The sequence below is a fragment of the Bradyrhizobium arachidis genome, assembly GCF_024758505.1.
Lineage (GTDB): Bacteria > Pseudomonadota > Alphaproteobacteria > Rhizobiales > Xanthobacteraceae > Bradyrhizobium > Bradyrhizobium manausense_C.
Window position 1 is genome coordinate 2800398 of the sequence record NZ_CP077970.1, and the last position, 115343, is coordinate 2915740.

The following is a 115343-nucleotide window of genomic DNA, read 5'->3' on the forward strand; positions in this document are numbered from 1 at the left end:
TGGAGGAACTTGACGGCGCCTCATCGCACAAGGACCCGGCGCTTCCCTCGATCGAATCGGCGTTGTCGAAAGCTGGCGTCGAATTCCTGTTTCCTGAGGTGGGCAAACCCGGCGTACGTCCACGCTAAATTGGCGGATCGCTTCGACTATCTGAGCAAAGTTGGCTCGAATATTTTGCCACTGAAGTGCAATCCGTCAAATCTTGCGCCCAACTATCGCACTTGGGAGCCTTTCGTTACGGAATGGCAGGAGCGCTCCGCGGCAACGACCAATTTTGCCTAACAGAAGGTTAGTCGCGCGGCATTATTGTTCTGCACGTCGGGTCCAATCACTGCGTGCGGGTACTATGAAGGACATCATTCGATACCTGGGAATCGACACACGCGCTCAGATCCTTGCCGAGCGGTTGTCGCGGTTGCTCGAAGAGCGAAGCGCCGAAATCATCGGAGCGTTCTACCGGAACACCCGGCAGCCGGCGTGTTGTTGGACGACAAAGTCATCAAGACAATCCTGCTCAAGTCATCGTGGCTGGTCAACTAAGGAGCCCACCCGCGAGCTCCAATGAATTTTACAACCAACGAACTATTTGAAAGGTCGCATCATGATTTCTTCGTCAACGGCATGCCCCGACAACACGGAGCAGAACCGCCAAGCCAGGATGCAATTCATGGGCATCACCCCGCGAACCGGCGAGCTGTTGCGTGAATTCTGGACCATCGCCGAGCCAACAGTGCCAAAGATTCTGGACGGCTTCTACCGGCACGTCACGAGCGAACCTAAGCTTGCCAGCATGATCGGCAAAGACATTCCCAGGCTGAAAACGGCTCAGGGCACTCACTGGGCGCGGTTGTTCAACGGGCGGTTCGATGACGAATACCTGCACGGAGTGCGCGCCATCGGCCTGGTTCACAACAAGATCGGCTTGGAGCCGCGCTGGTACATCGGGGGATATAATTTTGTCCTGAACCAGCTCGTCTCGCTCGCGGTCCGGCGATATCGCTGGCGACCGGCCCACCTCTCAGAACTACTAACTGCGGTGAATTGCGCCGTGATGCTTGACATGGAGATCGCCATTTCCGTCTACCAGGAGGCAATGCTGGCCGAGCGGGAAGAGCGTCAGGCGAGGGTTCATGCCGCCATCCATGACTTCGACAGTCGGATGAAGGCCGTGTTGGACACCGTCGGTGGATCGGCCACTAACCTCCAAAGTGCCGCCAATACCTTGGCCGCCAGCGCTTCGCAATCGACCGAGCAGTCAACGGCCGTGGCCGCGGCATCAGAGGAGGCTTCCACGAATGTGCAGGCAGTAGCTGCGTCGACGGAGCAGCTGACCTCGTCGATTAGGGAGATCGGCCGGCAGGTTTCCGAATCGACTCGAATTGCACGGACCGCGGCTGACCAGGCCGCCCGATCCGGCGAAACCGTCCAGGGACTTGCTAAGGCGGCTCAACGCATCGGAGACGTGGTGGATTTGATCAGTACCATAGCGGGGCAGACCAACCTACTTGCCCTCAATGCGACGATTGAAGCAGCGCGCGCCGGCGAGGCGGGCCGCGGCTTTGCCGTGGTCGCCTCCGAGGTGAAGGCACTAGCGGAACAGACCGCCAAAGCAACAGGAGAAATTGGCGAGCAGATTCTTTCGATCCAGGGTGCAACGAAGGAATCGGTCGGCGCTATCCAGGAGATCGGCGGCACGATCGGATCCGTCAACGAGATTGCCACCGCCATAGCCGCGGCGGTGGAAGAGCAGGGAATGGCCACGGCCGAGATCGCCCGCAACGTCCAGCAAGCGGCACGCGGTACTCATGAAGTATCCAGCAACATTGCCGGGGTGAGCCAAGTGGCTGCTGAAACGCGGCAGACGGCCGGCGCGCTGCTGAGCGCATCCGAGCAGCTTTCCAGCCAGGCTGCATCTCTTCGCCAGGAAGTGGAGACGTTCTTTGTCGAAATCAGAGCTGCCTGAGAATCCTAGTCGGACGTCGACGAAAACATCTACAATCACGGTCAATCCAGTGAGCGATGTCGTGACCGCGAATGAGTGAGGGACAGCGTGTTCTCAAACGGTAGCGAGCAAAGGCGCACACCTGATCCGTTAAAAGACGCGATCGATGTCGAGCGAAAGTGCGAGGTTGACTGGAAACGACTGCTCCACACGGCCATTGAAAGCAGCACGCATGGCTTGTGCGTCTTTGACAGTCACGAACGATTGGTGATCGGTAACGAGCAGCATCGCGCAATGTATGCGCTAACACATGCCCAAAGCACGCCGGGTCTATCGGTGGACAGCATCCTGGAGAGCCGTTGTGCGCACGTGGCGATGGCCAGCACAGGAGCGCGGCCTGCCGACTACCTCGCTGCAATAAAGCGAAGAGAAGCGTTCCGGGCTATCTGGGAACTGGAGAATGGCTCCTTTGTCGAGCTCGATATGCACCCGATGCCCGACGGAGGCTTTGTCGAGAGACATCGTGATATCACCGAGCTTCGGCTCGCAGAAATTAGGGCTCAAGCTGCAACGCAGGAGCTGATCGAGAAGCAATATGCGCTCGACCAGGCGGTGATCGTCGCTATCACCGACGTCCGCGGTACGATAACCTACGCCAACGACAGGTTTTGCGAGATCAGCGGTTATTCTCGTGAGGAGCTACTCGGAAACAACCATCGCATCCTGAAGTCCGGGGTTCATTCACGGGAGGTCTTTCGGCAGATGTACCGCTGCCTTACCTTAGGCGAGGTGTGGCGCGGTGAGCTCTGCAACAAGGCGAAGAGCGGCGAGCTCTATTGGGTCGACACGGTCATCACGCCGCAGCTCGGTCCGGAAGGAAAACCCGTAGCCTATATGGCTATTCGGATCGATATTACAGCTCGGAAGAAGGCCGAAGCGCAAGTCTACCACGCGGCTCGGCACGATGCGTTGACCGGTCTTCCGAACCGGGCCGCCCTGCTGGATGGCCTATCGGAGCGGCTCGAGAAAGCCCCGGCGCAACAGCAAAATCTGATCGTCTACTTGCTGGATCTTGACGGGTTCAAATGCGTGAACGACACACTTGGACATGCTGCGGGGGACGCCTTGCTCAAGCAGCTGAGTAGACGTCTCAAGTCGACCATCGCAGATGGTGATCTGATCGCCCGGCTTGGAGGGGATGAGTTCGCGATCGTGCAGGTCAGCTCTCACGACGAGCGCGAACAGGCCATAAGGCTGTCTGTCGCTCTGCTCGAAATCGTGGCGAGACCGTTCTCGGTCGAAGCGCAGGACGTCTCGGTAGGAGTGAGCATAGGGATAGCGTTTGCTCCAATAGATGGCCTCACCGCTTCCGAGTTGCTTTATCGAGCGGATCTCGCCTTGTACCGCGTCAAATCCGAAGGACGGAACGGGTTTCAGTTCTTCGAGGACGAGATGCACAAGCGGGCGCAATCTCGGAATCAGCTCGTTAATGAGCTGCGTTCCTCCCTGGCTCGTGGCCAGTTCGAACTGCACTACCAGCCAATCTTTGAGGCAAGAACTTTGCGGCCGCGCGGCGCGGAGGCGCTCGTGCGGTGGCGCCATCCCTCCCAAGGCTTGCTCTATCCGGATCGTTTCATCGGAATCGCTGAGGAAGCGGGGCTGATGGAGTCGCTGGGGCAATGGGTCATACAAAAGGCATGCGCAGATGCCGTGTCCTGGCCTGAAGAGATCAAGGTCGCCGTCAATCTGTCGCCGGCGCAGTTTCGGGGTGCGACACTCTTCGATGTCATACTTTGCGTGTTGGTCGAGACGGGTCTTTCGCCGCATCGACTTGAACTGGAAGTGACGGAATCGATGCTGCTGCAGGACAGGGAAGAAAATCTTCTCCTGTTTCGACAGCTCAAGAATATCGGCGTCTCCATTGCGCTCGATGATTTCGGCATTGGGTATGCCTCGCTCGGTTCGGTTGTCTCATTCCCTTTTAGTAAGGTGAAGATAGACCGATCGTTCACGCGAGATCTGTTGCAGAAGCCGGCGAGCAAGGCGGTCGTCGCGTCCATCATGACGCTGGCCCGTGGACTTGATGTGCAGGTCACGGCGGAAGGCGTCGAAGCGAGCGAGCAGTTGGAGTACTTGCGCGATCAGGGAGTCGATCTGATTCAGGGCTACTTGCTCGGCAAGCCCGTCCCATGCAGCGAGTTGAACCTCGCCAGCGCGCCGCATTCCGGATTACGGGAAGTCACATGCATCTGAGTCAAACGAGTAGTCAGGCGCAAGGCCTGACGAACGTGAATGCTGCTCTCTCTCTGCCGCTCGAGCTGGAGGACGCCATCGCGAGCAGCGACGTTCGTCGTCGGGCGACCATGCTAAGGCGGATGGCCGATCTTTTTGTTGGATCGGGAGATTTAACCCCGCAACAGACGTCTTTATTTGACGAAGTCATGAGCCGGCTGCTCGGGGAGGTCGAATCGTCCGCCCGGGTGCAGCTTTCCGAATATCTGGCCGAATGCCCGCGCGAAGCTCGCAAGACGATCAGAAGCCTGGCCCTGGACGACGTCATCGAAGTAGCCCGACCGATATTGACGGGTTCAGAACAGCTGGAACAGCGGACCTTGGAGGAGGCGGCGGCAACGAAGAGTCAGGCGCATCTGTTGGCGATCTCAGGTCGGAAGACGATACCCGAACCGGTGACCGAGATTTTGATAGACCGTGGGGACCGGGATGTCGTGCTCTGTGTCGCGGCGAATCCCGGGGCTCGCTTTTCGGCATTCGGATTTGCCTCCCTCGTGCTGCGTTCCTCCGGGGACGAAGAACTGGCCGTGGCGGTCTGGATCAGAAGTGACGTTCCTCGGCGACAACTATTGAAGCTCTTCTCCGATGCCTCTTTGATTGTGAAGGACAGGCTCTGCAAGGAGGATCCGACGAAAGGGAAGGGGATCGAAAAGGCGATCGCTCAGGCGCTGGACCGACTTCAGGCCCGAACACGGCAACTCTCCCCTGAATTTGTGTCAGGCTCGGCGCGCGTGAGCTTACTCGAAGAGGCAGGCAGGCTGGACGAAGACGCTTTGTACGAGTTTGCGAGCTCGAAGCAGTTTTCTGAAACGGTGCTCGCTCTGGCTTCGATGTGCGATGTTCCGGCAGGCGTTGTCGAAAGAGCCTTGGTCGACGACCGATCGGAACAGATACTCGTCCTGGCGAAGGCTTCGGGATTGAATTGGGATACTACAAAGGCGCTTTTGGTCCTTAAGAGCTCTCCTCGTGAAACAAGAGACGACCTGGAGAGACTGTTCGAAACATTTTTGCGGCTCAAACCCCAAACCGCGCGCAAGGCCGTTCGATTCTACAGACTTCGCGAGCGTGCCCTTGCTCAAAATTGAGGGTGCTCAGCGAGCGCGACAACGTGAGCATTCGCCGAAGCGGCCTCCAGGAGCGGGGAACGTGGCAGTTAAGTATGGAGCTTGGAGCATACAACATGGGCACTCTTCACCTCTTACCTGCAACTCGCAAGGACAGACCCACTCTGCGTCTCCAGGATCCATGCCAAATCACGCCAGATCTTACTGACCAATTTGTATCCTTGCAGACCGCAGTGGAGGTGCAGCTTCCGTTGGCTGTTGGCAGATTTGAGAAGGCGGTCGCGGATGTTGACGCGATCGGTCATCAACTGCCGTCAGGGGAATTCAAGGATCGCTTCGACGAGGAGCGAGGCGTTCTCGCCGCACAGCTAAATCAGATCAGACAACTGAAGAGCGATCTCCAGGGCATCTGGACTTCCATGTGTCGAACCCTGAATGATTGCGACGTAAAATAGATGACAGTCTGCAGCGATCCCGAAACAGTTCAGCAATCCTGGGAGCATAGGCGGGCTAGAGATCGGGCTGGAGATCAAGTCGACTATGAGATCGCGCGTCAGCTCAACGGACCCTTGATTGCGCTGCTGCTTTACATGAACGAAATCAAACGACACAGCCGACAAATGTCTCCGGTTGTGGGGGATCCGGCTTATCTTCAACAGGTCGTTGAAAACGCTCTTCACCAGACCGAGCGGATCTGGGCGATAGTCAAGCAGGCCGCCACACGCGGTGCATCGGCCCCAGAGATCGGGCCGGAGGACGATGGGGCTGGCGCCGACAAGGAGGGAGATCGCGGGGCAGACATCATGGCCCCTTCAGGCTCTAGCCAGATGTTTCTGACGAAGCGTGAACGCGAGGTTCTGAGCCTCGTCAGCAACGGCTACTCCAACAAGCAAGGTGCCCGACAGCTGAGTATCAGTCCAAGAACGTTCGAAAGTCATCGCGCCGGACTCATCCGAAAGCTCGGCGCGCGAAACACGGCAGATCTCGTCCGACTGGCGCTCTTGCATCACGCCGTCTAGGGCGGGCAGATCGAATGTTAGCCGGTCGCCACCAACGCGTCCTGGTTTGCAACTAACAATCACGAACTCCGGACCTTATCGTTGCGTCAGCGTGTCCAATTGGCTGGGACCAACAGCGTCTGGCGAACGTGGGCTTAATCATTTCCAGCACCAGCTTGTGAATGCGCTCGCTTGACAGGATCGTTAATAAACTATACCGTATAGTTTGTTAATGAGCAGCTCGCTACGACCGAGCTCCGGACAGTGGCGATAGACTAGGAGCAGACAACGATGCCCAATACTTGCGACTACTGCCTTTCTGAACATCAACCAATTCCTATGGAGAGAACATCATGAAAAACCGACTGATTGCGAATGTCATTGGGTGTGCCTGCCTTACCCTGGCGACGGCTGCCGAAGCCCGAACGTCTTACGACGGTCCCTGGAATCTTGTCTTCGTTACGCAACGCGGAAGCTGCGATCCGACCTACAATTTCTCAGTGAGCATCAACGACGGCGTTGTGACGCACCCCAATCTGGTGAAGTTCAGCGGGCATGTCGGAAGATCGGGCGCGGTTCGAGCGTCGGTGACGGTCCACGACAAATACGCGTCGGGTTCGGGAAGGTTGACGCGAGACACCGGCCACGGGACATGGAGTGGCCACGCAGGAGGTGCGCGTTGCTCGGGATATTGGACTGCGCAACGAAACCAGTAGAACACAATCAACATTGTCATTCTTTGCAGTACGCTCGCGGTGATGGGCGTGACCGGGCTGACCAGACCTCGGTTGTCGAAAGAGTGTCCCGACGCATCTGTAGAATGATCCAGTGATTACCGTCGTTCTGGTCGGCGCTGACTGGAGCCGTTGTTGTAACGCCCCTTGTGCTGATCCTTGCAGCGGATAGCCCTCCACCGTGGCTGGGGTGACGGTCAAAGTCGTTGACCTGTTTGTCGCGGTGGAGGAGGCTCGGTGGTCGTTTCGGCGCCCATCCGCCGTACGTGTGTCTTCGCTCTGGACGTTCTGGTCAATTTGACTTAATGAGCAGTTGAACCTCGTCGCAAGGGCATGGCCAACATCGATCCGATCCGTCGCGCGGAAATCGGCCGCGAGAAGCGGGCGAGGACCCGTGCTCAACTCCTGGCCGCCGCAAATGCTCTGTTCGCGCGACAGGCGGTTGAGTCGGTCACGGTCGACGACGTGGTGCGGGAAGCCGGGGTCGCTAAGGGGACGTTCTACGTTCACTTCAAGGATCTGCCTGACCTGACGGCTGCCGTAGCTGACGAACTGGTTAAGGAGATCGACGATCTGCTGCAACCGATCCGGCTCACCATCGATGATCCGGCGCTCCGCATTGCCTACGGCTGTAGTTGCTTCCTCGATCGGGCGCTCGCCGATCCTGGTTGGGCGGGCGTGGCGGCGCGGATGGCTGCAGCTGCTACGAGTGTCGGCACGGTCGCGCGTCGGCGTCTGCTCGAAGACATCAAGCGGAACACGAAGAGCCTGCGCCAGGGCGGCGCCGTAAGCGCCGAACTCGCTCTGGAGGTCGTGGTCGGCATCATGCTGCAAATGTTCGCCGCCATTGCCGAGGGGCGCTTGTCGTCGCGCCATCGCGAGGGCGCGATCGCAGCGATTCTCCGGGCGATCGGTCTCGACGCGCGCCAGGTAAAATCCGTGCTGGCGCGCCTGCCGGTGCAAACGGACGCCGCGCGAACCGGCTTGCCAGGGAAGGCCGCGACGGCGCGGCGGCGTACCATCGGTGGCGCCGTCTAGACTTGGATCCCTCGTGCGACGCTCATGAGCCGACGATCTCGGTCGCATGTTCGCCGAGATCGACGGCGCCGTCGCGGCTGCGGATCCGTGCTGTGATCCGATCGCCCGGCTTGAGATACTGTGGCCGACGCGCCTGTCCGTTGAGGAACAGCTTCCACAGCACGCGCTCCGGTAGCACCTGGAGCAGCCGGCGCACTGGCGGCGGCGGCACCCGTAACGCGCAGCCGTTCGGCGTGCCAGTCAAGAGCACGTCGCCGGGAACAATGTTCGCGAAAGTCGACAGCTCTGAGATCGTCTCGGCGGGCTTGAACACCAGGTTGGCGGTGGTGTCGCGCTGCCGGGGCGTACCGTTGACATCAAGCTCGAGCGCGAGGTTGTCAATACGGGGAAACTCGTCGCGTTCCAGCACCGTGAGCCACGGGCCGATCGGGCAGAAGCCGCGGTAACTCTTGCCCTTGAAGAACTGGGTTTGCGGCAGCTGCACGTCGCGCGCGCTGAGATCGTTGGCGATGGTGATTGCGAAGACGTAGTCGGGCAGCGTCTCGCGCGTTACCGTGACTGCGGACGAGATCGGCCGGCGGAATACCAGCGCGAGCTCGATCTCGTAGTCCAGCAATTTCACATGTGCGGGACGTGTCACCCTCTCGCCGCTCGAGCAGATTGAGGCGTCGGCTTTGGTGAAGAACATGTTGAACAGCTTGGCGTCGGGATCCATTCCGGATTCGACCATGTGCTGGCGGTAGTTGGCGCCCTGGCAATACAGCCGGCACGGCGTCGTTATCGGTGCCAGGATCTTCACCGAAGCGATGGCGATGCGCGCGCCGCGGCTGCAGGCCGCACGCCAATCGGCCTCGCCCTGTTCGATCAGCGCTGCCGTGGTCGGATAGTCGTCCGATAGAGGAGCGATCTCCGCCCCAGTCATCACGCCCCAACGTGGGCCGTTACCTGCTTCGAAACGTACCAGATTGATCGCCACTCGTTCCTCCATTGCCCTTGTGTTGCCCGATCCCGGATCGCGATTTTGCTGTCCCAACAGCTGCTTGGCGCGCATTCCGGACCTTGCCAAAATCTCGGATTGACGATTTAGTCGTTTTGACTATCATGTTCAAAAATATTTGTCGACCCCGGTCGACGGTCAGGCGGGGAAGTCTCATGGGTGTGGAAAGCATCGCGGCACGAGCGCCGTTTCGTGAAGTTGAGGTTGTCGTTGTCGGCGCCGGCCCGGTTGGGCTGATGGTGGCGAACTTGCTCGGCATCGCCGGGGTGCAGGTCGCGGTGCTGGACGCCAATGAGGGGCTGCTCGGTCTGCCGCGGGCCATCGCCTACGATGCGGAAACGCTCCGCCTCTTCTCACAGATTGGGCTACTCAACGACATCACGCCCGGACTCATCCGGAACCCTCGTGTCCGCCACCTCGATGCGCGCGGCCGCGTGCTGATGCAGGCGGACCCTCCGGCTTACGGGCCGTACGGCCACTCCTCGCTGGGCACCTTCTACCAACCGGAATTTGAGCGAGTTCTGCTCAGGGGGTTGGCGCGCTTCGACAACGTCACGGTGCTGTTTGGGCACACCGCCACCAATCTGGTGCAGAGCCAGGACGAAGCCGTGCTGTCGATAGCAACTCGCCAGGGCGCGAGCACGTTGCGGGCGAAATTCGTCGTTGGGTGTGACGGCGGCACGAGTCGGGTCCGCGATTTGCTCGGCGTCAAGCTCATCGGCTCGACCTATTCCCAGCGCTGGTTGGTGGTTGATGCCATTGTCAAGGGCCACACGGTCAATCAGATCAGCTTCTACTGCGACCCGAGCCGTCCACGCGTGGAACTGCCGGCGATAGGCGATCGCGTGCGCTGGGAATTCATGCAGCTTCCGGGCGAGACCGAGGAGCAGTTGAAGAACGACGGGCGGGTCATGGCGTTGATCGCCGACAACACGCGCTATCGCGAGGTCCGGATCGAACGCAAGGCGGTGTACACTTTCCACGCTCGAGTCGCCGATCGCTGGCGCAACAAGCGCGGATTTCTCGCCGGCGACGCGGCGCACCTGATGCCGCCATTCGCCGGCCAAGGCATGAACGGCGGCATGAAGGACGCCGTCAATCTCGCTTGGAAGTTGGCGTCCGTGCTCAAGGGGCTCGCTGCGGAGACGATCCTCGATAGCTACGAGCTCGAACGCGCGCCGGTAGTACGCAAGATGGTCGAGGTGTCGCGCCGGCTCGGCTCGGTGATCATGCCAACCAGCCGAAGCACTGCCGCGCTGCGCGATGCAGTCTTCGTCTGCCTGAACATGTCGCGTGCCTTCCGCAACTTCATCGGCCGCGGCGGCGTGGTGCCTCCGCCGGCGGTCGGCCGCAGTGCGTTGACCGGGGCAGGGGGCGATGCCCTGGTCGGCCAGATGCTGCCACAGCCCGGCGTCAAAACGCCGGACGGCTCTTTCCCCCTCGACACGTTTCAGGCGTGCCATCAGTGGCTGGTGCTCGGCATCGGTGTCGATCCGGCGACGATGCTCTCCGCGCGCGACCTCGGCATCCTCGATGCGCTCGATGTCAGCTTTGTTTGCGTCAACGGCCGCAGCGAGAGACCGCGGACGCTCGAACTGCGGTGTGACGACCCCACTTTCGATGCCTGGGTGAAGCGCCACGCTGTGCACGCGGTGCTCGTACGCCCCGACCGTTTCATCGCCGATCGGCTCGATCCGAATGGACGCGATCTGCCGGTTCTCACCCCGTTCGCGCGGGCGCGCGGCATCACCGCGCCGCCGATCGCGGCCTGAGTTCGAGGAGGCCTACATGTCCACCAACCCGTTGCTCAAGAATGGTCCCGGCAGCATCGAACTGCCGCGCAGCGCCTCGCCCGTCGTGAAGGCGAACCAGCTTCTGTACGCGCACTTCGAGCGCCCCGATCTCGAAAAAGCGGAGCGCTACCTCATCGACTTCGGTCTCGAAGTTGCCGCGCGGACCGAGAGTGAACTGTTCATGCGTGGAACCGGGTCGGCGCCCTATATCTACCGTGCCACTCGGGGGCGCAACGCCCGCTTCCTCGGGATCGGGCTCTCGGTCCCGAAGGCCGAGGATCTCGAGACGCTGGCCGGGAAGCTCGGCAGCCGTGTCGAGGGCGCCGACGGGCCGGGAGGCGGCTCGGTCGTGCATCTGCGGGATCCGGAAGGCGTCGCGGTGCACGTTCATCACGGCTTCATCCCGAGCGAACCGTTGCCGGTCCGCCCGCAGATCCTGCACAACGCGCCCAGCCAGACTGTGCGCGTCAACGACACCCAGCGGCCGAAGCTCGAACCGCCACAGGTCACCAAGCTCGGCCATCTCGTGCTGGAGACGCCCGATTTCAATCGCAGTGTCCGCTGGTATATGGACGCGTTCGGCTTCATCCCGTCGGACGTGATGTGCCTTGCCGACGGCACGCCAGTGGGCTCGTTCACCCGCCTCGATCGCGGCAATGAGCCGAGCGATCACCACACGATCTTCGTTGCCATGGGGATGGAATCGAACGTCGACCATGTGGCGTTCGAGGTCGTGGATCTCGACGCCGTGGAGATGGGGCAGCAAGTGCTGATGGCCAAGCGCTATCGTCATGCTTGGGGCGTCGGTCGCCATCTGCTCGGTAGCCAGATCTTCGACTATTGGCGGGACCCCTGGGGCCAGAAGCACGAGCACTACGCCGACGGCGATCTGTTCGACGCGGCACAGCCGGCAGGCTATCACCTGATGGACCGAGGCGGCCTCTATCAGTGGGGGCCGGACCTGCCCGACGACTTCATCGACACCCGCATGACACCGGGACGGCTTTGGCGGGTGCTGAAGCTCGCGATCAAGGACAAGGCGCGGGTGAAGCTGCTGGTGGCGCTCAAGAACAGCATGACGAACCCGGGCCGCCATTGGCAGCGCTGAGTGCCAGCTTGCCCTTCCGCAATTTCATCACGACTACACGCGAAAGGCATCCCATGGCGGTGCGAGATCTCAGCGATATTCAGAGGATCGAGGCGGAGCCTCTTGCCTCGCGAGGCTTGCCGCGGACGACCTATGAGGTGTTCGCGGCGAGCGCGAAACGCTGGCCCGATCGGAAGGCGCTGTCGTTCTTCCTGACCGCTGACACCTATCAGCGCGCTTCGACATGGACCTATGCGGAGCTCCTGGCGGAGATCACCCGCGCCGCGAACGCGCTTCACGACTTCGGCGTCAGCGCAGATCATCCGGTCGCTTATGTGCTGCCGAACCTTCCCGAAACCCACTTCACGATCTGGGGCGGGGAGGCGGCCGGGGTGGTGCTCGCGGTCAATCCGCTGCTCGAGCCTGATCTGATCGTCGAGATCCTTCGCGCGGCCAAAGTGCGGGTACTGGTAACGCTCGCGCCGTTTCCGGGCGCCGAGCTATGGAGCAAGCTTGCGCCGCACCTTTCGTCGCTCTCCGAGCTACGTGTGGTCGCGTTGGTCGACGCCATGACTTATCTTGGGGGCGCCGGGGGGACGGCGGTCGAGGTCGCAGCGGCGAGCGTGCCTGACGCCAAATTCGAAATCGTAGATTTCCGCGCGGCGATGCAGGGCCAGCCCGCCGATCACCTGGTCGCGCCGCGGACGATCACGGAACATTCCGTCTCGTCCTACTTCTGCACCGGTGGCACGACAGGCGCGCCGAAGATCGCGGTGCGCACACACGGCAACGAGATCTTCGATGCCTGGGCCGCGGCGCAAGTGTTCGGAGAGCGCGAGGAGCCGCGGACCTATTTATGCGGCCTGCCGCTGTTTCACGTCAACGCGCAGCTCGCCACCGGCCTATTGCCGTGGATGCACGGCCACCACGTACTGCTCGCGACTCCGGAAGGCTACCGCGGCAAGAACCTGATCGCGCGCTTCTGGGAGATAGCGGCGCACTATCACATTGCAACATTCTCCGGTGTGCCGACGATCTATGCCGCCTTGCTCGAGGCGCCGATCGGGGACAACGACATCTCCAGCCTCGAATACGCGATCTGCGGCGCGGCGCCGATGCCGGCCAGGCTGATCGAGGCGTTCGAAGCCGAGACGGGCCTCAAGATCGTCGAGGGTTATGGGCTGACCGAGGGCACTTGCGTCTCCTCTCTCAATCCGCCGGAGGGCAAACGCCACGCCGGGTCGATCGGCTTGCGCCTGCCACACCAGCAGATGCGTGTTGTCATCCTCAATGATGCCGGGCGCTTCCTGAGAATGGCTGATGTCGACGAGGTCGGAACGATCGCCATTGCCGGGCCCAACGTGTTCGCGGGTTATCTCGATCCGCGACACAGCAAGGATCTTTGGATCGACATCGAGGGATCACGTTGGCTCAACACCGGCGATCTCGGGCGACAGGATGGCCTGGGCTATTTCTGGCTGGCCGGCCGGCGCAAGGAGCTGATCATCAGGGGCGGGCACAACATCGATCCGAAGCTGATCGAAGATGCCCTCCACAAGCATCCTGCCGTGGCCATGGCGGCAGCGGTTGGCAGCCCCGATGTCTACGCTGGCGAGGTCCCGGTCGCCTATGTCCAGCCGAAGCCCGGTATTGCCGTTAGCGATCACGAACTGATGAACTTCGCTGAGACCCATATTCCCGAGCGGGCAGCAATCCCCAAACATGTGAGGATCATGCCGTCGCTGCCGCTGACGGGGATCGGCAAGATCTTCAAGCCGGCCCTGCAGCAACGCGAGATCGAGGGGGTGGTGCGGGCCCAGGCAGCAAACGCGGGCGCGATCGTCGACGAGCTTTGGTTCGAACGAGATCCTCGCTTCGGACAGGTCGTTCGAGTTCGTGCCAGCGCGGGTGCAGCGCCCCTGCGGGCGGCGCTGGAGCGTTATGCGTTCAGATCCGATGTGCTGGATTGAGCGCGTGGTCCGAAATTATCGCGAACTGATCGGACGGTTGTGGCATCCAGGAACTTGGAGACGAGCGGCAAGATGGTAACGAATACGATAGGTAGCTCCCTGATGTGTGTCGGGCCGGGTGGTGGCTTCGAGGTCCGACAGCTTCCCCGGCGAAAGCCGGCGACCGGCGAGATCGAGGTCGCCGTCGCGGCGGCGTCGGTCAATCCCATCGATGTGCGGCGCGCGAAAGGATATGGCCGGCGGCTGTTGTCACTCATGGGAGCCGGCAGGTTTCCGATGGTGCTCGGTAATGATGTCGCAGGCACCGTGACCGCCGTCGGCAACAATGCCGGGGCGTTCAAGGTTGGTGATCGCGTCTATGGCGTGAAGCCGCCATCGGTCGAGGGGACCCATGCCAGCCACGTGCTGGTCAAGGCTGGGCATGTGCTGCCCGCGCCCGCGGGGCGGGATCTTCAGGCTCTCGCGGCTGTCCCCTACAGTTTCGTGACGATGTGGCTTGCGGTGCGCGGTTCGGGGTTGACACGGCAGAATGCCGGTGGAAAGCGCGTGCTCGTCCACGGCGCGGCTGGTGGCCTCGGGATACTCGCGCTGCAGATGCTGTCCAGATGGGGCGCGCAACCGACGGCGATCGCGCGTCCGCCGGATTTCGCGGCCTGCCGGCAGGCGGGGGCGGCTGAAGTGCTCGACGGCAGCATCAAGCCATTCGCGTCGCTGTCGCGGGCGTTCGATGCGACGCTCAATTTCGCTGCCTGGGAGGACGATCTTGCATTGCTCGGTTGCCTTCGCCGCGACGCGCTCGGCCATGCCACCACGGTGCACCCGTTGCTCGCGAATTTCGACGAACTCGGCTGGCTGCGTGGCGCCCTGAAGACGTTCTCCGACAAGCGGCGTCACCGGGCGGCCTTGCCGGAGGGTACGCAAAACTACGCCTGGACCGTCTTTCGGCCCGACGCCTCCGCGCTGCAGGAGTTGCGCCAGTCGGTCGAGCAGCAATGTGATGGTCTTACCATTGGCCTGCGAACGCCGCTGGCCGGTGCGGCCCAGGCCTTTGATCATGTCAGGAACCGGCAGCGCGGGCGTGCGCTGATCCTGCCCGAGTAACGTGTTAGCAGAATCGAGTGGGCGGATTGGCAAGCGCGTGTCGGCTATGGCTTTTCCACCTACTTTCCGGTCACGGGCCTTGCGATCTCAAACTGGGGTCGGGATAGAAACTAGCTCGTGAATGTTTTTTACCGAACCGGCTTGCCACTTTCCGCCGTTGCTGATTCAAAGCTCTACGTTGTTCGCCAATCGTTATAGGGCCAGCTTCATGCGCGGTAGCACCGTCAACCATATCGACGAAGTCCGAAAGTCAATGTTCTCGCGCGCGCCCGACAGGCCCGATGCACGCATCATCATGCGCCGCGCGGACGCTGTCGAAGTGCGAAGGGCGAAGCAACGTTTGCGTACGGCAGCTTGGCGAAAAAGCAACGATGAGAACGGGCGTCCGACTGCTGAGCAGATCGGCAAGGCTCTACTTGTGTCTATTTGCATGAGCCCCGATTTCAAGAAGTTGATGCAGGAGGAGCTTTCGTTGATTCGGGTCGCCCTCAACAGTCTTGTTGACAGGGGTTTCAGGTCGAAGGAGATCGAGGACGTCATGCGGCGCATTCGTGCTAGGCATGTTGATCGCGATATGGATGAGATCCTCAGTGATCGAAGGCCTTGACCTTTTTCGATCGCTCGAAGCCCGTGACGAGGCGATGGTGTCAATCAGCGCTTTGTGCAAATCGAGAAAAGACCCGAGCCTGCCGCGAACGGCAGAAGCAGTGATTTCTCGCTCTCAATCGAAACCGGCGAGTGGCGGCAAACCCCGAGCTCTGCGATTCAGGTCTGCACTGGCTTCGTAGCGGCAGCGGCTTCCCAGCCCGGCTCGACCGGAACCATGTACCAGGTGGTCAGGACGACCTTTGAAAACAGCCAACGACCATTCTCTCTGACATATTCATCGTCAAAGCGCCCGCCGACCATGATGCTCTTGCCGTTAAGGACAGGCCGCCCGTCAAGATGGCTATAGCCTCTGCCGCGGTCGCCGTCGATTTCGACGACATGCGCGTGGATGAACTGGCGCGCCCACTTGATCGGAAAATTGATGAAGAAGGATCGTATCGCCTCTCGGCCGGTGACGGATGGTCGGCCGGCATAGGAAACGGTAGCATTTTCGGAGAAAAGATCTGCCAGTTCAGCTACCCGGTCTTGGTTGACGTATTCGTGATAGGTGCAGCGGAGCGTGCGGATCGCCTCGCGATCGTCATGTTCGGCAAGCCGAATCTCCAAGGCCTGAATCCTTGCTCGCAAGTCCGCATCCGTGTCTGGATTGCTCATGGTCCATCCGTTGTCGTAATGATGTTGTCTGGCTCGTGGTGCCGGTGATCGCCGATGATATCGCGGAGCCGCTCCTCGACACGGAGCCGTACCGCCGGATGCGGAAGGATGTAGAAATCGTCGTCGCAAATGGCTTGCATTGTTATCCTGGCAACGTCTGCGGCGCTGACAGCGGAGGCCTGCATCCCTGCTCTGACGCGCCGATCGAACGGCGCACTGTTTGGGTTTGCTGAGGCCAGATGCGCGGGCCGATGCCTGTCAGAGTCGGCGATGGCCGTCTTGACTAGGGATGGGCACAAGACGTTGACCTTCAGCTTCGAACCGGCATTCTCGAGGTCCTTCAAGAGGACCTCGGATAAAGCGACGACCGCGTGCTTGCTTGCGCAATACACTCCCGACCCCGCTACAGCGGTCAACCCCGCGCCCGAGGACGTATTGACGATGTGCCCGTCCTGACCCGCCGCCATCATCCGCGGTAGGAAGCTTTGAATACCATAGGCAACTCCCAGCAGATTGACGCCAAGCACCCATTTCCAGTCTTCGGGAGTTGCGGACCAGACCGGGCCCAACGCTGCGACGCCTGCATTGTTGAAGAGCAGGTGAACGTTTCCGAACTCTCCAAATGCGAAGTTGGCGAGATCCTGAACGGCTTCGACGCTCGAGACGTCACACTGCCTCGTGCGCACGGCAACGTTGCTTGGAATCAGGTCTTGCGTGGCCGAAAGCCCGTCGACATCGACGTCGGCGAGAATCAGTTTCATTCCGCGTTCGGCACAGGCGACCGCCAATTCGCGGCCAATGCCGCTCCCGGCGCCCGTGACGACGGCGATCCTTTCCTCGAACTGCTTCATGCCGCAGTGATCCCGCCGTCCACGGTGAAGACCGATCCGGTGATGTAACTTGCGGCCGGGGATGCCAGCAGCAGGCTAACGCCGGCAATCTCGCGCGGCATCGCAATCCGCTTCATGGGAACCATGGCTTCGAGAGGTTTTGTTGCCGTCTCGTCCAGCAGCCGGCCGCCGCCGAGTGCCGTCCGGAAGAAGCCGGGGGCGATCGCGTTGACCTGAATGTCGAACGGAGCCAGCTCGAGAGCCGCCTGCCTGACGAGATTCACGACCGCCGCTTTCGAAGCCGCATAGGAATACCCCGTGGCCCAAGCTCCGCGCAGTCCCCCCACGGACGCGGTGACCACGATCCGGCCCCGGCGCTGCGCCTTCATGTGCCGGGCCGCAGCCTGCATCGTCGTGAATACGCCGGTCTGGTTGGTGGCGAGAACCTCGTTCCATGCGGCAAGATCGATGTTTTCGATGTGGCCCTTTGGCGAGACAATTCCCGGCCCTGCGCTGATTCCGGCATTGGCGAACACGACGTCGAGCTTGCCTTTGCGCGCGACGACGTCGTCTATGAGCCGGCGGATGGCTTCTGGATCGGCAACATCGACCGCTGCGATCTCTGTCCGGGGAAGGACCTCCTCGCCAACCCGCTTCAACTCCTTCTCGTTCCGGTCCACCAGCACGACGTCGGCACCGTTGGCTGCCATCGTCTCGGCAATGGCCAGACCGAGTCCGCTGGCGGCGCCGGTCACGATGGTGACCAGGCCTTTAACGGCGAAAAGGTGCTCGGCAGTCAGTGACATGGAGTTCGTCCTTCGTATGCGGATTTCAGATGCGTCATCTCGATTGTCCCGGACAGAGTTTTGCCATCCAGTACCTGCAACTCGTCGCGCCGTTCAGTTTGGCGGCGCGACTTGTCGCTTCCTGAACTCGTCATCGGCGAGCTCCTTCTTCGACAGCTTGCCGACGGGGGTCTTGGGCAACATCTCGCGAACTTCAAGCTCGGAGATCATCTCGTGCTTGCCGAGGAGAGGTTTGAGAAAAGCCTTCATCTCGTCGAGAGAGATGGGCGATGCGTCCGGCTTCAGTGCGACGAAGGCCTTGGGCGACTGGCCTCGGTACGGGTCGGGTATCCCGATCACCCAGACTTCCTTGATCGCCGGATGCTGGTAGATCGCTTCCTCGATGTTGCGCGGATAGACATTGTAGCCGCCGCACAGAAGCATGTCCTTCAACCGGTCCACGATGAAGACGTAACCGTCCTCATCCATGTAGGCGATGTCCCCGGTGCGAAAGAAGCCGTCCTTCGTGTATGCCTCGGCCGTTGCCGTCTCGCTCTTCCAATAGCCCAGCATGACGTTCGGGCCGGAGATGCAGAGTTCACCGCGTGAGCCGAGTGGGACGGTCGTGTCCGGCGCGTCCGGATCGATGATTCTCAGTTCAATTCCAGGAAGCGGAATTCCGCAAGATCCTGGCTTCGGGACACGGCCGACGGGATTGAACGTGCCGGCCGGGGACGTTTCCGTCATGCCCCAGCCTTCCGAAAGCAGGCAGCCATATCGCTCGCGAAAGGCGGTGATCAATTCGACCGGAAGGGGGGCGCCGCCGGAAGCGCAATATTTGATCGAACCGAGATCGGGGGCCGGTGCACCTGCCTGCGTGAGCATCGCCTGAAACATCGTAGGTACGCCCATGAAGATCGTTACCCGTTTGGCAGCGATCTCCTTGAGCACCGGTTCGAGATCGAACCGCAGGTGGAGAATGAGTTCGCAACCAATGCTGAGACAGAACAGCATATTCCCGGTCAGCGCATAGATGTGGAATAGCGGAAGCACGATGAGGGTTCGCTCGTGCCCCTCAGTGAACAGCCGAGCGGCCCCTTGGGTCGGCATCAGATATTGCTGACAGGCGACCGTCAGGTTTGCATGCGTCAGCATCGCTCCTTTCGGGAGTCCGGTCGTGCCCCCCGTATACTGAAGAACGGCAATCGACTTGGTTGGATCGCCAATCTCGTGGTGAGCGTGCTTCCCGTCGTTTGCGATCAATGTCGCGAACGAAATGTGACGATCGTCTTCCTTAAACGGCACGACTTGCTTCGCCTGCTTCATATCGGCCCGCACCAGGGCTGGAGCCCGCGACATTTCAGCGAGCGAGCCAATAACCAGAGCCTTCAGCCGGGTGCGATGAAGGAGGCGTTCCATTTGCGGATAGAGCGATCGGAGATCGAGCGTGATGATGAAATCCGTCTCGCTATCCTCGACCTTGTGTGCAACCACTTGCTCGGCGTCGAGCGGGGAATAATTGACGACGATAGCCCCAACCTTGAGAACGGCAAAAAAGGCGATCACCATGTGCGGCGTGTTCGGCAGATAGAGGCCGACGTGCATCCCGGGACGAACGCCGATGTGCTCGAGTCCCGTGGCGGCGCGTGCTACCAGGTCTCCCAGTTCGCGATAGGTGAGTTGGCGGTCCATGAAGCTGATCGCCGGCCGATCGGGCCATCTTGCAACGGCCTCATCGAGGATGTGCTGGACCGGGGTCGCTGCAATCGACGCATCCCAACGAATTCCATCCGGATAAGATTTTATCCAGGGATAGTCTGGCATGCCCCGGCTCCTCCTGTCACTTGGTGGCATGTGCACCCGGTTTGACACGGGCGCTCCACTCTCTGGGCCATGTCAAACGCAGTTCATGAACGACTTTGTCGCAATCGCGACAATCAGCCGACAAAATTCCCGTAAGCGTCCCCCGCAAGGTGAGCGGCCGGCTGCAACAGATCGGTCGCCGAACGGGGAAGCGGGGCGCCTATCATGTCAACCGAGACAACGAATGTTCTGGTCGCGGCTCCAGGTGGCGAGCGAGACGGGATCGTAAGGCTATTTTCCAAGATCGGCTGGCGGCTACTGCCGTTCCTGATGCTGTGCTACGTCGTCGCCTTCCTGGACCGCATCAATATCGGCTTCGCGCAGCTCCAGATGAAGCAAACGCTGCCGTTCAGTGACGCTACCTATGGCCTCGGCGCCGGCATCTTCTTCGTCGGCTACATGATTTTCGAGGTCCCCAGCAATCTCCTGCTGGAGCGGATCGGCGTCCGCAAAACGATGCTGCGGATCATGTTTGCCTGGGGCATCGTGGCCGCGGCGATGGCGTTCGTCCAGACGCCCCTTCAATTCTACGTCGCGCGATTCCTGCTCGGCATCTTCGAGGCTGGATTCCTCCCCGGCGTCATTCTCTACCTGACGTATTGGTATCCCTCTGCGAAGCGGGGCCAGGTGATGGCAACGTTCATGTCCGCGACGGCGATTGCGCCGCTTCTGGCCGGCCCCCTCTGCGGAGCGACGTTAAAGTATCTCGACGGCTTCGAAGGGCTCCATGGTTGGCAATGGCTGTTCATTTCGCAGGGAGTGCCCGCATCCCTTCTGGGCATCGCCGCCTATTTCTACCTCCACGATAGACCTGAGGATGCGTTCTGGCTGACGGCGGAAGAGAAGTCCGCGCTGCGGATTCAACACGAGCAGGATCATCCAGACGTCGAGACCTCCTCGCATGGCGGATTCTGGCAGATGGCGAGGGATCCCAAGATCTATGGTTTGATCCTGGTCGACATTTTTCTGCTTGGCGCAACCTACACGATGGTGTTCTCGATTCCGTCGATGATCAAGAGCTGGGGCATATCGGATCTGTTTCATGTTGGGTTGCTGTCGACCTTGCCTCACCTCGCCGGCGTGATCGGCACGGTCCTGATCGGTCGGCATTCCGACCGGCATCGCGAACGACGGTGGCACTATGCGTCATGCGTTGCGGTGGCCGCCCTCGGGCTGCTGTTCATGCTCCTTGCGCAAGGCAACATCGTGTTTGCCGTGCTCGGCCTTACCATCGCCGGTGTCGGATTCGTCTCCGCCGCTCCGCTGTTCGTCACGACCTGTACCGAGTATCTGTCGAAGGCGAGCATTGCCGGCGGCGTCGCGTTTATCGCAGGTCTGGCTAATCTTGGACCGGTGGCGGCCCCACCGGTCACCGGCTTCATCACCGCGAGCACCGGCAGTCCGGTCTACAGCATGGTTCTGGTCATGATCCTTTACCTGCTGTCAGGCGCTACTTTGCTTCTCACCCTGCGCAGCGCTTCGCCACGCGGCCGGTGAATGGGTCCACGGCAGGACGGCCGGACAAGGAAAGGGCAACTTGATGATCATCGTCGTTGGATCCGTGGACGGGCGAAACGAAAGCTTCGATCGCCTCGTGAAGATCAGTCTTGAGCACGTGCACCGGTCTCGCGGGGAGGACGGCTGTATTGAGCACGTCGTACAGATCGATTGCGAAGATCCCCTCCGGTTGCGGTTTTTCGAGCGTTGGCGCGACGCGGCTGCTCTCAAGACGCATTTTGCACGATCCGAGTCCCGGGCGTTTGCGCAAGAAGTCGCCAAGCTGTGCACGAAGCCGCCGGTCATGGAAATCTATGAAGCCGAGGCAAAATCGTTCTAGAGCGTTTTCCAGCGAAGTGGAAATTGGTTCGCCACGAGAAAACGCGTCAGAGAGAGAACCTAGAGCTTGTTCCGATTCCACCGGAGCGGAAAGGGACCTAGGGGGTGTCGGTTTGCCCATCGCGTCCTTGAAGTGGATAGCTGAGACGGAAGGGGCCTGTTCTATCGAACGGCTTGAATTCTCCCTCTCGAAGCGCAAGCCGGTCCGCAATCGCCCACAGCACGGAGGGGTTGACCCCCAGGCCGATATGGCTGCCCAGCAGGATTTCGATGTTCTCCGATTGATGATTGGGTATCAGCGCGGAGCTTTTCCAGTTCACGATCCCATCGCTCTTGCTGTAGATCGCGGTCGTCGGAACGGGGAGATCGCCGGCAAGGGCCTCCAGATCGGACGGGGTGGCCGTTGCGGCTGACTCGCCCGCGACCTGCTTGTAGATCTCGCTCAGATTGGTCGAGCCGCCCCTTGCCCTCGCAAACGGACTGCCCAGCGTGATGACGCAGCGCACATCGTCGGGGTTTGCCAGCGCCGCGAGGCGTGCGTAGACGCCGCCAAGGCTCCATCCGATGACGCTTACTTTGCGATTGGTTGCTCGCCTGATCTCGGCGATCTGGAGTTGCACGGCCGAGACCATTTTCCCGACGCCACCCGTGTTGCGTCCGAGCCTCCAGGGATGCACATTGTAGCCCAGCGTCGCGAGGTAACGGCGAAGGGGCAGGGTCGAGAGGTCACCGGCCAGGAAACCAGGTATGACAAGCACCGGGTGGCCGTCGCCGCGCGGTGCTTGGAGCAACGCTGGCATCGTCATGAGCGTGGCCGTGAGTTCGGCGACCGCTCGGACCTCGGAGACAAGGAGGAAGAGTGGCGGCCTGCTGCCGCTAACTCCGCGGTCGGGATTGGTCGCACCGGTCGTCATGCCGTCTCCCTGACGCCAACACAGGCAGGCGCGCGGCCCGAGACGGGCGGCCCGTGAGCCACAGCGCCGGTATCGTCATGAGGTGTCTGCCGTCCGATCGTCTTTCGCTAGAGTGACATCTCGATCACGAATGTCGCGAAAGCGACAATTGCTTCTCTCTTTTTGCTCATGGGCTACGAATGAACAAGGCGGACCTGAAGGCTGTGCTGCGGAAGAACAAATGGTTCGCCGGCCTTCCGCCGTCTCTGGCCGACAGCATTCTGCACCTCGGCCGCGTTCGAACCGTCGAGGGTTCCCTGATCTATTCGGCAACGGATTGCCGGGACGGACTACTTGCTCTCGTGTCAGGACAGGTGCGTTTGACCAGCTTTTCCCGATCCGGAAATCCCTCCTTTCTTCTGATCACATCGCCTGGTTCTTGGATCGGCGTGACGTCTGCCCTTGACGGGCGTCCCTATGGCTACGACGCGTTCGCCATAGGCAAGACGGTTCTCTTCCACTTGAGCCAGGAGCGTTTTGAGGCGCTCGTCGGCGAGAGTAACGATAACTATTCGGCCTTCGTGCGTATGGTCTGCGATCACCTGCGCGTTTCGATTCAAAACCTGATCATTGTTCGCAATCGCCGCCCGCTTTGCCGGCTCGCGCAGGAGTTGTCGAGACTTGCCGAGCGCCACGGCCGCCAAACCAAGAAGGGATTGGTCATCGATCTGCGCTTGTCCCAGGAGGATCTGGCCGTGATGATCGGCGTCGGCCGCCAAACGATCAACCGCCTGCTCAAGAGTCTCGAGCAGGATGGAATTGCGACGGCAAAGTACACGTCTATAACAATTCACAAACTGGAGACTATTGAGCGTCTCAGCTTGAATGAGGCGGTAGACGGTTAAGCACGGATCAACCTTCAAAGGACAATGCGCTTCCCGGCGTTGAGCCCCGGTGCGCCCACCACCGCGAAAGCGTTGTTCTTCAATAGCTTCCGGAAATGTGGCCGAGTCCCAAACGGCTCTCGTGCGACTACGACGGCAATCCGCGTGGCCTTCGTTTCTTTGGCTGACCGGACCGATGTAGACCCCGCACTTCCTGCTGTTGAAAAAGCTCCCCGCAGACGTCACGCAACCATTGGCTTGCCCGGTCGTGATGGAAGCGGGCATGCCAATATTGCTTCACGGTAAAACCGGCGATTGGCAGGGGGCAATTGAGCACACGCAGTCCGTAATAATGAGCCAGCGTTTCGCCGATGTGCCTTGGAAGAGTGGCGATCAGGTCAGTCGTCCCGACGATTGCGGGTAATCCCAAAAAGCCCGGTAGCTCAAGTGCGATGTCAAGCACCATCCGCTGCTCCTGGAGCGCGTCCGCGAGCAATTGATGTCCGGTACCGGAGCGAATGAGGACGTGCGCCTCCCGCCTGAAATCCTTTGCGTTGATGCGGTCGCGGATCCGGGCATGGTTTGCGTTCGCCAGGCAGACCCAATCCTGCGGAAACAGCGCCTGCTGGAAGTGTCCCGCGTCGAGATCGGAGATGTAGCCGAGCGCCAGATCGGCCTCGCCAGACTGCAGCATTCGCGGAGTATCGCCGCCGATCTGTGCCGCCTGAATGCGGATGCCCGGAGCAACACGACGAACGTGGGCGAGGATGGCCGGTAGGAGCGTGATGTGGCTCGCGTCCGTCATGCAAATAGTGAAGCGGCGCTTGGCAGTCGCCGGATCAAACTCGGAGCGAAGCTCCGCCAGACGACGCAGCATCTCCAACGCTTGTCTGGCCGCGCCGATGAGAGCCTCGGCGCGCGGCGTCGGCAGCATTCCCTGTGCTGAGCGGATGAAGAGTGGATCGTCCAGTTCCTTTCGCAGGCGTGCCAGCCAGATCGAAATGGTCGGCTGACTCTGGCCGAGCTTCTCGGCCGCCTTGGTGACGCTGCCCGTGGTGAACAATGCGTCGAAGAGCCTGAGCAGGCGCGGCTCCAGCAGTTTCGTCTCGGTGTGGTCTTGGGCGTTCATTGCAAATCACAATAACGGCTATAAGGTTCATAGCATATCGTAATGTCGAGCAGCCTGCTACCACGCGACCAACGCCGGGAAAGGCGCTGGGAGAAGCGTTCGGATGAGGATCTGCTTTATCGGAGCGGGGGCCTTAGGCTCGACCATCGGCGGCACGCTGGCGCGCGGGGGAGCCCAGGTCTGGCTGATTGATCCGTTCCAGGCCCATGTTGACGCAATCAACGCCGCCGGGCTTCGCATGCTCGAAGGTAGCGCCGAAACTGTCGTGAAGGTCACCGCCTGCACGTCCGCGGCCCAAGTCGGCGTCGAGGCTGACCTCGTCATCGTCCTCGTCAAATCCTACCACACGCGTGAGGCCATCCGGGCGGCAGCGCCGATCATCGGATCGCATACGGTCGTGATGTCGCTTCAAAATGGTCTTGGCCATGAGGACATCCTGTCGGAGGAAGTTGGTCGTGACCGCGTCATGGCGGGCAAGACCTACGTCGGCGGCGTGCTTCTTGGCCCCGGTCATGTTCGCTCCGGGGTCGTCGGCAAGGAAACCATCATCGGCGAGCTCGATGGACGCTTAACGGAACGCGCCCAGCGCATCTCCGAGACTTTCAACCGCGCCGGGATCCTCACGCTGCTCAGCGACAACATCCTAGGTACGATGTGGGACAAGCTCTTTATCAACGTTGCCGGTGGCGGCGTTACCGCCATTACCGGCCTGACTTATGGTGGCCTCTATTCGCTCCCCATCCTGGAGGAGTGCGCGCTGGCCGCGATTTCAGAGGGCATCGCCGTCGCGAGAGCTGCCGGCGTGAAGATCTCGATTGCCGATCCGCGCCGTGCATGGACGATGGCGTCCGCTGGACTCCCTCCCGAATTCAAGACGTCGATGTTGCAGAGCTTGCAGTCCGGCAGCCTGACAGAGGTCGATTACATCCACGGCTCCGTCGTGCGTTGGGGCGCCAAGCTCAGCGTGCCGACCCCCGTCAACTCGACCCTCGTCGCGCTGGTCAAAGGGCTCGAATACGCCCGCAGCGACTATCCGGGAAAGGCCTGAGGCGATGTCGTTGCCCCGCGCCTATGTCGAACACGTCGCGATCCGTGTGCCGGACGTTGATCGTCACGTCGACTTCTTTCGTGAGGTGCTCGGTCTTGCCATTCGCGACGAGCAACCTGCCGATGGCCCGCGGCCGCGCCAGGTGTGGGTGCTCGGAAGCGTGCAACTCATCGAGGACCCGAACTTCGTCGGACCGGAGGGGCGTCTCGCCCATCTCGGCATCATGGTCGACGATTACGAAGGCGTGCTCGCCCGAGCCGCCGCCTGGGGCGCCAAGGCGCTGCCTGCGGGGCCGAACTGGCTCGAGCTGCCGGGCGGGCTGAACGTCGAAATCTTGCAAGCGAGCGCAGGCGCCGTGGAAGCGGCGCTGGCGATCAATCCACGGGCCTAAGGACGACGCGACATGATCGACGAGCGCTACTGGGACGATGCCAAGGTCGGTGACGAATGCGTCACCCCCGCAGTGACGGTCACCGAAGCGATGGTGAATGCCTATGCCGAACTGACGGGTGATTTTACGCCGGTCCACGTCGACGAGGAATACGCCAGGACCACTCCCTTCGGCACGCGTGTCGCGCACGGGTTGTTTGGTCTGTCGTTGGCCGACGGCTTGAAGACCCGTGCCGACTACCGCTTCCTTCCGGGAATGTCGCTGGGCTGGACCTGGGATTTCAAGTTGCCGATCAAGCTCGGCGACACCGTGCATGTGAAGTTTCGTGTCGGCTCGATGCGCTCCACGAAACGGGAAGGGTGGGGCATCGTGGTGCTGCCCTCGGAGCTGATCAATCAACGCGGTGAAGTGGTGCAGCTCGGTGAGCACCGGCTGATGATTCCAATGCGCCCAAAGAGCAGTGCCGCAGGAGAGCACGCATGACCGCGCAGGATCTGCCGCTCAACGGCGTTCGCGTCATCGACTACAGCCATTTCCTGGCAGGCCCGTTCATGGGCCGCTGCCTCGCGGCGATGGGCGCGGACGTCATCAAGGTGGAGCGTCCGAAGCAAGGCGATGCGGGCCGCGCCCACGGCTATTTCAAGGACGGCCAATCCGGCTATTTCCTGCAGCAGAACATGGGCAAGCTGGGCCTGTGCATCGATCTGCGCGACGAACGTGGTCTCGACATGATGATGAAGCTGGTCGACACGGCCGATGTCTTCATCGAGAACTATCGCCCCGGCGCACTCGAGCGACTCGGGCTCGGTTACAAGGCGCTGTCGGCGCGCAATCCCAAACTGATCTACTGTTCGGTCTCTGCCTATGGCCACACCGGTCCCTATGCTGACCGTCCGGGTTTTGGCCTGATCGCAGAGGCGATGTCGGGCGCCTTGGCACAGTTGGGCACTCCCGGCGAAGCGCCGCCGCTGCTGCGCATGCCACTGGCCGACATGTATACCGGCATTCATGGCGTTGCGGCCATCAATGCGGCTCTCGTTGGCCGCGGATCGTCCGGGCGCGGTCAGCACATCGATCTGGCGCTGTACGACTGCATGGTCTCGATGCACGACTATGCGGTTCAGCGTTACTTCCTCTCCGGCGGTGCCGACCTGCCGAAGCAGACCGGCAGCGGACAGCCGGACTCGACCGTTTACGGGGTTTTTCCAGCCAAGGACGGCAATCTTGTCATCGCTGCGCAAGTCGATGATGCGTGGCGGCGATTGGCGACGCTGATTGGGGGAAGCAGCTTGTCATCCGACGAACGCTTCACCACGCCTGCGGCGCGGAACGCCCATTATGCCGAAGCCATGGAGATCGTGCGCAACTGGACGCTGTCGCAGCCGTCCCGGAATGCTTGTCTTGCCGCGCTCGATGAAGCAGGTGTGCCGTCCGCTCCCGTGCAAACCATCGAAGAGGTCGTGAAGGATCCGCAGATCCATGCGCGCGGCATGCTGGTCGAGCAGGAGCATCCTGTGCTCGGCAAAGTGACGTTGCCGAACCTGCCTTTCCGCTTCTCCAACTGCGACACCACGGTGCGTACTCCGGCGCCACTGCTCGGCCAGGACAATCGCCGCATTGCAGAGTCGCTGGGACTGTCTGCTGAGGCCGTCGATGCGATGGTGCGAGACGGCGTGCTGTACAACGAAGCCGCAGTGCAGGAGTAAGCCATGAGCGATCGTTATGCGGTGATTGGCAATCCGATCGGCTTCAGCAAATCACCGCTCATCCATGGCACTTTCGCCAAGATGACGGGACAGGACCTTGTCTATGAGGCGATCGAGGGACCACTCCATGGTTTCAACGAACGGGTTGATCAATTCCGGACAGAGGGCGCCAAGGGGCTGAACATCACCGCCCCGTTCAAGCTCGATGCCTTCGCCTACGCAAACGAGCTTTCCGAGAGCGCCGACCGGGCAGGCGCCGCTAACTGCCTGAAGTTCGACGGCGATCGGATCATTGCCGAGAATTTCGACGGGATTGGCCTCGTGCGTGACATCACTGTTAATCTCGGCGTGAAAATGGCGGGCCGGCGCGTTCTGATGCTCGGGGCTGGCGGGGCTGCACGTGGCGCGCTGCTGCCGTTCCTGCGCCAGGAGCCTTCCGAGCTGGTTCTCGTCAATCGAACGCTGTCGAAGGCGGTCGCATTGGCGGAAGAGTTTGCCGGCTGCGGCCCCCTGATCGTCAGCGGCTACGCCGAGCTGGCCGATCTTGCCGAAGGCTATGACGTCGTCGTCAACGCGACGTCGGCCAGCCTGCGCGGTGAGAGGCCGCCGCTTCCGGGCAATGTCTTCCGTGGTGCGGAGCTGGCGTACGAACTCGCCTACGGCAAAGGGCTGACCCCCTTTCTGCGAGCGGCCCGCGCCGAAGGCGCGGCCAAGCTTGCCGATGGCGTCGGCATGCTGGTCGAGCAGGCGGCCGAAGCTTTTGCCTGGTGGCGCGGTGTTCGACCGAGCACGGCTCAGGTCATCGCCGAGCTGACCGTCCCCTTGAGCTGACGGGCGATGCCGAACATGCATCCGAAGTCCAGCTTTCTCGTCGGCCTGATCGGCAACGGCATCGCTGCGTCGCGCACGCCGCCCATGCACGAAGCAGCCGCTGACGCCGCCGGCATCCGCTATCTCTACAAGAAGATCGATCTGACGGAGCTGAAGCTCGGTGTGGAGGCGTTGCCGGAATTGCTGACGGCAGCAAGGCGGATGGGCTTCGATGGGTTGAACGTGACCCATCCCTGCAAGCAGGCGATCCTGCCCCTCTTGGACAAGCTTTCGCCTGACGCGGAGGCGCTTGGCGCCGTGAACACCGTGGTCATCAGGGACGGTCGAATGACCGGCCACAACACCGATTGGTTCGGCTTCGCCGAGAACTTTCGCCGCAACATGCAAGGTGCCCCGCTCGGTCGCGTCGTCCAATTCGGGGCGGGCGGCGCAGGTGCGGCGGTCGCTTTCGCACTCATGAAGCTCGGCGTGCAGGACTTGACGATTATTGACGTCGATGTGGCCAAGGCACAGAGCGTGGTCGATAGTTTGTCGCCTCGGTTCGCAGAGACACGTGTGAAGGTCGGCCAGGACGCGGCCGCGGCCGTGGCTACCGCCCAGGGAATCGTAAACGCGACACCGATCGGCATGGACAGATATCCAGGCACGCCGCTGCCGACAGCCTTGCTGCGTCCCGATCTGTGGGTCGCCGAGATCGTCTACTTCCCGCTCGAAACCGCGCTGCTGCGCGCGGCACGTGCCCTCGGCTGCCGCACCGTCGATGGCGGCGGCATGGCGATCTTCCAGGGCACCGAAGCGTTCCGCCTGTTCACGGGCATCTCACCTGATCCGGACGTCTTCTTCGCCACTTTTGCATCCCTGGGAGGGTGACGTCAGGCCGATGGGCGAGCGGCACGTACAACGCCCGAGAGGAAACACAAGATGGGCTACACGCTCGATTTCTCGGTGGTTTGGCATGCGATGCCCGCGCTGCTGTGGGGGTGCGTGGGTACGCTGGGCCTGGCGCTTGCCGGTATGACGTTCGCGATGGTGATCGGTGTCGCCGGCGTCGCGGCACGCGATTCGAAGGCGGCCTGGTTACGTGCTCTCGTGATCGGCTTCGTCGAGATCGTGCGCAATACGCCTTTCCTGGTGCAGATCTTCTTTCTGTTCTTCGCCCTTCCGCTCATCGGCTTGAAGCTCAATCCGACAGCCACCGCCATCATCGCGCTCGGCGTCAATGGCGGTGCCTACGCCATCGAGATCATCCGCGGCGGGGTGCAGTCCATTCACAAGGGGCAGGTAGAGGCCGGCTACGCGCTCGGCCTGCACAAGGGGCAGGTGTTCCGGTTCATCGTGCTCAAGCCCGCGCTGCGCGCGATCTACCCCTCGCTCACGGGCCAGTTCATTATGCTGACGCTGACCTCGTCGATCTGCTCGGCGGTATCGGCTTACGAATTGACGTCGGTCGCGCAGCGCATCGAAAGCGACACGTTTCGCAGCTTCGAGGTCTATTTCTCCGTCACCTTCCTCTATCTCGCGATCTCCTGGCTGCTGATGCTGGGCTTCGCGGTCATCTCTCATCGCTTCTTCTCATATCCGACACGCTGAGGAGGGCGATCATGACACCGCATTTTGGTCTTCCCGAGTTTGGCTTCCTGTTGCGGGGGCTGCAATGGACGGTGCTGCTGACGCTGGTCGCGTTTGTAGGCGGCTGCACGGCGGGTCTGGCCGTCGCATTGCTGCGCACCTGCGGCCACAAGGGCGTGGAATGGATCACCCGCATCTACATCGGGATATTCCAGGGCACGCCGCTGCTGCTGCAGCTTTTCGTCGTGTATTACGGATTGGCCCTGACCGGGCTGAAGCTCGACGCCTTCGTCGCAGTGGCGATCGGTTTCACCGTGAATGCCTCCGCCTTCCTTGGTGAGATCTGGCGCGGCTCCATCCAGGCCGTGCCGCGCGGGCAGACCGAGGCGGCGATGGCGCTTGGACTGCACTATTCGTCCCGCATGCGCGACATCGTGCTGCCGCAGGCGATCCGCATCTCGCTGCCCGCGACCATTGGCTATCTCGTGCAGCTCATCAAGGGCACTTCGCTCGCCGCCATCGTCGGCTTCATCGAACTCGCCCGCGCCGGTCAAATCGTATCGAACCAGACCTTCCAGCCGTTGCTCGTCTTCGGCGTGGTCGGCGCGATGTATTTCATCCTCTGCTGGCCACTGTCGTGGTGGGGCAGCCGGATGGAGGCCAGGCTCGCCCTGGCCAGTCAAAGGTAGGAACGGCGCACCTACTCAATCACAAACAGCCATCACCAGGAGGAGATACTCATGTTGTTTTCACCCAACCGTCGCCAGCTCAAGGTCGCACTGCTGGCATTGGCGGCCATCGCCATCGCAGGCAAATCGCAGGCCGGCACTCTGGAAGACGTGAAGAAGAAGGGCGTCGTCGTCATCGGCATTCAGGGCGACAATCCTCCCTGGGGCTATCTCGATAGCTCGGGAAAGCAGGATGGCATCGACGCCGACATGGGCCGCGCCTTCGCTGAATATCTCGGCGTGAAAGCCGAGTTCGTTCCGCTGGCGGTGGCCAATCGTATTCCAGCGCTGACCACAGGCCGCGTCGACATTCTGTTCGCAACCATGGCCATGCTGCCCGAGCGCGCCAAGGCGGTGCAGTATTCCAAGCCGTATGTTGCCAATGAGATCACGCTTGTCGCCGCCCAGGCGACGCCGATCAACAGCAATGCCGATATGGGCAAATTCGTCATCGGCGTTCCGCGGTCTTCCACGCAGGATACCCAGGTCACCAACAACGCCCCGTCCGGGACCGAGATCCGCAGATTCGACGATGACGCCGCCACCATCCAGGCGCTGCTCTCTGGCCAAGTCCAGGCAGTCGGTGCGAACCTGTTTTATCCGCAGCGCCTCAACGCTGCAAAGCCGGAACTCGGGTTCGAGCCCAAGCTTCACTTCACCGCCCTTTACAACGGCGCTTGCACACGACTGGGCGAGAAGGAGTGGAATGAGACGGCCAACAAGTTCATCGACGAGATCAAGTCGAACGGCAAGTTGGTCGCTTTCTACGCCAAATGGATGAAGGTCCCGGTCCCGGTCTTCCCCGCCTCGATCCCCGGCGTTCCCTTCACCGTTCAATAGCCATTGCGAGCGGCCGACGCGCCATCCGCGTTGGCCGCCGTCCGATATTGGAGCCGAATCCATGCAGGACAATATCCTGATCGAAATGAAGGGCGTGCAGAAGTGGTACGGCGGGTACCAAGCCCTCCGTGACGTCAATCTCACTGTGCGCAAGGGTGAGAAGATCGTGCTCTGCGGCCCGTCCGGCTCAGGCAAGTCGACACTGATCCGCTGTATCAACCGCCTCGAGCCGATCCAGCAGGGCAGTATCGTAGTGAACGGCCACCGGCTGGACGACAGCATCAAGGCTATCGATGTCGTACGTCAGGACGTCGGCATGGTCTTTCAGAGCTTCAATCTCTTTCCGCATATGACGGTCTTACAGAACTGCATGCTCGCGCCCATTCGCGCGCGCCGCATCAGCAAGACCGACGCGGAAGCGACCGCGCGAAAATACCTCGAGCGCGTGCGCATCGGTGACCAGGCCGAGAAGTATCCGGCTCAGCTTTCGGGCGGCCAGCAACAGCGCGTCGCGATCGCGCGCGCGCTCTGCATGCAGCCCAAGGTGATGCTGTTTGACGAACCGACCTCGGCTCTCGACCCCGAGATGGTCAAGGAGGTGCTCGATACGATGATCGGCCTCGCCAACGACGGCATGACCATGATTTGCGTCACCCATGAGATGGGCTTTGCACGCCAGGTTGCCGATCGCGTCATCTTCATGGCCGAAGGCCAGATCATCGAAGAGGGCGCGCCCGACGCTTTCTTTCGCAATCCACAGCACGCCCGCACCAAGCAGTTCCTTGGCGAGATCCTTGCCCATCACTGAAGGGAGTTCTTTCGTGAATCGTATTGTCTACGTCCTCAACGGCCCAAATCTCAATTTGCTCGGCAAGCGCCAGCCCCACATCTACGGTTTCGAGACGCTTGCAGATGTGGAGCGGGACTGTCGAGCGCTAGGCAAGGAGCTTGGCCTGGAGATTCGCTTCCACCAATCCAACAGAGAATACGAACTGATCGACTGGATCCACGAGGCACGTGAGATGGCTGCCGGTATCGTGATGAATCCCGCCGCTTTCACCCATACGTCGGTCGCCATCCTGGATGCCTTGAATACGTTCGAGGGGACGGTGATCGAGGTGCACATTTCCAACGTGCACAAGCGCGAGGAATTCCGCCACCACTCGTTTGTCTCCAAACGGGCTGATGGGGTCATCGCAGGTTTTGGCACTCAGGGTTATCTGCTCGGCTTGCGTCGCGTGGCAAAGCTTCTTGACGAGAAAGAGACATAGCGCCGCATTTCTTTGCCGGATGATGCTCGGCCGCAGGTCGCTATCGCGGGCAGGGGCAGCTCTCGTCACATGGATCGGACCTTCAGCTCAATGCGTGGCCGGCCAGTCCGTACATCCACGGCTCGTTTTCCTTTCGGTTCAGGAATCGCCGTCCCTTGGACATCGTCGTGACTGTGTCGTTCATCCCGAGGCGGCTCTGTTGAAGAAAATCCGCAAACAGACCGGTCTGCTCCCGCGTATCAACGCGGGCGAACTTTCCGGCGAGAGTCTTGAGATGCACGGCCGTAAGATGGATCGCGTCACAATCATTGCTGGCGACGATGGGGCCGATCACATGACCGCGTCCGAATTCGCGCTTCATGGAGTAACCAACGGTCTGCCCGCCGCGGCGCAGGACGTAGATTGACGCACCTTCAGAAAGCAATGTGAGCAGCTTCTGCCGGTTAGCACCGAACGCGCGTTCATCCAGTGCCGCGATCTCTCCAATGTTCGCAGTGGACAGCGAGCTCAATTCACCGGCCAGAGCCGGCACCGGCGAAGGTGGTGAGACGACCTCTCCTTGCCACAGATAAACGGTGGCTTCCTTCGTGAACCCCAGCGACAGATACAGATGATAGGCGGCATGAGTTGAGTTGAGGGTCAAATTCCGATCGCCACAGCGCTCGAAAACCTGGTCCATTAGCCAGCGGCCAGTACCTTGTGCCTGGGTTCGGGGCGATGTGATCACCAGGCCAATCGTCGCGAATTCGTGGCCATAAGGGAACCACATCGCGCTGCCGAAGACGCGCCCTATGCCATCCACGGCAACGATGCCGTGGCCGGCGCGGCGCAAGAAATCCCAATCTTTGGGGCGATGCGGCCAGCCGACCCCGGTCGAGAGTGCGTGGAGAAGCGTCACATCAACGTCGTTGATGTCTTTCGCTGCCAGTTCAAAGGACTTCACGCGTACCGTTCGTCCCATCTCGACTCGTCCGTTCCTTCGCGGGATGCCAATCGCTCGTACATCGCGCCTTTTCTCTTCCGCCACAACAGGGTAGCGGGCGTATTTCGCCGCACTATCGCACGGAAAGCCAGCAGGTTTCCCCTGTTTGGGCTTTCTTTTCGAAATCTTCGGCCTGTATTGCAACGTAATTCGGCAGGGAAAGCTCCGGCTTGCAGCTACCCTGTCGATGTTCGGTAAATTGCGCTGGCAGGCGGGGCAAGAAGGTCTTGCGAGGCTAGTCGCTTTTCCTGGCGTCGTCGACACGCCAAGCTAGGCAGAGGCGTGCAGAAATGGCGTTTTTGTTCAATTCCGATGCTGCGAGGGCGGCAGTCTTCCGCCAGGTCTTTGCGCGCGAGCTCCCCGATCTGGAATTCCATCATTGCAGCGAGAGTTTTGACCCGGAAAAGATACGGTACCTGCTCACCTGGAACGCGCCCGACGATCTCTCGGGTTTTTGCAATCTGGAGGTGCTCTTTTCCATCGGGGCTGGGGTCGACCAGTTCAAGCCGGAGACCATACCCGACCACGTGAAGCTCATGCGCATGGTTGAGGATGGCATCGTGCGCATGATGCAGGAATACGTCGTCCTCGGGGTGCTGACGCTGCATCGTGAGATGCTGGCCTATCGGGAGCAGCAGAGAAAGGGCGTTTGGCAAGCGCTGGCAACGTTCCAGGCGCCTGATCGGCGTGTTGGTTTCCTCGGCCTTGGCATGCTGGCGCAAGCCGCGCTCGACCGCTTGAAACCGTTTCGATTTCCTCTTGCCGCGTGGAGCCGAAGCAAGAAGGTGATCGATGGTGTCACCTGCTTCCATGGCGCAGATCAGCTTGGCAGTTTCCTGCAAGGAACGGATGTCCTCGTCTGTCTTCTTCCACTGACGGAGCAAACAAGCGGCATCCTGAACGCGAAGCTTTTCTCACTTTTGCCAGCGGGAGCGAGGCTGCTGCATGTCGGCCGCGGCCCGCAGCTTGACCAGAATGCACTCATCGAGGCGCTGGACGGCGGACACCTGGCAGCGGCCATGCTTGACGTCACCGATCCCGAGCCGCTGCCGGAAAGCCATCCACTCTGGTCCCATCGGAAGGTGATCATCACGCCGCATATCGCGTCCGTGACGCAACCGCATACGGCAGCACAATCGGTCATAGAGAACATCCGGCGCCACCGCGCTGGACGAAATCCGATCGGCCTCGTCGATCGAACACTCGGCTACTAACAGGAAAAAAGCCATGTCACTTCTGGTCACCATCGACACCAATCCGGACTTCGCGCCGAAGAACGCCTTGCCTGCTTCGGAACGGCTTATTTCTGGCAATCCATCGTTCAAGACCTGGGCCCAGGACGCCTCGAAGGGCGAGAAGGTGCTGACCGGCGTCTGGGAAGCGACACCGGGCGAGACTCATTCCATCAAGGGCACCACCTTCGAGTTCTGCCACATTCTCTCGGGCCTCATCGAAATCGAGGAAAAGGGGGGTGAGATCAGGAGGTACCGCGCCGGCGACAGCTTTGTCATGAAACCCGGCTTCGTCGGGATCTGGCGCACGATCGAGACCGTGCGAAAGATCTACGTCTGCCATTATGACTGAGACGATGCAGAGGGCCGCACCATCAAGCGGCCCTCAGAACATTCGACCTTTCTGGCCGCCCCCGACCAGATTCAACGCGGCCAGACACTTCATTCTCGATGAAAAATGCGGCGTGCGGTCCTGTACTGCTCGCATGAGACGGCTTCGTCTCGCCACTCGCAGCCAGTGATGGCGGGGTCGGGCCCGAAGGCAAGGAGGGAGCCCATGATTGCATTGAAGGATAAGGATCTGTTTCGCCAGCAAGGGCTGATCGGCGGCACTTGGCGGGATGCGAGCACGAAAGCCACCGTTGATGTCATTGATCCGTCCAGTCAGAAAGTGCTTGGCACCATCCCCGATATGGGCCGAGACGAGACCAGGGCAGCAATCGACGCAGCGGCCGCTGCGTTCGAGCAATGGAAGAACAGGGCTCATGCGGAGCGCGCCGCGCTGCTGGAGCGCTGGTATGAGCTCATGCGGCGCCATGAGCAGGATTTGGCGCTTCTGCTGACGCTGGAACAGGGTAAGCCGCTTGCTGAATCGCTTGGAGAAATCCGTTATGGCGCTTCCTTCGTTAAATGGTTTGCGGAGGAGGCGCGCCGTATCAACGGATCGACGATCCCGTCACCCACGGTCGATCGCCGCATTCTGGTTCTGAAGGAGCCGGTTGGCGTCTGCGGGATCATCACGCCCTGGAATTTCCCGAACGCAATGATTACCCGTAAAGTGGCACCCGCCCTTGCCGCTGGGTGCACTGTGGTCATCAAGCCCTCCGAATTTACACCATTCTCGGCCCTTGCCATCGCTGTTTTGGCCGAGCGGGCGGGGATTCCGGGGGGCGTGATCAATGTCGTGACGGGCATGCCGGCGGAAATTGGCACGGAGCTGATGGCCAACGAAACCGTGCGCAAGATCTCGTTCACCGGATCGACCCGCGTCGGCGCGTTGCTGATGAAGGGAGCCGCCGACAACATCAAGAGACTGAGCCTCGAGCTCGGCGGCAACGCCCCGTTCATCGTTTTTGACGATGCCGATATCGACCGGGCGGTGGAGGGGGCGATTGCGTCAAAGTTCCGCAATGGCGGGCAGACGTGCGTCTGCTGCAATCGCATTCTCGTTCAATCCGGCATTTACGACGCTTTCGCCCAGAAGCTTGCCAGCCGGGTCACGAAAATGAAGGTCGGTGCCGGTACGGAAGAGGGGGTCGCAATCGGGCCGATGATCAATGGCGCGGCGATCGAGAAGATCAAGCGGCACGTCATGGACGCCCTGGATAAGGGCGCAAAGATCATCTCGCAGAGTGAAACGGTGCCGGAAGGTCGGCAATATGCCCGCCCTCTCGTGCTCGGTGGCGCGACGACTGAGATGCTCCTGGCTTCTGAAGAAACCTTCGGTCCGGTCGCACCGCTCTTCCGCTTCGAGACCGAGGACGAGGCGATTGCGATCGCAAACGGCACGCCCTTCGGCCTTGCCGCCTATTTCTACACTGAGAACCTGAAGCGCTCGTGGCGTGTTGCCGAGGCGCTCGAGTTCGGCATGGTCGGTCTGAACACCGGCCTAATCTCGACCGAGGTTGCGCCGTTCGGCGGCGTCAAGCAGTCGGGCCTCGGACGCGAGGGATCCCAGCTTGGGATAGAAGAATATCTCGAGACCAAGGCGCTCCATATCGGCGGCCTGGACTGAGCGGCCCATCGAATCAGTATCTGAAACAAGAAAGGGGGCGGCTGAACCGCCCCCTTTTTTCTTCACAGCGCACCGATTTTGATTGAAGCTTTTGAAGAACTGAAGCGCAACGAGAACCTGAGGGAGCTGCGCTCACGCGCTCTTGCGCAGGGGCTCCAGGCCGACTGCCGCGGCGAGCCCGTCGATGCCAGCGACCTCGGTGTATTCATAGAAGGGATTCGCGGGCTCGTGACCCCGGTTCACCCATACCTTGCTCTTGATGCCAAGGTCGTAGGCGGTCATCAGGTCGTAGCGGAAGGAGGAGGAGACGTGGGTGATGTCTTCCGGGCGGCAGCCCAGCTTGTCCAGCATATACTCAAAGCCCTTCATGTGCGGCTTGTAGGCGCCGGTCTCCTCCGCGGTGATGACCATGTGGAAGGGAGCGCCAAGCTTCTCCACATTCGACATGATGAGGTTCTTCATCGAGTTGGATAGGATGACGAGCGGTATTTCCTTTGCGACCCGGGCGAGGCCGGCCGGAACGTCGGGATGCGCGCCCCATGTCGGAATTTCCTGATAGATGCGCTCGGCATGCTCTGGTCTGAATGCGATGCCGTTGCGCTTGCAGGCGCGCTCCAGCGCATTGTGCACGACGTCGAGATAGGGCTTCCACGCGCCGAGAACCTCGTCTAGGCGATAGGCCGAAAAATCCTTGATCAGCTTTGCCATCGCCACGGTCGACAGCTCCGATCCATAGACCCGCGTGGCCGCGCCGGCCATGTCGAAATTGGTAAGCGTGCCGTAGCAGTCGAAGGCGATGTATTTGGGTCTGAACGTTGCCATAGCTCCAATCCTTGTGATCACACGCACCGCTTGCCGGTACGACATGCACCATAGCGAGCAGCCGACAAGACAAAGCGCCGATCTCGCGGCAGTCGGGAGCAGATTGTGTCGTACCGGATCGGAGCCGTGGCAGAGAGTTGCGTGAAGGGCGCGCTCCGGGTCGAGCGGCCAATGCCGGGCGCAGGCCCATGCCGGCATAAGATGCGGCGCCGATCGTCCATGAAAGTCAAAATGCCCTTCGTCCACATCCAGTCTGGGAGCAACTGCTGTCTTGGTCATCCTACGTTGAGCGCGAAAACATCGGGGTGGCCGCACAAGTGTTGCGGTTGATCTGGAGGACGACATGTTGAGCAACTCGCTGATTGAACTCGATCGCGCGCATCTGATTCACCCGGTCTCATCCTATCGCAGCCACGAGGCGACTGGCGTCCGCGTGCTGAAGTCAGGCAGGGGCGCGACGCTGACCGATGTCTCGGGCCGCCAATTGCTGGACGGCTTCGCCGGCCTGTGGTGTGTCAATGCGGGGTACGGACAGGACAGCATCGTTGAAGCGGCTTTGAGGCAGCTCCGCGAGCTGCCTTACGCGACGGGCTATTTCGGATTGGGCTCCGACCCGGCCATCCGGTTGGCCGCCAGGCTGGCTGAATTGGCTCCTGGCGATCTGAACCATGTCTACTTCACGTTAGGTGGCTCCGATGCCGTCGACAGCACGATCCGGTTCATCCGATACTATTATCATGCCAAGGGCACGCCACAGAAGGACCAGTTCATTTCCGTCGAATCTGGCTATCACGGATCGTCGACGGCAGGGTCTGGCCTGACTGCGCTGCCCGCCTTTCATGCGGGCTTTGGAGTGCCATACAACTGGCAGCACAAAATTCCGTCGCACTACGCCTATCGCAATCCCGTCGGTTCGCATCCCCAGGCGATCATCGCGGCATCGGTCGCCGCTCTGCGGGCCAAGATCGCCGAGCTCGGCGCCGAACGCGTCGCTGCCTTCTATGTCGAACCGATACAGGGCTCCGGAGGCGTCCTCGTTCCGCCGCCGTCCTGGCTGAAGGCGATGCATGCTGCTTGCAGGGAGCACGATGTTCTGTTCGTTGTCGATGAGGTCATCACCGGTTTCGGCCGAGTCGGTCCGCTCTTCGCCTGCGAAGACGACGACGTCGTGCCGGATCTCATGACCACGGCCAAAGGCCTGACTTCGGGCTATGTGCCGATGGGGGCCGTTCTGATGTCCGACCGTGTCTACAACACCATTGCAGACGGCGCCGGCAAGGCGGCCGTCGGCCACGGCTACACCTATTCCGGGCATCCAGTCAGTGCAGCCGTCGGGCTCGCGTGCCTGGATCTTTACGAAAACGGCCTGTTGGAAAACGGCCGTAAGGCAGGGCATCGTCTGATGGAAGGGCTTCGCGCGCTTGCCGATCATCCGCTTGTCGGCGATGTCCGTGGTCGCGGTATGCTGGGCGCAATCGAGCTTGTCACCGACAAGGAGCGCAAGACGCCGCTGCCGGCGGAAGCCGACGCGGCGCGCCGCGTTTTCGACCGCGCATGGGACAACGGCCTCGTCATCCGCGCCTTTGCCCAGGGCGTACTAGGCTATGCGCCGCCGCTCTGCTGCACGGACGCGGATATCGATGGCATCATCGAACGAACACGGACCACGCTCGACCAAACGCTGGAAGACAGGGACGTCCGCGCAGCGATGAGAGGATAATCTGCGCCTGTTTCTTCAGCCGTTGAAGATGCTTTCGAGCGGCAGATGGGACTTCACGATCGGGGACTTCAGCACGACGAAACTGAAATACTTGTCGATGCCGATATCCATCTCGACGAGCCGTTCCATGACTGCTTGGTATTCGCTGATCCCCGCCGTGATGAACTTCACGAGATAGTCGTATCCGCCCGAAACGAGATGGCATTCGACGACAGCATCGATCTTTTCGATGGTCGTAAGAAAGCGAGCGAAATCGATCTGCCGGTGATTCTTCAGGGTGATTTCAGCGAACACGGTTAGAGTTTGTCCGAGCTTGGCAACATCGATCTGGGCGGAATAGCCGGTGATGAAGCCCTCCGTCTGGAGCCTCTTGACCCGCATCAGGCACGGGCTTGGGGAAAGGTTGATCAGCTCGGCGAGCTCGACGTTGGAAATCCGCCCGTTCTTCTGCAGTTCGCATAAAATCCTGATGTCGATCTTATCGAGCTTCATAGCGATGCCATGAGAGGGGGGCGACAAAGGCGTCTAGGCTTTGAGGCTTCTGCGTCATATGCGTTGTCATAGCATCAACCAGCACCTTTTCCCACCGGACGGCGGAAACTGCCTTTAGAACTCGCTGACCTTGCCCCAGGCGCTCATTTTCAGCCGCTCGGGCCTGTAGGGTCGCGGGTCGACGATCGGCGGACTGCCCGTGATGATGTCGGCGATCATATGCCCCGCGCCCGGACCAATTCCAAAACCGTGGCCGCTGAACCCCGCCGCAAGGATGAAACCCGGAATCGATTCAACTTCACCGATTGCGGGAATGCCGTCCGGCGTGCTGTCGATGTAGCCGGCCCAGACGTTTGAGATTGCGACGTGCCGGAGTTCCGGCACGAGCTTACAGGCTCGCCGATGCGTCAGCCGAATCTGCCTCATGTCAGGACGAGGATCGAGCGTCCGGTTCAGCTCCATCGGGGTCACCGCGTCGAGCCGCCATTTCGCCAAGGATTCATGACCCTGCCTCATGCCTTCGAAGGCCCCGGGGCTAAGACTTCGCCACCGGCGAGCGAACATGGGCAGGAATTCGCGGCCAAATCTGAACTGCTGCGGCGTGGGATCGACACGCGCGCGCCCGCTGATTGCCAGCGTGTATCCGCCATCGCCACGCCGGGTGAGCGACACGAGCCCGGCGTATAGGGCATCAGGCAGCCCGGCCGCGCCGGAAGCCAGGGCGAGAATGGAAGAGCGCACGGATGCCTGTGGGAAGCGGATTCCAAGCTGGTTGCAGAATGAGGAGGCCCACGCGCCTCCTGCCATGACCACCGTCTTCGTCCGGATGGTGCCGGCTTCGGTCACCACCCCGCTGACCCGGCCGGCAGTGAGCTCTACGCCGCGAGCCGCGCAAAGCTGGTGCACCGTGCCACCCGCCGCCATGATCCCGCGCGCAGCGACGGGCACGGCCTTTGAAGTATCTGCCGTCCCGTCTGTCGGCGAGAAGACGCCGCCCTTCCACTTGCGACCGGTCGCCTTGCCTCTCTCGCCCGCTTCCTCCGCACTCAGCATGTGCGTCGTGACACCGACAGTCCTGGCAAAGTCTCGCCACTTTGCCCAGCCAGCCAGCTCATTTTCGTCGTTCGACAGATACAACAGGCCACAGCGGCGAAAACCCGTATCTTCACGGGTCTCTCCGGCAACTCGCTCCCAGAGATCCAGGCTCTTGGTCGCAAGCGGCAACTCGCGCGCATCGCGGTTCTGTTGGCGGCACCATCCCCAGTTGCGGCTGGACTGCTCGGCGGCGACGCGGCCCTTCTCGAGCAAGGCAACCTTCAGCCCGCGCCGGGCGAGATAGTAGCTTGTGAACACGCCCACCACGCCGCCGCCGATCACCACGACGTCGGCCTCACGAGGCAGGGATAGACTGGATTCGATATGCAGGAGCGGCGCGCTCATCGGACAGGGAATCTCCGGTAGTTGCCCGTAGCGTAACCGAGGAATTGCGGCAGGCCCCGCGGACTTTCGCCATGAGACCGAATATCCTGCGGTTTACTGCCTTTGACACAGGCATATATTGCGCAAAATACTTTGCTTGCGCCGCAGCTTGCCGGCGGCGAGACCGATTCACGTGCTCCTGCAATCCAAGGCGCGCCTTATGGCAAGCGCCTAGGCAGGCCTTGCCTCGCAGATTGAAATGCCAAATCGGACTTCGTTTTCAGAAGTTCCTGCTGCTTCGATGCCGGCTTTCGGCGACTCCGGGGTGATTGAAATCGTCAAGATCGGCAGAACCAACCGATCGATCGGCCAAAGTCCATAGAGGCAACTTGCATGAGCCGTGTCCAGGAGCAGGCCTTCGCGGAAGCGATCAAGCCATGACGCGGATGCCATCTGAGCTTCGCTTCGATCGAGATCGCCGATCAGGTGGGCACTGCGCTCTGAGCAACAGCTCTTGCTTCTTGCGCGAAGAGGCCTGAATCATGTCGCAGCCTCCAACGAAGGAATGGCAAGTTGAGCGGCGAATTATTGACCTGTCGAAGGAGCGTGGAGGCGCAAGGAGCCGAAGGCGCCGGCCGCAGCAAGATGACGGCACTGGCTTGAAAATGGAGGATGCTCGCATGGCCTCTGGCATCCAGGTGGCAAGCTCTGACGATGTCGCGCTGTCGGTGCGCGAGTTGACCGTGAGTCTGCCGGAAGGAATGGAGCGGGCCTACGCCGTCGAGAACATCTCCTTCGATCTGAAACGCGGACAGATTCTCTGTATCATCGGGGAGTCCGGATCGGGCAAGTCGGTCACCGCGAATGCGATCATGGGGCTTCTACCGAAAGCGATCCGGGTCTCTTCGGGTGCGATCCACCTGGATGGGACGAACATGGTGGGCCTCTCGTCCGACAAGCTCCGCAGCCTGCGCGGCCGCGTCGTTTCGATGATCTTTCAAGACCCTCTCTCGGCGCTCAACCCGCTGATGACCGTGGGGGCGCAGATCGAGGAGGTGATGGCGGCGCACGATGTTGGCACGCTCGCCTCCCGTCGCAGCCGGGCCATGGATCTGTTCGTTGAAGTGGGGCTGCCTGATCCTCAGCTCATGTATCACCAGTATCCATTCCGCCTGTCGGGCGGACAGCGGCAGCGGGTCATGATTGCCATGGCTCTTGCGCTTGAGCCTGCGATCCTGATCGCGGACGAGCCAACCACCGCACTGGACGTGACCACCCAGGCTCAGATCCTCCAATTGATCCGCGATATCCAGCGGCGCAAGGGGATGAGCGTCATGTTCATCACCCATGACTTCGGCGTCGTGGCGGAGATTGCCGATTCCGTCGTGGTGATGGAGAAAGGTCAATGCGTCGAGCAGGGCACTGCAGAGCAGATTCTGACGTCGCCCAATCATCTCTATACGCGCCGCCTGATCGCGGCTGTGCCGCATCTGACCGGCAAAAACCGCATTCCGCTGGAAACTGCGGAAGAGATTTCTATCCTGAAGGTTGAAGGTCTCGCCAAGACCTATCGCAGCGGCAGCGCGCTTTTCGGTACGCAGCGCATCGTGCCTGCGGTGAATGGCGTCACGTTCGACCTCACCTCGGGACGCACGCTTGGCGTTGTCGGGGAAAGCGGCTCGGGCAAATCGTCGCTTGGCCGGCTGCTGATCAAGCTCATGGAGGGCGACGGCGGCTCGATCCTGTTCGAAGGCCGCGACATTGCCCGACTTTCCGAAACCGAGTTTCGCTCGCTTCGGCCGAAAATCCAGATGATCTTTCAGGATCCTTTTGCCTCGCTCAATCCCCGGTCGACGGTAGGGCACATTCTCACGGTCGGCCCGGTCGCGCATGGAATGCCCTACAGCGAGGCCGCCGAGCGGGCGCGGGAGCTTCTGTCTCACGTCGGCTTGGACGCAGGAGCTTTTGATCGCTATCCCCACGAGTTTTCCGGCGGGCAGCGCCAGCGCATTGGTATCGCGCGGGCGCTCATGTTCAAGCCAAAGCTGCTGATTGCCGACGAAGCGGTCTCTGCGCTCGACGTATCCATCCAGGCCCAGATTCTGAAGCTGCTGGATCAGATTCATCGCGAGACGGGCGTCTCGAGGATCTTCATCACCCATGATCTGCGCGTCGCAAGCCAGATCTGCGATGAGATTGCCGTCATGCATCGCGGACAGATCGTTGAACGCGGACCGCCGTCCCAGATCTTCATCGACCCGAAATCCAGCTACACGCGTGAACTGGTGGCAGCGATCCCCGGCGAGCAGCCAGGCGGCCTGCCTCAAGATGATAGCCGCGTCGAACACCACAGGCAAGGAGAGACGTTATGACCAAGCGTTCTGCGACGACATCGACCTACTCGCGGCGCGATACCCTGCGCATGGTGGCAATTGGCGGAGCCGCCGGCCTCTTCGCGCCCAATCTCTTGGGCAAGCCCGCCTATGCTCGCACCTCCTCGGCAAAGCCAACAGGCCGCGTGATCGTCGGGCTTGGACAGGAGCCGACCGTCTTCAATCCGCTGATGGTCCACATTGAAGTCGACGATGGCGTGCATTTCTCGGTTTTCGACGCGCTCTTCCGCATCGATCCTCAAGGCGTCATTCAGCCCAACCTGGCCGTGGAAGTGCCGAACCAGAAGAACGGCGGCATTTCGGAAGACGGTCTCAAATGGCGCATTCGCTTGCGCGACGATGTCCGCTGGCACGACGGCAAGCCTTTCAGCGCCGAGGACGTGAAGTTCACGCTCGAACTGATCACGAATCCCAACTTCCGGAGTTGGCGCACGTCCGGCCATTCTCTCGTGCGCGACATCACGGTGGTCTCGCCTACGGAGATCTCGTGGCGAATGGAAGAGGCCTTTGCGCCCTATTTGTCGTTCTTGACCGAAACCTTCATCGTGCCCAAGCACATCCTCGAGAAAGAGGCCAATCCGAACACCGCCGCCTTCAACCAGGCGCCGGTCGGCACCGGCGCGTTCAAGTGGGGCAAGCGGGTTGCTGGTGATCATCTCGAACTCGTGGCCAACACCGAATATTTCGGTGAAGGCCCTCATATCGAGCGGCTGGTCTTCAAATACATTCCCGATCTCACCGTCCTCTACACCCAGTTCAAGAGCGGCGACATCGATCTCGTGGGTCAGCCCTACATCACTCCCGATCACTATGGCGAAGCCAAGACCCTGCCGAACCGCGTGGTGACGCTGGTTCCGAGGGCCTCGTTCGAATCCTTCTACCTGAACCTCGAGCGCCCGCAGTTCAAGGAACTTGCGGTCCGCGAGGCGCTTTATGCGGCGATCGACAAGGAGGCGATTATCCAGGGGCTCTACTACGGCGTGCCGACGCCGACGGAGACCTTCATGCCGCGGCAGTCCTTCTTCTTCAACGCCAATCTGCCGCTGCACCAATTCGACCTGAATCGCGCGCGCAAGATACTCGATCAGGCCGGCTGGGCGCCGGGTGGCGACGGCATTCGCACCAAGAATGGCGTTCGTCTGTCCTTTACCAATTCGACCACGTCCGGCGATCCCCTCCGCGAACAGGTGCAGCAGTTCCTGCAGCAGACGTTTGCTCAGCTAGGCGTCGAGATGAAGATATCGAACTTGCCCGCCGCCGTGATGTGGGGCGAGTTCTGGATGCAATCGCAATTCGATTCCGTGATCGTCGGCAGCTCGTACCTGATCGGCGCCGATCCGGATGTCACCAATCGCATACACTCGCGCTCGATCGGAGTGAAGGGCGGTCGCGGCTCGAACAATGCGCAGTATGCAAATCCGGAGGTCGACGCCCTGCTCGACAAGGGCGCGCGCACTTTCGATCCTGAAGCCCGGCGCGCGATCTACTCTCGTGTCCAGGAACTTGTTCGTCGCGACCTGCCTTTCCTTCCGTTGTACCAGAGCAATGCGGTCGAAGGTCTCAAGAAAGGGATCAACGGCTTCGTGCCGAACGGGAATACGCGCACGGAATCCTGGAATGCGCTGGCCTGGTACTGGGCGAGCTGATGTCCTGCCGCCGAACCTTGAAGGACGGCGAACGGCATAGTCACGCTAACGGAGGTCTCGGATGTCCGCCTTCCTGCTCAATCGTCTCTCGCAGAGCATCGTGCTGCTGGTGATCGTCTCGATCATCGGCTTCACGGTTCTCAACTTCATGCCGGGCGGGCCTCTCGCGCAATTCGGTCTCGATCCCGGCATGACGCAGAAGGATGTTGAGCGACTTGCAGCGCAGCTGGGGCTCAACCGGCCGCTCTGGATTCAATATCTCGATTGGGCCTGGCGGCTAATTCGGGGCGACTGGGGGCACTCCTTCCGCGATGGCTCTGCCGTGCTGTCGGTGATTGGTCGACATCTGCTGGCGACGCTGCTGCTGATGGGTACGTCCACCGCATTTGCGATTGCGGTCGGTGCCTGGATCGGAATCCGCGGCGCCACCCACCGCTATTCCCTGTTTGACTACTGCGCGACCGTCGGCGCCATGGTTGCCCTGTCGGTCCCGACCTTCTGGTTCGGCCTCATCGGCATCTATATCTTCACGCTGAAGCTCGGGTGGGTTCCTGCAGGTAACATGTACACGATTGGCGACGGCTCGGTGCTGGATTATCTGCACCATTTGATCCTGCCGAGCCTGGTGCTGTCGTTGGTTCATGTCGCCGTCTGGAGCCGCTACATGCGCACGGCGACGCTCGACGCGCTCAGTCAGGATTTCGTCAAGACCGCCCGCGCCAAGGGCGTGAGCGAGCGTCGTATCCTGCTGAAGCACGTCGTCGGCAATGCACTGTTGCCGATGATCACCCTCGCCGGGATGCAATTGCCCAGCATTCTGACCGGCGCACTAGTGACCGAGACGGTCTTCACCTGGCCGGGAATGGGGCGGCTGTTTCTCGACAGCCTCGGCTACAGTGACTATCCGATGGTGATGGGACTGTTGATCTTCTCGGCCATATTGGTCGTGCTGGGCAACCTGATCGCAGACATCGTCATCGCTACCGTGGATCCGCGCATTCGGCTGGGCTGAGCCCACCGGCTCACCCTTGTTATCAGGAGGCAGCAGATATGACCGCCATCGTCGTGCACGCAGCTCCTAGCCGCTGGTGGCACAGCCGTGCGGTGGCGCGCTTCATGCGCCATCATCTGGCACTTGTCGGAATCGCGATGATCACCCTGCTTGTGTTGGCGTGCGTCCTCGGCCCCTATGCCTTGCCCTATGACACGCTCCAGATCGATCTGCGCGCCCGCTTTGCTCCGCCTCTCAGCGGTCACCACTATCTCGGCACCGATCCTCTGGGACGTGACTTGGCCGCGCGGCTATTGGTGGCCGGGCGCGTATCGCTGCTGGTGGGATTCTCCGCGATGCTGCTATCGACGCTGATCGGAACCATGATCGGCGTGACGGCGGGCTATCGCGGTGGTTGGGTCGGGGCGGCACTGATGCGCACGGTGGACGGCTTCCTTTCCTATCCCTCGATCTTCCTCGTGCTGGCGCTGGCCGCGCTGCTGCGGCCGAGCCCGGTGATGATCACCGTCATCATTGCCGCCACGAGCTGGATGGAGACCGCCAGAATCGTCGAAGCCGAGGTCCGCTCACTGCGCGAGCGCGAGTTTGTCCAGGCTGCCCGCATGGTGGGGCTGAGCCGCCGGCATATCATGTTCCGCGAGATCCTGCCCAATGCCATGGGCCCGATCATCGTCGCCGCAAGCCTGGCGGTCGCCCGCGCGATCCTTCTGGAAGCCTATATCAGCTTCCTCGGCTACGGGATCCAGCCGCCACTGCCGAGCTGGGGCAACATGCTCAACGGAGCCCAGCAGTATCTGGCGAGCGCTCCATGGCTCGCCATCATTCCCGGCGCCGCGATTACGATTGCAGTGACGAGCTTCAACTTCATCGGCGATGGCTTGCGAGATGCCCTCGACGTTCGAAATGACCACATCTGACCAGCTCGAGCCAAGCCTCGGCTGAGCACGACAAGACATAAGAGAAGCAAACGCCATGCATGGGCCCAGAGTAGACGAGAAGGCGACGCCCTACTGGTGGGAAGCCGCCCCGCTGAAGCCGCCGCCTCCGCAACCCTTGCCCAAGAAGCTCGACGTGCTGATCGTGGGCGCGGGCTATGCCGGACTTTCCGCTGGTCTGGTGCTCGCGCGCGAGGGGCGCTCGGTTGTTGCCTTTGATGCGATGGATCCGGGTGAAGGGGCCTCGACTCGCAACGGCGGAATCACTAGCGGAACCATTCGTCCGGATTACGCTGCGCTCACGCGGCGGTTCGGTGAAGAGAAGGCGCTGGCGATCGAGGCGGAAGGCAAGGCCGCTCGCGAGTTCCTGTACGATTTCATCAAGACGGAAGGGCTCGCCTGCGACTTCCAGCCGGTGGGGCAGTTCAAGGGCGCCTTCGGCTATGAGCAATACGAAGCCATGGCGCGTACTGCGGAGAGGCTCGCGAAGAAACTGGGGATCGAGGCTTATGCGGTTCCTTATGCCGAGCAGCGCAAGTACATCGGTACGGATGTCTATCGCGGCGGCTCGGTTCGGATGGATATCGGCGGACTGCACCCGGCCAAATTCCACGCCGAACTGCTGCGGGTCGCGCTCGCTTCGGGATTGGCGGTCCACGCCCGGACGCCCGTGATCTCGATCGAAAGAGATGGCGCCGGATTCCGCGTCGTCACCGCGGCCGGTCCTGTGCGGGCAGGTCAGGTGCTGGTTTGTACCAACGGTTACACGGATGGTGCCGTGCCCTTCCTGCGCCGCAGGCTGGTCCCGGTCCGGAGCCGGATCATTGCGACCGAGGAACTCGCCTCCGAGGTCATGATGCGGCTTATGCCGAAGGGCATGATGATCACCGAGAACCGGGAGGTTGGGTTCTATTACCGGCCGTCACCCGACGGCAGGCGCATCTTGCTGGGTGGCCGTGACAGCTCCCGCGTCGGCGATCCCATCGCTCCGAAGCTGCTTCTCCGCAAGGGCCTGGTCAATTTGTTTCCGGAACTGGAGAGCGTTCGCCTCTCACACAGCTGGTTCGGCAATGTCGCGATGAACCGCGACATGATTCCGCGCATCTTCGAGAAGGACGGCATCGTCTACGCCACCGGCTTTTGCGGCTCGGGCGTGGTCTGGGCGCCCTGGGTCGGGATGCGTGCAGCCCACAAGCTCATGGGGCATGAGGAGCGGGCACGCACGGCCTTTGACTTCAGACCTCCGGCATTCATCCCGTTCTATCGAGGCAATCCCTGGTTCATGCCCGCCTTCATTCAGGGCTACCGGATGCGTGACCGGATCGCGCAGTGGCGGGCCAGCCGCTGAAGGGTCGGCAGCATAAACCAGCGGCACTGCCGCCTCTCGAAAGAAGAGCATCGATGCACTACGTCTCCACGCGGGGCCACTCAGGTCGAAAGCAATTTTGCGAGACATTGCTTGAAGGCCTCGCCCCGGATGGCGGGCTGTACGTACCCGAGACCTACCCTCGTGTGGACGACGCGACGCTGGATGCGTGGCGTGCCTTGTCCTACCCGAGCCTGGCCTTCGAGGTTCTGTCGCTCTACATCGGCGATATTCCCTCCGCCGACCTGAAAGCCATCTGTGAAAAGACCTACACTCCGGAGGTCTTTGGAAGCCCCAAGATTGCGCCGCTGCGACAGCTCGGGAAGGGACTTCACCTCCAGGAATTGTCGAACGGTCCCACGCTGGCGTTCAAAGACATGGCCATGCAGCTGCTCGGCAATCTGCTCGAGTACGAGTTGGCGCGCCGGCATGAGGACTTGAACATTCTGGGCGCGACCAGTGGCGACACCGGGAGCGCGGCCGAATACGCCATGCGCGGCAAGAGAGGGGTGCGGGTCTTCATGTTGTCGCCCCGCGGGAGGATGAGCGCCTTTCAGCAAGCTCAGATGTTCAGCCTCCAGGACAGCAACATCCATAACATCACGATCGATGGTGTGTTCGACAACTGCCAGGATATCGTCAAACGTGTATCCAGCGATCTGGAATTCAAGCAGCGATACAGGATCGGTGCGGTTAATTCGATCAATTGGGCGAGGCTGCTGGCGCAGGTCGTCTATTACTTTTATGGGTATCTACAGGCGACCGAGCGGCGGTCGGCAGGTGCAAGCTTCACCGTGCCGTCAGGAAACTTCGGGAACATCTGCGCTGGTCATGTCGCGCGGATGATGGGATTACCGATATCCCGCCTCGTCCTTGCGACCAACGAGAACGACGTGCTCGACGAGTTTTTCCGGACCGGCATCTATCGCGTGCGAAGCCGAACCGACACGCTTGAAACATCGAGCCCCTCCATGGACATTTCCAAGGCCTCCAATCTCGAGCGTTTCGTGTTCGACCTGCTCGGTCGAGACGCTGGTCGGACCAAACTGCTGTTTGAGGATCAACTCAGGGAACGAGGGGCCTTCGATCTAAGTGGAGATCCCTGCTTCGCCGATGCGGCAGCCCGCTTCGGCTTCCGCAGCGGCAGGAGCACCCATGCCGATAGGCTGGCGACGATCCGTGATACGTGGGGGCGCTACGACACCATGATCGACCCGCACACTGCAGATGGTGTGACGGTCGCGCATATGCACGGCTCCCCCGGGGAGCCGATGATCGTGCTCGAAACTGCCCTGCCGATCAAATTCGCTGCGACGATCAGGGAAGCGTTGGGCCGCGAGCCGGATCGTCCAGCGCGTTTCGATGGCATCGAAGACTTGCCGAAACGGGTCGAGGCGCTTCCTGCGGATGCACAGGCAGTCAAGAACTACATCGCGCGCATTGCGCAGACCCACTAAGCGGCTGAACCGGGAACTGCTGCGCCATGGCTGTTTTTACCGAGTTGTCATTCAACGAGGTCGCCGCGTTCTTTCGAGGACTGGGTCTTGGCGCGCCTCGTTCCGTTCGCGGCGTCACCAGTGGAATTGAGAACACGAACTATTTCGTGGATACGGATGGCGAGAGTTATGTGCTCACCATGTTCGAGCGCCTCACATTCGAGCAACTGCCGTTTTACCTGCACTTCATGAAGCATCTTGCGGCGCGGAATATGCCCGTGCCGGATCCGGTTGCCGACGCACATGGCGTGATCCTTCACCCTCTGAGGGAGCGGCCCGCGGTGGTCGTCAACAGGCTTCCTGGTGCAAGCGAGGCGGAACCTGCGGCCGCGCATTGCAGTTCCGTCGGGGAGTGCCTGGCGCGCCTGCACCTGGCCGGGAGCGATTACCCACGACAACAGGCCAATCCGCGCGGCCTTCAATGGTGGAACGAGGTCGTGTCGGTGCTCGGCCGCTGCGTATCCGCCCGACAGCGCTTGCTGCTCTCGACTGAATTGAGCTTTCAGAACGAGCTCGCTTTGTCGTCGGACTACAGGCAACTCCCCAAGGGGCCGATCCATGCCGATCTGTTCCGCGACAACGTGTTGTTCGAGAGGGAGCGCCTGTCCGGCGTCATTGATTTCTATTTTGCCGGATGCGACACGCTTCTGTTCGATATAGCGGTGTGCCTCAACGACTGGTGCGTCGATGGCCTCACCCGCCGCCACAATGTCGAGCGAGCCGCCGCTTTCCTGGGTGCTTATGAGAGCGCCCGGCCGCTGACTTCCTCCGAACACAAGCTGCTTCCTGCGATGCAGCGCGCAGCGGCATTCCGGTTTTGGCTGTCGCGTCTCTGGGATGTGCACCTGCCTCGGCAGGCTGCGCTCCTCAAACCACATGATCCCAGCCACTTCGAGCGCATCTTGCTCATGCTCCGGGGAGAGTTCGCATTGTCATGATCGTCCAATTTGCGGCAGCGAGGATGGGGGTACGATGGCGCCGACCCTAGAAGGCCGAATTCGCGAGCTTCTTTCGCAGATCCAAGCGGAGGGCCTCTACAAGCACGAGCGGATGATCACTGGCGCGCAGGCGGGCCGCATCCGCGTCGTTTCGCACTCGTCCGAGCGTGAACTCGTCAATCTTTGCGCCAACAACTATCTGGGCCTCGCCGATCATCCCGAAATCATCGCAGCCGCAAAGCGAGGTCTGGATGAGTTCGGGTTTGGCATGGCATCCGTGCGCTTCATCTGCGGTACGCAAACCCTGCACCGCGAACTCGAGCGCACGATCGCTCGCTATCTGGACAAGGATGACGCCATCCTGTTCGTGGCCTGCTTCGATGCCAATGGCGGGGTCTTCGAGCCGCTTCTGGAGGCCGACGACGCCATCATTTCTGATTCTCTCAATCACGCTTCGATTATCGACGGCGTGCGCCTTTGCAAGGCGAGGCGATACCGCTTCGCCAACGGCGACATGAACGAGCTCGAGGATCGGCTCAAGGAGGCGAACAGGGACGGAGCCCGGTTCAAATTGATCGCCACAGACGGCGTGTTCTCGATGGACGGATACGTGGCCAAGCTCCCCGCCATTTGCGCCTTGGCCGAGAGGTACGGCGCCGCCGTCATGGTCGATGACTGCCATGCCACCGGTCATATCGGCGAAGCCGGCCGCGGCACGCCGACGCTGACAGGCACAAGCGGGCAGGTCGATATCGTCACGGGAACGCTCGGCAAGAGCCTGGGTGGCGCGATGGGCGGCTTTGTTGCGGCGTCGCAACCCATTGTTGATCTGCTTCGACAGCGAGCGCGTCCATATCTCTTCTCCAACAGCCTCGCTCCGGCAGTGGCTGCGGGATCGATTAAGGCGATCCAGATCGCGGAAACAGCCGATGACCGGCGGCAGCTTCTTGCTGCGCATACGCGGCGCTTCCGGTCGGGCTTGGAGAAGGCTGGATTCGAACTCCTTGCGGGAGAGACGCCAATCATTCCAGTCATGCTGCACGACGCGCGCTTGGCGCAGGACATGGCAGCCGCGCTGGATGAGCGCGGCATCTACGTCGCCGCGTTCTTCTATCCCGTCGTCCCCAAAGGAAAGGCGCGGATCAGGACACAGATGTCCGCCGCCCTGACCGAAGAGGACGTTGAACTGGCCGTCGAGGCCTTCGCCGACGCGGGCAAAGCGCTTGGCGTGATTTGATGGTTACAAAGGTGCTCTCATGAAAGCTCTTGTCAAAGCAGCCGCCGAACCCGGGCTCTGGCTCGGTGAACGGGGAATCCCGCAGATCGGGCCGGATGACGTTCTCATCAAGATCAACAAGACCGGGATCTGCGGCACGGATATCCATATCTACGCTTGGGATGAGTGGGCGCAACGGACCGTCCCCGTCCCGATGGTCGTCGGTCACGAGTATGCAGGCGAGATCGCCGAAGTCGGCGCGAACGTCACGAAATTCGCGATTGGGCAGCGCGTTTCGGGTGAGGGCCATGTTGTCGGCATGAGCAGCCGCGCTGCGCGGGGAGGGCGGTTTCACCTGGATCCTGAAACCAAGGGCATCGGTGTCAATATTCCCGGAGCTTTTGCCGAATATTTGCGTTTGCCCGCCTTTAATGTCGTGCCGCTGCCTGACGCCATCGACGACGAGATCGGGGCCATCCTCGATCCGCTCGGCAACGCCGTCCACACCGCGTTGTCGTTCGACCTCGTGGGTGAGGATGTGCTCATCACCGGGGCAGGTCCCATTGGCATCATGAGCGCTGCAGTTGCCCGACATGTCGGTGCGCGGCACGTCGTGATCACCGATGTCAATCCGCGCCGCTTGGCATTGGCTTCGGATGTTGCTGACGTTGTTCCCGTCGACGTGACAAGGGAAGATCTTCGGTCTGTGACGCAGCGGCTGGGCATGAAGGAAGGCTTCGATGTGGGGCTCGAGATGAGTGGTGCTCCCGCTGCCTTCGATCAATTGGTCGAAAATCTGGTGATGGGCGGCAAGATTGCCATGCTCGGCATCCCCGCTCGGCCCGCGACAGTCGACTGGACCAAGCTTGTCTTCAAGATGCTTACCGTCAAGGGCATCTACGGTCGAGAGATGTTCGAGACCTGGCACAAGATGCTCGCAATGCTCGAAAGCGGTCTCGACATCCGAAAGATCATCACCCACCGCCTGCCTGCCGCGGAGTTCAAGACCGGATTTGAGATCATGCGGAGTGGCAATTGCGGCAAGATCGTTCTGGACTGGAAAGCGTGAATGCGCCTCTTCTGACGACCCGTTCGAACGCCTTTGTGGCGCGCCGGCCCCTGACAGCAGATTGGCCGCTCCAGGATACCAACAATGAAATTCTATGCTGAACTTTGCAGCAGTCCGATTGCGTAATGCCGTCGGGCACAACCTACCCTGCAGCGGATGGGGTTCATCAGATGGCCCTCCCCCGCCAGGCACTGGCGATTGGGCCGGTACCACGATCAAGAGACCTTGACACATGATGACGACCGCAGCTCACCAGGCCGCAGCACGCGACAATGAGCCCGCGGTGCTGGTTCCTTTCGCCAGAGCGCATCTGGAAGGCGCCCTGAAGCTCTCCCAAGAGATGTCCTGGCCGTATCGGATCGAGGATTGGGATGTCGCGCTGCACTTGGGCCATGGCTTTGTTCTGCAGCACGACGGAGTGGTGATTGGGACGGCGGCGTGGTGGCCGTACGGCGAGACTCACGCTTCCGCCGGGATGATCATCGTCGCAAAGGCTGCCCAGGGCCGCGGCTATGGGGCCCAGCTCATGGATGCCTTGCTGACGTCCGCGCGCCCACGAACCGTTGCACTGAATTCGACGGCCGAAGGCATCATGCTTTACCGGCGCCGCGGCTTCGTGCCGATCGGGGTCATCCACCAGCATCAGGGAATTCCAAGCGAGGACTGCGGGGCACAGCGATCGAGCCTCGTCAGGTCAATGGCTGCATCGGACTTCGAGGCAATCGCGCGGCTCGATCGCGAGGCTACGGGTCTGGAGAGGCGGCGGATGCTGGATCGGCTCGTCCAGAGCGGTGATGGCTATATCCTGCAGCGTGACGGCACAGCCCGCGGCTACGCCATCTCTCGTCTTTTCGGCCGCGGGCACGTCATCGGGCCTGTCGTAGCCGAAAGCCCGGCCGAAGCACGCGCGCTGATCGAGGCTGCGCTCGCACGCCTCGGCAGTGTTTTTGTCCGCATCGACACTTCTGCAACGTCGCAACTCGGGGAGTGGCTTGAAGGCATCGGCCTCGAGCAGGTCGGCGATGCCACCACCATGATCTTGGGAACGCCGGCACCATCGAGCGGACCTGCGCGCGTCTTTGCGATACCCAACCAGTCTTTCGGCTAGGAGACATCGACGTGCTACGCGAGGAGATGAGCGGGACGGATCACCAGAACGGCGAGGCGGCCGCAACGATCGGCACATTGGCAACGCCGGCCCTGCTGCTCGACAAGAATCGGCTCGATTGCAATCTCGCCCGTCTGTCCTCCCGCATGGCCGAGCAGGGCGTCGTGCTGCGTCCTCATATGAAGACGGCGAAATCCATTGACGTCGCCCAACGCGCCTATCCATCGGGGGCGGGACCAATCACTGTCTCAACCCTGGCGGAGGCGGAGTACTTCGCGCAGCATGGCTTCCGGGACATCACCTATGCCGTGGGACTTGCACCTCACACCGCCGCGAGGGCGATGCGCCTGAGGAAAGCGGGCATCGATATCAAGGTGCTGCTGGATTCGCCTGAGCAGGCCGCCATGCTTGGCGCGGCTGGTCGTGCCGCTGGTGTGATACCGTCCGCCTTCATCGAGATCGACTGCGACAGTCATCGCGGCGGGCTGACCGGGACCGATCCCAAGCTCCTGGTCGTCGCGACAGCCCTGGCCGAGGCCGGCGTCAAGCTTACCGGCGTTCTCACCCATGCCGGCGAATCCTACAGCCTCAGTATGCCGGCGGCCCTTGTCGCAGCTGCGGAGAACGAACGCACCGTGGCCGTCGCCGCCGCAACGACATTGCGTGCGGCCGGCCATGAATGTCCTGTCGTCAGCGTCGGCTCGACGCCGACCGCACATTTCGCCGATGATCTGACCGGCGTCACGGAAATGCGCGCCGGCGTCTACATGTTCTTCGATCTGGTCATGCACGGCGTCGGTGTCTGCACGACCGACGACATCGCCATCTCGGTGCTCGCCACCGTGATCGGCACGAAACCCGAGAAGGGCTGGATTTTGGTCGACGCAGGGTGGATGGCGCTGTCGCGCGATCGCGGCACCGCGGCGCAGCGGGTCGACCAGGGATACGGTCTGGTCTGCGACGTGGCCGGCAAGATCTATCCCGACCTGATCGTCTCTCAAGCAAGCCAGGAGCACGGGATCCTCGCCATCAGGCCCGGGTCGGCGCACGCTTTGCCCAATCTTCCGATCGGCGCGAAGGTCAGGATTGTCCCCAATCACGCCTGTGCGACGGCGGCGCAACACGAGTTGTACAACGTCGTCTCCGCCAGCAGCGACGCGATTCACGCCCGATGGCCCCGGATGCGCGGCTGGTAGGGCTGGCCGGACATTCCCGGCCCCCTGGTTCCTGCCGCTGATCGGCGCCTATTACCGAATCAAGGATCGCTTCCAATGACTTCCCCCCTTCGACATCTGACGGAAGCCGGCTTCCTCGGAAAATTCTACATCGACGGAGAATGGCGGAAGCCAATCGGATCAGTCGCGGCAGCAGCAACCGTCGTCAATCCGGCGACGGAGCAGCCGATCGCTGACGTCGCGCTCGGCGATGACGATGACGTGGACTGCGCCATAGCAGCTGCCAGACGAGCCTTCGCCGGCTGGTCCATGACATCGCCTGCTGACAGAGCGGCGCTGCTCGACAGGGTTCACGGCTTGCTTCTCCAGCGGCTGGAGTTGTTCGCGCAGGCGCTCACGGCCGAGATGGGAGCTGCCATCACCTATGCGCGCCGAGCCCAGGTGCCGCTGGCCGCCGAACATATCCGTGTCGCCCGGGATAATCTCGCGAATTATCCCTTCATCACGGCGCGCGGCAGCACCGCGATCTTACGCGAGGCGATCGGCGTGTGCGGCCTCATCACGCCGTGGAACTGGCCACTTTATCAGATCACAGCCAAGGTCGGCCCGGCGATCGCAGCCGGCTGCACTGTGGTGTTGAAACCGAGCGAATTATCGCCGCTGAGCGCCTTGCTATTTGCTGAGGTAATGGATGATGCCGGTTGTCCGCCCGGCGTCTTCAACCTAGTCAATGGAACAGGTCCGATCGTGGGCGCTCGTCTGGCGTCGCATCCGCAGGTGGACATGATCTCGATCACCGGCTCGACGCGGGCCGGCGTTCTCGTCGCGCAGGCTGCGGCGCCCACCGTTAAGCGCGTTGCCCAGGAGCTCGGCGGCAAGTCGCCGAACATCATTTTGCCGGATGCCGATCTGAGCCGCGCCGCTCCGCTCGGCGTCGGCGCAGCCTTCCGCAATCTCGGCCAATCCTGCAGCGCACCGACACGTATGCTTGTGTCCCGCTCACAGTTGAAGGAGGTCGAGATTCTGGCGGCGGCCGCCGCTTCTGAATTGGTGGTCGGCGATCCCCTTGCGGAAGGCACGACCCATGGCCCGATCGCCAACCGGCCGCAGTTCGAGCGCATCCAGACCATGATCGGCGTCGGACTGGAGGAAGGAGCCAAGCTTGTCATCGGCGGGCCAGGGCGGCTCGCCGATCTTCCGATCGGCCTCTATGCGCGGCCGACGATCTTCTCCAACGTCCGTCGCGACATGAGGATCGCGCAGGAGGAGATCTTCGGCCCGGTGCTGTCGATCATTCCCTACGACACCGTGGAGGAGGCGATCGAGATCGCCAACGACACGGTCTACGGTCTCGGCGCCCATGTACAAGGCACTGATCTGGATACGGTGCGGGCCGTCGCCGGGCGGATCCAGTCGGGTCAAGTGCATCTCAACCATCCCGACTGGGACCCCAATGCACCTTTCGGCGGATACAAGCGGTCCGGCAACGGTCGGGAATACGGCCCGGAGGGCATGGAGGAATATCTGGAGACCAAGGCCGTCCTCGGATTTTACCGATGAAGGCCAACTCTAGGACGAACCCTTCAACACTAACGTGCCGCATGTGGGCGACACTTTGGCACACGTTGCATAGGATTGGATAAGGTACGTGGTGAAATTCATCTCCGAAAGCGAATCCACCCGTCTCATCTCGCATGAGTCGGCGTTCGAGGCCGTAAGGAAGGCGCTCATCGCGGCAGCTTCGACCGAAGCGAAGGTATTTCCTGCTGTCATCGCACATGCCTCCTATCGCCAGAACACCTTTTCACTTAAGTCGGGCTCGACGCCCGACTTGGCCGGCTTCAAGGTCGGCTCGTTCTGGCCCGACAACCCTGCCAAAGGCCGTCCGCGCCATAGCTCGACGATCTTCCTGATCGATCAGGATAGCGGACGGATCGGTGCGCTGGTGGAGGCTTCGGCCGTTAATGCCTATCGAACGGCTGCGGCCGACGCCGTGGCGGCGGAAACGCTCGCGCGACCGGAGTCCGAGACATTGGCCATCTTCGGAGCTGGAAACCAGGCATTGTTCGAATGCTGTGCCCTCGCACGAATCCTTCCGCTGAAGCGCTTACATATCGTCGCGCGCAATCGCGATAAAGCCAATGCCTTCGCGACCAACCTGTTGTCGTGTGGTTTGAAACTCGACATTCGTATCTCGATGGCGGAAGAGGCGTGTCGGGAGGCAGACATCATTGTTACAGCGACGCCGTCTCGCGTCCCGCTGTTCGACCCGGAATGGGTTCGTCCGGGCACGCACATCGCCGGCATGGGATCCGATGCACGCGGGAAACAGGAGTTGCCGAGCGAGCTCTTCGAGCGTGCGAAGCTGTTTTGCGATCTACCGGAGCAATCGATTCAGATCGGGGAATTTCAGCATGTTCGCGAAAAGATCGAACGCGGCGAATTGGTTTTGAACGCAATCGGCGCGCTGCTCGAAGGGCGCTGTTCGGGCAGGATCGCGCGGGACGATATCACCATTTTCGATAGCTCCGGCATTGCCCTCCAGGATCTGTACATCGGCCAATTCCTGCTTTCGACGAGCAAGGTACCGACGAACTCTTGAGGCGCGCGAAGGTGCGCCGGACGCAAGCCCCCCTGCACTTCAGTTAGGGCGTGGCCTCATTCTGAAGCCTACGCAACGGCGACCCTAGCATCGGTTGTTAGGTGCCCAGGAAAGACGACGTCGCAATAAATCCCGAAATCACGACCGTGACGCTGGACCACTGTACGCAGGATTTCGACGTCTACCGGCAAACGATCCTGCTCGATCGTGATGAAACCACAGCGTCCGCAGGGCCTCTTGCCCCGCAACACGACTTCTCCGATCCTGATCTCCCGGCCGATCCAGTCTTTTTCAGGCATCGTATGGTCCTCGTCCGGCCAGTCGACAAGAATGTTCGGACGGAAGCGGCGCGTGTCGATGACGCTGTCGGGCAACTCTCGGCTAAGGCTGCGCAGTGCAGCCGTGGTCAAGAGATGGATCGGAGCGTGCTCGTAGCGGGGGCGGAAACCGCCGGATCCGATCGGGTCGAAAGGCTTCAGCATTGGCTTGAAGCCGAAGGTCGTCGACAAGGCTTCCTGCATCGAGGCGTCGTCCGGTCCAGCCCAACTCCTGCCATCGACCGAAACGGCGACGCCGCCATCGGCGATCTTGGCATGTGCGCGTGGCACGCCGATGAACTGCTTTTCCCGCCCGGGGGATGCGATGCGGCCGGTCGCTTCATCGAGCACTCCCCAGATCCGGTCGCCGGCAATGCCGCCTGCCTCGACTCGAGCCACGGCGAGCTGTTCGCCAGCCATGGAGCTCACCGGATAGCGCCAGAGTTCTGCGACCTTACCGTTCATAGGCTCTCGAGCCTCTGCGAGCCGGGATGTGGATATGGTGACCGGCATTGGTTTCAGGCATAGTTCCCGTCACTACTGTCATCGGCCAAGGCTCCTGGTTTTGTCACCGTGCCATCGTTCTCTCAGTGCTGATCCCGGCGGTCAAGCATGCCTTCCCCTGAAACGCTTGCATATTCTCGCGCGCAATCGCGACGGCGTTGCTTGATCCTGTTGACTGCCGCTCAACTCGATTACGGGCGCGAGGTCGCACTACAAGTCGGTTTCGGCTTCTGGGGCAAAAGAACCTGGACTGCGGAAGGTCGTGCTGACTTTGCGGTAGACCAGAGGGCCGTCTGCTGAATGACCCTGTATTGCGGCACATTCTGCCAGATGCCCGCGGCTATGCTCGACTTAATAAGCCAGATGGATAGGAGCGAAAGACATGGGGCGCTTCCGGCCGAAATACGTGACGTTTGATTGCCACGGCACACTGATCAATTTCCAAATGGCGGAAGCCGCACGGGATCTGTTCGGACATCTTCTGGACAGACCGCGCTTGGACGAATTCATCAGAAACTTCCAAGCCTACCGTATCGACGAGGTGTTGCAGGACTGGAAGCCCTATGCCGATGTCGTTCACAACGCACTGGAGCGCGCCTGCCGCCGCAACAACATCCCGTTCCGCGCCGGAGAGGCCGAAACGATCTATAACCGCATTCCGACTTGGGGACCGCATCCGGACGTACCCGATGGCTTAGCCCAGCTCGCCAGGGAAATTCCGTTGGTCATCCTTTCGAACTCGATGAAGGTTCAAATTCCGTCGAACGTGGCAAAGCTCGGCGCGCCGTTTCATGCGGTCTACACTGCTGAAGAGGCGGGGGCCTATAAGCCGCACTTCAAGGCGTTCGAATATATGTTCGACATGCTGGGATGCGGCCCAGAGGACGTAACGCACGTTTCCTCGTCTTTCCGCCACGACCTGATGTCTGCCTATGATCTGGGTATCAAGAGCAAAGTCTGGGTCAATCGCCGCCACGAGCCGGCCAACCCCTACTACGAGTACGCCGAAATCGGCGATGTGACGCTGCTACCAGGCGTTTTCGGGCTCTGATGAAACAAGGGGGCCGATGCCTTTGCGGAGCACCTCGCCCGTTCTTGCGCAAGCAGTCACCAGAAGCCAGCTTTCAAGCCCAAGCATAGAAACACCCGTGATTGCAACCGTCCACCATCTTTCTTGCGCGTCAGCGTCAACCGAAACCTATTTTCGCGCGGCCGCCGCGGTCCTGGCCATGCACTCCGACTCCTCCGGACCTGATATGTCGGCGTCACTGCTGAAGCGTCACTACGGAGTGACTGGATCAATCGCGACGTTGTCCTCTGAGGTCGAGCGCACCGTTGAAGTCGGCATCCCGGACGGCGGGCGGTGCATCCTGAAGACGTCGACCAGACCGGAGGCGGTCGACAGCTTTCGTTTTCAGACCTCGGCCATGGCAGGCTTGCGGGGTGCGGCAGGCTTCGTTGCACCCGCAGTGCTGCGCACGAGCAGCGGCGCATTGATGTTTGAGGAAGAGGGGATATGCGGGTACATGCAGACCCGGATCGAGGGCATTCCGCTGCACCAGGTGGTGCCCACTCCCGAGCTGCTTTTTCGTACTGGCCGCGCCCTCGCTCGGCTTGATTTAGCGCTTGCGCAAGTCAACGTGCTTGCAGCCCATCGGCCCGTTCTTTGGCATGTCGGGTGCTGGTCGCGGCTGATGGAACTGGAGCAGTACCTACCAAGCCGGAGCGTTGCCGATAGCGTTCGCGCCGCCATGGCGGAGTATCTGGAGTTTGTTGAGCCGCAAATCTCGAACGTCGTCTGGCAGGTCACTCACAACGATCCCAGCCCGTTCAATATGATTGTGACTGGCCAGGGACTGGGCTTCATCGATTTTGGTGATGGCTGCTGGAGCCCCAGGATCCAGGATCTGGCGATTGCAGCAAGCCACCTCGTATCAGACTCGACGCTTCCTCTGGGGGGCGCCGAACACCTCATTGCCGGCTACGCCTCTGTCATCTCGCTTTCAGAGCTGGAAGTAAGACTCCTCGTCGGACTGATGCGGGCGCGACAAAGCGCGTTGATCCTGGTCAATTACTGGCGCGCCCACCTTTTCCCGGCCGACGCTCAATACATCAAAAAGAATGTCGCGCGTGCTGAGCACGGCCTTTCGATCCTCGCGTGTCTTGATGTCACCTCGGCCGAGGCAACAGTCCTAGCGGCTGTGTCGTCGTCCTTGCCGTAACGCCGTTTGGGGTCGCTCGATCGACAGGGTCGTAAAATTCCGAAGTGACCAGGTACTCTTTCAAAGAGGCAGCAGCTCATGTCCACAGATCTCATGCCCAATCGCTACAGGCCCGGCGAATCCGAGCTTCCAACGCGCGAATCAGAACTGATTGCTCGCCGTGAAAAAGTTCTGGGGGCTTCTTATCGGCTCCAGTACCGCCGGCCCGTGCACTTCGTCCGCGGTGAAGGCATGTGGCTCTACGATCCTGACGGACGGGCCTATCTTGATTTCTACAATAACGTGCCGTGTCTCGGTCACTGCCATCCTGAAGTGAACGCGGCGATGGCGGAGCAGGCGGGCCGAATAAGCGCCAACACGCGCTATCTTGAGCCAAAGCTTATCGGCTATGCCGAGCGGCTGGTCGACACGTTCCCAAACGAGCTCGACAGGGTGGTCTTTACCTGCACGGGGAGTGAATCCAACGATCTGGCCCTGCGTATTGCGCGATGTGCAAGCGGCAACGAAGGCGTGATCGTATCCAGCTATGCCTATCACGGCACCAGCGCGACTACTGCCGCGGTTTCCCCGAACCTGGGTGACGCAGTCAAGCTCAGCCCGTTCGTGCGCATAGTATCCCTGCCCGGGCCAGCGGGTGTGCCGGCAGCCCAGGCTGCGGAGTTTTTCGAGACACAGATTCGTTCAGCCATTATGGATCTCAACCGTCGTGGCATGGGTGTTGCGGCCCTGCTCATCGACAGTATTTTTTCCAGCGACGGCGTATGGGTGGATCCTCCTGGCTTCATCGCGAGCGGAGCTGCGGCGGTGCAGGAGGCAGGTGGTCTCGTTATTGCCGACGAAGTTCAACCGGGCTTCGGACGAACTGGCGCTCATATGTGGGGCTTCGAGCGCCATGGGATCGTTCCAGATCTTGTTACCCTCGGCAAGCCGATGGGCAATGGATTTCCGATTGGCGCCGTCGTCGGCCGCAGAGCACCGATGGAGCGATTTGGTTCTACCTCTCGCTACTCGAACACATTCGCGGGAAACACAGTCGGAATTGCGACAGCGGACGCTGTGTTAAAGATCCTGCAGCGCGACCAAATCCCGCAAAAGGCGCTTGCGATGAGCCGGCGCCTCCGAGACGGGCTGGAGAAGCTCGCAAAGCATCGTCATGAGGTTCACGCGATCCGAAACGCCGGTCTCTTCTTTGGCGTCGACTTAGGGGCCGAGGGAACCCCGGCGGCAGGCCGCCGTGCGATGGCTTTGGGCCTGGTCAACGCAATGCGCGATGATGGCGTGCTTATCAGCACGACCGGGGCCAATGAAGATACACTCAAAGTGCGCCCACCGCTCGTTTGCCAAGCCGAGCATGTTGACCTCTTCCTAGCAACCATGGAGCGGGCGCTCACTAAGATCGCAGGCTAGATCACAGGCCTCATTGGGCAGCACCCGTTCCCAGTGCGTGCCGCGGCGAGGCTATCAAAACCTGATGCCTCAGAGGAAATCTTCTTGCAGCCATTCAGCAAGACCGTGTGCTGTCCCTGACTGTTCAGGTTCTGCTGTCCAGATGAGCCCGTAGTGGCTTTCGTCGGCATCGAAGCCGGCAGGAACCCATGAGGTCGCCGCCGAGGGAAGCTATCACAGCGAATTGCTGACGTCAGTTCAGGCGAGGGTGCGTCGAAAGATGACGCTCGCGTTGACGCCCCCAAAACCAAATCCGTTGGAAATTGCATGCTCCATGGGCATACGCCTTGCCTCGCGGGCCACGATGTCGACGCCTTCGGCCGCCGTGTCGGCATTCTCGAGATTGAGAGTGGGCGGTGCCGTCTGGTCCCGTAGCGCGAGGATCGTGAAGATTGCTTCGGCTCCGCCAGCTGCGCCGAGCAGATGACCAGTTGCCGATTTGGTGGCGCTCACGGCAATTTTTCCTTCGCGGCCGAACACGGCTTTGATCGCTTCTAGCTCCGAAACGTCGCCAACTGGCGTCGAGGTGGAATGGGCGTTGAGATGCTGGATGTCACCGGGCCTCAGGCTGGCCTGCCGCAACGCGCCTTCCATGGCGCGGCGCGCGCCGTCGCCGTCCTCGGGTCCTGACGTGATGTGGTAGGCATCGGCCGTGGTGCCGTAGCCGACGATTTCGGCAAGCGGTTTGGCGCCGCGGCGGATCGCATGCTCCAGCTCTTCAATGACGAGGATGCCGGCGCCTTCGCCCATGACAAAACCATCGCGGTCGCGGTCGAACGGGCGGGACGCACGCGCCGGCGTTTCGTTGAAGGCCGTCGAGAGGGCGCGGGCAGCGGCGAAGCCGCCGAGGCTCACCAGGTCGATGCAGGCTTCCGAGCCGCCGCAAACCGCAACGTCGGCTTCTCCGGTTCGGATAAGGCGTGCGGCATCGCCGATCGCTTGCACGCTCGCGGCGCAGGCGGTGACCGGTGTACCGATCGGCCCCTTGAAGCCGTAGCGGATCGAGATTTGGCCGGCCGCGAGATTTGCGAGGAAGGACGGCACCGTGAACGGCGAGAGGCGTCTCACTCCGCGCTGATCGGTGGTGCGGACTGCCTCGACGATTGCCGGAAAGCCGCCGATGCCCGATGCGATCACGGTTGCCGTGCGCTCCATGGAATGCGCATCGGAAGGAGTCCATGCCGCTTGTGCCATCGCCTCGGCCGCGGCGACTAGTGCGAACAGGATGAAGCGATCCATCCTCCGCTGATCCTTGGGAGCAACCACCAGGTCCGGATCGAAGCCTCCATCTGCGTCGTCGGCCTTTGTCGGAACGATTCCGGCGACTCGTGCGGGAAGGACAGCCGCCCACTCCGGGAGTGCGGCAAGTCCCGAGCGGGCCGAGAGCAGCCGGGACCATGCCAACTCACTGCCGCAGCCCAGCGGGGATACGAGTCCCAGTCCCGTAACGACGATGCGACGCATAATCAGATGACCTTAAAGACGGCTTGACTGACAGTCGGGAAACGGGTGTCTCGGGATCGTCGGCGTTTATGTTTGCAATTGATGGACACGATCATCCGGCGACCCAGCCAGCGTCGTTCGGGGTTGAATCTGAAGACCTTCGACTTTGCGCTCGAGTTTTACGAGGCGATCTTCCAGCCCGGACATGTAGTCACCGCGCGGATCGTCTATGCTCAGGGCCTCGGCCCAGTCATTCAAGCTCTGCCAAAAGCGCTTGAACATGGTTGCGCACTCCTGTGTTTGATCGTTTCGCTCATTCTGTCGCCAGTATCACGTGAGCCAGCTCCGACGGACTCTCGACGGCTGAGAAGTGCCCGGTGTTTTTCAGCGTCAGCATCTGCGAGGCAGGGATCAGCGATCGTGTGCGTTCTCGCTCATTCGGTCGAGACCAGTCGCTATCACCATAAATGAGCGTCACGGGTGCCGAGATCTGCCGATAGTAATCGCGGGCCTTGCTCCAGGATCGCCAGCCTGCCAGCACCTTGCGCGCGATCCGCTTGTATCCCGGGCGGCGAGCTACTTCATCGAACTCGGCAAGCAAATCGGCCGGCAGTTTGCGCGGGTCGTGATACCCGCCTCCCATGATCTTGCCGAGAACCATCTTGTTTTCGAGCGATGCATTGATCGCGCCGAGTATCGGGATCTGCAAGCTTCCGATGATAAAATTGGCGAGCCAGTTGCCGCGTCGAATACCGTCGCCGTAGCGGGTCTCGTAGTCGTAGGGATTGATCGCGTAGACCCGTTTCACGCTCTGTGGAAGCGACGCCGCCACCGTGAGGGCCAAAGCGCCGCCGATCGACTCGCCGACGATCGTGACGTCCGAGAGATTGAGCTCCTCGATGAAGCGAATGACGGCCTGCCTGAAGTAGGGCTCGTCGAAACTCGCGCTCGGATCGATTGGCGAGTGGCCGTGGCCCGGGAGGTCAATAGCGTACACCGTGTGCGATCTGGCGAGGAGTGGCGCAAGACTGCGGAAATATTCGAGCTGCGTCCGGATCGTATGTATGAGGAGCAGCGGAGGCCCGCTGCCGGTCTTTTGAAAACGTACACGTAGCGAGTCCGATATTTTGAGCAAACTTGGTTTCACGTCAGTCGTGGCGAGCATTCGATCTCTCTTTGCTTTGAGGGGCGAGCTTTCAATCGGCCGCGGTCTCGCGAACGTGTTCGACGGCCGCGTTCAGAAAGGCCTGAGCGAGATCGGGGTCGTTGACGGCGCGCGACAGCGTCATGGCGCCGACCATCGTCGACAGAACGACCATGGCCCTCCCGGCGGCATCCTCGCCGACGGTCTGGGGGAGCAGGGGGCTGAGGACTTCGAGATACGCCTTGATTCCCTCTTCGAACGCCGCTCTGACTCCGGCCCCCTGCCTGGCGACGTCCGAGCCGAGCGCCACGACCGGGCAGCCGTCGAGTTTTTCTTCGCGATGGCCCGCACTCAGGTAGAACGCGATCACTGCGCCAAGCGGATCAGCAGGATTCTCCGCGATCGCAGCTGACCAGCGTTGGGAGGCGCTTTCCAATGCGCGCCTGGACGCCTGTGCCGCCAAGTCCTCCTTGGACTCGAACTGCTTGTAGAAGGCGCCTTGGGTTAGCCCGGCCCCCTCCATCAAATCCTTGAGCCCGATGCCATCAAAGCCGCGCTCCCTGAAGAGGCGACTCGCCACATTGATCACGGTCTGGCGGTTCTCCGCGGCTTGAATGCGACTCACCCGCATCGTCGACCTCCATTTGGATTTCGTTTGACATCTATGGCTAGGATAGAGGTCAAGCGCAATCTATCAAGGCGGATGGTTAGATTTCACGTGGCCGGAGGGCCCAAAAGGGCGATTTCCACAGATCACATTCCCGTCAATGCCCTAATTTAGATTTCGATCGAACTCTAATTAGATTATAGAGGTCAAACGAAATCTAAGAGGCAGGGAGACGGCGATGAAAAAGAGCAGACTTGTGGTCTTGGCTGGTGTCCTGATCGCGGCGTCCGGAGCAGCCATCCTCGCTACTCTTGCCATTCCCGGCCGAGAGGCCTCCGCAGCGCGTGACCCGAGGCAGGATCCGCCGATGGTCAGCCTGGTGACGGCCGTGCGGGTGAGCGGATCGGAACGCGGGTTCACCGGCACCATCGGCGCGCGGGTGGAAAGCAATCTCGGTTTTCGCGTCGCCGGTAAGATCGTCGAACGGCTCGTGAATGTCGGTGAGCAGGTCAAGGCCGGGCAGCCGCTGATGCGGATCGACGAAACTGACCTCCGCCTGGCGCTTACTGCGAAGCGCAACGCCGTTGCCGCGGCGCGCGCAATTGTCGTTCAGACGGATGCAGATGAGCGGCGATACGCCAATCTCGTCAACGACGGATGGACTTCCAAACAGCGCTACGAGCAGGCGAAGGCCGCGTCGGACACGGCGAATGCGCAACTCGCCGCGACCGAGGCCGAAGCTCGCGTCGCCGAGAACCAGGCGACCTACTCCGTCCTGGTGGCGGATGCGGACGGAACGGTCATGCAAACGCTTGGCGAGCCCGGCCAAGTGGTCTCCGCAGGCCAGGCGGTCGTTCGGCTTGCACAGTCCGGTCCCCGCGAAGCTGTGGTGGCGCTTCCCGAAACGATCCGGCCGTCGATCGGCTCCCTCGCCGAGGCGAGCCTGTACGGGAGCGATGGGCGCCGCTATGCCGCACATCTCCGGCAGTTGTCGGATTCCGCTGATCCGCAGACCCGCACCTACGAGGCCCGCTATGTGCTCGACGGTGAGGCGGCGGCGGCACCACTTGGCGCGACGGTCACCATTCGGCTTGCAAGTCAGGAGAGTCAGCCGGAAGTCCAGGTGCCGCTTGGAGCCGTGCTCGATGACGGCAGAACGACAGGTGTTTGGGTCCTCGACAGCGCCACTTCGACGGTGCGCTTTCAGCCCATCAAGCTGCTGCGCGTGACCAGCGAAACGGCCGTTATCTCGGGATCGAGTTCCGGTGACCGAATCGTTTCCCTCGGCGCTCATCTGCTGCACGAAGGAGCCCACGTCAGGACTGCCTCTGAACGCAGGACCAACTGATGAGCTTCAATCTCTCCGCAATCGCCGTCCGCGAACGAGCCGTGAGCCTGTTCTTCATCCTGCTGCTGGCAGCCGCAGGCGCCTACGCGTTTCTCATGCTCGGGCGAGCCGAAGACCCGTCCTTCACTATCAAGACTCTGACGGTCACCACAGTATGGCCGGGCGCGACGGCGCGCGAGATGCAGGATCAGGTCGCTGAACCCCTGGAGAAGCGGATTCAGGAACTGACTTGGTACGACCGGGTGGAGACGACCACGCGGCCGGGTTATGCATACATGACGGTTACGCTGAAGGACAGCACGCCGCCATCGAGCGTGCAGGAGGAATTCTACCAGGCCCGCAAGAAGCTGGGAGATGAAGCGCGCAAGCTACCGTCTGGCGTGCTCGGCCCCTTCGTCAACGACGAATATTCGGACGTGAGCTTCGCACTTTATGCCCTCAAGGCTAAGGGCATGCCGATGCGCGAGCTCGCCAGGCAAGCCGAGACCATTCGTCAGGATCTCCTGCACGTGCCCGGCGTAAAAAAGATCAATATCCTCGGTGAACGTCCCGAACAGATATTCATCGAGTTTTCCTACGCCAAACTGACCACGCTCGGCGTGTCGGCGCAGGATATCGTTGCCGCTCTGCAGCGGCAGAACACGGTCACACCGGCAGGCTCAATCGACACCAAGGGGCCGCAGGTCTTTATCCGGGTCGATGGCGCATATGATAGCGTCCAGGCGATCGCCGACACGCCGATCGTCGCTGCGGGGCGGACGCTGAAACTCTCCGACATTGCCGAAGTCCGCCGCGGTTACGAGGATCCTCCCACCTACCTCATCCGACACAAGGGTGAGCCCGCTGTCATGCTCGCTGCGATCATGCAGGAGGGCTGGGATGGCCTCGCGCTCGGCAAGGCGCTGGAAGAGAGGTCCGAAGCCATCTCCCGAACGCTGCCGCTCGGGATGACTCTGGCCAAGGTCAGCGACCAGGCCGTCAATATCACGTCGGCGGTCGATGAATTCATGATGAAGTTCGCGATGGCGCTCGGCGTGGTGCTGCTGGTGAGCCTGCTCAGCCTCGGCTGGCGCGTCGGCATCGTCGTCGCGGCCGCCGTCCCTTTGACGCTGGCCGTCGTGTTTCTCATCATGCTGGAGACCGGCCGGTTCTTCGACCGTATCACGCTCGGCGCCCTCATCCTGGCGCTTGGTCTTCTCGTCGACGACGCCATCATCGCCATCGAGGTGATGGTGGTGAAAATGGAAGAGGGCATGGACCGCATATCGGCGGCGGCCTATGCGTGGAGCCACACTGCTGCGCCGATGCTGTCCGGAACACTCGTGACGATCGCAGGCTTCCTGCCGGTGGGCTTCGCGCGATCGACGGCCGGCGAATACGCCGGCAACATCTTCTGGGTCGTGGGATTCGCCCTCATCGTCTCCTGGATCGTCGCCGTGGTTTTCACGCCGTATCTTGGCGTCAAGATGCTGCCGGCGATCAAGCCGGTCGCAGGCGGTCACCACGCGATTTACGACACACCGAACTATCGGCGCCTGCGAGGGCTCATCACATTCGCGGTGCGCCACAAGTTCGTGACTTGCAGTATCGTCGCCATCGCTTTTGCGTTGTCCGGAGCCGGCATGGGCGCCGTAAAGCAGCAATTCTTCCCGACGTCCGACCGCCCCGAGGTGCTGGTGGAGCTTCGTCTGCCGGAAGGCACCAGCATCGAGACGACGACCGCCACGGTCGAGAAGCTGGAACACTGGCTTGGCAATCAGTCGGAGGCCAAGATCGTCACGAGCTATGTCGGTCAGGGTGCGCCGCGCTTCTTCTTCGCGATGGCGCCGGAGCTGCCCGACCCCGCCTTCGCCAAGATCGTCGTACTTACACCGGATGCGGAGGCGCGCGAGGCTTTGAAGCACCGGCTCCGAGAAGCGGTGTCGCAGGGCCTCGCGTCTGAAGCCAATGTGCGCGTCACCCAGCTCGTGTTCGGACCTTATACGCCATTCCCAGTCGAGTTTCGGGTCATGGGGCCTGATCCCGCACAATTGTACGCCATCTCTCAAAAGGCCCTCGCTGTCATGCGTGGCGTTCCCGATGTGCGCCAGGCGAATCGCGACTGGGGTAATCGCACGCCCGTGCTCCGCTTCATCCCGGATCAGGACCGACTGAACCTCATCGGTCTTTCGCCGGCCGAGGTGGGCCGGCAACTCCAGTTCCTCCTCACCGGCATCACGGTAACGCAGGTCCGCGAGGACATCCGCAATGTCCCCATCGTCGCGCGCAGCGCCGGCGGAGAGCGGCTGGATCCGGGGCGTCTGGCGGATTTCTCATTGATGAGCCGGGACGGCCGCTCGATTCCGCTCGATCAGGTCGGCCATTCGGAAGTCCGGCTCGAAGAGCCGATTCTGAAGCGCCGCGATCGCACGCCCGTCGTCACGATTCGCTCGGACATCAATGAGGCGACCCAACCTCCGGAGGTCTCCAAGGAGATCAAGACCGCTCTTCAGCCCCTGATCGCTTCCCTTCCGGCCGGCTATCGCATCGAATTGGGCGGATCGATTGAGGAGGCAACCAAGGCCAACGACGCGCTGGCGACGATCTTTCCCGCTATGATTGCTGCCATGCTGATCGTCATCATACTGCAGGTGCGATCCTTCTCGACGATGGCCATGGTCGTACTGACGGGACCACTCGGCCTCGTCGGCGTCGTGCCGATGTTGCTCACCTTCAACCAGCCCTTCGGATTCAACGCGATTCTGGGCCTGATAGGATTGGCCGGAATCCTGATGCGCAACACGCTGATCCTGACCGAACAGATCAAGGAGAACCTCGCCGCCGGCCTTGATGACTATCACGCCGTCATCGAGGCCACGGTGCAACGCACGAGGCCCGTGATCCTGACCGCACTTGCTGCGGTGCTGGCCTTCATCCCCCTCACGCATTCCGTTTTCTGGGGATCGATGGCATACACGCTGATCGGCGGCACGGCGGTCGGAACGGTGCTGATTCTGCTGTTCCTTCCAGCGCTGTATGCTGCGTGGTTTCGGATCAAGCCGACCGCAGATCATATCGACGAGGTTTCGCGGGAGAAGCCGGAATTGCGACCGGCATTGGCTGCTGAGTAGGGCAATGGATCGTCCGGTGCGAACGGGAAAAGAGTCCGACGAGGCCCGCGCGCATCCTGGGAGCGGCGGAGGAGCAATTTCGCCGCGTGGGCGCTTTCAGGTCAAAGCGGACATCAGCCACACGACGACCCCCGCTGAAATCTTCGAAAATGACCCAAGGCGGACGTTAGTCGGACCGTGCGGCCGACTCGTCAGTTTTCATGATCGGCTGGCTTGTCTTGATCTGCTGGCCGACACAGTCACGCACGATTCAAATTATGTTTTTTTGACCTTGGGGCAGGCAAATCTCCGCCCACGTGGTCGTTGCCACGGTGCGCGGCGATGAACATGGCGACGGCCGACCGGCAATAGGATTCGATTTCGTTGTCGTCCTCTGCTTTCGCCTGATCGAAGCGTGCGATCATCAGGAGATCGGATCCTTTGAAAAGCGCGGCAAACAAGCGGGCGGACCGGAGAGGATCGGGCACGTTCAAAACCGCCTTCGCGTGCAACTGACGCAAGAGGGCCTCGATTTCGGCGATGACATAGGCGGGGCCGGCTTCGAAATGGAGCTTGCTTAACGAGTTTTGACTCGTCTTGTCGGCCATGACCATGGCTTCGACACTGCGGACGTCTGATCTCAACAGCGTGCGAAGCAGTAATGATCCCACCGCCATGAGTTGATCTTCGACCGAACCGTCGACGTCTTCAAGAAGGGCCTGGGGTGCAAACAACTGCTGGCAGCCGGCCGCCATGGCCGCGCTGAACAGCGCCTCCTTGTTCTCGAAGTGCCGATAGATGCTGAGCTTGGATATCTTCGCCCGCTGGGCGACCTTGTCCAATGTCGTCGCTTGAAAACCCAACTCCACAAAGAGTTCGCGCGCGGCGTCGACGATCGTTTGGCCAAGCGCCTCGTTGGCGGGCCGGCCGCGCCGGCCCCGGCTGTTTTCGGTCACGACAATTCCAGTACTTGACAGTATCCTAAATCTTGAATTACGATACCATGAAGTATCCGAAATGCGCAAGCCAATGCGTAGTTTTCAATTTGCCGAAACCCTGCTCGCTGCCCGTCTCGAGCGCGTATCGGGTCATGATCTCGCGCCGACGAAAACAAACGGTGACTTCGATGCAACGACGAGCCCTGCTTAAGTTGGCTGCGCTTTCCGCCATCGGCCTCGCCCCCGCTCAGGCCGCCGCCAAGCCCAACTCGTCTCCCTCCATCCACAACACGGAGCCCATCACCATGGATGACGTCATCATCATCGGCGGCAGCTTTGCCGGTCTCGCCGCCGCCTTGCAGCTTGGCCGCGCCCGCCGCAAGGTCACCGTTCTCGATACCGGTCTGCCACGCAACCGCTTCGCCGGCCACTCGCATGGACTGCTCGGCCACGATCACAAGCCGCCGCTGGACATCCTGGCGGAGGCGCGGCGGCAGTTGGCGCGTTATCCCGCGATCAAGCTTGTCAGTGCCCGGGCCGACAGCGCCTCCGGCGCCATCGACAATTTCTCTGTCCTTACTGGCGATGGTGAAAGCCTCGCGGCGCGTCGTCTGATCCTGAGCTATGGCGTGGCCGACCAGATGCCTGATGTTCCGGGCTACGCCGAAAGCTGGGGCACGTCCATCGTGCCATGCCCCTATTGCGACGGCTTTGAAGTCGCCGGCCGGCATTGGGGCCTCGTCTGGTCCAGCCCGCAGTCGCACAATCAGGTCAGGCTGTTCCACGATTGGACTGACAAGTTGACGCTCTTCGCCGATGGTCACGACATTCCGCCCGATATCCAGGCCGATCTGGCGCGCCGCAACATACCTCTCGTCGATGGCCGGATCGTCGAGATCGCCCATCACCAGGGCCATATCGCCACCGTCAATCTCGATACCGGCCGCAATGTCGCGGTCGACATCCTGTTCGCCAATCCGCGCAACAAGCCGTCCGCAAGCCTGCATGAAGCACTCGGCCTTGCCACCGTGGCTACGCCCGCCGGCATCGTCCTCAAGGTCGACGAACGCCGTCAAACCAGCACGCCTGGCATCTACGCCGCCGGCGACCTCACCACGCCCTTCTTGCCCTCGGTCACCCAGGCATCATCGCAGGGCGCGATGGCGGGTATCTTCGCCCAGCAGTCGATGGTGGTTTGAGAGCGCAGATTCCCTTCTCCGGTTGCCGCGTGCCTCGAATTGGAGTTGAGGAAGAGAACGATGTCGAAAGAACCAATGAACAGCTTCGCCGGAAAATGGGCTCTGATCACCGGGGCGTCGAGTGGCCTCGGCCTCGACTTCGCAGATCTCCTGGCTGCGCAGAAAGTCAATCTCGTATTGGCGGCCCGAAGGCGGGAGTCGATGGAAAAGCTTGCCGCCGATCTCCGCCGCAAATTCGGGGTGGACGTGCTGGTCGAGGCGATCGATCTTGCCGCGCCGGGCGCCGCCAGCCACTTGAAAAGCAGTCTCGATGCGAGGTCGGTGACGATCGACATCTTGCTGAACAATGCCGGATACGGCTTGCACGGCGCTTTGTTGGACACGCCGATCGAGCGCACGACAGACATGATCCAGCTCAACATCACGACGCTCACAGAGCTGACCTACCTGTTCGGCCGTGACATGGCCGCGCGGCGCTCTGGACATATCCTTCTCGTCGCCAGTCTCATGGCCTTCCAAGCCGTTCCCAGCTACGCGGCCTATGCGGCGACCAAGGCATATGTACTCGCCCTTGGCGAGGCCCTGCACGACGAACTCCGCTCGCATGGTGTGGTTGTTACCACTCTCTGCCCGGGGCACACCGCGACGGGCTTCGATGCGGCAGCCGGCGCAGCCACAACGGCCTTGCTGCGCCTCCTCACCATGAAGCCTCGTCCGGTCGCCGCGAGCGGTGTTCGGGCGCTTATGGAAGGAAAAGCCATGGTTATCGCCGGCCTCGCGAACAAGATGGCAGCCTTTTCAAATCGTCTGACGCCGCGATCAATGCAAAGGGCCACTTTGAAAAGAATAGTGGACGGTTAACTGCAGGGGCGCTGGCGTGCGGAGCTCATCGAACAAGCGGGGGCTCTGAAGGCTGACGATGTACACGGAGCTTCGATCCGGATCTGGTCGTTCCTCTCAAGGATCAGCGGAGAATGGATCGCTTCATCCCGTTCGCCCTCGCTGCTGGTTGGAGACGATGCGCGCTTTGGCATCGGACAGTTTAGAGAACAAGGATATGTCATGGCACAGCACAATGCCGATCGAGCCGCCGGCTGGAATGACCAAAGCGGGGAGCGCTGGGTCGCCCACCAGGCCCGGCTCGACGCCATAGCGGCCGTGTTCGGTCAGGCCGCGATCGAAGCCGCCGCGCCCGCGACGGGCGAGCGCGTGCTGGACGTCGGCTGCGGCGCGGGCGCGTCGAGTCTGGCTCTGGCCGCCCGCGTCGGCGCGGGGGGCCAAGTGCTGGGCGTGGACATATCCGAACCGCTGATCGCCCGAGCGCGCGCGCTCGCGCCACAGGATACGCCAACCCTGTTCCGCGTCGCCGACGCCAGCAGCGCCGAGCTGCCCGAGGGGGCGTTCGACATCCTGTTCTCGCGCTTCGGGGTGATGTTCTTCGGCGATCCGACGGGGGCGTTCGCCCATATGCGCCGCGCGCTCAAGCCGGGCGGGCGGGTCGCTTTCGTCTGCTGGCGTGGCGCGGCCGAGAACGATTGGATGCGCCTGCCGATGGACGCGATCAACGGTATCGTCCCGCCGACGGCGCCGCCCGATCCCGAAGCGCCCGGTCCATTCTCGTTCGGCGACCCGGGGCGGGTGGCTCGCATCCTGACGGCGGCCGGCTTCACCGATATCGCTATCGCGCCCTTCGATGCCTCCGTCGCGTTTGGCGAGGGCGCGACGCGGTACGCGGCGATCGATGACGCGGTGAAGATGACGTTGGAGGTCGGCCCGCTGTCGCGCGCGCTTGCTGATCAGCCCGACGACATCCGCGCCCGCGCCTCGGCCGCGGTTCGTGCCACCCTCGAGGGCCGCGCCGGCGAGCGGTCGGTGATGATCAACGGCGCGACGTGGATCGTCACGGCGCGCAATCCCGCAAGCTGAGGGATTAAGAGGGGAAGACGCCCCCGCTCAGCGGAGGGGGGCGCCTTTGGCCGGCCAGCGGGATCAGATGAGGGCGCCGGCTGCCTAAAATTCACGTCGGAGGCCGGGTCAGCATGGGCTTTCCCACGAGCGCTGGTGCATTCAGTCGGGCTTGAGCAGCTCGTATCGATCAAGCGGCCAAAAACCCGTACATCTTGCGAAGTCCGAGATGATTTCAGCACATTCTATCGCGCGCACGATGCGATGAAGGGCTGATCGGAACTTCCCTTCCGCATTCCTGGCAGCCGAGGTTCGTTGGAACATGTCGCCCCGCGTCGAGCGCATTCACAGCGATGAGCGTCTCCCGGCCGAGGCCGACGTCGTCATCGTCGGCGGCGGCATCCTCGGCTCTACGGCCGCCTATTACCTGGCAAAGCGTGGCCTCTCTGTGGCGCTCCTCGAGAAGGGCCACGTCGCCTGTGAACAATCGAGCCGAAACTGGGGTTGGTGCCGCCAGCAGAACCGCGATCGCCGCGAACTGCCGCTCTCGGTGATCTCCATGCGGCTGTGGGACGAACTCACGCGCGATATCAATCGGGACCTCGGATTTCGGCGCTGCGGCCTCGTCTATGCGACCCACGACGAGGCCGTGCTCGCCGGCTGGGAAAAGTGGCGCGAGGTCGCCAGGGAGTACGACGTCGACACCCGCGTGCTGAGCCGGGCGGAGGTGGCCGAGCGCGTCCCCGAAGCGCGCGACAAATGGGTCGGCGGGACCTATTCGGCTCGGGACGGCAAGGCCGAACCTGCGCTTGCCGCGCCGGCTATCGCCGAGGGGGCCAGAACTCTGGGCGCCACAATCCACCAGGGATGCGCGGCGCGGGCGCTCGATTTGGCCAATGGCAAGGTTGCAGGCGTGCACACGGAGAAGGGCTACATCAGAACCAGCGCGGTGTTGTGCGCCGCCGGCGCCTGGTCCTCGCGCTTCCTTCGGCCGCTCGGGATCAGTTTCCCCCAAGCGAGCATCCGGCAGACCGCGCTGCGTTCCACCCCCACAATCAATATCGGCGAGGCGGTCTCCACACCCTACTGCACGATCACGCGCCGACTGGACGGCAGCTACACGCTTGCGATCAGCGGCAAGGCGAACCTCGAAATAACGCCCCAGGCTATCCGGTATAGCCGGGAATTCATGCCGCAGTTCTTGCGTCGCTTGAAGAACGTCAGGCTCGGCGTCGGCCAATCGTTCGTTTCGGGGCCGGATTCAATGCCGGCGCTGCTGACCAACGACGATCGGATCTTCGAACAGAATCGCGTGCTGGATCCTCCGCCCTTGAAATGGCTGATGAGCCAAGTGGTGGAGAGTGTCCGGAAGACCTTCCCCCAACTCGGCGAAATAAAGATCGATAGCGCCTGGGGCGGCTTCGTCGATTGCACGCCGGACGCAGTGCCCGTGGTGTCGCAGGTGGACGGGGTGGAAGGCCTCGTCCTGGCGGCGGGCTGCTCGGGGCACGGCTTCGGTTTAGGCCCGGGGCTCGGCTATCTGGCCGCAGATCTCGTCGTAAACGACACGCCTTGCGTCGATCCCACACCGTTCCGGCTGTCGCGTCTGGTCGACGGCTCGAAGCTGGACATCGCCGCCATCTGAAGATCGAGCCGGCGATCGAACAGGTCGCGGCCTGATCGCGATTTCAGCAATCCCTAAGGTGTTTCCTCCCCAACTTGAGCCACTCCTTCGGAGTGGCTCTTTCTTTATGGACAGGACGATTTGGGTGATCGAAGCCTCAGCTGAAAACGCACCTTTTAGCCGGAACGAAAGCATTGCCAACCCGCCGTCCGATGGTTCAACAGGCAGACTTCTCTCCCAACGGACGAACGACTGCGCCGGCGTTCATGATGTCCGCCGGATCAAAGGCGGTCTTGATCCGGCGCATCGCCGCGATGCGCCCGACATCGCCGTACCGCTCGAGAAGGTGTTTCTTGAAACGACCGACGCCGTGCTCCGCGCTGAACGTTCCACCGAGCGCCGCGGCCGTGTCGTAGAGTTGCAACGAAAGGCTGCTTTCGATCCACTTGGTGAACTCCAGCCGGTCGACATCGGGAGGAACGAGCACGTTGTAGTGCAGATTGCCGTCGCCGACATGACCGTAGACGGACAGCTCGAGGTCGGCGTCAAACGATCGCACCTGCGAGCCGGCCAGATCCAGGAAGCGCTGAATGGAGGAAAGCGGTACGGAAATATCATGCTTGACCGATCCGTTCCGGCGCTTCTCGCCCTCGGGGATGGCCTCGCGGAGCCGCCACATCGCGGTCCGCTGCGATCCGCTCTGCGCCAGCAAGGCGTCCTCGAGCCATCCGGACTCGATCGCCTCGGCCAGAACGGCTTCCATCAGTTCGTCGAGATCGAGATGGCGTGAGGAAGAGGCGAACTCGACGAGGACGGCGCCTCCCGGGCCTGCTCGAAGGGAGGACGGGTCGATCATTGCTTCGGTCGCGAGCGCGATGGATCGGGCTGCCATGAATTCGAACGTGGTCAGCAGGTCTGCGGATTCGCGACGGACCAAGCCGAGAAGTTCGGCGAGCGGCACGCCGCCCGCGAGCGTCAGCCAGGCAGTCGCGCGGCGGACCGGCAAAGGCGCGAGACGCAACACTGCGCCGGTGACGATGCCGAGAGTCCCCTCGCTTCCGACGAAGCACTGCTTGACGTCGTAGCCGGTGTTGTTCTTCCGCAGCTTGCGCATGTCGGAGACCACCGTGCCGTCCGCCAGCACCGCCTCGATCCCGAGCAGCAGATCGCGAGTCATCCCATACCTGACGACTGACAGCCCGCCGGCGTTCGTGCCGATGTTGCCGCCGATCCGGCAACTGCCTTCCGCGCCGAGGCTGAGCGGCAACAGAAGTCCGGCCGCCGCCGCGGCGTCCTGTGCGTTCTTCAGGATGACGCCGGCATCGACAGAGATGCTCATGGAGACGGGATCGATTTCGCGAATCCTGTCCATCCGCTCGAGGCTCACGATGATTTGGCGCCCGGACGCATCGGGCGTCGCTCCGCCGCAGTAGCTGGTGTTGCCGCCCTGCGGAACGATTCCGATACCGTGGTGCGCCGCCAGCCGTACGATGTCGCTGACTTGCTTCGTCGTCGCCGGCTTCAGCACGGCAAATGTCGAGCCCGTGAGGAGCTGGCGCTGATCCGTTGTGTAGGCCGCGATCCGCTCCGGGTCGTCAACGACGCTCCGATCGTCCAGAAGGTCGCGAAAGGCTCGAACCTGTATTGAGTGGGACATGCTTCAGCTCCGATTGGCATCGGATCATCTTTGCGTGTTTGTGCGGCATTGCTTGCCGTTCGGTGGCGGTTTCGAAGACAACGATGCCGAAATGCCAGGATTGTCGACAGTTTGCGCTGCTGCATCCGATGGCCTTGGGGCCGATACCAAAGCCGTGTCCGCTGAAGCCCGCGGCCAATATCAAGCCGGCAGGCTCGAGACCTCCCCGATGGCTGGCACACCGTCGGGTGTCCAGAGAAACACCGGTTCATGAGCCTTTGTCGTCGCTCTGATCGGCGCATGGCTAGTCGGGGGCAAAACGGAAGTGCCACTGCGGAAGCCCAGCTCCTGCCCAAGCTGGGTTCACATCCGCTGACGTGCCTGAAGGTGCAGATTTGTCGCGGCGAAGCTGACCGTGACCGTCAGACCGCGACCGCCGATACCCTCCGTGAGCTCGATCGTGCCAGCGTCCTGCCGCAGCAACGTGCGGACGATGGAAAGCCCAAGCCCGGAGCCGGCCGGGCGATTGGCTGCCGGAATACGGTAGAACCGGTCGAACACGCGCTCACGATGTTCAGGCGCAATGCCCGGTCCGTCATCGGCGATCTTCACACCATATCGACCGTTGCCTGCGAAGACGCCGACGACAACGGACCCGCCGTCGTGATTGTACCGTATCGCATTGTCGATCAGGTTGGTCAGTATGTCGTGCAGCATCGAGGGCTCGGCGTTGACGGGAGCGCGATCGACCTCAGGCTCAAATGCCAATTCGACATTCTTCGCCGCAGCGAACGGAGCCATGGTTCCGACGGCTTCGCTCGTATTCGTGACCAGATCGCTGAATGCGGCATCGATACGTGGCTCGGCGACGGCGGCTTGCTCCGCGCGGGCCATCGCGATGAGCTGGGCGACCAGTCGATCCAGATGCTTCGTCGATCTCTCGATCTCGGCGATGTTCTCGACATTTCCCGGCAAATGTCCGGAATCGCGCTGCAGCAGTGCCAGGTGGACGCGTAGCGAAGCGAGCGGCGTCTTCATTTGATGCGAAGCGTCCGCAATGAAGTCCCGGATGACCTGGATCGCCGCATCGAGGCGGGCGAACAGTTCGTTCATCGCGCGCACGGGCGGGTGCGCTTCCAGGGGAATGTTTTCGAGGTCGAGGCGTTGAAGGTTCGCGCCCGTTCCGAATTGGCGCGCGTCGATTTCGCGTCCGAGGTCCACCAGCGGCGAAAGGCCACGCCGGACAGCAAACCAGACCAGAACGGCAGCCGTGGCGATGATGCCGATTTCCAACGCCACCAGCGCGAGCAGGAGCTCACGCCGCGCTGTCGCTCTTCCGTTCGTCGTTTCGGCGACTTCGATCAGGACCGGCAGCGACTTGCCGTAGGCAGCCTGAGTCATGGCCGCAACGCGTACCTCCGTTCCCCTGTAAAGCGAATTGAGATGCTTGATCGTGCCCACCGGAATCGCGGCCGCGTCTGCAAGCGGCAAATCCTGATAGCCCGTGACGAGCGTCTGATCGTAGGACACATTGTAGTAGACGCTGTCGTTGGCTCTGGTCTCCAGCATCCCGAGCGCGACTTGCGGCAGATCAACCGAGATTTCACCGTCCTCGACGGCAATCCGTTCGGCGATCGCCTTTACGGAGCCGTCAAGCACGCGGTCGTAAGCCGTTTCGATGGTCTTGTGGATCAACAGCAAGCCGGCAAGTCCAAGCGCGGCAGCGAGCATGCTGGTCGGAATGAGCAGATTGAGAAGCAGCGCGCGGCGCAGCGAAGGGGCTTTTCCTGGTGTCACCTGTCCTCCATCAGGTAGCCGAGGCCGCGCACCGTCTTGATTTTTGGTCCGTTCGGGCCGAGCTTTTGCCGCAGACGCGCGATGTAGAGTTCGATCGCGTTGGGTGCGACCGGCTCGTCGAAGCCGAAGACCTCCGAAATCAGTCGCTCCTTGCGCACGAGGCGGCCCGCCTGCGACATCAGGATTTCGAGGACCGTGACTTCACGCCTGCGCAGCGTCAACGGCTTGTCCTCGATCGATGCAGTCGCGGTAGACGTTTCGAGCGACAGGGATCCGCATCGCAAAATCGGATCGGGGCGTCCCTTGCCGCGCCGCACAAGCGCCTTTACCCGAGCCTCGAATTCGTCGAGGTCGAACGGCTTGGTGAGATAATCGTCGGCGCCGAGATTGAGGCACTTGACCTTGTCCTTCACCTCTCCCAGCGCGGTGAGGATGAGTATCGGGACTTTGCAACCGTTGCCGCGCAACCGGCGCAACACCTCCTGGCCCGGTAGGTCAGGCAAGCCCAGATCGAGCACAATCAGCGAGTAGGCTTCGGAAGGCACGATCTCGATCGCCGCCGCGCCGCTGATCTCATGATCGACCGCAAAGCCGGCAGGTGACAGCGCCTTCTTCAGCCCGCTCACCAGAGACGTATCATCCTCGACAATCAGGATACGCAAGACGATGGTCCTCGAGTTGGGGCAGGGCGTTGCCAAACGCGGCAATGTAAGTTCAGATGTATCACGACGTCAAAAGATTGCGCATCGCCTATGCGACCGTCTCGTTCAGCTCTGCCCGTGTACTGTCCGCTCGCCGGCATCTTCGGGCTTGCGGCCTACGTTTTCCTTGGCGCCCTGGCCTTTGCCCAAGAGCCCGGCACAGGCCAGAACGCAGAAACGGGTCGGCCGCAGGTCAGCCTCGTCGTCAAGACGACGACGGATCTGTCCGAAGCCGCCGACCTGGTCTCCGAGTTCACGAAGCTGAACCCAAGTGTTGCCGTGGAGTATTCCAAGGTTCTATCCACCGATCTGTTCGACCAGGTCGTGAAATCCTCCGGGACAAAAGGCGCGGCCGACGTCGTATGGAGTTCGTCGATGGACCTCCAGATCAAGCTCGCCAATGACGGATATGCGGCTGAATACCACTCGGCCGAGGCCGACGGGATCTTTGGCTGGGCGCGGTGGAAGGATCGCGCTTATGGCGTTACGGCCGAGCCTGTGGTGATCGTCTACAACAAGCGGCTTCTGCGCGAGGGCCAGGTTCCGAAAGATCATGCGGAATTGTTGCGCCTGCTGACGGATCATCTGCCGGTGTTTCAGGGCAAGATCGCAACTTACGATCCCGAGCTGAGCGGAACGGGGCTCCTGTTCATCACCCAGGATGTGCGCGTCACGGCGCAGACCTGGAAGCTGGTGGCGGCGATGGGACGCGCAAAGGTCAAGCTCTACTCTTCATCTGGTCCCATGATCGATCGGGTGAGTAGCGGCGAGCTGGTGCTGGCCTATAACGTGCTTGGTTCATATGCGCTGGAGCGCGCCAAGCGCGATCAGGATATCGGCATCGTCTTTCCTAGCGATTATACATTGTTGCTGTCGAGAATCGCGCTGATCCCGCAGTCAGCGCAACAGCCGGAGCTGGCCAGGCGCTTCGTCGATTTTCTGCTGTCGCGCAGCGGCCAGGCGTTGTTGGCCCGCCATTCACTCGGTTCGGTTCGTGAGGACATGAAGCCGACAGTTCCCGGCTCTGCCGACGCGAAGATTGCGGCGCGGCCGATCGCGCTCAGCATCGATCTCCTGACCTATCTCGATCAGGCCAAGCGCGAGCGCTTCTTGAAGGATTGGAAAAAGTTCCTTCAGGAGCGCTGAACGGCGCAATCGAAGGAGATGACAGCTTGTTGACAGGTTAGGCGACCTATCCTGCTTCCCAAAGAAAATCAGGGAAGACGCTCGCAAGGCCCGTTCGCGTACGGGCTTGCAACCAGGAGGATGGGCCATGGCCAGTTTAAGCGTTTCTTCAGCGCCGCTAGAACCGCCATCGGCCGTCGAAGCCGAAACCATGCGCAAGGTGATGTGGCGGCTGCTCCCCTTTCTCATGCTCTGTTACTTCATCGCCTATGTTGACAGGGTGAATGCCGGCTTTGCCGCGCTCACCATGAACAAGGACGTTGGTCTTACCCAGGCGATGTTCGGCGTAGGTGGCGGGCTGTTCTTTGTCGCCTATGTCCTGTTCGAGGTGCCGAGCAACCTTGCGATGGAAAAGGTGGGCGCCCGGCTCTGGATCGCGCGTATCATGATCACATGGGGGTTGGTCGGGATTGGAACGGCTTTCATCGTCGGACCCAACACGTTCTATTTGAGCCGCTTTCTTCTCGGCGCCGCAGAAGCCGGATTTTTTCCCGGCGTGATTCTCTATCTCACCTACTGGTTTCCGTCTCGCTATCGCGCGCGTGTGGTGGCTACCTTCATGGTCGCCATTCCGGTCTCGAGCTTTGTGGGCTCTCCTCTCTCGGCGGCACTGCTCGAGCTGGACGGTGCGTGGGGCTTGCATGGTTGGCAATGGCTCTTCATCGTCGAAGCGGTGCCTGCAGTGCTCTTGGGCGTGGCGATCTTCTTTGTCCTGCCGAGCCGCCCGGCCGAGGCCAAATGGCTGACGCGTGAGGAAAGCGAGTGGCTGCAAGGCCGCCTCGAGTACGAGAGCCGGACGCGATCGACCGCCGTCGGGCATCTGCCGCTCTGGAAGGTTCTGTCAAATCCTTATATTTGGGCTCTTGCCCTAATCTATGCCGGCAGCTCTGCTACGAGCAATGCATTGTCGCTCTGGCAGCCGCAAATCCTCAAGTCGTTTGGGTTGACGAACTTGCAGACCGGCTTTCTGAACATGATCCCCTTCGGAATTGCCTCCGTCTTCATGATTCTGTGGGGGATGCGAGCAGACAAGAACGGCGAGCGCTATTTGAACACCGCTTTGCCGCTTGCTCTGACCGCGCTCTGTCTCTTTGCCACAAACCTTACGTCGTCACTGACGGTCACGATGTTGCTCCTGACGTTGGTGCTGATCGGCAACTACGCGATCAAGGGTCCGTTCTGGGCTTTATCTACGGAGATACTCTCGCCCGCGACAGCCGCAAGCGGCATCGCGGCGATCAACACGATTTCGCACTTGGGAACCGGAGGGGCGACGTCGCTGCTTGGCTTGATCAAGGACCAGACGGGAAGTTTCCCGCTGTCGCTGCTCCCACTCGCACTACTGACAGCCGCAGGAGCCATCACAGTTCTACTGCTTGGACGAAATCAAAGACGGGCCCCCGAACCGGCAGTTCGGGCGGAGGCGCGCGCTGGCTAGGGAGCTACCCGGTACTTGAGATGTCTTTAGGCCATCTTTGAAATCAGCCGGTCGCGAAAAGCCCGCGCGGCCGTCGACAGGTGGGCCCCGCGTCGTTGAAGCAAACCAATGGTTCTTGCAATCTTCGGCTCAATGATCGGCACGGCCGTAATGTTCTGATTTGATTCCAATGGAGCCGCCAGCAAGGGCAGGATCGACGCGCCGAGGCCTCTATCCGTCATTCCCATTGCCGTCGAGACGTGATTGACCTCATAGGTCCACCGAATTTGAATTTTGTTCTGGGCAAGCGCGTTGTCGAGGACAATGCGGTTTCCGCTCTCGCGGCTCACACCAATCAGGCGATGCTCGGTGACTTCGGCCCATGACACGGTCGTATGTTGCGCCAGTGGATGATCGCGGCGGCACACCAGCACGAAGGGATCAATCATCAGCGGCGTCAGCAGGATGTCCGGGTGCGTCGATCCCAACATGTTGATTCCAAACTCGGCCTCTCCGGATACGACGGCTTCGAGCCCCTCGTTCGAAGACAGATCGAGAATGCGAAACCGGATGTTGGGATAGGTGTGGTTGAATTCATCGATCACCCGCGGCAGGAAATCGATCGCTGCCGTCGGTATCGACGCGATGGTGATGCGTCCGTGCTGCCTTGGCCCCATGTCGCCGGATGCAAGGATCGACGATTCCAGATCGCTGATGACACGGCGCAACAGCGGCTCGAGTTCACGTCCGATGGTGGTCGGTGAAACGCCTCGCCGTGATCGCTCGAGTAACGGCGCGCCGAGGGACGCCTCGAGAGCCTGAATTCGGCGCGACAGCGCTGGCTGCGATAGGCCCACCGCTTCCGCCGCAAGATGGAAGTTACGGAGGTCGTAGATCGCAAGAAAGGCTCGAATGTCGAGCAGCTCGAAGTTGATGCGCATGACGCATCGATAGAGCAAAAAAGGACATTGGACAATGTCCGAGCCGCATTTTATCGTAATAGCCGAAGTAAAAATAAGTACAACTCAAGTAATGCGTCAGTGGAGGAAGTATTTTGCCCGATTTGATTCGTATTCCGTGCGTATTGATGCGTGGAGGAACTTCAAAAGGGCCGTATTTCATTGCGTCAGATCTTCCCGATGAAACCGAGGCGCGTGACAGAATCCTGATTTCTGCCATGGGGTCCGGCAATCTGCTCGAGATCGACGGGATCGGCGGCGGGCATCCCCTGACCAGCAAGGTGGCGATCGTCAGCCCGTCGCGGCTTCCGGGAGTCGATGTCGACTACCTGTTTGCCCAGGTGAAGGTTGAGCAGCGCGTCGTCGATACTTCGCCGAATTGCGGCAACATGCTCGCCGGTGTTGGGCCGTTTGCCATCGAAGCAGGCCTTGTAGCGGCGCGGGATGGCGTGACGCGCGTGCGCATCTTCAACGTCAACACCGGCAGATTGATTGAAGCCAAGGTTGCGACGCCGGGTCGCCAGGTCGTCTACGACGGCGACGTTTCGATCGATGGCGTCCCGGGCACGGCTGCCCCAGTGCACCTCGCATTTCTCGGCGCTGCCGGATCGAAGACAGGCAAGCTGCTGCCGACCGGCCGTCCGATTAACCGGATAGATGGCATCGAGGTTTCGTGCGTCGATGCCGCCATGCCCGTCGTGCTCATCCGCGCCTCCGACCTGAGCAAGACCGGTTACGAGACCCCGGCTGACTTTAATGCCGATCCGGATTTCATGCGGCGTCTCGAAGCCCTGCGGATTGAAGCCGGCAAACTGATGGGCATTCCGGATGCTGCGGACCGAGTCATTCCGAAGCCCGTGTTGATCGCGCCGCCCGCAAACGGCGGAACATTGAGCACTCGCTATTTCATGCCGCATTCGTGCCACACGGCGCTTGCGATTACCGGTTCAGTTGCGGTGGCGACTGCGGCGGTGACGCCTGGCACGCTGGCTCACGCGATCGCCGGGGACCACCCGCTGCCTGCGAAGCTCGGTCTTGAGCATCCATTCGGGCGTCTCGACGTCACGCTCGATCGCCACCCCGACTACGCCGAGCCGGCAGCTTACGTCGTGCGAACCGCGCGGCGACTATTCGAAGGGCACGTCCTGGTCAAGGCGTCGCTTCTTGCATCGAACGCGGCTGCGTAAAGACCGACAACGACAATAACAAGAAGCAATCAAACCAATTCGTAGGGAGACGCCTGATGATCGTCACATCGACCGCGCATGGAGCGGCGCCGCCCAAGCCCTTCTACATGCAGCTGTACTTCCAGGTTCTATTTGGCGTCATCCTGGGCGTCGCCCTCGGGCATTTCGCTCCCGATTTCGCCGTGCTGTTCAAGCCGATGGGCGACGCTTTCATCAAGATCGTCAAGATGATGATCGTCCCCGTCGTGTTCTGTACCATCGTCATCGGCATTGCCACGGTGGGCGGAGATCAGAGCATAGGCAAGACGCTGTTGAAGGCGATGGCCCTGTTCTATGTGCTCACCATCATTGCCTTGGCCACAGGGCTTGTGGCTGTCGAAGTCATCAAGCCGGGCGCAGGCATGCACATTCCCGCGTCGTCCATCGATCCCAGCGAAGTTGCTCGCTACGCAAAGAATGCGAAGCCGCTCGATTACATCGACGTGTTGCTTCATATCATCCCGCAGAGCTTCTTCACGCCGTTCGCCGAAGGCGAAGTCCTGCCGGTCCTGTTCATCGCCATCATCACCGGCTTCGGGCTTCGCCGTGCGGGCAATGCCGGCAAGGCCTTTCTGGGCGGGCTGGAATCATTCTCGGCCGCGCTTTTCACGGCGTTCGGCTTCCTGATGAAGCTCGCGCCGTTCGGTGCCTTCGGTGCAATCGCATTCATCATTGCCAAGAACGGCATCAAATCCGTCGGCAATCTCGGGCTTCTGATCGTGACGTTCTACGTTGCCAGTCTTTTCTTTGTGTTCGTGGTGCTGGCCGTGCTGACGCGACTTCACGGATTCAGTCTGTGGAAGCTGCTTCGCTATATCAGGGAGGAGCTGCTCGTCGTTCTTGGCACGTCGTCCACGGAACCAGTCCTGCCGGCGATGCTTTACAAGCTTGAGAAGCTCGGCTGCAGCAAGGGCGCCGTCGGTCTGACGCTCCCGCTTGGATATTCGTTCAATCTCGACGGCACGGCGATCTATTTGACGCTGGCGTCGGTGTTCCTGGCCCAGGCGATGGATATCCAGCTCACGCAATGGCAGATCCTCTCGATGATCTTCGTGATGCTGCTGACATCAAAAGGCGCTGCGGGCGTAACGGGCAGCGGTTTCGCGGCGCTGGTCGCAACGTTGGCGGCAATGCCGGATACCGTTCCTGTGGCTGGCGTCGTCATCATCGCCGGAATTGATCGCTTCATGTCCGAAGCGCGGGCGTTAACGAGCCTCTGCAGCAACGCCGTCGCGTGCGTCGTGGTGGCGATCTGGGAAGGCGCCTGCGACAAGGCCGTTCTCAAGCGGGAACTGGACGGAGGTTATGTCGCGGTGACGGACCCGATTCCCCAGGGAGTTCAAGCCGCTTGAGTGACGTGCGTGACAGGTTGTTGACAGGTTGCGTGACCTATCCTGCCTCCCAACAACAAGACTTGGAAGACGTTCGCACTGCGCCCGCCCTTGCGGGGCGTGGGCTCGGTCTACTCCTTGCAAATAAAATCAAAGGGAGGATTGCGGACATGTCGGCGCAAGACGCAGGCGGGATTGCCTCGCATCGTGAAAGCACGCCCGGAGCAGTCAAGGTGGATACGCCGGATGTCAGCCGGCGGTTCTGGCCCGAGGGCTGGTGGCGTCTGACTGATATCCGGATCGGCATCATCCCGGTCCCGATCTATGCTTTGCTCGTCGTGCTGGTCGCGGCGCTGGTCTATACCGGTGAGATCAAGTCGGACGGCCCGACCATGATCGTCGTGCTGGTGCTCGGCGGCTTCACCTGCGCCGAGCTCGGAAAGCGAATTCCGGTGCTGCGCAGCATCGGCGCCGGCGCGATTTTCGCAACTTTTATTCCCTCGGCGCTGGCATTCTATCACCTGATCCCGGCGCAAGTTGAAAAGTCGATCATCGACTTCACCAAATCGACCAACTTTCTCTATCTCTTCATCGCTTCGATCATCGTGGGCAGCATATTTGCGATGGACCGCGAGGTGCTGATCCGCGGTTTCCTGAAGATTTTTGTGCCGCTCGTGGTCGGTTCGATTGCTGCCGCGATCGTCGGTACTCTCGTTGGCACGGCGCTCGGCCTCGGTGCCAAGCACACGTTCTTCTACGTCGTGGTTCCGATCATGGCCGGCGGCGTCGGCGAGGGCGCGATCCCGCTGTCGATCGGCTATGCCGCGTTGACCGGCGTGCCGCAGGGCGAGGTGTTCGCCCAGGTCCTGCCGCCGGTGATGCTGGGAAGCCTGACGGCCATCCTGCTGTCCGGTGCGCTCAATTTCGTCGGCAAGAAATATCCGCATCTCACCGGCGAGGGCCGGCTGCAGCCGCACGGCGATGACGAGCTTGACATCCATGCGGTGCACGAGGAAGGCGGCAAGGAGCAGGGCGTCGGCCATGTCGGTGTCAGCACGATCGCCGCCGCGGGCCTCACCGCGATCACGCTCTATCTGCTTGGCGTGCTCTGCCACCACATGTTCGGTCTGCCGGCGCCGGTGGCGATGCTGTTCCTGGCGGTGCTGGCCAAACTCAGCCGTGCGGTGTCGCCGGAGCTGCAGCAGGGCGGCATGGTGGTCTACGAATTCGTTCGTACCAACATGACCTATCCGCTGCTGTTCGCGATCGGCGTCGCGCTGACGCCGTGGGACAAGCTGGTCGCCGCGTTCCACTTCGCCAACATCGTCACGATCATGTCGACGGTTGTCACGATCATGGCGACCGGGTTCGCAGTCGGCAAGTTCATGAACATGTACCCGATCGAGACCGCGATCGTAAACGCCTGCCATAGCGGACAGGGCGGCACCGGCGACGTCGCGATCCTGACCGCGGCCAACCGCATGCAGTTGATGCCGTTCGCGCAGATCGCGACTCGCATCGGTGGTGCGATCACCGTCACGGCGGTGCTGATCATCATGGGCTATCTCAAGTGACGCTTCCGAAGATCAATCCGATGCCCGTTCAAAACCATCCGCGTGAAAGGATCGCTTGCCCATGAGCAGTCTCGACAGCTTCAAATGCCGCAAGACGCTGATCGTCGGTGGCCAGGCCTACACCTACTTCTCGCTGCCCGACGCCGAGAAGAACGGTCTTGCCGGCGTGTCCCGCCTGCCGTTCTCGCTCAAGGTCCTACTGGAGAACCTGCTGCGGTTTGAGGACGGCCAGTCCGTGACGCGCGCCAATATCGAGGCGCTGGCGAAGTGGACCGACGATCGCGGATCGGCCGGCGCCGAGATCGGCTTTCGCCCGGCGCGCGTGCTGATGCAGGATTTCACCGGTGTGCCCGCCGTGGTCGATCTCGCGGCGATGCGCGATGGGATGGAGAAGCTCGGCGGCGATCCCTCCAAGATCAATCCGCTGGTGCCGGTCGACCTCGTGATCGACCACTCCGTCGTGGTCGATCATTTCGGCAATGCGCAGGCGCTGCACGACAACGTCACCCGCGAGTACGAGCAGAACGGCGAGCGCTACAACTTCCTGAAATGGGGGCAAAGCGCCTTTGCCAATTTCCGCGTGGTACCGCCGGGTACCGGCATCTGCCACCAGGTCAATCTCGAATACCTGGCGCAGACGGTCTGGACCGCCGAGCGCGACGGCAAGACCTACGCCTATCCCGATACGCTGGTGGGCACCGACAGCCACACGACCATGGCCAACGGACTTGCCGTTCTGGGCTGGGGCGTCGGCGGCATCGAAGCCGAGGCCGCGATGCTGGGGCAGCCGCTCTCGATGCTGGTGCCGGAGGTGATCGGCTTCAAGCTGGTCGGCAAGCTGCGCGAGGGCGTGGTGGCGACCGACCTTGTGCTCACTGTGACTCAGATGCTGCGCAAGAAGGGCGTGGTCGGCAAGTTCGTCGAGTTCTACGGTCCCGGCCTCGACCATATGACCTTGGCCGACCGCGCCACCATCAGCAATATGGCTCCCGAATACGGCGCGACCTGCGGCTTTTTCCCCGTCGACGGGGAAACGCTGAACTATTTGAATCTCTCCGGCCGCGCGAGCGACCGCATCGTGCTGGTCGAGGCTTACTCCAAGGCGCAGGGCCTGTTCCGGACGCCGGGCATGGCGGATGCCGTTTTCACCGATACGCTGGAGCTGAATCTCGACGACGTCGTGCCGTCGCTCGCAGGTCCGAAGCGGCCGGAGGGGCGGCTCGGCCTTTCCATTGCCAAGACCAACTTCCTCACCGTGCTCGAAAGCGAGTACGGCAAGCAGGGCCAGGCCGCCAAGCAGTTCGCGGTCGAGGACAAGGAGTTTAGGCTCGGCCACGGCCATGTCGTGATCGCGGCGATCACCTCCTGCACCAACACGTCTAACCCGTCGGTGCTGATCGGTGCGGGCCTGCTGGCGCGCAACGCAGCGCGCAAGGGGCTCACCGCCAAGCCCTGGGTCAAGACGTCGCTCGCGCCGGGCTCGCAGGTGGTCGCGGAGTATCTCGAAAAGTCCGGCTTGCAGAAGGATCTCGATGCGCTCGGCTTCTATCTCGTAGGCTTTGGCTGCACAACCTGCATCGGCAATTCGGGCCCGCTGCCCAGGGAGATTTCGAAGTCGATCAACGACAATGGCGTCATCGGCGTCGCGGTGCTCTCCGGCAACCGCAATTTCGAAGGGCGCGTTTCGCCCGACGTACAGGCGAACTACCTGGCCTCGCCGCCGCTGGTCGTCGCCTACGCGCTGGCCGGTTCGCTGCAGGTCGATCTCGTCAACGAGCCGCTGGGCATGGGTTCGGATGGCGTGCCCGTCTACCTCAAGGATATCTGGCCTTCGAACGCCGAAATCGAGCAGTTCATTCACGACAATATCACGCGTGCGTTGTTCGAGACCAAATACGCAGACGTGTTCGAAGGCGATGCCAACTGGAAGGCGGTCAAGGTCGCAACCGGCCTGACCTATCGCTGGAACATGTCCTCGACCTATGTGCAGAACCCGCCCTATTTTGAGGGCATGACCATGACGCCCGCGCCGACCGGCGACATTGTCGGCGCACGCATCCTGGGTCTGTTCGGCGACAAGATCACGACCGACCACATCTCTCCGGCAGGCTCGATCAAGGCGTCATCGCCGGCCGGTGATTTCCTGCGCGGCCGGCAGGTGCGGCAGGAGGATTTCAACCAATACGGCACAAGGCGCGGCAATCATGAGGTGATGGTGCGCGGCACCTTCGCCAACATCCGCATCAAGAATTTTGCGGTGAAGGGCGAGGACGGCGCTACGCCCGAAGGCGGCTGGGCCGTGCATCAGCCGTCCGGAGAGCGGATGCCGATCTTCGATGCGGCCATGCGCTACGAGCGCGAGAAAGTCCCCCTCGTGATCTTTGCGGGCGTCGAATATGGCAACGGATCCTCGCGCGATTGGGCTGCAAAGGGCACCAAGCTGCTCGGCGTCCGCGCCGTGATCGCGCAGAGCTTCGAGCGCATCCATCGCTCCAATCTGGTGGGCATGGGCATCCTGCCCTTCGTGTTCGATGAGGGCACGTCGTGGAAGACCCTTGGCTTGACCGGCGCCGAGCAGGTCTCGATCAAGGGGCTGACGGATATCTCGCCGGGCCGGCGCATCACCATCGACATCACGATGGCGGATGGTTCCGTGAAGCAGGTCCCGCTGACCTGCCGCATCGATACGCTCGATGAGCTCAACTACTACAAGCACGGCGGCATCCTGCCCTACGTGCTGCGCCAGCTTGCGGCGTGATCTCTGAGCACAATCAGGACAGGGGATACCAGCATGTCAGAAAAAATTCCGGCGACCTTGATACCCGGCGACGGGATCGGCCCTGAGATCACCGCGGCGGTGACCCGCATCCTCGATGCGTTGGGCTCGCCGTTCGAATGGGACGTGCAGCAGGGCGGCATGGCCGGCGTCGACAAGTCCGGCGACCCGCTGCCGGGCGCGCTAGTCGACAGCATCCGCCGCACCAAGCTTGCCCTCAAGGGACCGCTGACGACGCCGGTCGGCGGCGGCTTCCGCTCGGTCAACGTCCGCCTGCGCGAAGAATTCGAGCTGTACGCCAATCTCCGCCCGGTGAAGACCATGGTGCCCGGCGGCCGCTATGAGGACATCGACCTCGTGCTGATCCGCGAGAATATCGAAGGCCTCTATGTGGCGTTCGAGCACTTCATCGCGGTCGGCGACGATCCGCATGCGGTCGCGATCTCCTCGGGCGTCAATACGCATGCCGAGGCGCGGCGCATCGTCCGCTTCGCCTTCGAATACGCGCTGGCCCATGGCCGCAAGAAGGTCACCGTGGTGCACAAGGCCAATGTGCTGAAGGCGCTGACCGGGCTGTTCCTGCAGGCCGGCCGCGAGATCGCCAAGGAGTATGAGGGCCGCGTCGCGATGGACGATCGCATCGTCGATGCCTGTGCCATGCAGCTCGTGATGAACCCCTGGCAGTTCGATGTCATCGTCACGACCAACCTGTTCGGCGACATCCTGTCCGACCAGATGTCCGGCTTAGTCGGCGGCCTCGGTATGGCGCCGGGCGCCAATATCGGATCGAAGGCTGCGATCTTTGAAGCAGTGCACGGCTCGGCTCCGGACATTGCGGGCAAGGGAATTGCCAATCCGCTGGCGCTACTGCTCGCGGCCGCACTAATGCTCAAGCATGTCGGCAAGGAGGATCTGGCCAGCCGGCTGCGCACGGCGATCGAGCAGACGCTGCAGGTCGACAATATCAGAACCGCCGATCTCGGCGGCAAAACGTCGACCTCGGATTTCGCCGGCGCCGTCATCAAGCGCCTCACGGCGTGATTTGTCGAAGAAGTTATGGAGTAAGAAGATGGTAAAAGGCTCAGACCTTTTGGTGCAGGCATTGGAGCACGAAGGCGTCGATCGGATCTTCGGCGTGCCGGGCGAGGAAAACCTCGACGTCGTCGAGTCCCTGCGCAATTCGAAGATACAACTGGTACTGACCCGTCACGAGCAGGCCGCTGCGTTCATGGCGGCGACGCATGGAAGGCTCACCGGTCGGCCCGGCGTGTGCATCTCGACCCTTGGTCCCGGCGCGCTGAACTTCTCGACCGGCGCGGCTTACGCCCATCTCGGTGCGATGCCGATGGTGCTGATCACTGGCCAGAAGGCGATCATGAGCAGCCGGCAGGCGCGCTTCCAGATCGTCGATGTGATCGCGTCGATGAAGCCTTTGACAAAACTGTCCCGCCAGATCGTCAGCGCGGCGAGCATCCCGACGCTGGTACGCGATGCCTTCCGTGTTGCGATGGAAGAGCGGCCCGGTCCAGTCCTGCTCGAGCTGCCCGAGGATATCGCCGGCGATGAGGTCGAACCGGTATCGATGGTGCCGATCCATCCGATTGAAATTCCGGTGGCCCACCGCGAGGCGCTCGACCGTGCCGCCGAGATGATCCTGGCGGCGAAGAAGCCGCTGATCATGCTCGCCGCGGCCGCCAGCCGTCCGCGGTCGACCTTCGGCATCGCCGGCTTCGTCCGCCGTACCGGTATTCCCTTCTTCACCACGCAGATGGGCAAGGGCACGGTTCCCGGCGGCACCAATCTCTATATGGGTACGGCGGCGCTGTCCGAGCGCGACTATGTTCATGAGGCGATAGACCAGGCCGATTTGATCATCGCCATCGGCCACGACACCGTGGAAAAGCCGCCCTTCATCATGGGTCCGAAGGGGCCACAGGTGATCCATGTCAGCTATACGCCGGCGACCGTGGAGCAGGTTTACTTCCCGGACGCCGAAGTTGTCGGCGACGTCGGCCCGAGCCTCGAATTGCTCGCTGACAGGGTCGAGGGAAGGCTGCCGAATGCCAAGGCATTGTTGCCGCTGCGTGAGGGCATTCTCGGCCGGATAGCGGATCGCGCTACCGAAAGCCGTTGGCCAGTGACGCCGCAACGGCTGGTGCACGATATCCGTCAGGTGATTCCCGAGAACGGTATCGTCGCGCTCGACAACGGCATGTACAAGATCTGGTTTGCGCGCAACTACCGCACCTATGTCGCCAACACGCTGTTGCTCGACAATGCGCTTGCCACCATGGGCGCCGGCCTGCCGTCAGCGATGATGGCGGCGATGCTTTATCCCGAACGCCGCGTGATGGCGATCTGCGGCGACGGCGGCTTCATGATGAACAGCCAGGAGCTCGAGACGGCGGTCCGGCTCAAGCTCAACCTAGTGGTTTTGATCTTGAATGACGGCGCTTACGGCATGATCCGCTGGAAGCAGGCGGTCGATGCCTTCCCGGATTTCGGCCTGACGTTCGGCAATCCCGACTTTGTGCGCTATGCGGAGTCCTATGGTGCCAAGGGCTCTCGCGTCACCTCAGTCGATAAGCTGCTGCCGACGCTGGAGGCGGCCTTCAAGGGAGGCGGCGTCCATCTCGTCGACGTTGCGATCGACTATTCCGAGAACACAAGGGTTCTGGTCAATGAGCTGCGCAATCGCAAGCTCGGCGTCGAACCGAGCTGACGAGAGAAGCGATGTTGCAGGTCGTGCAGGCGTTCGACCGGGCTCCGTTTGCCGAGGTTCCGGTCGACGATGCGGACGCCATGGAAGCGAAGCTGCAAGCCGCACTTCGCGCCTTCGGTGACCGCGATGGCTGGCTGGCGCCGCACGCGCGCGCGGCGGTGTTGCGGCGGGCGGCCGGCCTGCTTGACAAGCGGCGCGATCATTTCGCGCATCAGATCGCGCGCGAGGGCGGCAAGCCGCTGACGGATGCGATCGTCGAGGTCACGCGCGCCATCGACGGCCTGCATTGTGCCGCCGACGAGTTGCGGAATTTTTCCGGCCGCGAGATCCCGATGGGATTGACGGCTGCCTCCGCCAAGCGCTGGGCGTTCACGACGCGCGAGCCGATCGGTGTCGTGTTCGCTATCTCGGCGTTCAACCACCCGCTCAATCTGATCGTGCATCAGGTGGCGCCGGCGATTGCCGTCGGCTGCCCCGTCATCGTCAAGCCCGCAAGCGCGACGCCGCTGAGTTGCCGCGATTTCATCGCGCTGCTGCACGAAGCCAGCCTGCCCGAGGCGTGGTGCCAAACCTTCATTCCCCGCGGCTCGGCGCTCGCCGAACAACTGGCTTGCGATCCGCGTATCAGCTTCCTGAGTTTCATCGGCTCCGCCAGCGTCGGCTGGCGGCTGCACAGCAAGCTTGCGCATGGCACCCGCTCGGCGCTCGAGCATGGCGGGGTCGCACCCGCGATCGTCGACCGCAGCGCCGATCTCGATCGGATCATCGAGCCGCTGGTGAAGGGCGGCTTCTACCATGCGGGGCAGGTCTGCGTGTCGACCCAGCGCATTTACGTGCACGAGGCGATCTTCGATGAATTCAACGAACGCCTGGTCGCCCGCGTCGCCAAACTTCGGACCGGCGATCCCACTTCTCCCGAGACGGAGGTGGGGCCATTGATCCATCCGAAGGAGATCGACCGCATCAAGAGCTGGATCGACGAGGCGGTGGCTGCCGGCACGAAGCGGGCGATCGGCGGGGAGCGCTTGTCCGACACCACCCTGCAGCCGACAGTTCTGCTGGAGCCGCCGTTCGACGCAAAAGTGTCGCGCGAAGAGGTGTTCGGTCCAGTCGTCTGCGTCTATCGCTATGCGCATCTGGACGAGGCGATCACGCAGGCGAATTCGCTGCGCGTTCCGTTTCAGGCCTGCGTGTTCAGCAACGACATCGACGTGGCGCTGCGCGCCAGCGAGCGGCTGGATGCATCCGCCGTCATGATCAACGACCCCACGACGTTCCGGACCGACTGGATGCCATTCGCCGGACGGCGCGAGGCCGGCTACGGCGTCGGCGGCATTCCCCACACCATGCGCGACATGACACAGGAAAAGATGGTGGTGCTGCATCGGCGGGCGTGAGCCGGTTGCACGCAGTGCCACGACAGGACGAGGAGCGGGAACATGATCGGACGATTCACCTTTCAGGCGCCATCGAACATTCTGTTCGAGCCGGGAGCCTCGCGGAAGATCGACGAACTGGTGGCGGGCTATGGCGCCAGGCGCGTCATGCTGGTGACCGACAAGGGCGTGCGCGGGGCGGGCCTCACTAGGAGTGCCGAGGCTTCGCTGGCGTCGGCTGGCATCAAGGTCAGCGTCTTCGACGAGGTCGTCGCCGATCCTCCTTCACATGTCGTGGAGGCCGCGGTCGCGGCTTGTCAGGCCGACCAAGTCGAACTGGTGCTGTCGATCGGCGGCGGCAGCGCGCTCGATACCGCGAAGCTCGTCGCATACCTCGCCAGGACACCTGATCGCCTCGATGACATCTACGGTGTCGGCCTTGCGAAAGGAAAGCGGTTGCCGCTGCTGCTGGCGCCGACCACGGCCGGCACGGGATCGGAAGTGACGCCGATCGCCATCGTCACCACGCCGACCGCGGAGAAGAAGGGCGTGGTCTCGCCGGTGCTGATCCCGGACTGGGCGATCCTCGATCCGGAATTGACGCTCGGCCTTCCGGCCCCCGTCACCGCCGCGACCGGCATCGACGCGATGGTGCATGCGATCGAAGCCTATACCAGCAAGGTCAAGAAGAACCCGATGTCCGACCAGCTGGCGCGGCAGGCGTTGGGGTTGCTGTCGGCGAATGTGCGGCGCGTCTGTCAGAATGGTAGCGACCTCGAGGCGCGCGCGCAGATGCTGTTGGGGTCGATGCTCGCCGGCATGGCCTTCGCCAATGCGCCGGTCGCGGCTGTCCATGCACTGGCCTATCCGATCGGCGCGATCTTCCACGTGCCGCATGGCCTGTCGAACGCGCTGGTGCTGCGTCACGTGCTGGAGTTCAACCTTCAGGCGGCCGAGCCACTCTATGCGGAGCTCGCCGAGATCGTGAAGCCCGGCCTGCGCGGCAGTCAGGCGGAAAAGGCGCGGGCGTTCATCGACGAGATGACGTCGATCGGCCGTGACTGCCAGGTGCCGGCGTCGCTGGCGGCGGTCGGGATCGGGCGCGACGATCTCAAGAAGCTCGCCGAGGACGCCATGAAGCAGACGCGCCTGCTGATCAACAATCCCCGGGAGCTAACGCTGGAGGACGCCTACGCGATCTACAGCGCCGCCTTCGACGACGGCAGCAACCGCTATGTGCAGGCCTCCCATGGCTGACGAGACGCAGGCCAATCCGTTCGGGCCGATCGCCGCGCAGTGGATGGAATCCTGGCGCGCGATGGCCGGCGCCGCCGCCGGGGTCGGCGAGAACTGGTCGAACTCGATGCTGCCCTTCATCATGAAGCGCGCGGCCGAGAGCGGCTTCGGCATGGGCGCCGGCAACGACCTCGCCGAAACCATCGAGCGGATGGCCAAGGGGCCGCGTCTCGCCGACGTGCTCGATTTCGATCGCAAGCTCGCCGGCATGGCGGCGGCCTGGGGCGAGCTGCAGAGCAAGCTTGCGGCCTATCACGTCGTGGCCTCGAAGCCCTGGATGCGGGCTGCGGAACAATTCAGCGCGAAGCCGTCTTCCGGCGACAAGCTCAGGGATGCCGGCTGGCGCGAGCATCTCGGCGCATGGAATCAACTGGCCAATGAAGAGCTGATCGCCAACCAGCGCACGGAAGAGTTTCTGCTCGCGCAGAAGCAGTTGCTCCAGGCGGCGACCGAATTCCGCGCCCGGCAGTCCGAGGTCGCGGACACTATTTCGGCCACGCTGGGGGTTCCGACGCAGCGGGATTTCGACGAGGTGACGCGCCAGCTTACCGAACTACGGCGCGAGGTGCGGGCGCTCGAACGCCGGGTCGGCGAACCGGCATCGCAAGGTGACGCATGAGCAGCGAGAAGCCGAACTGGAACGCGACCGGGGCGTTCGCAGAGTTGACCGACAAGATGCTCAAGGCCGGCAAGCTGTTGTCGACCATCAAGGACGAGGATGTCGACGTCGGTGCGACGCCGAAGACGCTCGTGATGCGCCGCGACAAGGTCGAGCTGTTTCGCTACGCGCCGCTGGCTGAGCAGAAGGTCAAGACGCCGGTGCTGCTCGCCTATGGCCTGATCGGCCGCTACACCATGGCCGATCTCCAGGAGGACCGTTCGCTGGTCCGGAGCCTGCTGTCGCAGGGGCTCGATCTCTGGCTGGTCGATTGGGGCCAGCCCAACCGCACCGAGCGATGGCTGACGATCGACGATTATGTCGACGACTATATCCACGCCGCCGTGGAGCGGGTTTGCCGCGAGACCGGTCACGACCAGATCACGCTGCTCGGCATCTGCGAAGGCGGCGTGTTCACGACCTGCTACGCCGCGCTGCATCCGGACAAGGTGAAGGGGCTCGTGCTCACGATCACGCCGATCGACTTTCACGCCGACCGCGACGATCCCGACACCCACCACGGCTTCCTCAATCTCTGGACCCGGAGCCTCGATCGCGCCGATGTCGACCGTCTGGTCGATACCTACGGTGGACTTCCGGGCGAGTTCATGAGCTCGGTGTTCTCCCTGATGACGCCGATGCGCTCACTGACCAAATATAATGTCGACCTGATCGACGTCTTCGACGATGAAGCCAAGCTGAAGAACTTCCTGCGCATGGAGAAGTGGCTGGCCGATCGTCCCGCTCATCCCGGCGAGGCCGCCAAGCAATGGCTGAAGGATCTCTATCAGGACAACAAGCTCGTGAAAGGCGAATTCGTTCTATCGGGGCGGCGCGTCGATCTCTCGAAGTTGACCGCGCCGGTCCTCAACGTGTTCGCGCTCAACGACCACATTATCCCGCCGACTTGCTCGCGCGCGCTGGGCGACCACGTCGGGACCACGGACTATTCGGAGATCGAGTTGCCGGGTGGCCATGTCGGATTGTTCGTCTCCAGCAAGTCGCAGGGGACGCTGAGCAAGGGCATCTCGGAGTGGCTCTCGGCCAGGGATTGATGCGATGACCAAGGACAAGATCGTTTCTGCCGAGGAGGCGATCGCCATCATCCGCGATCGCGATACGGTCTGCACGTCGGGGTTCGTGGGCATCGGGACGCCCGACGAGCTATTGATCGCGCTGGAGAAGCGCTTTCGCGAAACCCGCCACCCGGCCGACCTGACGCTGATGTTCGCGGCCGCGCCCGGCGATGCCGGGGATCGTGGCCTCAACCGCCTCGCCCATGCCGGTCTGCTGAAGCGCGTAGTTGGCGGCCATTGGGCGCTGGTGCCGAAGCTCGGTGAGCTCGCGCTGGTCAACCGCATCGAAGCCTACAACCTGCCGCTCGGCTGCATCTCGCATCTCTATCGCAACATCGCCGCGGGCGGGCCCGGTGTGATCTCCAAAGTCGGCCTGAAGACGTTCGTCGATCCTCGCCTGCAGGGCGGCAAGCTCAACGAGAGCACGACCGAGGATCTCGTCGAGTTGATGCGGATCGATGACGAGGACTGGCTTCGCTACAAATCCTTCCCGATCAACGTGGCGCTGCTGCGCGGCACCACCGCGGATCCGGCGGGGAACATCACCATGGAACGCGAAGCGCTGACGCTCGACAATCTGGCGATGGCGATGGCGGCGAAGAATTCGCGCGGCTTCGTGATCGTCCAGGTCGAGCGCATTGCCGCCAGCAGTTCGCTCAACCCGCGCGAGGTCCAGATTCCCGGCATCCTTGTCGACTGTGTCGTGGTCGCCGACCCCACCAACCATGTCCAGACCTATGGCGCGACTTATAGCCATGCATTTTCCGGCCGGCAGCGGGTGCCGATGGATCGGGTCAAGCCGCTCGAGCTCGACGAGCGCAAGATCATTGCACGGCGTTGCGCGTTCGAGCTGCCGCCCGGTGGCGTGGTCAATCTCGGGATCGGCATGCCCGAAGGCGTGGCAGCGGTCGCCGCCGAAGAGCACATGCTGAAATTCCTGACGCTGACCGCCGAGCCCGGCATCATCGGCGGCATGCCGCAAGGCGGGCTCAATTTCGGCACCGCGCTCAATCCGGATGCGGTCATTCACCAGAACCAACAATTCGACTTCTACGACGGCGGCGGGCTCGATCTGGCCTGTCTCGGCATGGCGCAGGCGGATAGCGCCGGCAACGTCAATGTCAGTTGCTTCGGCAAGCGGCTGGCGGGCGCCGGCGGCTTCATCAACATCTCGCAAAGCTCGAAGAAGCTGGTGTTTGCGGGAACGTTCACCAGCGGCGGGCTGAAAGTCGCGGTCGAAGACGGCGCGCTACATATCCTGCGGGAAGGGGCAGCGAAGAAGTTTGTCGCCGCGGTTCAGCAGATTACCTTCAGCGGCGACCATGCCGCCGAGACTGGACAACCGGTGTTCTATGTCACCGAGCGTTGCGTCCTGCAGCGAACGCCTGCCGGTGTCGAGCTGATCGAGGTGGCACCCGGCATCGACATCGATCACGACATTCTCGGCCAAATGGAGTTCAGCCCGGTGATCCGCAACGTTCGCATCATGGACCTCCGGATATTCCGCGAAGGGCCGATGGGCCTGGACCATATGTTGCTCGGCCGCAGCCTCACCGACCGGATCAGTTACGACGCCGAACGCAACACGCTGTTCGTCAATTTCGAGGGGTTCGACGTTAAAACTGTCGAGGATGTCGATCTGGTCCGCAGAGAGGTCGAGCGCGCCTGCCGCGCCGTCGGCAAGCCGGTCGCGCTGGTCGCGAACTATGACGGATTCCATCTGGAGCCGATGGTCAGCGACACCTATTTCTCGATGATCGCCTATCTCGAGCAGCGCTATTACAGCTCCGCCTCGCGGTACACGACCAGCGCGTTCATGCGCCTCAAGCTCGGGGAAGGGCTCACCGAGCGTCACGTCGCGCCGCACATTTTCGAGACCGGGGCCGAGGCGCAGGCGTTCGCACGAAGCCAGCGGAAAGAGAACGCCTGAAGCGATCAACCAAGGGAGCACGCGATGACCGAGCAGATCGAAGCCGCCACGAAGGCGATGAAAGAGCAGCTTGCCAAGTTGGCGGAGACCTTCAAGATTCCCGGCGTGGACATCGACACGCTGATGGAGAGCCACCGCAAGAATGTCGAGGCCATGTCAAAGGCCTCGCAACTGACCGCGGAAGGCGCCGCCGCGATCTCGCAGCGTCAATTGGAGATTCTGCGCGCCACTTCGGAGCAACTCACAACGGCGCTGCGAGACATGAAGCTGTCGAGCCAGCAGCAGGGCGAGTTCGCCCGCAAGGCGTTCGAGACCGCGCTGGCGAGCACGCGCGAGCTTGCGGAAATGACCGTCAAGTCGAACACCGAGGTCTTCAACGTGGTGAAGCAGCGGATGACCGAGGATTTCGAGCAGATGCGAACGGCGTTCTTCTCGGGTCAGAGCAAGAAATAGCGCCTGGATCGTGTCGTGTCGGCCGCAGCATCGCCGCGACGGGCCCGGACGTACCCGCGAGACTTCACCAGAGCAGTGAGATGTTTGAAGCGACTGACAAGGTAATGGATGGGCTCGACGGCGGGAGGTCGAAACCCCGGCAGCCGGATCGAGAAGCTGTCGTGCTCGGTCTGTCGCCGTCCGGATTCCATCGGCTGGCCTATGCCGATTGGGGACCGCTCGACGACAAGCGGCCGATTGTCTGCGTTCACGGGTTGACGCGGCAGGGTCGGGATTTCGATCATCTGGCGGAGCGGCTGGTGGCCGCCGGCCGGCGTGTGATCTGTCCGGATTTGCCGGGCCGCGGACGCAGCGGCTGGATCGGCAATCCCGACCATTACGCGCTGCCGCAATATTGTGCTGACATGAATGCATTGATCGCGCGGCTTGGGGTCACCGAGGTAGATTGGGTCGGAACGTCGCTGGGCGGGTTGATCGGCATGATCATGGCCGGCTTCTCCGGCAGCATCGTACGCAAGCTCGTGATCAATGACATCGGGCCGTTCGTGTCGTCGACCGGGTTGCAGCGGATCGGCAAGTACATCGGCAACACGCCGCCGCTGTTCAAGACAATCGAGGAGGCCGAGATGTATTTCCGTACGGTGCTCGCGCCCTACGGCAAGCTCGATGATGCGCATTGGCGTCATCTGACCACGCACAGCGTCGGCTGGGACGATATCAGGCAGGGCCACACCCTGCTGTACGACCCGGCTATCGCGAAGGGATTTCGGCTTCCATGGTTTCAGCCGCTCAACCTCTGGACCTATTGGGAAGCGATCAAGGTACCGATGCTCGTATTACGTGGCAAGCAGTCGGATTTGCTGTCTTTCGATCTCGCTGCCGAGATGCGCAAGCGCAATCCGAAGGCCAACGTCTTCCAGTTCGACGATTGCGGCCATGTGCCGCCGCTGATGGCGGCGGAGCAGATCGACGTGGTCGCGCAGTTTCTGCTCAAGGACACGATGTCCGGTTTGGGAGAGCGAGATGGATAGCAGCAACCAGGACACGCCCGTCGCCGAGAAGATCTACGACGTGCCGGCAGAGTGGGCAAAACGCGCCTGGGTGGACCAGGCCAAGTACAAGGACATGTACGCTCGCTCGATCTCGGACCCGAACGGCTTCTGGGCGGAACAGGCCAAGCGCATCGACTGGATGAAGGCGCCGACCAAAATCGAGAACGTCTCCTTCGCGCCCGGCAACATCTCCATCAAATGGTTCGAGGATGGGGTCCTCAACGTCGCCTGGAACTGTATCGACCGGCATCTTGCCAAGCGCGCCAACCAGACCGCGATCATCTGGGAAGGCGACGACCCCTCGCAGTCCAAGCACATCACCTACAAGGAGCTGCACGACGAGGTGTGCCGGATGGCGAACATCCTGCGCACTCGCAACGTCAAGAAGGGCGACCGCGTCACGATCTATCTGCCGATGATCCCGGAGGCGGCCTACGCGATGCTGGCCTGCGCGCGGATCGGCGCCATCCACTCCGTAGTGTTCGCCGGCTTCTCGCCTGACAGCCTCGCCCAGCGCATCAACGACTGTAAATCCAAGGTCATCATCACCGCCGACGAAGGCCTGCGCGGCGGCAAGAAGGTGCCGCTGAAGGCCAATGTCGATGCCGCGCTCGCCAAATCCGACGGCGTCGACTGGGTCGTCGTGGTCAAGCGCACCGGCGGCAAGGTCGACATGAATCCCTCGCGCGACCTCTGGTATCACGAGGCGGCGGCGATGGTGACGACGGAATGTCCCGCCGAGCACATGCACGCCGAGGATCCGCTGTTCATCCTCTACACGTCGGGCTCGACCGGAACGCCGAAGGGCGTGCTGCACACCACCGGCGGCTATCTCGTCTATGCCTCGATGACGCATCAATACGTCTTCGACTATCACGACGGCGACGTCTACTGGTGCACCGCCGACGTCGGCTGGGTGACCGGCCACAGCTATATCGTCTATGGGCCGCTCGCCAACGGCGCGACCACGCTGATGTTCGAAGGCGTGCCGAACTATCCGGACAATTCGCGGTTCTGGAACGTTATCGACAAGCACAAGGTCAACACCTTCTACACCGCACCGACCGCGATCCGCGCGCTGATGCAGTCGGGCGACGAACCCGTGAAGAAGACCTCGCGCGCCTCCCTGCGCCTGCTCGGCTCGGTCGGTGAGCCCATCAATCCGGAAGCTTGGGAATGGTATCACCACGTCGTCGGCGACGACCGTTGCCCGATCGTCGACACCTGGTGGCAGACCGAGACTGGCGGCATCTTGATTACGCCGCTGCCGGGCGCGACGAAGCTGAAGCCCGGCTCGGCGACTCTGCCGTTCTTCGGCGTGACGCCTGAAATCGTCGACGCTGACGGCAAGGTGCTGGATGGCGAGACATCAGGCAATCTCTGCCTCACGCGGTCCTGGCCGGGTATGATGCGCACCGTCTATGGCGATCACGCCCGCTTCGAGCAGACCTATTTCTCGACCTACAAGGGCAAATACTTCACCGGCGACGGCTGCCGGCGCGATGCCGACGGCTATTACTGGATCACCGGCCGCGTCGACGACGTCATCAACGTCTCCGGCCACCGCATGGGCACGGCCGAGGTCGAGAGCGCGCTGGTGGCGCATGAGAAGGTGTCGGAGGCCGCGGTCGTCGGCTTCCCGCACGACATCAAGGGCCAGGGCATCTACGCCTATGTGACCCTGATGGCCGGCGTCGAGCCGAGCGAGGACCTGCGCAAGGAGCTGGTGACCTGCGTGCGCAAGGAGATCGGCCCGATCGCCTCGCCCGACCAGATCCAGTTCGCCCCGGGGCTGCCAAAGACCCGCTCCGGCAAGATCATGCGCCGCATCCTGCGCAAGATCGCCGAGGACGAACCGGGCAGCCTGGGCGACACCTCCACCCTGGCCGATCCCGCCGTCGTCGACGATCTCGTCAAGAACCGGCAGAACCGGCGATAGGCGGCACCCATGAACATCGACGCGATTGCCATCGGTGACAATCCGCCTGATGACGTCAATGTTGTCATCGAGGTGCCCCTCGGCGGCGAGCCGATCAAGTATGAGATGGACAAGGCGTCTGGTACCCTGTTCGTCGACCGTTTCCTGTACACGCCGATGCGCTATCCCGGCAATTACGGCTTTGTGCCGCGGACCTTGTCCGACGACGGCGATCCCATCGACGTGCTGATCGCCAACACACGCCCGATCATTCCCGGTGCGGTAATGAACGTGCGGCCGATCGGGGTTTTGAAGATGGAGGACGACGGCGGCGGTGACGAAAAGATAATCGCCGTGCCGTCGTCGCACCTGACCCAGCGCTATCAGCACGTGCAGACCTACACCGATCTGCCCGAGATCACGTGCAAGCAGATCGAGCACTTCTTCCTGCATTACAAGGATCTCGAGCCCGGCAAATGGTCGCGGCTTTCGGGATGGGGGCATGCCGACGAGGCGCGCACATTGATCGAAGCGGCGATCGCGCGTGCGACGCGCGCTAAATCTCTTTGACGGAGGAGTGAGATGAGACTCGTGCTCTTGGGCCCACCGGGCGCCGGGAAGGGGACGCAAGCCTACAAGCTGTCGCAGATTTTTGCGATTCCACAACTGTCGACCGGCGACATGCTGCGGTCGGCTGTGGCGGCGGGAACGGAAATCGGGCAACACGCAGCCGACATCATGCAGCGCGGCGATTTGGTGCCGGATGAGTTGGTGGTGGAACTGATCGCAGAACGTATTGCGCAAGCGGATGCGGCGCGCGGGTTCATTCTGGACGGATTTCCGCGCACAGTTGCCCAAGCAAAGAGCCTCAGCCACGTGCTTGTGACCAGGGCGCAGAAACTCGATCGAGTGCTTGAACTCGTTGTCGAGGAAAATACGCTGCTAGATCGGATACTCGGGCGAGCCCTGCAGGCAAGAGCCAACGGAGAAATGGTGCGTTCCGATGACAATGAGGAAGCTCTCAGCGTCCGCCTGACAGCCTACGCCAATCAAACAAAGCCTCTGACGGAATACTACGTCACCCAGGGGCTATTAAGAACAGTTGATGCCTCACAGCCTGTCGACTGTGTGACCGCAGCACTTGTCGAAGCGGTTCAGTGGACCAAACAGGCTGCCGACACGTTGCCGAGGTCGATCGCGGGGCCTTAGGTGAAGTTTTCTTGCTGCGTTCTCTTAAAGGGCCGTGGGGCGAGGGGCTTTGACCGATAATCTGGGTTATCGGACAAACCTGTGCCCGTTTTCCCCGGAATTCGATCAAGTGTTGAGCTGTCTTGGTTGACAAGCGTGGGGCCTTCGCATCGTCAGACAGAGGACAGGAAGTTTTCCTTGCAATTCAATAGCCTTGCAGATCCCCCACATTGACAGATGCAGCGCCTGACCCACTTGATGGATGCCGCGGTTTTCAAGGGGTTAGATGTCGGTTTCGTCCGCTCAGATTGAAGGTGCAACGCTGCCTTGCGCGCGCTTTGCCGTCGGCTCCTACGTCGTCTCCGACCCCGGGAGCCTGACGGCGGAGCTGGCGGGCAAGAAGATGCGCCGTGTCGGCTGCGAGATCATCGAGAGCCGCGGCGCCATTTTCGATGCGCCGTTCACGGCGTTCAGCGCAGTCTATAAGTTCAAATCTGACGAGCGCAGCGAAGCGCGCGTAGAGGAACGCAATGCGAAGGCTGGGCGAAAGTTGCGGCAGCGCCAGGAGCTCTTTGCGCAGGGGCTGACCGAGGCGCAGATCCAGGCGCTCGTCGAGGAGAAGGCGAGGCTGCGCGCCCTTCGCGACGCTGCTCGAGCTGACGACATCGAAAAGCGCATTTGGGCGTCGCGGGATCTGCCGGAGGCGGAGAAGCTGAAGGTCGCTTCGAAGAGGGAGCGCGACTTCTATTACAACTACACCGAACAGACCGTCGACAAATTCAAGGAACGTTTAAAGGAGGCGCAGCCGCATGAGCTGATCTGGCGCTACGCCCAGTCGTCTGAAGACCGCGTCCTCGGCCGCGGCTACACCTGGCCGGGCGGTTGGGTCGCTGACAAGTACTGGCAGGACGGCTTCCAGAGCAACGACATGCCGAGCGAAGAACACTGGTTGTACCGTCGTTTCCTGACGGCCACGCCGTGCGCGTCGTCCGGCCTCCTGATGGCCGGTCCGACGAAATACGGCTGCAAACCGATCTGGCGCAAGATCGTGGCCTTCGACGAGGTCTATTGCTTTTGGGGCGAGCGCTGCAAGGACATGTGGCGAGTTGATCTGGACAAAACGTTCCGCTCGGCCCGCGAGCTCCGTCGCTGGTTGCGGAAGCTCCACCGTTCCGGACAGCTTCCATTCCTGCCGCATATCGCCTGCTGGATTCGTGACGACCGGCACCCCGGTGTCGTCTTCAATCCGCACGTCTACTTTGTGTTGCCGGAGGGGCATGCCGTTTGGAAGGACAAAGATCAGCACCTCCTGCTGAGGAGCGTGATCGCGACCCTGAACAAGGCGCTCGGTGCCGACGCCGGCGGCCTTGCGAACCCTTTCCACGGTAAGAATCCCCTGTCGCTCCATTGCGAGCGTATGATCGTCAACGACACCAGCTTCCCCATGCTGAACGAATACGTCGAGGGAATGCGGAAGGCGAAGATCGAGCTTGAGAACGATCCGGAGCTGACGGCCCGCGAGATGATCGTGAAGGAGCTGCGCAAGGCGGACTTCGACAAGAACCAGTCGAACACGTACTTCACCCACGTCGCGGAGCTTGCTAACCGCACGACGATGTCGCTCTATCTGAACGGCTTTCGTATCGGCGATGAGACCGAGTTCTTGCGCGCGACGATCGAGGTCGTATCCGACGTGGTCGCCGCCGAGTTCCAGGAGCCGAACTGGAAGCAGCGGGAGGCGCTGACCAAGCTCATCCGGAGCTGCAGCCGGTGGGCCGTGGCGCACTTTGATCCGCGCAAGGCGGACGGGCACCGTTACGTCGGCGCCTGTGCTCATCTGATGAGCGCTTCCGACGACAAGGCAGCCCGTCAGGCCAAGGGCGGCGCCTACGCCGCCAAGCGCGTCGCCGGGCGCAACCAGGCCAAGGTGACCTTGGCCATTCGTGAGGCCCTCATCGAGCGCCGCGAGCCGACCTTTGGTGAGATCGTCGACAAGACCAACCTGAGCCTTAACTGTGTGAAAAAGCACTGGTTTTCAGCCTTCACCCAGGCGGTGACCATGCTGTCAATCCAGTCGGCGGTTAAGGGGGTCCAGGAAACTGGAGCCCCGGTCGCTCCCTCTCTCATGACCCTCAAGACGGCCGAAAGCATAGATCATATCCCGTCATCCTGGCGCAACGCGTCATCGGATCCGGACCTCATCGATCATTTCCGGGTGCGAGAGCTCCGGCGGTCACGTCTGCAACGCCTCCAGCGATCGTTGTCGGACCCGGGCAAGCCTCCGGCCCCCTCCGGCGTACGCCTTATCGAATTCATGGCCTCCGGCCCGGTGCGCTTCTACGCCTCCGGCACGTCAGGAATAGCTAAACGCTACGCTCTGGTGGATGCCAGCTTGCACTAGACAGAAGGGACGCCGGCGCCATGGCACTAGTGAACTGGCCCTCTAACGAAGTCACTCTCGTCGGAGAGAAGGGGCGTCCCAGCGGTATTCGTAGGCTGCCACGGGTGCTTGGTCGTCTCCGGGCCAGCGCTGACGACCTCGCCTGCCGATCGGCTGAAGCCCCCGACGAGCAGTGAAGAAGGCTTAGCTTCCCATCACTCGCGAACCGCGAAAAAGGACGCAAACTTCGAGACCCGGGCAGTCGAGTAGACCTAAGCCGCCGCCTGGCGCCGAGAACTGATGTCAGCAAGCCGCGCGCGAACTGCTTTAACGCAGCAAGCCGGCGAGGAGGGCGGTGACTAGGTGTCCTTCGTGTCGTGCGGCCACTTGGCGATGACGGCATCCAGCAAAGTTCCATACACGCCGGCCATGCCGTGGCAGGTAAGGACGAGACCTTCTTCTTTCGTCGTCTGGTAGTACGGCACGCCCCAAAGACGAACTCCTGCGATCTCCGGCTTCTCGTCGTTCACCTTCAGATAGATCCTCCAGACCGCGCCGCCGCTGGTTCCCTGATAGTCGTCTGGTAGCTTGAAGTCGGGATAGTCGGTGGGTGCGAATTCGAACAGGTCGTAGCCGCCGACGGCCCGCTCGCCCGAGATGGTACCGTTCGAGAACAGAGCTTCGAAGCCCTTCCTGCGCTCTCGGGGACGCTCGGCCGGCAAGTCCTTGGTTCGCTCGTCGATCATGCCGACGACTGCGTCAGTCGAATCCGGAGATGGTGCGGGTCCGGCCGCGTCGGAGCGATGCTTCAGGAGGTTGTAGAAGGAGCCGATCGCTTCGAACCAGCCGACGGAATCGGCCGGGAGCCGTAGGAAGCCGAGATCCGGGCCGTCTGGCCCGAAGGCGTCGCCGCGCAGCATGATCTTAATGGTGTTCGCCATCTCGATCGTGCGCTTCCGGTAGTGGATGGTTTGGCCTCTGTATTCGACGATACCAACCTCGCCGCCATCTGGCAGGTGTGTCAGCACGTGTGCGGCCGTCAATATCCCGTGTACCTTTCCAACGCGGACGAGCGTTCCAGAGCCAGCGCCGACCGCGTCCTCGATGCGGTTGTGGACCTCGAGTTTGACGAATCCGATCGTATAGGCCGCCATAGCATCGCTGACGCTTGCCGTTGGAATGGTGACGATGCGGGGCATCGATGCTTCTCCGGTCTCACATGTAGAACCGATACCGGGGGTCCGGCGTCACACCATCTGGAACGTATTTGAGGATGTCGCCGACCTGACGCGCTGCTTTCAACGTGATCGGAAGCGCTCCATCGAACTGCGTCCCGTTCCAATTCATCTTGGTTAGCGCCAGCGTCTCTTTCAGCAAGAGATTCCAATCCGGAGTGTCGCGGCGCTGCGCATGCAGCACCAGCGGATTTGGAACATAGAGGCCGGGATAGGTCCTGAAGAAGTCCACGCTGCCGCGCGTATAGAGGATGGTCTGAGCGTCGTCGAGGCGCATCGCAGTCCCCCGCAGAGGCGGATAGACGCCGTTACGGAATAGGCGAACTGGCGAACGACGCGGCATCCATATGAAATCGGCGATTTCGATCTCCGACTGTTCGATCGCCTTTTGGAAGCCTTCGCGCTCCTCCGGATGGAAGCGTGAGGTCTTGTGAACAACAAGGCGCGCCGGATAGTTGCCGTGCTCCTTCTTGTAGCTCTGCAGCGCCGTGCGCGTCAGGCTGAAGGCGTCAAGCGCCGATAGGTAAGGCTGCCGGTCAGTCTTGTCCTTGAGGCCCGGCCCGCCCTTAAGAATCAGTCCCTCGCCGCGTTCGTCGAATAGCTGCGCGGAACTCGTCTGCAGCGACGTGCCATCGAGCCCTTCGAAAAAGCTGACGCCCATGAAGGTGGCCGAATATTCCCGCTGGTCGCGGACCATGCGCCACGGCGTGCCACCGGCCTTGTAGTACAGCGCACAGAAAAAGTTCCAGGCGCGGGTCGCCTCGTCCTGCACCTTCCGCGTGGACAATTCGGCGAGCTTTTTCCTTACAACGGCATCGTTGTCGTAGGTGGTCGGCCATACGATTTGGATCGGGATGCGCAGCGCCAGCGTCGCTGCCTTCAGCGCGCCTCGGAAGTTCTCGATCTCTCGGTCGACCGCGGGGGCGTCCTCGGGCTCGATCTCGTTGACGGCAACTTCCTCTGGGTCGTCGTCGGGCGGTTGGCTCCTCATATTGCTCACCCGTTCGATGATCTCCACGGGCAACGCGCAGATGACCACTTGGGGCGGCTGGTCCTGTTCGGCTAGATCCTTCACCTCGTTGGTGAAGGCCTCGACCGCCAGCGACACTGCGGTGTCGTCGTCCTTTTCCGTCACGATACGCGAGACTAACGATTGAGATAGCGTCCGGACATGACGTGAGCCGACCTCGAAGCTACAACGAAACGGCCCCAGGATCGTGCTACCTGGGAACCCGGGGAAAAGGTTCGGCTGGCGACTGTTCTTCGCCGGGATCCCGGCTTCGCAGCGGCGCAGCCACTCGCCAAGCTTTCCGATCGTCTGCGAGGAGCCGACGATGCCGAGGCGAATCTCCTTGGTCCGCTCTGTCGAGAAGTCGACGGGGCCATAGTCCGTGAGGCCAAAGCGTACGTCGATGTGCCGACCGTTGGCGGCGAACTCAAGGAGCGGTTCAGGAAGATGGGAGAGGTCAAAGGAGCTCAAGCTGTGCCTTCTCCATGCGCGTCTTCTCGTCCTCGTCTTCGTTCTCCCGCCACAGATCGTCCGGAACACCGAACGCCAGTCCGAGAGCCGGTACCGTGGTGAAGACGAGCGGATCATCGCGCAGCAGATCTGGCTGGCGGACCAGGAAGGCGGTCCACATGCCCATGTGGCCGCGGACGCTCTGGTTCGTCTCCAGCCGCTTGATGCCGCTCATCCTTTCCGAAGCGTAGCGAGATTCGTGATAGCCGTCAGACGTGAAGTGGTAAGTGGGTTCGACCGCCAGATACCACTCACCGGCCAGCCGGACGAAGTTGGCGTGGAAGGCGTCATGCCGGAAGTAGGAGGGCTTGTCGTCGTCCTTGCGCTTGTAGGACTTTACGACGTCACGCGACGTGTTCTTCTCGAAGGAACGGTAGGAATAGCCTCTGCTGCGCTTGCCCCTACCAAGCTTCCAGAACAAGTACCGGCCGCCCCGCCAGTACGCCAGCGGCTCGCGCACCATTTCACTGAGGGTTTTGTTCAGCAGCTCGACGAACAGTCTGCGCGTATCGTCGCCATCCGACTCGCTCCACTCAACAGTATCAACGGTCTCCTCGCTACCCTCCTCGATCACGTCGCGAAATGGCGGCATCGAGATGTCGCGGAAGCTGTAGATTCGTTTGCCACGAAGGATCCAATCGACGGGTACGCTTTGATAGCGTTCGACCAAAGCCTCCCGGACCTCAGAATAGCTCAACGATGTTTCCGCAACGTGCGTCTTGGCTGGAAAGGAGACCTTCAATAGGTTGCTGTTGAGGGCTTCGGCGATGCGGGTGGACGGGACGACTCGTCCTGGTGCGGAGAAGCTGGCGACGGTGGCGGCCAACCCCGGCAGCGCTGTCTCGTTCAGGGCGTCCTTGGTCTTGTCGAAGACGACTTTTCGCCTTCGCCTGTGGTCGGCGTCAGCGAACCAGTTGTGGAGGGCCTTCCAGAAGATGCGCTCGTCGCTCAGTCTGGCGACGAAGAGCACGACCGGCACATTCGAGCCGAGCCAATAGTCGAGGTCCTCCTGGCGGCAGAGATAGCTGAAGCTCTCATCAGTCTCCTCGGTAAACCGCCCCTCCTTTTGCGTCTTTACCTGCGCCGTAATCCATTGAGCTCGTACTTCTCCGGACTGCGGATCTCTCAGCTCAAGGAAACCGTCGATTCCGGCATCCAGCGGACCATTGGGCTGGAAGCTCAATCCGACCGAGAGCAAGCGGCCACCGAGAAGGTGGACACCCCGTTCGCCGATGATCTGCTGCTCAGAAAGCTTTTTCATCGCTGCCCGATTCGTCGAAGATTGCAACCCTATAGCAAACTCACCATGAGGACATGAGTCCATACTCTGATTGGGCTCTCCACAGAAAAGCCGCCTTGCTTCGATGCCGCCAGCCACCTGCAAGGATACGAATGATCCAGATCTCTCTGTCTGCGGCTGCCGGCGACGACCGTGCCGGCGGCATGAACGCGTCGCTGAGGGCGCCGCCGACGCGACTGTTTCTGCTTCGGGTGGGCTGCGGCGCACATCGTGATCGGGCTGTTGTTAAATCTATTGTTGCTGCGGGCCGCCGCCTCGCAGGATCGCACGATCAAGTCACGCATCCGGACCGACCGGACGATGGTGTTGCTGTCCTTCGCATGCCGGGCAGAAAAAGCCCGCCGACGTGGCGGGCTGCAATCATGCCGAAGCACTGGTGTCGGCCATCAGCCCTTCTGAAGAACTTTCGGATCCCAGCCGTCGCGGTAGTCCCAGCCCTCATCCGGCAGCTCACGATCGATCAGATCGTGGATCCAGGCGGTGACGGTGCGCTCGTCGTTATTCGCCACCAACCAATCGCGGATGCGCTGCTGCATGCCTGGCGAATCCATCATGATGGCGAGCGCCTTGTGCACGCCGTCCCCTGACCGAAAGTAGACGTCGTTCTGCCAGCGCGGATGCTCCGGTTCGGCCCGCCTGTCGCGTTTGGGCTCCTGCCAGGACGGCTCTCGACGCCGAAAAACTCGCGCGAGAGGATTCTCGACCCCCGCTTCTTCGGTCGCGGAGGAAGCGGCGCCGCCACAATCGTCGCGTTCAGCCACCGGCGACCCTAGGCGTTGATGGCCGTCTTAGCGCGGCGGCGCGGCTTGGGAGCAGGAACGCCCGAGCGCTTCGCCAGCGCCTGCGCCGCCAGGAGGCGCAGAACGTAGTCGTCGTAGAAAAGTTCGAGCTGCCCCTCCAGGCGCTCGAAAGAGGACTTGTGCTTCTTCGACTTCGGCATTACACATACTCCGCCACTGCTACTAACGTACACAATGTGTATCATTTCACGAGAGCTGTCAATTTTGGGAGCTGGTTGTCCACGCCGTTTTGCCTCTTGCCGGTGGTCGTGTTCTGCTGCGGTCTTGGTAACCTGAGGTATCCAACGTGAAGATGCTCATTGCCTTTATCTCAAGCGTTATGCGGGCGTGTTTCTCGTTCGTGCGCAGGCTCATCTCATTGCCTGGTCGCCTTGCCGGCGCGCTGCTGGGAGAGGCGGCCTTGCCGCCACCTGCCGAAGACAGTCCGCTGGTTACCGATCTTGAGGAGGAGTTGGCGCAGGCCAAAGAGCAGGAATCGAACTGGAAAAAGGTCGCCGACGCGATCTGGTCCTGGGCCGCAGAATCTCTCAGCGTCAACCAACCCGCCGCGATCCCGATTGGGCTTCCGCGGAGCCTAAAGCAATGGATGGTCGGGTTGACAGCCGAAGAGGTGGAGGCGCTGCTCTCGGCCGACAAAGTGGCTATCGAAGCGCACGCTCGTGGCCTCTATACGCTGCCCGGGCTGCGAAGAGTGCAGCGGCTGGACCCGATTGAGAGCTGGTCTCCGAGGCCGGAATTGATGGATCCGGCCTCGGAGCCTTTTCAGGAAGCTATTTGCGCGCCCCCGCTGCGCCGCGCTTCCTGAAGACTTGCTTGAGCTGCATCAATTCGCGCTCAAGTACGACAACGCGGGCATGCTCGCGCTGCCGCAAAGCTTCGGAAAGTTCAAGGGCGCGCTCGAGCTGCGAGCGCGACCAGTGTTCCCAGCCGTTCGCGTTGCGCGTTGCGGCTGCCTGAAGGGTAGACACCATCGCCGCTGCGACGAGGCTAGTTCCACCGAGCATGGCCGAGTTGAAAGTGGACGGATTGAACGCCGTGTGGCTGTCGGACATGGCTTGCCTCCAAAGGATCGACATAAAAGAGTGTGTATCTGATATTGACAATAGTGGCACACAAAGATTAAGCTATCGTCCGAGCGATGCGTCAAAATTGATGCGTCTCGGTTTTCGGAGGTCGACGAGCGCGCACCCTCATGAAGTGGGTTGAATCCTCTTCAACTCTGTGACGGGGAGCGCCTACGCTCAGCATCAGTTTAGGGGGCCAAGGCCGGGTAATGCGTCTGATTGTGATGTCCGACCTGCATATCGACATCGAAGGCAACATGTGGCGTGATCCGCCGCGTGTCGAAGCTGACGTGCTCATCGTGATCGGCGACACGACGAACCCTATGACGAGCGGGCTTCACTGGATCGCTGATAACCTCTGCGGCGGCGTGCAGCGCTGCATCTACGTTCCCGGTAATCACGACTTTTATCGCGGCTCCGGCGAGGAGCACACGTTCTATGAGGATCAGATGCAGCGCGGTCGCGAGATTGCGCAGAGCATCGGATTCGATCTTCTCCAGAATGACGTTCTGCACCTGGACGCCGAACGAGTCCGCTTCATCGGCGCCACGCTCTGGACCGACTACTCGGTTTTGCCGCCAGGCTGGAGCCGGCGGATGGCGATGTATTTCTCGCAGAACGGCCGCTTGCCGGACGGCGAGCCGTGGGCGCAGCGCGACCGGCATAATGACTATCGCGAGATCCGCCTCGGCGCCGGCAACAGCCGGCACCGCCTGACGCCTTCCGACACGTTGCGCATGCACCAGGAGTCCTTCAACTTTTTCGAACGAACGCTCAAGCAGCCGTTCGAGGGAATTTCCGTCTGCATTTCGCATTTCGGCCCGGCGTCGAGCGTGGAGGCCGGCGCCCATTCGTGGCTCTACGGCAGCACGGATATCGAGGCTCTGATGAACGGCCCGAACGCGCCGCAGTTCTGGCTGCACGGGCACGTCCACAAGAGCTGCGACCACGTGATTGGTGGCACGCGCGTGCTCTGCAACCCGCGCGGCTATCCCGGACCGCGCGGCACGCGCGAAAATCCAGCGTTCGATCCGCACCTTCTCCTTGACATCGAACCGGCCATGTCGCCGAGCAAGAGGATCTAACGGATGGCGTGGAAGTCGACGGACGAAAAAGGCCGATCAGTGCGTACTTTCTTCACCGCTGATGAACATTATGGCCATGCGGCTATCATCAAGCACACCAATCGGATTGATCCGCGAACCGGTGAGCAATTCGCGGACGTCAACCGCCACGACGCGCACCTTATCGACATGCACAACGCGATTGTCGGTCCAAGGGACAGAGTGATCCATGTTGGTGACTTCGCTTTCAGGTGCGACAGTTCTCGAATGCGAGCGATCCTGCAACGATTGAACGGGCAGCATTTCTTGGTCGTTGGAAATCACGATTCCGCGGAAACGTTGGCGCTCCCCTGGGCTGCGGTGCCGAAGCAGATCATGGTCGTCAACCTCGGCGAAGCCACGGTAACTTGCTGCCACTACGCAATGCGGGTTTGGCCGGCCTTTGACAAGTCCATCCACGCGTTCGGACATTCCCACGGACGCTTACCGGGAAATACTAAATCCTGCGATGTCGGAGTTGACTGCTGGAATCTTCGGCCTGTGTCGCTGCCGGAGATCCAGGCACGACTTGCCGCGACGCCGACGCCTGCAGAGGTTGAGGTAGAGCGCGAGCCGGACGGAGGGCTCGCGCCCTAGGCAAGTCAATCGGCGGCAAGCCGTCGGATCCATTCAAAAAACGTGACGTCGAGAAGGAAGCAAATGAAGTACGTTGAAGACGAAACACTGACGCCGGGACGGGTGGAGGTCATCGAGAATGGCGTGGTCGTAGCTGCGGCAGCCAACCTGCGCATGCTGGAGGTTATCCGCAAGGCGCTCGAAACCGGCGACGAGGCGCGCGTGCACCCGGACACGAAGCCCAGACTTCTTCTGTCCTTGCTCAAGATGCGAGCGCGTGGTGCGGATCTTGATCACCTGAACCTGGACCGGCCGCCGTGGCCGCCTGAGATCCGGGCCTTCATGCAAAAGTTCCCGCCTCATGACGTGCTCCTTGCAATGGAGCCCGAGCACTTGGGTAAGCACCTGTTGAAATACTTCAATACCGAGCCCGATGCTGTGCGCCACTGGTTCGACTTCATGCAACGGGTCATGCCGGGGAAGATCGCCGATGCTTTCACGGAGGCGTGGCACTGGATGGCGTTGCAGGGTTTCATTGTTCATCCAGGCGACGTCAACGGACAGGAATCTTTCATGATCGGGAAGGACCGGAAGGCCACGATGGTGAAGGGCTTCGACGCCTTGCAGCGGGAAGTGATCTTTCCCAGCGGGCTCGATGCTGACCTTGTGACGAAGGTCAAGCCGGCCTTCATCCGCGGCGACTACAGCGTCGCCGTCAATCGCGCCTTCACGGAAGTGACGGCTCGCGTTCGCGAGAAGGATCCGTCGCTCGCTAACAAGTCGGGAGAA

Annotated in this window: 104 protein-coding genes (2 of these 104 cut by a window edge); 75 read left to right on the forward strand and 29 right to left on the reverse strand. The window is 61.6% G+C overall.

The annotated features are described in order from the left end of the window. From KUF59_RS12430 to KUF59_RS12460, 7 genes are all read left to right on the forward strand, one after another. On the forward strand, positions 1–128 hold the final stretch of the coding sequence (locus tag KUF59_RS12430) for a PAS domain-containing protein (RefSeq protein WP_212457152.1). Its footprint begins 871 nt before the window's first position; 128 of the gene's 999 nt are visible here — the last part of the coding sequence; its start codon lies off the left edge, out of view; it ends in the stop codon at positions 126–128. A 539-nt stretch (positions 129–667) separates the two neighbouring features. After that, positions 668–1963, forward strand: coding sequence for a globin-coupled sensor protein (locus KUF59_RS12435; protein WP_249140168.1), 1296 nt, complete (start codon positions 668–670; stop codon positions 1961–1963). An 87-nt stretch (positions 1964–2050) separates the two neighbouring features. After that, entirely contained in the window at positions 2051–4195 is a 2145-nt protein-coding gene (locus tag KUF59_RS12440) for a putative bifunctional diguanylate cyclase/phosphodiesterase (RefSeq protein WP_212457151.1), read from the forward strand. Then, positions 4186–5319 (forward strand): DUF2336 domain-containing protein, encoded by a 1134-nt coding sequence (locus KUF59_RS12445; RefSeq protein ID WP_212457150.1) that lies wholly within the window; start codon positions 4186–4188, stop codon positions 5317–5319. Before KUF59_RS12440 ends, KUF59_RS12445 begins: the two co-directional genes overlap by 10 nt. Positions 5320–5414: 95 nt before the next feature. Beyond that, positions 5415–5753: a hypothetical protein gene (locus tag KUF59_RS12450; protein WP_212457149.1), complete on the forward strand. Its 339-nt coding sequence runs from the start codon at positions 5415–5417 to the stop codon at positions 5751–5753. After that, the gene (locus KUF59_RS12455) at positions 5754–6317 is read left to right on the forward strand and encodes a LuxR C-terminal-related transcriptional regulator (protein ID WP_212457148.1); all 564 of its coding nucleotides are present in this window, start codon (positions 5754–5756) and stop codon (positions 6315–6317) included. Positions 6318–7363: 1046 nt separating this feature from the next. After that, entirely contained in the window at positions 7364–8068 is a 705-nt protein-coding gene (locus tag KUF59_RS12460; protein ID WP_212457147.1) for a TetR/AcrR family transcriptional regulator, read from the forward strand. Between the two features lie 22 nt (positions 8069–8090). On the opposite strand, the gene KUF59_RS12465 is transcribed toward KUF59_RS12460, so the two are convergent. Beyond that, on the reverse strand, positions 8091–9044 hold the full coding sequence (locus tag KUF59_RS12465; RefSeq protein ID WP_212457146.1) for a fumarylacetoacetate hydrolase family protein: 954 nt from the start codon (positions 9042–9044) through the stop codon (positions 8091–8093). 257 nt (positions 9045–9301) lie between these two features. Between KUF59_RS12465 and KUF59_RS12470 the strand changes: the two genes are divergently transcribed. From KUF59_RS12470 to KUF59_RS12495, 6 genes are all read left to right on the forward strand, one after another. Next, positions 9302–10837 carry a bifunctional 3-(3-hydroxy-phenyl)propionate/3-hydroxycinnamic acid hydroxylase gene (locus KUF59_RS12470; RefSeq protein ID WP_408918116.1) on the forward strand — a complete coding sequence of 512 codons (1536 nt, stop codon included), beginning with the start codon at positions 9302–9304 and terminating at the stop codon, positions 10835–10837. A gap of 16 nt (positions 10838–10853) precedes the next feature. Continuing rightward, positions 10854–11966, forward strand: coding sequence for a VOC family protein (locus KUF59_RS12475; protein ID WP_212457144.1), 1113 nt, complete (start codon positions 10854–10856; stop codon positions 11964–11966). Positions 11967–12019: 53 nt separating this feature from the next. Beyond that, positions 12020–13915, forward strand: a complete 1896-nt coding sequence (locus KUF59_RS12480; protein ID WP_258769505.1) for an acyl-CoA synthetase — start codon at positions 12020–12022, stop codon at positions 13913–13915. A gap of 72 nt (positions 13916–13987) precedes the next feature. Beyond that, complete coding sequence (locus tag KUF59_RS12485; protein ID WP_212457143.1) at positions 13988–15016, forward strand: alcohol dehydrogenase catalytic domain-containing protein; 1029 nt, start codon at positions 13988–13990, stop codon at positions 15014–15016. Positions 15017–15137: 121 nt separating this feature from the next. Beyond that, positions 15138–15623, forward strand: a complete 486-nt coding sequence (locus KUF59_RS12490; RefSeq protein ID WP_212457142.1) for a hypothetical protein — start codon at positions 15138–15140, stop codon at positions 15621–15623. A 23-nt stretch (positions 15624–15646) separates the two neighbouring features. Continuing rightward, a complete protein-coding gene (locus KUF59_RS12495) occupies positions 15647–15727 on the forward strand; it encodes a CGNR zinc finger domain-containing protein (protein WP_258770004.1) in 81 nt (26 codons plus the stop codon). Between the two features lie 54 nt (positions 15728–15781). Here KUF59_RS12495 and KUF59_RS12500 read toward each other — a convergent pair whose 3' ends face one another. The 4 genes from KUF59_RS12500 to KUF59_RS12515 all read right to left on the reverse strand — a co-directional run bounded on the left by KUF59_RS12500 (position 15782) and on the right by KUF59_RS12515 (position 19718). Further along, a complete protein-coding gene (locus tag KUF59_RS12500; protein WP_212457140.1) occupies positions 15782–16279 on the reverse strand; it encodes a nuclear transport factor 2 family protein in 498 nt (165 codons plus the stop codon). Next, the gene (locus tag KUF59_RS12505) at positions 16276–17130 is read right to left on the reverse strand and encodes an SDR family NAD(P)-dependent oxidoreductase (RefSeq protein ID WP_258769508.1); all 855 of its coding nucleotides are present in this window, start codon (positions 17128–17130) and stop codon (positions 16276–16278) included. The genes KUF59_RS12500 and KUF59_RS12505 overlap by 4 nt, the downstream gene beginning before the upstream one ends. Then, on the reverse strand, positions 17127–17864 hold the full coding sequence (locus KUF59_RS12510) for an SDR family NAD(P)-dependent oxidoreductase (protein ID WP_258769509.1): 738 nt from the start codon (positions 17862–17864) through the stop codon (positions 17127–17129). The genes KUF59_RS12505 and KUF59_RS12510 overlap by 4 nt, the downstream gene beginning before the upstream one ends. A 144-nt stretch (positions 17865–18008) precedes the next feature. Beyond that, entirely contained in the window at positions 18009–19718 is a 1710-nt protein-coding gene (locus KUF59_RS12515; protein ID WP_258769510.1) for a long-chain-fatty-acid--CoA ligase, read from the reverse strand. A gap of 204 nt (positions 19719–19922) precedes the next feature. Here KUF59_RS12515 and KUF59_RS12520 point away from each other — a divergent pair, with 204 nt between their 5' ends. Both KUF59_RS12520 and KUF59_RS12525 read left to right on the forward strand, forming a co-directional pair. Continuing rightward, positions 19923–21254 carry an MFS transporter gene (locus KUF59_RS12520; protein ID WP_212457137.1) on the forward strand — a complete coding sequence of 444 codons (1332 nt, stop codon included), beginning with the start codon at positions 19923–19925 and terminating at the stop codon, positions 21252–21254. A 43-nt stretch (positions 21255–21297) separates the two neighbouring features. After that, on the forward strand, positions 21298–21594 hold the full coding sequence (locus tag KUF59_RS12525; protein ID WP_258770005.1) for a putative quinol monooxygenase: 297 nt from the start codon (positions 21298–21300) through the stop codon (positions 21592–21594). Positions 21595–21691: 97 nt separating this feature from the next. On the opposite strand, the gene KUF59_RS12530 is transcribed toward KUF59_RS12525, so the two are convergent. Then, on the reverse strand, positions 21692–22507 hold the full coding sequence (locus tag KUF59_RS12530; RefSeq protein ID WP_212457136.1) for an esterase/lipase family protein: 816 nt from the start codon (positions 22505–22507) through the stop codon (positions 21692–21694). A 179-nt stretch (positions 22508–22686) separates the two neighbouring features. Between KUF59_RS12530 and KUF59_RS12535 the strand changes: the two genes are divergently transcribed. Then, positions 22687–23391 carry a Crp/Fnr family transcriptional regulator gene (locus KUF59_RS12535; protein WP_212457135.1) on the forward strand — a complete coding sequence of 235 codons (705 nt, stop codon included), beginning with the start codon at positions 22687–22689 and terminating at the stop codon, positions 23389–23391. A 127-nt stretch (positions 23392–23518) separates the two neighbouring features. On the opposite strand, the gene KUF59_RS12540 is transcribed toward KUF59_RS12535, so the two are convergent. Further along, positions 23519–24499, reverse strand: a complete 981-nt coding sequence (locus tag KUF59_RS12540; protein ID WP_212457134.1) for a LysR family transcriptional regulator — start codon at positions 24497–24499, stop codon at positions 23519–23521. Positions 24500–24602: 103 nt separating this feature from the next. Here KUF59_RS12540 and KUF59_RS12545 point away from each other — a divergent pair, with 103 nt between their 5' ends. The 11 genes from KUF59_RS12545 to aroQ all read left to right on the forward strand — a co-directional run bounded on the left by KUF59_RS12545 (position 24603) and on the right by aroQ (position 32883). After that, positions 24603–25547 carry a ketopantoate reductase family protein gene (locus KUF59_RS12545; RefSeq protein WP_212457133.1) on the forward strand — a complete coding sequence of 315 codons (945 nt, stop codon included), beginning with the start codon at positions 24603–24605 and terminating at the stop codon, positions 25545–25547. A gap of 4 nt (positions 25548–25551) precedes the next feature. Beyond that, complete coding sequence (locus KUF59_RS12550; protein ID WP_212457132.1) at positions 25552–25938, forward strand: VOC family protein; 387 nt, start codon at positions 25552–25554, stop codon at positions 25936–25938. A 12-nt stretch (positions 25939–25950) separates the two neighbouring features. Beyond that, on the forward strand, positions 25951–26421 hold the full coding sequence (locus tag KUF59_RS12555; RefSeq protein WP_212457131.1) for a MaoC family dehydratase: 471 nt from the start codon (positions 25951–25953) through the stop codon (positions 26419–26421). Then, the gene (locus KUF59_RS12560) at positions 26418–27644 is read left to right on the forward strand and encodes a CaiB/BaiF CoA transferase family protein (RefSeq protein WP_212457130.1); all 1227 of its coding nucleotides are present in this window, start codon (positions 26418–26420) and stop codon (positions 27642–27644) included. The genes KUF59_RS12555 and KUF59_RS12560 overlap by 4 nt, the downstream gene beginning before the upstream one ends. Before the next feature lie 3 nt (positions 27645–27647). Then, the gene (aroE, locus tag KUF59_RS12565) at positions 27648–28475 is read left to right on the forward strand and encodes a shikimate dehydrogenase (protein WP_212457129.1); all 828 of its coding nucleotides are present in this window, start codon (positions 27648–27650) and stop codon (positions 28473–28475) included. Between the two features lie 15 nt (positions 28476–28490). Continuing rightward, entirely contained in the window at positions 28491–29345 is an 855-nt protein-coding gene (locus KUF59_RS12570; RefSeq protein ID WP_249140166.1) for a shikimate dehydrogenase, read from the forward strand. 51 nt (positions 29346–29396) lie between these two features. Continuing rightward, complete coding sequence (locus KUF59_RS12575; protein ID WP_212457127.1) at positions 29397–30065, forward strand: amino acid ABC transporter permease; 669 nt, start codon at positions 29397–29399, stop codon at positions 30063–30065. A gap of 11 nt (positions 30066–30076) precedes the next feature. After that, positions 30077–30733 (forward strand): amino acid ABC transporter permease, encoded by a 657-nt coding sequence (locus KUF59_RS12580; RefSeq protein ID WP_212457126.1) that lies wholly within the window; start codon positions 30077–30079, stop codon positions 30731–30733. Positions 30734–30784: 51 nt separating this feature from the next. Beyond that, positions 30785–31612 carry a transporter substrate-binding domain-containing protein gene (locus KUF59_RS12585; RefSeq protein ID WP_212457125.1) on the forward strand — a complete coding sequence of 276 codons (828 nt, stop codon included), beginning with the start codon at positions 30785–30787 and terminating at the stop codon, positions 31610–31612. 61 nt (positions 31613–31673) lie between these two features. Next, the gene (locus KUF59_RS12590) at positions 31674–32420 is read left to right on the forward strand and encodes an amino acid ABC transporter ATP-binding protein (protein WP_249140165.1); all 747 of its coding nucleotides are present in this window, start codon (positions 31674–31676) and stop codon (positions 32418–32420) included. A 13-nt stretch (positions 32421–32433) separates the two neighbouring features. Then, positions 32434–32883 (forward strand): type II 3-dehydroquinate dehydratase, encoded by a 450-nt coding sequence (gene aroQ, locus KUF59_RS12595; RefSeq protein ID WP_212457124.1) that lies wholly within the window; start codon positions 32434–32436, stop codon positions 32881–32883. An 82-nt stretch (positions 32884–32965) separates the two neighbouring features. On the opposite strand, the gene KUF59_RS12600 is transcribed toward aroQ, so the two are convergent. Beyond that, complete coding sequence (locus tag KUF59_RS12600) at positions 32966–33844, reverse strand: GNAT family N-acetyltransferase (protein ID WP_212457123.1); 879 nt, start codon at positions 33842–33844, stop codon at positions 32966–32968. Between the two features lie 311 nt (positions 33845–34155). Between KUF59_RS12600 and KUF59_RS12605 the strand changes: the two genes are divergently transcribed. From KUF59_RS12605 to KUF59_RS12615, 3 genes are all read left to right on the forward strand, one after another. Beyond that, entirely contained in the window at positions 34156–35079 is a 924-nt protein-coding gene (locus KUF59_RS12605) for a 2-hydroxyacid dehydrogenase (RefSeq protein ID WP_258769511.1), read from the forward strand. 13 nt (positions 35080–35092) lie between these two features. Then, positions 35093–35449 (forward strand): cupin domain-containing protein, encoded by a 357-nt coding sequence (locus KUF59_RS12610; RefSeq protein ID WP_212457121.1) that lies wholly within the window; start codon positions 35093–35095, stop codon positions 35447–35449. A 204-nt stretch (positions 35450–35653) separates the two neighbouring features. Beyond that, positions 35654–37111, forward strand: a complete 1458-nt coding sequence (locus KUF59_RS12615; RefSeq protein WP_258769512.1) for an NAD-dependent succinate-semialdehyde dehydrogenase — start codon at positions 35654–35656, stop codon at positions 37109–37111. Positions 37112–37243: 132 nt separating this feature from the next. Here KUF59_RS12615 and KUF59_RS12620 read toward each other — a convergent pair whose 3' ends face one another. Next, positions 37244–37933 (reverse strand): haloacid dehalogenase type II, encoded by a 690-nt coding sequence (locus tag KUF59_RS12620; RefSeq protein ID WP_212457119.1) that lies wholly within the window; start codon positions 37931–37933, stop codon positions 37244–37246. Between the two features lie 343 nt (positions 37934–38276). On the opposite strand from KUF59_RS12620, the gene KUF59_RS12625 reads away from it, so the two are divergent. Beyond that, complete coding sequence (locus KUF59_RS12625) at positions 38277–39653, forward strand: aspartate aminotransferase family protein (protein ID WP_212457118.1); 1377 nt, start codon at positions 38277–38279, stop codon at positions 39651–39653. 15 nt (positions 39654–39668) lie between these two features. Here the strand turns inward: KUF59_RS12625 and KUF59_RS12630 are convergent, their stop codons facing one another. The 3 genes from KUF59_RS12630 to KUF59_RS12640 all read right to left on the reverse strand — a co-directional run bounded on the left by KUF59_RS12630 (position 39669) and on the right by KUF59_RS12640 (position 42017). Next, a complete protein-coding gene (locus tag KUF59_RS12630; RefSeq protein WP_212405374.1) occupies positions 39669–40145 on the reverse strand; it encodes an Lrp/AsnC family transcriptional regulator in 477 nt (158 codons plus the stop codon). Positions 40146–40259: 114 nt separating this feature from the next. Beyond that, on the reverse strand, positions 40260–41585 hold the full coding sequence (locus KUF59_RS12635) for an NAD(P)/FAD-dependent oxidoreductase (RefSeq protein ID WP_212457117.1): 1326 nt from the start codon (positions 41583–41585) through the stop codon (positions 40260–40262). Positions 41586–41795: 210 nt separating this feature from the next. Continuing rightward, positions 41796–42017: a hypothetical protein gene (locus tag KUF59_RS12640; protein ID WP_258769515.1), complete on the reverse strand. Its 222-nt coding sequence runs from the start codon at positions 42015–42017 to the stop codon at positions 41796–41798. Positions 42018–42244: 227 nt separating this feature from the next. Between KUF59_RS12640 and KUF59_RS12645 the strand changes: the two genes are divergently transcribed. The 13 genes from KUF59_RS12645 to KUF59_RS12705 all read left to right on the forward strand — a co-directional run bounded on the left by KUF59_RS12645 (position 42245) and on the right by KUF59_RS12705 (position 58520). Then, complete coding sequence (locus KUF59_RS12645; RefSeq protein WP_258769516.1) at positions 42245–43936, forward strand: dipeptide ABC transporter ATP-binding protein; 1692 nt, start codon at positions 42245–42247, stop codon at positions 43934–43936. Continuing rightward, positions 43933–45603, forward strand: a complete 1671-nt coding sequence (locus tag KUF59_RS12650; protein ID WP_212457115.1) for a peptide ABC transporter substrate-binding protein — start codon at positions 43933–43935, stop codon at positions 45601–45603. The genes KUF59_RS12645 and KUF59_RS12650 overlap by 4 nt, the downstream gene beginning before the upstream one ends. Positions 45604–45664: 61 nt before the next feature. Continuing rightward, positions 45665–46615, forward strand: coding sequence for an ABC transporter permease (locus KUF59_RS12655; RefSeq protein ID WP_212457114.1), 951 nt, complete (start codon positions 45665–45667; stop codon positions 46613–46615). Positions 46616–46653: 38 nt separating this feature from the next. Next, on the forward strand, positions 46654–47532 hold the full coding sequence (locus KUF59_RS12660) for an ABC transporter permease (protein WP_258769517.1): 879 nt from the start codon (positions 46654–46656) through the stop codon (positions 47530–47532). A gap of 55 nt (positions 47533–47587) precedes the next feature. Beyond that, entirely contained in the window at positions 47588–48898 is a 1311-nt protein-coding gene (locus KUF59_RS12665) for an NAD(P)/FAD-dependent oxidoreductase (RefSeq protein WP_212457112.1), read from the forward strand. A gap of 53 nt (positions 48899–48951) precedes the next feature. Beyond that, positions 48952–50373 (forward strand): threonine synthase, encoded by a 1422-nt coding sequence (gene thrC / locus KUF59_RS12670; RefSeq protein ID WP_212457111.1) that lies wholly within the window; start codon positions 48952–48954, stop codon positions 50371–50373. A 26-nt stretch (positions 50374–50399) separates the two neighbouring features. Beyond that, positions 50400–51350, forward strand: a complete 951-nt coding sequence (locus tag KUF59_RS12675; RefSeq protein WP_212457110.1) for a homoserine kinase — start codon at positions 50400–50402, stop codon at positions 51348–51350. Positions 51351–51384: 34 nt separating this feature from the next. Next, the gene (locus KUF59_RS12680; protein ID WP_212457109.1) at positions 51385–52587 is read left to right on the forward strand and encodes a glycine C-acetyltransferase; all 1203 of its coding nucleotides are present in this window, start codon (positions 51385–51387) and stop codon (positions 52585–52587) included. A 19-nt stretch (positions 52588–52606) separates the two neighbouring features. Further along, positions 52607–53635: an L-threonine 3-dehydrogenase gene (gene tdh, locus KUF59_RS12685; protein ID WP_212457108.1), complete on the forward strand. Its 1029-nt coding sequence runs from the start codon at positions 52607–52609 to the stop codon at positions 53633–53635. Between the two features lie 232 nt (positions 53636–53867). Further along, positions 53868–54743 (forward strand): GNAT family N-acetyltransferase, encoded by an 876-nt coding sequence (locus KUF59_RS12690; RefSeq protein ID WP_212457107.1) that lies wholly within the window; start codon positions 53868–53870, stop codon positions 54741–54743. Between the two features lie 26 nt (positions 54744–54769). Beyond that, the gene (locus KUF59_RS12695) at positions 54770–55939 is read left to right on the forward strand and encodes an alanine racemase (protein ID WP_258770006.1); all 1170 of its coding nucleotides are present in this window, start codon (positions 54770–54772) and stop codon (positions 55937–55939) included. A 75-nt stretch (positions 55940–56014) separates the two neighbouring features. Then, positions 56015–57478, forward strand: coding sequence for an aldehyde dehydrogenase family protein (locus KUF59_RS12700; protein ID WP_258769518.1), 1464 nt, complete (start codon positions 56015–56017; stop codon positions 57476–57478). An 88-nt stretch (positions 57479–57566) separates the two neighbouring features. Next, positions 57567–58520 (forward strand): ornithine cyclodeaminase family protein, encoded by a 954-nt coding sequence (locus KUF59_RS12705; RefSeq protein ID WP_309500972.1) that lies wholly within the window; start codon positions 57567–57569, stop codon positions 58518–58520. A gap of 68 nt (positions 58521–58588) precedes the next feature. Here KUF59_RS12705 and KUF59_RS12710 read toward each other — a convergent pair whose 3' ends face one another. Continuing rightward, positions 58589–59302 (reverse strand): MOSC domain-containing protein, encoded by a 714-nt coding sequence (locus tag KUF59_RS12710; protein WP_212457105.1) that lies wholly within the window; start codon positions 59300–59302, stop codon positions 58589–58591. 421 nt (positions 59303–59723) lie between these two features. Here KUF59_RS12710 and KUF59_RS12715 point away from each other — a divergent pair, with 421 nt between their 5' ends. The 3 genes from KUF59_RS12715 (at position 59724) to KUF59_RS12725 (ending at position 62970) form a co-directional block, all read left to right on the forward strand. Next, the gene (locus KUF59_RS12715; RefSeq protein ID WP_212457104.1) at positions 59724–60392 is read left to right on the forward strand and encodes a haloacid dehalogenase type II; all 669 of its coding nucleotides are present in this window, start codon (positions 59724–59726) and stop codon (positions 60390–60392) included. 97 nt (positions 60393–60489) lie between these two features. Further along, positions 60490–61563, forward strand: a complete 1074-nt coding sequence (locus KUF59_RS12720; RefSeq protein ID WP_258769519.1) for a phosphotransferase enzyme family protein — start codon at positions 60490–60492, stop codon at positions 61561–61563. A gap of 78 nt (positions 61564–61641) precedes the next feature. Then, complete coding sequence (locus tag KUF59_RS12725; protein WP_212457102.1) at positions 61642–62970, forward strand: aspartate aminotransferase family protein; 1329 nt, start codon at positions 61642–61644, stop codon at positions 62968–62970. A 237-nt stretch (positions 62971–63207) separates the two neighbouring features. On the opposite strand, the gene fabF is transcribed toward KUF59_RS12725, so the two are convergent. From fabF to KUF59_RS12745, 4 genes are all read right to left on the reverse strand, one after another. Continuing rightward, positions 63208–64473, reverse strand: coding sequence for a beta-ketoacyl-ACP synthase II (gene fabF / locus KUF59_RS12730; RefSeq protein WP_212457101.1), 1266 nt, complete (start codon positions 64471–64473; stop codon positions 63208–63210). Between the two features lie 66 nt (positions 64474–64539). Continuing rightward, entirely contained in the window at positions 64540–64734 is a 195-nt protein-coding gene (locus KUF59_RS12735) for a hypothetical protein (RefSeq protein WP_212457100.1), read from the reverse strand. 31 nt (positions 64735–64765) lie between these two features. Then, on the reverse strand, positions 64766–65617 hold the full coding sequence (locus tag KUF59_RS12740; RefSeq protein WP_212457099.1) for an alpha/beta fold hydrolase: 852 nt from the start codon (positions 65615–65617) through the stop codon (positions 64766–64768). A gap of 31 nt (positions 65618–65648) precedes the next feature. Further along, the gene (locus KUF59_RS12745) at positions 65649–66227 is read right to left on the reverse strand and encodes a TetR/AcrR family transcriptional regulator (protein WP_212457098.1); all 579 of its coding nucleotides are present in this window, start codon (positions 66225–66227) and stop codon (positions 65649–65651) included. Between the two features lie 214 nt (positions 66228–66441). On the opposite strand from KUF59_RS12745, the gene KUF59_RS12750 reads away from it, so the two are divergent. Both KUF59_RS12750 and KUF59_RS12755 read left to right on the forward strand, forming a co-directional pair. After that, positions 66442–67551 carry an efflux RND transporter periplasmic adaptor subunit gene (locus KUF59_RS12750; RefSeq protein WP_212457097.1) on the forward strand — a complete coding sequence of 370 codons (1110 nt, stop codon included), beginning with the start codon at positions 66442–66444 and terminating at the stop codon, positions 67549–67551. Next, positions 67551–70661 (forward strand): efflux RND transporter permease subunit, encoded by a 3111-nt coding sequence (locus tag KUF59_RS12755; protein ID WP_212457096.1) that lies wholly within the window; start codon positions 67551–67553, stop codon positions 70659–70661. Before KUF59_RS12750 ends, KUF59_RS12755 begins: the two co-directional genes overlap by 1 nt. Positions 70662–70900: 239 nt before the next feature. On the opposite strand, the gene KUF59_RS12760 is transcribed toward KUF59_RS12755, so the two are convergent. Next, positions 70901–71596, reverse strand: a complete 696-nt coding sequence (locus KUF59_RS12760; protein ID WP_212457095.1) for a TetR/AcrR family transcriptional regulator — start codon at positions 71594–71596, stop codon at positions 70901–70903. A gap of 287 nt (positions 71597–71883) precedes the next feature. Between KUF59_RS12760 and KUF59_RS12765 the strand changes: the two genes are divergently transcribed. The 4 genes from KUF59_RS12765 (at position 71884) to KUF59_RS12780 (ending at position 76327) form a co-directional block, all read left to right on the forward strand. Next, positions 71884–72777 carry an NAD(P)/FAD-dependent oxidoreductase gene (locus tag KUF59_RS12765; RefSeq protein WP_212457431.1) on the forward strand — a complete coding sequence of 298 codons (894 nt, stop codon included), beginning with the start codon at positions 71884–71886 and terminating at the stop codon, positions 72775–72777. Between the two features lie 60 nt (positions 72778–72837). Next, the gene (locus tag KUF59_RS12770) at positions 72838–73638 is read left to right on the forward strand and encodes an SDR family NAD(P)-dependent oxidoreductase (RefSeq protein WP_212457094.1); all 801 of its coding nucleotides are present in this window, start codon (positions 72838–72840) and stop codon (positions 73636–73638) included. A 201-nt stretch (positions 73639–73839) separates the two neighbouring features. After that, positions 73840–74703 (forward strand): class I SAM-dependent methyltransferase, encoded by an 864-nt coding sequence (locus KUF59_RS12775; RefSeq protein ID WP_212457093.1) that lies wholly within the window; start codon positions 73840–73842, stop codon positions 74701–74703. Positions 74704–75004: 301 nt separating this feature from the next. Further along, positions 75005–76327: an NAD(P)/FAD-dependent oxidoreductase gene (locus KUF59_RS12780; RefSeq protein ID WP_212457092.1), complete on the forward strand. Its 1323-nt coding sequence runs from the start codon at positions 75005–75007 to the stop codon at positions 76325–76327. A 196-nt stretch (positions 76328–76523) separates the two neighbouring features. Here KUF59_RS12780 and KUF59_RS12785 read toward each other — a convergent pair whose 3' ends face one another. The 3 genes from KUF59_RS12785 to KUF59_RS12795 all read right to left on the reverse strand — a co-directional run bounded on the left by KUF59_RS12785 (position 76524) and on the right by KUF59_RS12795 (position 80401). Then, complete coding sequence (locus tag KUF59_RS12785) at positions 76524–77834, reverse strand: FAD-binding oxidoreductase (protein WP_258769521.1); 1311 nt, start codon at positions 77832–77834, stop codon at positions 76524–76526. A 471-nt stretch (positions 77835–78305) separates the two neighbouring features. After that, positions 78306–79739, reverse strand: a complete 1434-nt coding sequence (locus KUF59_RS12790; RefSeq protein WP_258769522.1) for a sensor histidine kinase — start codon at positions 79737–79739, stop codon at positions 78306–78308. Beyond that, on the reverse strand, positions 79736–80401 hold the full coding sequence (locus KUF59_RS12795) for a response regulator transcription factor (RefSeq protein WP_212457090.1): 666 nt from the start codon (positions 80399–80401) through the stop codon (positions 79736–79738). Before KUF59_RS12795 ends, KUF59_RS12790 begins: the two co-directional genes overlap by 4 nt. Positions 80402–80518: 117 nt before the next feature. Here KUF59_RS12795 and KUF59_RS12800 point away from each other — a divergent pair, with 117 nt between their 5' ends. Beyond that, complete coding sequence (locus tag KUF59_RS12800; RefSeq protein ID WP_258769523.1) at positions 80519–81586, forward strand: ABC transporter substrate-binding protein; 1068 nt, start codon at positions 80519–80521, stop codon at positions 81584–81586. 127 nt (positions 81587–81713) lie between these two features. Continuing rightward, on the forward strand, positions 81714–83063 hold the full coding sequence (locus tag KUF59_RS12805; RefSeq protein WP_258769524.1) for an MFS transporter: 1350 nt from the start codon (positions 81714–81716) through the stop codon (positions 83061–83063). 26 nt (positions 83064–83089) lie between these two features. Here KUF59_RS12805 and KUF59_RS12810 read toward each other — a convergent pair whose 3' ends face one another. Beyond that, complete coding sequence (locus KUF59_RS12810) at positions 83090–83983, reverse strand: LysR family transcriptional regulator (RefSeq protein ID WP_212457087.1); 894 nt, start codon at positions 83981–83983, stop codon at positions 83090–83092. A 113-nt stretch (positions 83984–84096) separates the two neighbouring features. Here KUF59_RS12810 and KUF59_RS12815 point away from each other — a divergent pair, with 113 nt between their 5' ends. The 17 genes from KUF59_RS12815 (at position 84097) to KUF59_RS12895 (ending at position 106978) form a co-directional block, all read left to right on the forward strand. Then, positions 84097–85188, forward strand: a complete 1092-nt coding sequence (locus KUF59_RS12815; protein ID WP_258769525.1) for a 4-oxalomesaconate tautomerase — start codon at positions 84097–84099, stop codon at positions 85186–85188. A gap of 107 nt (positions 85189–85295) precedes the next feature. Continuing rightward, complete coding sequence (locus tag KUF59_RS12820; RefSeq protein ID WP_258770007.1) at positions 85296–86579, forward strand: cation:dicarboxylate symporter family transporter; 1284 nt, start codon at positions 85296–85298, stop codon at positions 86577–86579. Positions 86580–86728: 149 nt separating this feature from the next. After that, positions 86729–88132, forward strand: coding sequence for a 2-hydroxycarboxylate transporter family protein (locus tag KUF59_RS12825; RefSeq protein ID WP_258769526.1), 1404 nt, complete (start codon positions 86729–86731; stop codon positions 88130–88132). A 61-nt stretch (positions 88133–88193) separates the two neighbouring features. Continuing rightward, positions 88194–90890 (forward strand): aconitate hydratase AcnA, encoded by a 2697-nt coding sequence (acnA, locus tag KUF59_RS12830; protein WP_258769527.1) that lies wholly within the window; start codon positions 88194–88196, stop codon positions 90888–90890. A gap of 33 nt (positions 90891–90923) precedes the next feature. Beyond that, a complete protein-coding gene (locus tag KUF59_RS12835) occupies positions 90924–91949 on the forward strand; it encodes an isocitrate/isopropylmalate dehydrogenase family protein (protein ID WP_258769528.1) in 1026 nt (341 codons plus the stop codon). 28 nt (positions 91950–91977) lie between these two features. Next, positions 91978–93630, forward strand: a complete 1653-nt coding sequence (locus KUF59_RS12840; RefSeq protein ID WP_258769529.1) for an acetolactate synthase large subunit — start codon at positions 91978–91980, stop codon at positions 93628–93630. Positions 93631–93641: 11 nt separating this feature from the next. Beyond that, the gene (locus KUF59_RS12845) at positions 93642–95027 is read left to right on the forward strand and encodes an aldehyde dehydrogenase family protein (protein WP_258769531.1); all 1386 of its coding nucleotides are present in this window, start codon (positions 93642–93644) and stop codon (positions 95025–95027) included. Between the two features lie 45 nt (positions 95028–95072). Further along, positions 95073–96263 (forward strand): iron-containing alcohol dehydrogenase, encoded by a 1191-nt coding sequence (locus tag KUF59_RS12850; RefSeq protein WP_258770008.1) that lies wholly within the window; start codon positions 95073–95075, stop codon positions 96261–96263. Continuing rightward, entirely contained in the window at positions 96256–96921 is a 666-nt protein-coding gene (locus tag KUF59_RS12855) for a poly(R)-hydroxyalkanoic acid synthase subunit PhaE (protein ID WP_212457079.1), read from the forward strand. The genes KUF59_RS12850 and KUF59_RS12855 overlap by 8 nt, the downstream gene beginning before the upstream one ends. After that, on the forward strand, positions 96918–98015 hold the full coding sequence (gene phaC / locus KUF59_RS12860) for a class III poly(R)-hydroxyalkanoic acid synthase subunit PhaC (RefSeq protein ID WP_408918094.1): 1098 nt from the start codon (positions 96918–96920) through the stop codon (positions 98013–98015). The genes KUF59_RS12855 and phaC overlap by 4 nt, the downstream gene beginning before the upstream one ends. A 4-nt stretch (positions 98016–98019) precedes the next feature. After that, positions 98020–99966 carry an acyl CoA:acetate/3-ketoacid CoA transferase gene (locus KUF59_RS12865; RefSeq protein ID WP_212457077.1) on the forward strand — a complete coding sequence of 649 codons (1947 nt, stop codon included), beginning with the start codon at positions 98020–98022 and terminating at the stop codon, positions 99964–99966. A gap of 24 nt (positions 99967–99990) precedes the next feature. Then, positions 99991–100419: a phasin family protein gene (locus KUF59_RS12870; protein ID WP_258769532.1), complete on the forward strand. Its 429-nt coding sequence runs from the start codon at positions 99991–99993 to the stop codon at positions 100417–100419. An 80-nt stretch (positions 100420–100499) separates the two neighbouring features. Further along, the gene (locus tag KUF59_RS12875) at positions 100500–101450 is read left to right on the forward strand and encodes an alpha/beta fold hydrolase (RefSeq protein ID WP_258769533.1); all 951 of its coding nucleotides are present in this window, start codon (positions 100500–100502) and stop codon (positions 101448–101450) included. Further along, positions 101443–103410, forward strand: a complete 1968-nt coding sequence (gene acs / locus KUF59_RS12880) for an acetate--CoA ligase (protein WP_258769534.1) — start codon at positions 101443–101445, stop codon at positions 103408–103410. Before KUF59_RS12875 ends, acs begins: the two co-directional genes overlap by 8 nt. Positions 103411–103419: 9 nt before the next feature. Then, the gene (ppa, locus tag KUF59_RS12885) at positions 103420–103959 is read left to right on the forward strand and encodes an inorganic diphosphatase (RefSeq protein ID WP_212457074.1); all 540 of its coding nucleotides are present in this window, start codon (positions 103420–103422) and stop codon (positions 103957–103959) included. Between the two features lie 12 nt (positions 103960–103971). Beyond that, a complete protein-coding gene (locus KUF59_RS12890) occupies positions 103972–104598 on the forward strand; it encodes an adenylate kinase (RefSeq protein ID WP_212457073.1) in 627 nt (208 codons plus the stop codon). Between the two features lie 265 nt (positions 104599–104863). Then, positions 104864–106978, forward strand: coding sequence for a hypothetical protein (locus KUF59_RS12895; protein WP_258769535.1), 2115 nt, complete (start codon positions 104864–104866; stop codon positions 106976–106978). 338 nt (positions 106979–107316) lie between these two features. On the opposite strand, the gene KUF59_RS12900 is transcribed toward KUF59_RS12895, so the two are convergent. The 5 genes from KUF59_RS12900 to KUF59_RS12920 all read right to left on the reverse strand — a co-directional run bounded on the left by KUF59_RS12900 (position 107317) and on the right by KUF59_RS12920 (position 111951). Next, a complete protein-coding gene (locus KUF59_RS12900) occupies positions 107317–108156 on the reverse strand; it encodes a hypothetical protein (RefSeq protein ID WP_212457071.1) in 840 nt (279 codons plus the stop codon). Positions 108157–108172: 16 nt separating this feature from the next. Then, on the reverse strand, positions 108173–109672 hold the full coding sequence (locus tag KUF59_RS12905) for an argonaute/piwi family protein (protein WP_212457070.1): 1500 nt from the start codon (positions 109670–109672) through the stop codon (positions 108173–108175). Then, positions 109659–110972 carry a DUF4365 domain-containing protein gene (locus KUF59_RS12910; RefSeq protein ID WP_212457069.1) on the reverse strand — a complete coding sequence of 438 codons (1314 nt, stop codon included), beginning with the start codon at positions 110970–110972 and terminating at the stop codon, positions 109659–109661. The genes KUF59_RS12905 and KUF59_RS12910 overlap by 14 nt, the downstream gene beginning before the upstream one ends. A 425-nt stretch (positions 110973–111397) precedes the next feature. After that, entirely contained in the window at positions 111398–111772 is a 375-nt protein-coding gene (locus KUF59_RS12915) for a hypothetical protein (protein ID WP_212457068.1), read from the reverse strand. Between the two features lie 8 nt (positions 111773–111780). Next, positions 111781–111951 carry a hypothetical protein gene (locus KUF59_RS12920; protein ID WP_212457067.1) on the reverse strand — a complete coding sequence of 57 codons (171 nt, stop codon included), beginning with the start codon at positions 111949–111951 and terminating at the stop codon, positions 111781–111783. A 146-nt stretch (positions 111952–112097) separates the two neighbouring features. Here KUF59_RS12920 and KUF59_RS12925 point away from each other — a divergent pair, with 146 nt between their 5' ends. Further along, positions 112098–112616, forward strand: coding sequence for a hypothetical protein (locus KUF59_RS12925; RefSeq protein ID WP_258769536.1), 519 nt, complete (start codon positions 112098–112100; stop codon positions 112614–112616). Here the strand turns inward: KUF59_RS12925 and KUF59_RS12930 are convergent. Continuing rightward, complete coding sequence (locus KUF59_RS12930; protein WP_258769537.1) at positions 112582–112863, reverse strand: hypothetical protein; 282 nt, start codon at positions 112861–112863, stop codon at positions 112582–112584. The genes KUF59_RS12925 and KUF59_RS12930 overlap by 35 nt on opposite strands. A 221-nt stretch (positions 112864–113084) precedes the next feature. Between KUF59_RS12930 and KUF59_RS12935 the strand changes: the two genes are divergently transcribed. Beyond that, a complete protein-coding gene (locus KUF59_RS12935; RefSeq protein ID WP_258769538.1) occupies positions 113085–113960 on the forward strand; it encodes a metallophosphoesterase in 876 nt (291 codons plus the stop codon). 36 nt (positions 113961–113996) lie between these two features. Here KUF59_RS12935 and KUF59_RS12940 read toward each other — a convergent pair whose 3' ends face one another. Then, positions 113997–114410 (reverse strand): hypothetical protein, encoded by a 414-nt coding sequence (locus KUF59_RS12940; protein ID WP_212457063.1) that lies wholly within the window; start codon positions 114408–114410, stop codon positions 113997–113999. A gap of 228 nt (positions 114411–114638) precedes the next feature. On the opposite strand from KUF59_RS12940, the gene KUF59_RS12945 reads away from it, so the two are divergent. After that, positions 114639–115343 carry the 5' portion of a TIGR02391 family protein gene (locus KUF59_RS12945; protein WP_258769539.1) on the forward strand. It continues 213 nt past the right edge of the window, so only the first 705 of its 918 coding nucleotides appear in the window; its start codon is at positions 114639–114641; its stop codon lies off the right edge, out of view.

Coding starts and splice junctions, on each gene's coding strand:
- KUF59_RS12435 (WP_249140168.1), top strand. CDS start 668: ATGGGCATCACCCCGCGAACCGGCGAGCTGTTGCGTGAATTCTGGACC.
- KUF59_RS12445 (WP_212457150.1), top strand. CDS start 4,186: ATGCATCTGAGTCAAACGAGTAGTCAGGCGCAAGGCCTGACGAACGTG.
- KUF59_RS12450 (WP_212457149.1), top strand. CDS start 5,415: ATGGGCACTCTTCACCTCTTACCTGCAACTCGCAAGGACAGACCCACT.
- KUF59_RS12455 (WP_212457148.1), top strand. CDS start 5,754: ATGACAGTCTGCAGCGATCCCGAAACAGTTCAGCAATCCTGGGAGCAT.
- KUF59_RS12460 (WP_212457147.1), top strand. CDS start 7,364: ATGGCCAACATCGATCCGATCCGTCGCGCGGAAATCGGCCGCGAGAAG.
- KUF59_RS12470 (WP_408918116.1), top strand. CDS start 9,302: ATGGTGGCGAACTTGCTCGGCATCGCCGGGGTGCAGGTCGCGGTGCTG.
- KUF59_RS12475 (WP_212457144.1), top strand. CDS start 10,854: ATGTCCACCAACCCGTTGCTCAAGAATGGTCCCGGCAGCATCGAACTG.
- KUF59_RS12480 (WP_258769505.1), top strand. CDS start 12,020: ATGGCGGTGCGAGATCTCAGCGATATTCAGAGGATCGAGGCGGAGCCT.
- KUF59_RS12485 (WP_212457143.1), top strand. CDS start 13,988: ATGGTAACGAATACGATAGGTAGCTCCCTGATGTGTGTCGGGCCGGGT.
- KUF59_RS12490 (WP_212457142.1), top strand. CDS start 15,138: ATGTTTTTTACCGAACCGGCTTGCCACTTTCCGCCGTTGCTGATTCAA.
- KUF59_RS12500 (WP_212457140.1), bottom strand. CDS start 16,279: ATGAGCAATCCAGACACGGATGCGGACTTGCGAGCAAGGATTCAGGCC.
- KUF59_RS12505 (WP_258769508.1), bottom strand. CDS start 17,130: ATGAAGCAGTTCGAGGAAAGGATCGCCGTCGTCACGGGCGCCGGGAGC.
- KUF59_RS12515 (WP_258769510.1), bottom strand. CDS start 19,718: ATGCCAGACTATCCCTGGATAAAATCTTATCCGGATGGAATTCGTTGG.
- KUF59_RS12520 (WP_212457137.1), top strand. CDS start 19,923: ATGTCAACCGAGACAACGAATGTTCTGGTCGCGGCTCCAGGTGGCGAG.
- KUF59_RS12525 (WP_258770005.1), top strand. CDS start 21,298: ATGATCATCGTCGTTGGATCCGTGGACGGGCGAAACGAAAGCTTCGAT.
- KUF59_RS12530 (WP_212457136.1), bottom strand. CDS start 22,507: ATGACGACCGGTGCGACCAATCCCGACCGCGGAGTTAGCGGCAGCAGG.
- KUF59_RS12535 (WP_212457135.1), top strand. CDS start 22,687: ATGAACAAGGCGGACCTGAAGGCTGTGCTGCGGAAGAACAAATGGTTC.
- KUF59_RS12540 (WP_212457134.1), bottom strand. CDS start 24,499: ATGAACGCCCAAGACCACACCGAGACGAAACTGCTGGAGCCGCGCCTG.
- KUF59_RS12545 (WP_212457133.1), top strand. CDS start 24,603: ATGAGGATCTGCTTTATCGGAGCGGGGGCCTTAGGCTCGACCATCGGC.
- KUF59_RS12550 (WP_212457132.1), top strand. CDS start 25,552: ATGTCGTTGCCCCGCGCCTATGTCGAACACGTCGCGATCCGTGTGCCG.
- KUF59_RS12555 (WP_212457131.1), top strand. CDS start 25,951: ATGATCGACGAGCGCTACTGGGACGATGCCAAGGTCGGTGACGAATGC.
- KUF59_RS12560 (WP_212457130.1), top strand. CDS start 26,418: ATGACCGCGCAGGATCTGCCGCTCAACGGCGTTCGCGTCATCGACTAC.
- aroE (WP_212457129.1), top strand. CDS start 27,648: ATGAGCGATCGTTATGCGGTGATTGGCAATCCGATCGGCTTCAGCAAA.
- KUF59_RS12570 (WP_249140166.1), top strand. CDS start 28,491: ATGCATCCGAAGTCCAGCTTTCTCGTCGGCCTGATCGGCAACGGCATC.
- KUF59_RS12575 (WP_212457127.1), top strand. CDS start 29,397: ATGGGCTACACGCTCGATTTCTCGGTGGTTTGGCATGCGATGCCCGCG.
- KUF59_RS12580 (WP_212457126.1), top strand. CDS start 30,077: ATGACACCGCATTTTGGTCTTCCCGAGTTTGGCTTCCTGTTGCGGGGG.
- KUF59_RS12585 (WP_212457125.1), top strand. CDS start 30,785: ATGTTGTTTTCACCCAACCGTCGCCAGCTCAAGGTCGCACTGCTGGCA.
- KUF59_RS12590 (WP_249140165.1), top strand. CDS start 31,674: ATGCAGGACAATATCCTGATCGAAATGAAGGGCGTGCAGAAGTGGTAC.
- KUF59_RS12600 (WP_212457123.1), bottom strand. CDS start 33,844: ATGGGACGAACGGTACGCGTGAAGTCCTTTGAACTGGCAGCGAAAGAC.
- KUF59_RS12605 (WP_258769511.1), top strand. CDS start 34,156: ATGGCGTTTTTGTTCAATTCCGATGCTGCGAGGGCGGCAGTCTTCCGC.
- KUF59_RS12610 (WP_212457121.1), top strand. CDS start 35,093: ATGTCACTTCTGGTCACCATCGACACCAATCCGGACTTCGCGCCGAAG.
- KUF59_RS12615 (WP_258769512.1), top strand. CDS start 35,654: ATGATTGCATTGAAGGATAAGGATCTGTTTCGCCAGCAAGGGCTGATC.
- KUF59_RS12620 (WP_212457119.1), bottom strand. CDS start 37,933: ATGGCAACGTTCAGACCCAAATACATCGCCTTCGACTGCTACGGCACG.
- KUF59_RS12625 (WP_212457118.1), top strand. CDS start 38,277: ATGTTGAGCAACTCGCTGATTGAACTCGATCGCGCGCATCTGATTCAC.
- KUF59_RS12630 (WP_212405374.1), bottom strand. CDS start 40,145: ATGAAGCTCGATAAGATCGACATCAGGATTTTATGCGAACTGCAGAAG.
- KUF59_RS12635 (WP_212457117.1), bottom strand. CDS start 41,585: ATGAGCGCGCCGCTCCTGCATATCGAATCCAGTCTATCCCTGCCTCGT.
- KUF59_RS12640 (WP_258769515.1), bottom strand. CDS start 42,017: ATGGCATCCGCGTCATGGCTTGATCGCTTCCGCGAAGGCCTGCTCCTG.
- KUF59_RS12645 (WP_258769516.1), top strand. CDS start 42,245: ATGGCCTCTGGCATCCAGGTGGCAAGCTCTGACGATGTCGCGCTGTCG.
- KUF59_RS12650 (WP_212457115.1), top strand. CDS start 43,933: ATGACCAAGCGTTCTGCGACGACATCGACCTACTCGCGGCGCGATACC.
- KUF59_RS12655 (WP_212457114.1), top strand. CDS start 45,665: ATGTCCGCCTTCCTGCTCAATCGTCTCTCGCAGAGCATCGTGCTGCTG.
- KUF59_RS12660 (WP_258769517.1), top strand. CDS start 46,654: ATGACCGCCATCGTCGTGCACGCAGCTCCTAGCCGCTGGTGGCACAGC.
- KUF59_RS12665 (WP_212457112.1), top strand. CDS start 47,588: ATGCATGGGCCCAGAGTAGACGAGAAGGCGACGCCCTACTGGTGGGAA.
- thrC (WP_212457111.1), top strand. CDS start 48,952: ATGCACTACGTCTCCACGCGGGGCCACTCAGGTCGAAAGCAATTTTGC.
- KUF59_RS12675 (WP_212457110.1), top strand. CDS start 50,400: ATGGCTGTTTTTACCGAGTTGTCATTCAACGAGGTCGCCGCGTTCTTT.
- KUF59_RS12680 (WP_212457109.1), top strand. CDS start 51,385: ATGGCGCCGACCCTAGAAGGCCGAATTCGCGAGCTTCTTTCGCAGATC.
- tdh (WP_212457108.1), top strand. CDS start 52,607: ATGAAAGCTCTTGTCAAAGCAGCCGCCGAACCCGGGCTCTGGCTCGGT.
- KUF59_RS12690 (WP_212457107.1), top strand. CDS start 53,868: ATGATGACGACCGCAGCTCACCAGGCCGCAGCACGCGACAATGAGCCC.
- KUF59_RS12695 (WP_258770006.1), top strand. CDS start 54,770: ATGAGCGGGACGGATCACCAGAACGGCGAGGCGGCCGCAACGATCGGC.
- KUF59_RS12700 (WP_258769518.1), top strand. CDS start 56,015: ATGACTTCCCCCCTTCGACATCTGACGGAAGCCGGCTTCCTCGGAAAA.
- KUF59_RS12710 (WP_212457105.1), bottom strand. CDS start 59,302: ATGAACGGTAAGGTCGCAGAACTCTGGCGCTATCCGGTGAGCTCCATG.
- KUF59_RS12715 (WP_212457104.1), top strand. CDS start 59,724: ATGGGGCGCTTCCGGCCGAAATACGTGACGTTTGATTGCCACGGCACA.
- KUF59_RS12725 (WP_212457102.1), top strand. CDS start 61,642: ATGTCCACAGATCTCATGCCCAATCGCTACAGGCCCGGCGAATCCGAG.
- fabF (WP_212457101.1), bottom strand. CDS start 64,473: ATGCGTCGCATCGTCGTTACGGGACTGGGACTCGTATCCCCGCTGGGC.
- KUF59_RS12735 (WP_212457100.1), bottom strand. CDS start 64,734: ATGTTCAAGCGCTTTTGGCAGAGCTTGAATGACTGGGCCGAGGCCCTG.
- KUF59_RS12740 (WP_212457099.1), bottom strand. CDS start 65,617: ATGCTCGCCACGACTGACGTGAAACCAAGTTTGCTCAAAATATCGGAC.
- KUF59_RS12745 (WP_212457098.1), bottom strand. CDS start 66,227: ATGCGGGTGAGTCGCATTCAAGCCGCGGAGAACCGCCAGACCGTGATC.
- KUF59_RS12750 (WP_212457097.1), top strand. CDS start 66,442: ATGAAAAAGAGCAGACTTGTGGTCTTGGCTGGTGTCCTGATCGCGGCG.
- KUF59_RS12755 (WP_212457096.1), top strand. CDS start 67,551: ATGAGCTTCAATCTCTCCGCAATCGCCGTCCGCGAACGAGCCGTGAGC.
- KUF59_RS12765 (WP_212457431.1), top strand. CDS start 71,884: ATGGATGACGTCATCATCATCGGCGGCAGCTTTGCCGGTCTCGCCGCC.
- KUF59_RS12770 (WP_212457094.1), top strand. CDS start 72,838: ATGTCGAAAGAACCAATGAACAGCTTCGCCGGAAAATGGGCTCTGATC.
- KUF59_RS12775 (WP_212457093.1), top strand. CDS start 73,840: ATGGCACAGCACAATGCCGATCGAGCCGCCGGCTGGAATGACCAAAGC.
- KUF59_RS12780 (WP_212457092.1), top strand. CDS start 75,005: ATGTCGCCCCGCGTCGAGCGCATTCACAGCGATGAGCGTCTCCCGGCC.
- KUF59_RS12805 (WP_258769524.1), top strand. CDS start 81,714: ATGGCCAGTTTAAGCGTTTCTTCAGCGCCGCTAGAACCGCCATCGGCC.
- KUF59_RS12810 (WP_212457087.1), bottom strand. CDS start 83,983: ATGCGCATCAACTTCGAGCTGCTCGACATTCGAGCCTTTCTTGCGATC.
- KUF59_RS12820 (WP_258770007.1), top strand. CDS start 85,296: ATGCAGCTGTACTTCCAGGTTCTATTTGGCGTCATCCTGGGCGTCGCC.
- KUF59_RS12825 (WP_258769526.1), top strand. CDS start 86,729: ATGTCGGCGCAAGACGCAGGCGGGATTGCCTCGCATCGTGAAAGCACG.
- acnA (WP_258769527.1), top strand. CDS start 88,194: ATGAGCAGTCTCGACAGCTTCAAATGCCGCAAGACGCTGATCGTCGGT.
- KUF59_RS12835 (WP_258769528.1), top strand. CDS start 90,924: ATGTCAGAAAAAATTCCGGCGACCTTGATACCCGGCGACGGGATCGGC.
- KUF59_RS12840 (WP_258769529.1), top strand. CDS start 91,978: ATGGTAAAAGGCTCAGACCTTTTGGTGCAGGCATTGGAGCACGAAGGC.
- KUF59_RS12845 (WP_258769531.1), top strand. CDS start 93,642: ATGTTGCAGGTCGTGCAGGCGTTCGACCGGGCTCCGTTTGCCGAGGTT.
- KUF59_RS12855 (WP_212457079.1), top strand. CDS start 96,256: ATGGCTGACGAGACGCAGGCCAATCCGTTCGGGCCGATCGCCGCGCAG.
- phaC (WP_408918094.1), top strand. CDS start 96,918: ATGAGCAGCGAGAAGCCGAACTGGAACGCGACCGGGGCGTTCGCAGAG.
- KUF59_RS12865 (WP_212457077.1), top strand. CDS start 98,020: ATGACCAAGGACAAGATCGTTTCTGCCGAGGAGGCGATCGCCATCATC.
- KUF59_RS12870 (WP_258769532.1), top strand. CDS start 99,991: ATGACCGAGCAGATCGAAGCCGCCACGAAGGCGATGAAAGAGCAGCTT.
- KUF59_RS12875 (WP_258769533.1), top strand. CDS start 100,500: ATGTTTGAAGCGACTGACAAGGTAATGGATGGGCTCGACGGCGGGAGG.
- acs (WP_258769534.1), top strand. CDS start 101,443: ATGGATAGCAGCAACCAGGACACGCCCGTCGCCGAGAAGATCTACGAC.
- ppa (WP_212457074.1), top strand. CDS start 103,420: ATGAACATCGACGCGATTGCCATCGGTGACAATCCGCCTGATGACGTC.
- KUF59_RS12890 (WP_212457073.1), top strand. CDS start 103,972: ATGAGACTCGTGCTCTTGGGCCCACCGGGCGCCGGGAAGGGGACGCAA.
- KUF59_RS12895 (WP_258769535.1), top strand. CDS start 104,864: ATGTCGGTTTCGTCCGCTCAGATTGAAGGTGCAACGCTGCCTTGCGCG.
- KUF59_RS12900 (WP_212457071.1), bottom strand. CDS start 108,156: ATGCCCCGCATCGTCACCATTCCAACGGCAAGCGTCAGCGATGCTATG.
- KUF59_RS12910 (WP_212457069.1), bottom strand. CDS start 110,972: ATGAAAAAGCTTTCTGAGCAGCAGATCATCGGCGAACGGGGTGTCCAC.
- KUF59_RS12920 (WP_212457067.1), bottom strand. CDS start 111,951: ATGCCGAAGTCGAAGAAGCACAAGTCCTCTTTCGAGCGCCTGGAGGGG.
- KUF59_RS12930 (WP_258769537.1), bottom strand. CDS start 112,863: ATGTCCGACAGCCACACGGCGTTCAATCCGTCCACTTTCAACTCGGCC.
- KUF59_RS12935 (WP_258769538.1), top strand. CDS start 113,085: ATGCGTCTGATTGTGATGTCCGACCTGCATATCGACATCGAAGGCAAC.
- KUF59_RS12940 (WP_212457063.1), bottom strand. CDS start 114,410: ATGTCCGAACGCGTGGATGGACTTGTCAAAGGCCGGCCAAACCCGCAT.